Genomic DNA, 96,111 nt, shown 5'->3' with positions numbered 1-96,111 from the left:
GGACTTTTATATAGCCGGAGGAGGCGGACTTACATATAACAGGCTGTATAAAACTCCTGAATATACCGGAAGGATTGCTACACCCGGCAGTGCCTCAGCCTTAAATGATACAAAGGATTTAAATAAATCTCTGCCGTTTGGTATAAATTCGTATTTATCAGGAAAAAACTGATAAGGCAGGAGATGATGAACACAGTACAGGCAGCATAGATAATACCGGAGATTTAGGCAAAAACGGGGAAATACAGGATATACGGGATATAGAAAATGAAGAAAGTGCCCCTGCATATGCTTTAGGCAGTGCAAATGAAAGGGAAAAAAGCCTTCACGGTTACGGATGGAGTACGGACCATGATTATAGATTAATAGATCGTGATCCTCATATAGCGGTATATACACCCGGCGGAGGAAAATCCGTATTTACAAAGAAAGAAAAAGTAGAAAAAGGAAATACAGAGCAGGAAAATACAAAGCAGGAAGCTTCGGGAAATACGCAGGAATATATCTCTGCGGCAGGTTCATCATGGAAGGTTTTAAAAAATGATGACGGATATATACTTGAAGCAGGTTCACAGGGAAGTTTTACATTTAATAAAAAAGGAAACCTGATAAAAGCGGATCCGTGGGGAGAACCGCCGACCATGTATGCCTATGATGAGAGCGACAGACTTGTAAGTATCACAAAAACCGGAAAACGGATCAGTCTTTCATATAACGAGCAGGGTCTTGTAGATAAAGTACAGGACGATGCCAAAAGGGAGGTTTTATATGAATACGATGAAAACGGGCTTTTAGTAAAAGTAACAAATCCGGATGGCGATTCATTTATGTATTCATATGACAATAAAGGGCTTCTTATAAATGTAACCGACTTAAATAAAAATGAGTATATATCAAACACCTATGATAACTACAACCGTGTAATCCACCAGAAGGTTGAGGGCATGGGAGAGTTTGAGTACAGCTATAACAGGGCTGAAAGAACAAGTAAATATACAAGAAGCAGCGGTCTTGAAGTTGTTGTAAAATACGATAAAAATAACCGTATAATCTCGCAGACGGATAATTCGGGAACCGAGACTTATGAATATGATGAAAACAACAGGAGGATACGACAGAGCGATAAAAACGGAGCGGCTACATCATTTGAATATGACAGTGCAGGAAATATAATAAAAGTAACATATCCCGACAATTCATGGTCGTCATATGAGTATGGAAGCATACCTGCAAAGCCCGTTTCGGTAAGCACTGCGGACGGTGCAATAACAAGGACGGTTTATGATGAAAACGGAAATATCATTTCATTTACGGATCCGCTTGGAAATAAATATGATTTTAAATATGATGATGATGAAAATATAATTTCAGAAAATACTCCTGAAAATATATCAAAGCAGTATACATATGATAAAAAAGGCAATGCAATAAGCTACACCGCTCCGGAAGGAAGTACAACAACATATAGCTATGATCCGGCAGGCAGGCTTACTTCACAAAGTATGTATGGGTATACACAGACATATACATATACTGCGGCAGGAAAACTTGAGAGCGTAACCGACCCGACAGGGGCAAAGATACTTTATGAATATAACGGAAACGGTAAGCTTACAGGTATAACGGATGCAAACGGTCATAAAAGCAGCTTTGAATACGGTATACTAGGAAATCCGCTTCATATGTCGGACGGCTCAGGTGCAGGAGTTTCATACAGCTATAATGAAGCCGGACAGCTTACAGGCATAATAAATGACGGAGCACAAAAGGGAATATCATATGAGTATGACAGTCTTGGAAGACGTATAAAAGAAACCGATGCAAGAGGATATTCGACATCATATGAGTACGATCCTGCAGGCAATCTTATAAAAACAACCGATGCTTTTGGAAGAGCTGAAATAATAAAAAGAGATCCTATGGGAAGGATACTTTCAGATACGGATGTAGCCGGAAATACAACTTCTTACGGTTATGACAGTTCAGGAAGATTGATTTTTAAAATTGATGCTTCAGGTGCAAAAACCTCCATGTCATATGACCTTGCAGGAAGACTGACTTCAAAGACAGATGCAAAGGGCGGTGTAACCTCATATAGCTATGACGGACTTGGCAGACTGACAGGTCAGACGGATGCCGCCGGAAACACAACAAAATTCAATTATGACCGAAACGATAATTTAACAGAGATATATGATGCCGCAGGCAACCTTACAAGATACGGCTATGACGGCAGAAATGTTGTTATGATTGAGTTTGATGCAAAAGGAATTTCTGCAAAACGTGAATATGACGGGGCGGGAAGGATTGTATCAAAAGCCAACCGTACTATGGGATATGACAGATATGCATATGACCCGGCAGGAAATCTTACTGAAGAGACAAATGCCGCAGGAGGCATAGTTAAATACGGCTATGACGGTGCGAACAGGCTTTCTGCCCGGACTGACGAAGCCGGGAATACCACAAAGTATTCATATACAACGGAAGGAGTTATTGATAAGATAACCTATCCCGATGAAAGCACAAAAAGCTTTGAGTATGACGAAAACCTTAACCTTATAAAGGTTATCGACGGTATGGGAAATGTAACCTCATATACATATGATGCTCTAAACCGTATAAGTGCCCGTATAAATCCTGACGGTACAAGCAGGATATATTCATATGACAGAGCGGGAAATCTTGAGGCACTGACAGATGAAGCCGGAAACAGATGGGAATACGGATATGATGCTTTAGGAAATAAGACTTTTGAAAAGGATCCCCTCGGAAACACGGCATCCTATGAATATGATAAAAATTCAAATCTTACAAAGATAATACTTAAGGGAAACAGTGAAAGTACCACCTTTGCAGGTATACCGGTTATGTCAGGCATTAAAGGTGCAGCGGAAGCGGCGGATATGAATAGCATAGCAGGTACGGCAGGCTTTGCCGAGAGTTTTAAAAATATACAAAACTCCAAAGCTAAGCCTCAAAAAACTCAGATCACATCATATGAGTATGATGTACTTGACCGTCCTGTAAAAAGAACGGATGCTATGGGAAATACGGTATCCTATGAATATGACTCTGTCGGCAATCTAATCAAAAAGACTGATGAAGAGGGCGGTATCACATCATATGAGTATGATCCGAATGCAAACCTTACAAAGACGGTTTATCCTGACGGCAGTATAAATACATTTACCTATGACGGAGACAACAGGCTTACAGGATATACGGATCCGACCGGAAATACAAACTTTACACGTGATGCACTTGGAAGGATGACACAGGCAGGCTCATATTCAGGAAGCGTACGCTATGAATATGACCCTGTCGGCAATGTAACCATGGTTGACGGTTTTATGCTGAAAACACACTATACCTATGACAGTATGGGAAGGATGACAGGCATAGAAAATAAAGGCATGCAAAACGATACATCCAAATTTTCCTATGAGTATAATGTAGCCGGAGAAATAACAAGGATTACAAAGCCTGATAAAAGTGTTGAGCAAAGAAGCTATGATGTTATGGGAAGGCTTGTAAAAGTTGATATAGACGGCATACAGTCGGGTATATATCAGTATGACAGCACAGGCAATCTTAAAAATAAGATCGAGAATTTAAGCGGTGTAAAAATCGAGTCCGAATATAAGTATGATAAAAACAACAGGCTTATAGAGGAGCATATACTTGGAGCCGACTCTAAAAGAAGCAGGTATTCTTATGACGGATTCGGAAATATAGTAAATGAATATGAGGAGGGATCCGGAAAAAGTGCACCTGTAAATACACGCTACGAATATAACAGCTTAAATCAGCTGACTAAAAAGGTGCAAAGTACTTCAAAAGAAAATAAGCAAAGTGCAGGCTCAACTGCCGGTATAAACCCGGATTCAGGTATAGATTTCGGCATAGGCTCTGCTGCAGGCACACTTTCAGGAAGAAATACATCAGATTCAGTATTTAATTATGAATATGACAAAAAAGGAAACCTTATAAGCTTAAAAGAAGGTGGCGAAACAGTCGCCTACTATAAATACGGTGCAGCCGGACGTATGATAAAGGCGTCCACAAAAGCCGGAGATATTGATTACAGATATGATGCTCTTGGACATCTGGTAAGATCGGGATATTCGGATTTTACTCCAAACTATATATCCGATATAGACATACCTTTCATTGAACACATATTTGGAGGCGGCTTCGGTGAAAAGATCACTCATGTATACGGTCCGGAGGGAGAAGCCGGAACATATGCAGACTATCGTATGTACTGCCTTACAAAGGACAGACTCGGCAGTACAGTTATGGCAAAGGATACTGAAGGTGAGGTTGTATCCGGAACATACTATAATTCATGGGGAGAAGCTGTAAATACATATACAAAAGTCGGATTTGAAAAAAGTGTACTGGCAGTACCAAGTTATACGGGGCACAGATATGACAATATATCGGGGCTGTACTATGCAAAGGCAAGGATGTACTCAGCTGATGATAAGAGGTTTACATCAATAGATCCTATCAAAGACGGGCTTAACTGGTATGAGTATTGTAAGGGGAATCCAAATAGGTATACCGATCCGAGAGGATTAATGCATAGTCTATGTTCACCGGGGTATTTTGAAGAAAGGGAACAGATACTTGCAGAAAGACAACAACGTGCATTATATTCTAAAAAGAAAAATGATGATATGCCTATTCCAAGTAATTATGCATATAGGCACAGTCCAGAAGAATATAATAAATATTTTTTAGATACTACTAATTGTTATGCATATGCTTTTGACCTTGTGATAAACCCAATTACTAAAACACCATTTTATACGAGAAGACAGTCGGAGGAATCTAATTATGAAAAAGCTTTTGCTCTGCAGCCGGGATTACTTAGTGGTCAGTATTCAAAATACAGTTTAGCAGATGCATTAAACAGTAGCAATAAGGGTGATGAGTTATTATTGAAAATGGTTAGAGGTGATGCAGAGGCAATAGGATTAAAATTTGAAAAGTATAATCCGAACCTATCGAGTGGATATGCAGTTTTACTGGTAGTTAACCCTAATAATGACTATCATTGGTATCGGCAGGATAGTGATGGAACATGGTCGCATAAACCAGGGTCGACAAAGGTTATTAAAGGAGTTGAAAATCCTAAAAAAGATGCAAAGAAAAGAGGATATACACATGACTTGGGATTTTATTATATCAGCAAAAAATAAATATATGAAAGTAAAGAGTATAAAAATGTTATCATTAAGTTTATTTCTTGTGTTATTATTTATGTTAATATTTTTATATAGAAGGTATGATATGTATAAAATTGATGCTGCAACAAAGCATAAATTTGAATCATTGATGTTGAAGCCACTGGATGAAGTATTATTAATATTAGGCACCCCGGATGAATCGGAAGGGTATGGAACGTTACATCCTGTGTATGTTTTGGATAACGGTATAAAGGTAGAACTTATTTTCGGCTATAACAGTGAAACACAAAATATTGTACTATGGAGAATAAGATATAAAAAAAATGAAAATATTATCCGTGATATGAAGGTAAAACTTCCCTAAAAAATTAAATACTTAAAAAGTCTTAAACAAGATTTTTGTGAATTGGTTTTCATGCTTTGTTTTTAAAACTATAAAGGGAAACATTCGGCTCTTTATAGTTTTGGGTAAATGATATAAAAACATATATAGGGGCTGTCGGGAAATAAGAAATTTTAATCCCTACGGCACAGAATTAAAATATCCCGTCAAGTATAAGGCTTTTGGGCTTTGTAACTTGTCCGGGATATTTTTCTATAATGCTGTTTTGTTTTTGGACGCAAAACCCACTTGTAGGTAATTACAGCATACATCATGATAGGGATTGTACCCTGTTCTTCTCTTATCTGAACTGAATAATTGGCTAATAAGCCGGAAAAGTTTAAATCCTCAATTACTTTTTTAGAGTTTAGACCGGATCGCCATCGGGTAAACTAAATTTATAAAAGCTAAAGCTGAGTTTTATTGACAAAAGATATACTACAGCTTTAAGGAATAAAAAGTTTTCACAATAAAATATAAAGATTATAAGCAATAAGACCTTTTGTGAGTTAAAATATAAAAAAGAAATTTTTCACACATGAGGTCTTTTTGTATGACAAAAAAGGAAAAGAGAGAAAAAAGAAAAAAAGAACGAGGGATTGTTAATTTTATGATGATAACGCATCATTTTTTTCATTCACTAAGAGAATGGCTTTTAGAAATTGAGGATTCAAGACATCAAAGTTATATAACATACACACGGGCTGATTTGGTATATACGGTCCTTATTTCCCGACAGCCCTATAATAGATTATTCACAATATTAATGTGATATGATATAATGAAATACGTAACAAAGTAAAATAAAAAGCCAGATTGTGAGGTGTAAAGTGATTAAAAAAGAGATGGTTGCCATGCTTTTAGCAGGCGGTCAGGGTAGCCGACTTGGCGTTCTGACACAGAAAGTCGCAAAGCCTGCAGTATCCTTTGGTGGAAAGTACCGTATTATAGATTTTCCTTTAAGCAACTGTGTAAACTCGGGGATAAGTACAGTTGGCGTTCTTACTCAATATCAGCCTCTCAGGCTGAATTCCCATATAGGTATAGGAATACCGTGGGATCTTGATAAAAACGTTGGAGGTGTTACCATACTTCCGCCTTATGAGAATTCAAAAGGAAGCGATTGGTATACAGGTACTGCCAATGCCGTTTTTCAAAATCTTGAATATATGGAGTCATATAATCCCGATTATGTTCTTATACTTTCAGGAGATCATATATATAAGATGGATTATGAGACTATGCTTGGCTATCATAAGGCAAATAATGCAGATGTTACAATAGCTGTAATGCCGGTTTCGCTTGAGGAGGCAGGCAGGTTCGGAGTTGTAGTTACAGATGAAAAAAATCAGGTGATTGAATTTGAAGAAAAACCGCCTCAGCCAAAAAGCAACCTTGTATCAATGGGTATATATATATTCAGTTGGAATGTATTAAAAGAAACACTGGTAAAATTACAGGATGAACCCGGCTGTGATTTCGGAAAACATATAATACCATATATACATGAAAACGGAAATCGGGTATTTGCCTATGAATATAACGGATACTGGAAAGATGTGGGTACACTGCAGTCATATTGGGAAGCCAATATGGAGCTTATAGATATAGTACCTGAATTTAACTTGTATGAGGAATACTGGAAAATATTTACAAAGACGGATATAATCCCTCCGCATTATATTGCTTCAAATGCACATATTGAAAGAAGCATAATAAGTGAGGGCAGTGAAATCTATGGAGAGGTTATAGGATCAATTATAGGTGCAGGTGTACTTATAGAGGAGGGGGCTGTCATAAGGGACTCGATAGTTATGAGAGATTCACATATAGGGAAAAATACCAGGCTTTATAATACAATAGTAGCCGAGAGCAGCGTTATAGGTTCAGGCTGTGAGATAGGTATCGGAGACTATGCCGAAAGTGAATATGATAAAAAGGTTTATAATTCAGAGCTTGTAACCATAGGTGAGGTAAGTGTGATACCTGATAATATAAGGATAGGTAAAAACACTGCAATTATGGGGGAGACTGTATATGAGGATTATAAGGACAATTTCCTTCCAAGTGGAGGTTATATAGTAAAGACAGGTGGGATAGTATGAGAGCAATAGGAATTATACTTGCAGGAGGAAATTCAAAGCGGATGAGAGAGCTTTCAAACAAGAGAGCGATATCTGCGATGCCGATAGCGGGGGCTTACAGAAGTATTGATTTTGCATTAAGCAATATGAGTAATTCAAATATAAAAAAAGTGGTGGTTTTCACACAGTACAACTCACGTTCGTTAAATGAACACTTAAGCTCATCAAAGTGGTGGGATTTTGGCAGAAAACAGGGGGGGCTGTATACCTTCACTCCTACAATAACCTCTGATAATACAGACTGGTTCAGAGGTACTGCCGATGCACTTTATCAGAATATAAATTTTTTAACTGAATGTCATGAGCCGTATGTAGTTATGGCAGCAGGCAATTGCGTATATAAGCTTGATTACAACAAGGTGCTTGAATACCATATAGAAAAGAGGGCTGACATAACGGTAGTATGCAAACGTCTTAATGAGGGAGAAGATGCTACACGTTTCGGTATAGTCAGCATAAATGAAGAGGGACGTATAACCGATTTTGATGAGAAGCCTATGGTTGCACAGTCCAATGATATATCATGTGGAATATATATAATAAGGAGAAGGCTTTTAATTGATCTTGTTGAAAAATGCGTATCTGAGGATAGATATGATTTTGTAAAGGATATTCTTATAAGATATAAAAATCTTAAGAGAATCTTTGCATATAAAATTAATACATATTGGAGCAATATAGCATCTGTTGATTCCTATTTTAAGACAAATATGGATTTTTTAAAAAAAGAGGTAAGGGATTATTTCTTCTGGGAATATCCTGAGGTTCATTCAAAGATGGACGATATACCGCCGGCAAAATATAATCCCGGAGCCGTTGTAAGAAATTCTCTTATATCAAGCGGATGTATAATTAACGGTACTGTTGAAAACTCAATTTTATTTAAGAGAGTCTATATAGGCAATGATACAGTTATAAAAAATTCTCTCGTTTTAAATGATACTTTTATAGGAAACGGGGTATTTATTGAAAACAGTATTGTTGAAAGCAGGGGCACTGTAAAACATGGAAAAAGATTTGAATCCAAAGAAGAAGATACATATAAGATTAGGATCGTTATTGAGAAATACAATCGTTATTTAATGTAATAAATAGTATTTTATTATAAAATTCATAGTAAATCTGATATGCCGACATATTGATTTTAACCGTATTAAAATAAAACTGTCCGATACGGCAATGTGTCGGCATAATATACTGTTTTATAAAGGGGACTTCAGATGAAATGGTTTCAAAAACCTGATAATTTTTTAAGATATTATCTTAAATGGCCTATAGCAGTGATAGGAATGTTTGTATTTATGGCAGCCTGCATAAATCTGGTAAATAAAAAAGCGGGTATGATAATGATCTTTATGGTAACGGCAGCAGTAATACTGCTGCTTACATTTTACTATTACACAAAAGATAATTTTGAAAGAGCGGTTGCCGGCTATGCCATGGAGACAGAGGATATAGGGAAAAAAATGCTTAATCAGCTTGATATGGCTTATGCAGTAATTGACAAGGCAGGCGGGTTTGCGTGGAGAAACCGTGAATTCAACAGGATAATTGAAGGAGATAAAAAAGCCGGAAGAAATATAAGAATTATGTTTCCTGAATTAAAGTGGGAAGAAATTGAGGAAAAAGACAGCTTCAGTGCATGTTATAATGGCAGAAAGTATAAGATTATTATAAATGAGATAATACTTAAGGATGTCAGTGCCTACTCAGTATGTCTTTATGACGAGAGTGAGTATACCGCACTTAAAGAAGCTGCTGATAAAAAAGAGATGGTCGTCGGGCTTATAAATCTTGACAATTATGATGAGGCTATGGAAAATGTAGAGTCTGTAAGGAGTTCACTGCTTATAGCACTTATAGACAGGAAAATAAATCAGTATATATCACGATATGACGGTATATTAAAAAGGCTTGAAAAGGATAAGTATATATTTATAATAAGGCATGAATATTTTGAAGAAATGCAGGAAAATCGTTTTGATATACTTGATGATGTAAAAACTGTCAATATAGGTAATGAGATGAGTGTTACACTGAGTATTGGCATAGGTTCAGGTGGCGACAGCTTTTCTTTAAGAAATGACTTTGCAAGAAATGCTATGGATATGGCGCTTGGAAGAGGCGGGGATCAGGCAGTAGTTAAAGACAGTGAAAGTATAAGATATTTCGGCGGCAAGTCAAAAAGTGTTGAAAAATCAACTCGTGTAAAGGCGAGAGTTAAGGCACATGCTTTAAGAGGAATCATGGAAACCATGGATAATGTCATAATAATGGGGCATAAAAATATGGACATAGACTGCTTCGGTTCTGCAATAGGTATATGGAGAATAGCTGCCACTCTGGAGAAAAATGCCTATATAGTCATGGGTGCGGTAAATTCAACTTTAAAACCGATAGTTGCCAAGTTTACAAATTCAGATGATTATCCCGAGGATATGTTTATAGATGAAGCCAGAGCAAGGGAGCTTGCAGGCGACCGGACAATGCTTGTGGTAGTTGATGTAAACAGACCGAGTATAACTGAAGAACCTGAACTTTTAAATATAATAAATAATATAGTTGTGCTTGATCATCACAGGCAAAGCAGTGAAATTATAAGCAATGCGGTATTGTCATATGTAGAGCCTTATGCATCAAGTGCATGTGAGATGGTCGCAGAGATAGTGCAGTATATAGATGAGATTACAAGAATAAAGTCGGGTGAAGCCGATGCAATGTATGCAGGAATAGTAGTTGACACCCAAAATTTTAATATACAGACAGGTGTAAGAACATTTGAGGCGGCTGCTTATCTTAGAAGAAGCGGTGCAGATATTACCAGAGTAAGAAAGATGTTTAGAGAAAAACCTGCGGACTATATGGCAAAGGCTGAAGCGGTACATAATGCAGAGATCTATAACAAGCATTTTGCTATAAGCGTATGCAGTGCCGAAGGTATAGAGAGTCCTACAGTTATAGGTGCACAGGCTGCAAATGAGCTTTTAAACATAATCGGCATAAAAGCAAGTGTAGTTCTTACCAGGTATAATGATATAATTTATGTGAGTGCAAGGTCTATAGATGAGATAAATGTTCAGGTTATGATGGAAAAGATCGGAGGAGGCGGACATCGTTCTATGGCAGGTGCACAGATTAAGGGTATGAGTATTGAAAATGCCATAAAACGTATTAAGGAAATTATTTCAGAAATGATAAAAGAAGGAGATTTGCTGTAATGAAAATAGTTCTTATTGAGGATGTAAAGTCGCTTGGGCGAAAGGGCGAAGTTGTAGAAGTAAGTGAGGGATATGCAAGAAATTTTTTAATCCCCAAGAAAAAAGGTGTTGAGGCAAATGCTCAGAATTTAAACACGTTAAAGCTTCAAAAGGCAAACGCTCAAAAAATTGCTCAAAATCAGCTCGATCTTGCAAAAGAAACGGCAGGAAAGATTGAAGGCGGCAAAATTGAGATAATGATAAAAGGAGGAAGAGACGGAAAAACCTACGGTTCAGTAACTACAAAGGAAATCTCACAGGCAATAAAGGATCAGTTTAAGGTTGATATTGATAAAAAGAAGATCGTTCTGGCAGAACCTATAAAAACTTTCGGCAGTCATGAAGTTACAATCAGGCTCCATAAGGATGTCAATGCAAAATTTACAGTAAAAGTACTTGAAGCATAGAAAGAGAATCTTTTATGGATGAGGCTTTATTAAAGAGAATTCTGCCGCATAGTATAGAGGCGGAAAAATCGGTTATAGGTGCCATGCTTATGGATAAAGGGGCAGTTACAGCCGCAATGGACATACTTGACAAGGAAGATTTTTATACATCACAGTACGCAATAATGTTTGAGAGTATGGTCGAGCTGTTTAATGAGGGCAAGCCTGTTGATCTTGTGGTGCTGCAGGACAGATTAAAGGAAAAAAATATACCGCCTGAGGTTGCAGGGATTGATTTTGTAAGAGATATACTTGTTTCAGTGCCAACCTCGGCGAATATAAAGGCGTATGCTTCGATAGTCCATGAAAAGGCGGTTTTAAGGAGGCTTATAAGGGTCAGCGAGAATATTGCAGCTGATTGCTATGCAGGTAAGGAAAGTATGGAATATATACTTGCAGAGGCTGAAAAAAATATGTTTAAGGTGCTTCAGAGCAGAGGCAGTACTGATATTAAGCCTATAGAAAAGGTTGCTGAAAATGTACTCAACAGGATAGAGCAGGCAAGCCGTACGAAGGAAAGCGTTACCGGAATTCCCACGGGTTTTATAGATCTTGATTATAAGACAAGCGGTTTCCAGCCCTCGGACCTTGTCCTTATAGCAGCCAGACCGTCTATGGGAAAGACAGCATTTGTACTTAATGTGGTTGAGCATGTGGCAATGAAAAAAAATATGCCCTGTATGATTTTTTCGCTTGAGATGAGTGCGGAACAGCTTGTACAGCGTATGCTTGCCATGGAAACAGGAATTGATTCACAAAAATTGAGGATAGGAAACTTAAATGACAATGACTGGGATCAGCTTATAAGAGGGGTGGTGCAGGTCGGAAGTTCAAAGATAATGATTGACGACACACCAGGTATAAGTATAACTGAGTTAAGGAGCAAATGCAGGAAGATAAAGCTTGAAAAGGGGCTTGATATAGTTATAATAGACTATCTTCAGCTTATGTCCGGAAGCGGTAAATCTTCTGAAAACAGGCAGCAGGAGATATCTGAGATTTCAAGGAATTTAAAAGCTCTAGCAAGGGAACTTAAGGCACCGGTAGTAGCACTTTCTCAGCTTTCAAGGGCATGTGAGACCAGAACGGACCACAGACCTATGCTTTCCGATCTCAGAGAGTCGGGAGCCATAGAACAGGATGCCGATATAGTTATGTTTTTATACAGAGAGGATTACTATAAAAAGGATACTGAAAATATAAATGAGGCTGAGGTTATAATAGCAAAGCAGAGAAACGGTCCGATAGGGACCGTAAAACTTGTATGGAAACCGGAAACTACTAAATTTGTAAATATAGCAAGAGAATAAAACATTTCATAAAAACATATTAAAAGACGGGAATAGGTAAGTATATAAAACCCTGACTATCATAAGGCTCTGAAAGGAGCCTTTTATGTGCTTAAAGATAACAAAAATATATAAAAATGTTTCCTGAATATCAAAGTTATTTAAAGATTAAAGCTACCTGGTTTAACTGTAGTTATTGACAACTAACTTTATTGAAAGTATAATAATAACAAAGTTATCAAAAAGGAGAGAAATGGCAACTGAAAAATATGAAATTACACATAAAAAGATACTGGAAAGCGGTAAAAGGCTGTTTTTAAAATATGGTTATGAACGGACAAATCTTCGGGCTCTATGCAAGGCTGCAGGTGTAACTACCGGTGCTTTTTATAGACATTTTGAGGACAAATCTGCCATTTTCAGTGAGCTTGTAGATGATGCGGCAAATGGACTTCTTGCCAGATTTGATATAGCAGAGGGAGAATGCTTTGATTACATAGATGCAGGAAATACAGATGAAGTATGGAAGATTTCAATAGAAACCATTACGGAATTTATTCATTATATTTATCTGCATTTTGATGCATTTAAGCTTATTCTATGTTCTTCTGACGGAACAAAATACAGTGATTATATTGATTGGCTTGTTGAGAAGGAACTGAGCAGTACATATCGTATGTTTGATGTGCTTAACACAAAAGGTATTGCATATCATCATGCAACTCATAATGAACTGCATATGATCCTGCATGCCTATTATGCCTGTCTTTTTGAACCTATATTGCATGATTTTAGCGAGGAAGCAGCCTTGGCTTCTGCTCAAAGTCTGGCAGAATTTTTTTCCGCAGGCTGGAGAAAGCTGCTTAAGATTTGATATTGCCGCAGCAATGCGGCATATTTTTAAAACACAAAGATAACTAAGTAAGCGACCTAAGTTATCTTTAAATTAATTTAAAATAAAGAGGTTATACTATGAGTACAAAAAAAGCGTTATTGCGTCTATGGGAGCTAGGTCAGACAGAGCATGCCCGTCTTAAGACTGCAATTTTTCTGGCTGTTTTAGGAGTTTTAGCCGGAATGCTTCCATATGTAATGGCGGCAAGGATTGTCAGTGCATTAATTGGAAAAGAAAATCGCCCGGCAGCATATTTTTTAATTCTATGTTTGTTTAGTTTTATTGGATATCTTCTCAGGAGTGTGCTTTATGCCAAAGCTCTTGCTTTTTCACATCGGGCTGCATTTTCCATATTAAATACAATACGGGAAAAACTTATGGAGAAGCTCCCGAAACTACCTTTAGGTACTATATTAGATGCTTCAAGTGGGGATATGAAGCAAATAATAGTTGATCAGGTTGAAAGTATGGAGCGCCCTCTTGCACATCTGTTTCCGGAGATGACTGCAAACCTGGTCGGTCCTTTATGTGTTCTTATTTATTTGTTTATTTTAGATTGGCGTATGGCACTGCTTTCACTGGTCTCTATACCTGTAGGCATGTTGTTTATGGGGCTGGTGATGCGGGACTATGGAGAAAAGTATAAGGCATCCGTTGAAGTAAATGGCGAGATGAATGCGGCTATTGTGGAATATATGAGCGGTATTGAAGTTATCAAGGCATTTAATCAAGGAGATAATTCATATAAAAAATACTCCGAAAAAATTCTCGCAAATGCGGATTATTACTATAACTGGATGAAAGGCTGCCAGTATCCGTTTTCATTGTCAAAAGCAATATCCCCTACAACTATGATTACTATTTTGCCTATAGGCTGGTTGCTTTATACAAGTGGAAGTTTAAGTGCCGGGACATTTATAACGACAATTATTTTATCTCTTGGAATTGTCGGACCTCTTCTTGCAGCAACGGGCTTTATAGACAGTCTTGCAAAGGTCGGAACCATAGTTGGTTCTGTAGATAAGATATTGTGTAGCGAAGAACAGATACATGGCACAGAAGCTGTCTCCATCCCCAACAATAACATACGTCTTACAAATGTTTCTTTTTCATACCACGATGATAAGGAAATATTACATGACATAAGTCTTGATATTCCTGAAAATGCCTTGACTGCACTGGTTGGTGAGAGCGGTTCGGGAAAAACAACTATTGCGAGGCTGATTGCGGGATATTGGGATATAATACAAGGTGAAATAAGTATTGGTAATGTAAATACGAAGAAAATCCCTCTTTCACAGCTGTATGATCTGGTAGCCTTTGTTTCACAGGATAATTATCTCTTTAATGAAACGGTACGGGAAAATATTCGTCTTGGGAAACCCTCTGCAAAAGATACAGAGGTTGAAACGGCTGCACGTCTTTCAGGGTGCCATGAATTTATTTGTGGCTTAGAAAACGGCTACGACACAATTGTAGGCAGAAGCGGCAACCATCTTTCGGGCGGAGAAAAACAGAGAATCTCTATCGCCAGAGCAATTTTAAAGAATGCACCAATTATAATTCTTGATGAGGCAACTGCATATATAGATCCGGAAAATGAAGCCGTTTTACAAAGAGCGATTTCCAAGCTTGTTAAAGGGAAAACAGTGATAGTAATTGCACATCGCCTTTCTACAATCAAGGATGCAAAGCAAATTGTTGTGGTTGATAATGGACGTGTAAATGGTATTGGTACACATGAGGAGCTTTTAAAGGAAAATGCCCGGTACAGGTCAATGTGGACGGCACATATAGGCGCTATGGAGGGAGAGGTATTATGATTGATGCATTAAAGAAAATATGGGATTTTTCCGGAAAAGAAAAAGGCAATCTCAATAAATCTGTGCTGTTGGGATTTGTTTATGCAATGTTTAATATGTTACAAATCAGTGCAATATATTTTATTTTGAAAGCGATAATTAATGGTGAGAGAGATACAAAACCAATGATAATCGCACTATCTTTTCTTTTGATTAGTATTTTGGGAAGAACTGTAACAGATAAATTTGCACAGTTACAAAGAACACATGCCGGTTATTTTATGGTGGCAGAAAAACGTATATCAATCGGAAACAAGTTAAAGACCGTTCCTATGGGATATTTTAATGAGAATAATCTTGGAGAAATCACAGGTATTACCACAACAATACTTGATGAAGTAGAGAATACAGCACCTATGGTTCTCGTTAATATGATGAGCGGTTTTATTGATTCAATAGTATTTTTACTAATGATTTTGGTATACCGGTGGCAGATTGGAATATTTATAACTGTAGGAATTATACTATATCTGTGGGTTACTTCTGTTATGGAAAGAAAATCAAGAAATTTAGCTCCGCTTAGACAGGAGGCACAGGAAAAACTGGTAGATGCCTTACTGGAACAGTTACAGGGAATGTTGATAATAAAGGCGTTTAACCTGACCGGAAAGGGTGATAAAAAACTAAAAACTGCGATGCAAAACAGCCGGAATGCCAATCTGAATCTGGAGAAACTATTTACTCCATACACTATAATGCAGGAAATGGTACTTAGAATGTGCAGTGTAGGGATTATGCTGTTTGCACTTTACTCTTATTTTAAGGGAGAAATGAATCTGCTTACCACACTGATGAGCATTATAATTTCATTTTCCGTTTTTTCAGGACTTGAATCCGCAGGAAGTGCAATGTCAATCTTACGTATAGTAAGCAGCTCTATTGAGGATGCGAACCGGACAGATGATCTTGTGCAAATGGATTCAAATGGGAAAGAATTATCGCCGTCTAACCATGATATTATATTTAATAATGTCAGCTTTTCTTATGAAAAGAAAAAGATATTGGACGGTATTTCAGTAACACTTCCGGATAAAAGCTTTACTGCAATAATCGGTCCAAGCGGTTCCGGAAAAACAACTATGTGTAATCTGATAGCCAGATTCTGGGATGTTGACAATGGCAGCATTTTGATTGGCGGACATGATGTGAAAGAGTATACACTGGAGTCGTTGATGAGTCAGATAAGCATTGTTTTTCAAAAGGTATATCTGTTTCAGGATACGATTGAAAACAATATCCGATTTGGAAAACCTGAAGCATCGAGAGAAGATGTTATCGCAGCAGCTAAAAGTGCCTGTTGCCATGAATTTATCATGAGTCTGCCGCTTGGATATGAAACTGTTGCCGGAGAAGGGGGTATGAATCTTTCGGGTGGCGAAAAACAGAGAATATCCATAGCAAGAGCTATCTTAAAGGATGCGCCGATTATAATACTTGATGAAGCGACTGCCAATGTAGATCCGGAAAATGAGGACAGGCTGCAAAATGCGATTGAAGCACTTACAAAAGATAAAACCGTAATTATGATAGCACATAGGCTAAAAACTGTAAGACATGCGGATCGGATTCTGGTTATCAATAAAATGAAGATAGAGCAGCAGGGCACTCACGATGAACTTATTCATAAAGAAGGAATCTATCGCCGTTTTATAGCGGAACGAGAAGATGCAACTGCGTGGAAAATGTAAGAGATAAAATGAAGATATGAAAGCTGTTTGTTAGGTTTTATATCTCAATACGGGATCAAATTAATTTTGTTATATTTATAAATTTTATTATTTTTAGGAGGTATTTGTGATGAAAAACAGTAAGTTAAATGCAAAGGATCTAATTAATGTCGGAATTTATACCGCTATATACCTTGTTGTTTTCTTTGCAATTGGAATGTTAGGGGCTATACCGATTCTTTATCCGCTAGAATATATTTTAGTTCCTATTGTAACCGGAATACCGTTTATGCTGTTTTTAACTAAAGTGGAAAAATTTGGTATGGTTTCAATTATGGGAGTTATTCTGGCTGTTTTCTGGTATCTGATGGGTTACACCTATATTCCTACAATTACATACATTCTGGCAGGGCTGCTGTCAGATCTGGTACTAAGTCTTGGAAAATATAAAAGCTTTAAGTTCGACGTAATTGGTTATTGGATTTTCTCTTGCGGTATGATAGGCTGTGCTGCACCTATGTGGCTTTTAACAGCTACCTATATGGAGCAGGTAAGAGATTCAATGGGAGATGAATATGTTGCAGGTATTAGCAGGTATATGCCTTCATGGATGGGATTTGCAGGAATTGGCATCATTCTGGTTTCCTCTATCATTGGTGCATTTTTTGGCAGAAAGATGCTTAAAAAGCACTTTGAAAGGGCAGGAATCGCATAGATGAAGGAGAATGTAATATATAGACCTCCAAAACACAGGGGAGTATACCTTGACCCTCGTACAAAAGTCCTTTTTATGTTTGTGCTTGCAACCCTTATATTTTTTGTTAATAAGAATCTTCTCATGAACAGTGTGCTTGTGCTTATTCCCATAGTTTTATTGCTGTCGAATCATAGGTATCGCCCGGCTTTTATTTATGGTGGCTTATTTATAATTGCGATACTTGCAAAGTTACTTCACGGAAAATTGGAATTTCCTTATTTACTTGCTATGTTTTTAGGGCTTATTACAGAACTGATTTTCCGTTTTTTCCCGGTGTTTATGTTCGGATATTATATTATTAAATCAACGAAACCGAATGAATTTATATCGGCGATGAATCTATGCCATGTTCCGGAAGCTTTCATTATACCGGTTTCGGTAGTTTTTCGCTTTATTCCTACCCTGGGTGAGGAAAGCAGATCTATTGGCAATGCAATGCGGATGAGAGAAGTAAGATTTGGAACTCCTAAGTTTTGGAAGAATCCGATATTGATTTTGGAGTACAGGGTAATCCCTCTGATGATGTCGATAGCAAAAATAGGTGAAGAGCTTTCAGCCGCTGCGTTATCAAGAGGGCTTGGAGGTCTTAAAAAGCGAAGCTGCCTGGTAGAGCTCAGTTTTGGTATTTACGACATAGGAATGGCGGTTATTACAGTTCTTTTAATAATATGGATAATAGTCGGGAGAATGTAAGAGTTATGATTGTACTAAAGAATGTATCCTTTTTTTATCATACAGAGGAACATAAATCCGGCGTATATGATATAAACCTAACCGTCCCCTCAGGGCAGATTGTTATGCTCTGTGGGGCTTCCGGATGTGGAAAAACTACAATTACCCGTCTTATCAACGGGCTTGCTCCGACATACTATCAGGGAGAGCTAAAAGGGCAGATATTGATTAATAATGTAGATTCATCCGGTATAACCTTGTATGAGTTATCACAAAAAGTCGGCTCTGTGTTCCAAAATCCACGCTCACAGTTTTTCAGTATAGATTCTACCAGTGAAATCGCTTTTGGCTGTGAAAATACAGGAATACCAAGGGAGGAAATGTATCATAGGATTGGACAGGTGGCAAAAGACTTAAACATGGAATATTTGCTTGACCGCAATCTGTTTGCATTATCAGGTGGAGAAAAGCAAAAAATCGCCTGTGCTTCCGTTGCAGCAATGCAGCCCGATATTTTTATCCTTGATGAGCCTTCATCCAATCTGGATCTTCGCACGATTTCAGACCTAAAAGAAGTAGTCAGGAAATGGAAAGCTCAGGGTAAGACTGTTATTGTTGCCGAGCATCGCCTGTATTATCTGATGGAGCTTGTAGACAGGATTATTTACATGGAAGACGGAAAAATCATCAGGGATATGTCTACTGAAGAATTTAAAAAAATTGACGAAAAAGATATTCATCAAATGGGGCTTCGCTCCCGTACAGCTATTCATTTTGAAGAAAAAGAGCATACTAATAAAGATGAAACTTTTAGCTTTACCAACATTTCATTTTCATATAAGAAATATAAGTTTCTTGATATTCCAGAAATAAAGATACCTTTCGGTGCAATAGTTGGAATATTAGGGTATAATGGTGCGGGAAAATCAACATTGGCAAAATCAATCTGTGGACTTGAGAAAAAAACGAAAGGTTTTCTTAATTACAAGGGCAGTATATTTTCGGCAAAAGACTGGAAAAATAAAAGCTATATGGTAATGCAGGATGTAAACCATCAACTATTTACAGAAAGTGTGTTGGATGAAATCCTCCTAAGTATGGAAAATGATAATGAAGAGGCTAAGCAAAAGGCGGATAAGATACTTAAAGATTTGAACTTAGAAAAGTTTTATGATGTGCATCCTCTTTCTCTGTCCGGTGGACAGAAGCAGAGAGTTGCAATTGGGAGTGCTATCGCAAGTGGTAAAGAATTGCTGATTTTTGATGAACCGACAAGCGGTCTGGATTATAAACATATGTTAGGAGTTTCTAAACTTATGAAGAACCTTAGCAGTGAGGGAAAAACTTTGTTTATTATAACTCATGATCCTGAACTTTTGAAGGAATGTTGTGATTATCTGCTCTTTTTAGATAATGGCAAACTTGATTGGTTTGGGGGTTGGACACAGGAAAATGCTGATAGAGTAAATTCATTTTTTATATGACATTAAATATACATATAATACTGCCTGTAAAATTTTTATGCTTTCATACCATGATTTTCTAAAACGGTTTAATTTAGGGCAGATAAACATAGTGTAAGAGTATCGGGTTATTAGTGATATATACATGAGCCGATATTCAGCAGAACAAGACAGTTCTGCAACAAAGCTCAGTTACTAGTGATATATACACCTGAGCCTATACCGCAGATAGCCTGTACTCCTGATGTCAAAGAAGTAATGCTGTATTTTATAATTTCATAAAACATATTAAAAGACGGGAAGGCTGAGCATCCTCCCCGTCTTTTAATATGTTTTGAATTTCCCATCTATATAAAAAAGTAATTTTATTTAACAGGATATTATATCTGCATCATTGCATTAGGCTTCTATACATCCCGTAGGACATACCGCAGCACATGCACCACAGTCAACACATGTATCAGGATCAATCACATATTTAGGATCTCCTTCTGATATAGCACTTACAGGGCATTCACCTGCACAGGTACCACACATGATGCATCCGTCTTTTATAACATGAGCCATGAAAAACTTCCTCCTTTTGATATATTATTCAACGCAAACACATTGTATACGAAAAGCTGTAAAATTTCAAGATGTGAGGCAATTGTTTGTGCATAAATTCATTAATTAAGCTCAATAGAGCTGCTTATATAGTATAAATAGCCATTGATATCGCAGTAGTGTTTTATTTCATCCCTAAGCTTGTCATCATTTGTATATTCCAGTAAAAATATATCTATATTTTGCTTTCGGGCTTTCTTAAGGTAATCTGTAAAATATTCCTGTGTTTCTATATCTGCGGGTTTGAAACTGCCTTTTTCAAAATCAATTGCAGTAAAGACGGTCTCCTGGTTTATACCGCTCAGTATATCAGCCGGCTGTTTTTTTTCATCTATATATCTGCTTATAAAGGTATCACCGCCATTTATTATAATATTTGGACTCTTTGATTTAAGGCGTTTAAGTATATCGGTAACTGAATTATAAATTTTTTCCGACCGGTATTGATAGTAGATATCAACATTGTCTATAAACAGACCGTCAACACCTTTTTCAAGCAGTGAAGGTGCAAGCCTGTCAGTTATGAAATCTTTCCATACGGGATCGGAAACATTTATCCAGTATTCTTCGTCCCAGTTTTCATAATTTGAAAGTATAAGAGACTTATATTCGTTAAAGTAATTCCTGAAATTCTCTATTGAACCGATGTTCAGGTATGAATATACAATATGGTCCTTATCTTTTAGACCTTTTATCTCCTCCTTTGAAAAATATTGTGCATCAATTACTACAGTATGGTAATTTGCAAGCTTCGCTTCATAACCGGCAGTTTCAGGGCTTAAATTTAAAAAAACGCCATATTCATATAAAAAGCCTGTTGAAGCCTCAGGAGCAGGTGTACATGAGATACATATACATGCAGGAATCACATATAAAATTACTGCAAAAAGTTTTTTTAAAAAAGCCGTGTTTTTTTGTATTAAATTAATTATCAACATATTCATAGATTTAATATAACACATTTATTTAAATTTGTCCAAAACAATACTCTTTTGGAATTTTTTGCCGGGCAATCTAAAATTATAAGGACAAACAATGGATTTGCCGCAGAGATAAGCAGTAATATTTAAGAAGTTGTATAAATAATAATGTATAAATAATATTTACGATGTTTCTTGCAATTATAATACTATTAATGTATATTAGTATTGCAATTAAATTTAATAAAGGAGGACAAGTTTATGACTATTACTAAAGATATGTCTATCGGAGAGCTTTTAATGCTTAATGAGCATATAGCACCTATTTTAATGAGGGCAGGTATGCACTGTTTAGGCTGTCCGGCATCAACGGGTGAATCACTTGAAGAGGCATGTATGGTTCACGGTATAGATTGCGATGTACTTTTATCACAGATTAATGAGATTGTTGCCCAGGACTAATAAGTGATTTGGCTTCTTTAATCAAGGATTAAGTAAAGCACAGCCATGATTCGGGCTGTGTCGGAATATAAAAGTATGTAAAAGACCGGCACATATAATAACTGTGCCGGTCTTTTTAGTTCTTTTCAGACAATTTGCCGCATGGATATTTTAAAGGCTAAAACTTTATAAGCGCCTGTATTGCGGAATCCTTTATAATAATATCATAATGCTCATCCATATATGAAACACTGCTGTAGTTTGAAGAAATTTTTCTGCCGTATTCAGTAAGCTTATTGCAGGATGCGGCAAAGCCTATATGATCATTTCCTTCATCTGTAAGCAGAAGTGTATAAATGCCTGAAACAGGGTCTTTATAAAGGCGGCTGACACCGTTAAAAGTGCTTGCTACCGCTTTTGCCGCTTCCTGAACATCATCCAGAGAGTCAAAACCGAATATACGGTTGCATAAATCACCAGGATCATTATCAGAAAAGCTATGTTTTGCAAACATCAGGTTGTCAGTATAGCCTTCTGCTTCAAAATCATCAATATTCATTGAAACATTAACCTCATTTTCTAATGGTGAGAACTTTGTAAATCTTACGTCAACCTCCTCAGGGTCATCAACATTGGTTATAATTACAACCATATTATCACCCGGGAACGGTACGGCTTCTATACGAAAAGGACCTCTGACGGTAAAATTAAGCTCTTGTACAGCCTTTTGAATCAGCTCATTAAAAAGTATATTAATCTTTTCAGTGCCATATGCGAGTTCATTTAGATTGATATTGCGGGCAAGCAGATCCGTATTGGATAAAGTGCATTTTATCTGATTTTCATTAATCCGTTCTAATTTCATGAAACCCCCTTTCATCAACAACGGGAGATAACGGTGTAAAAAACCGGCAGTATTGAAACCGGTAATATATGCAGTAAGTGTAAAAACTCCCGCTTGTATATAATATACATCAGATTGTACAAATAATCAATGAAATACACTAAATATTCTATTTTACAAATAAACCGACCGAACTGATTTTTGTAATTGACTAAACTATGCAGTAAGGATATAATAGCCGTTGAAAGCTGTAAAGGCTGTTTGCCTGGGTTTAAGTGGGGGAAAGGAGGCCGGACGACAGATTATTAATATAAATTTAACTTTAAGCAGGCGGATTTTAAACAGTTTAGATTAAAATATTTGATTTATATCCGTTTCAAATAACTGCTTAAAAAATAAAAATATCTAAAATATCGAAAATCTTATTTTCAACTTGCTGTACACAGTACGGAAGCTGATATCAAACCATGATATATTTTTATATATTATAAATCTTAGATTATCCCAAGTAATTAAGATTATATAATCGAATGAGTTTAACACAAAATAATTTTAAATGTAAAGAGCATGATATAGGATAATAGGAAAGAGTTTATAAGAGGTTGTTTGAGGGATTAAGCATACAGTTTAATATCTGCCTTTGCTGTAAAAGTCTATCAAACACAGAAGCTTTCATGCATGGTTATGCAGATCTTTTTATTAAAATCCACTTAAAGTCTTATAATATTTTTTCCGCAAGGGCTTACATCATTATTATGTGCGGCTTTTTCATATCTTTGGAAAATCATTTTATAATTATTAGATACTGATTTATGATGATATCTTTATGACAGATAATGATATCTTTATGAATAGGTTTAAGTCATAAAAACCGAAGATATTTAAGGCAGGTGTGAAAAGAAAACTGAAGTCGGCAGAGTACATTATGATATATCGAAAGCTGTATATTAGAGTGAAAATATAATGCTGATTGTTGTTTCACATGTGTATCCGGAACCGGTAAATCTATAATGTACTTTTGCTGTCTGCATTTCTTTAAAACCTTAAGTTATGTGCCTCAGACATTCCTTATGGTATAAATTTCAGAAGGCTGTGCATATATGTGGCAAAAATCATATAGGAACGGTGCAGAATACCTGTGATTTTCTCATGAGAAAGTCTTATCTGCGGTTCTCTAAAATAGAAATATATGTTTTTGGTACAATAAAGGGTGTAAGCTTATTAATCATATATTTTGACACATTAAAATCTTAACTCCTAAAATGACGGAATTTTAAAGGCGGAGATTTTAGGAGTCAAAGATCTTAGGAGCCGGAGAAAAGGGTCAGGTGGTTGATATATGGGATAAATTCTTATAATGAAAAGCCGGATAATACTGTCAGGCAGGGTATAAACCTGTATATTTCACAGGAGGCTTATGTAAAAAAACTTTTAAGGTATAAAAACAGTGGAATTCCTATATATATAGACGGCAAAAAGAGCAGTACGCATGATTTGATGCATATGCTTAAAGTATCTGAATATAGCCGTGAATATATGGGAGATTATATAGCTGATAAAAATCTTGAAAATTTAGAAGAGATAAGATTCGAAAAAATAAAAATTAAGATATAAATCTTCATTGCAAATATGCAGTACAACCATTTTAATGCCGGTTGGCGGCAAAGCTTTATATTGCATTTGGTAAAGCTGTATAAAAAACGTACTGTATAAATGTATGTTCGAATACAATAAAAAGTATACCGTATAAGTATATAACTGCAAAAATTTAATATTTTATGTTATAATTAGGAAATCTCAAATTTAAGGAGGTTTCCTAATTTTGGTATCAAGGAAAAGAAAGAAAAAAAGCAGAGTATGGATAATACCGCTGCTCATTATAATATGCATAGGTGCATATTTCGCTATGATATATATTGAGGAAAACAGCTCATCAAAAAGAATGGCTGATATAAATGCATATTTTGGAGTAAGCGGTGATAAAGCGGCTATAATATATAATTATAATATTGAGGATTTTAAGGCAATAAACAGAGAAGGAGCTTTTTACCTTCCGCTTGAATGGGTAGAAAATTCATTAAATGACAAGTTTTACTGGAGTGATAAGGAAAACCTGCTTATTTATACAACGCCTGATGAGATACTGTATGCAGATACGCAGTCGATGTCTTCGGACGGGAAACCTCAGATTATAATTGATGATGGAAAGGCATATGTGTATATAGAGCTTGTAAAGACCTATACCGATATTTCAACACTTATTTATACGGACAATGGGGTAAACAGGATATATGTAAATGATCAGTGGGACCCTGAAAAGCTTTCGGTAATAAGCAGAGATACAAAAATGAGGGTATCATCTTCAAGAAAAGGCGATATAGTGAAGGATATGGTTAAGGATGAAGATATAATAATGGTTTCGGATACCCGTACGGACGGAAATGATGCATGGATTAAGGTTTTTACAAGGGACGGATATATAGGATATGTTGAAAAGAGACGAGTATCATCGGATTATAAGGAGGAGGCAAAGCACAGCAGCTTTGAAAAAGCGAAATATACAAATATAAGTCTTGAAAAACCTGTAATTTTAGGCTGGCATCAGGTTACAAGTGCAGAAGCGAACTCAGGGCTTTCAAACCTTCTTGAAAGGGCGGGAAGTCTTACCGTAGTTTCACCGACATGGTTTTCTTTAAGTGATAATGAAGGCAATTACACATCACTTGCAGATGCACAATATGTAAATGAGGCACATGCAAGAGGGGTACAGGTATGGGCTCTTATAGATAATTTGAGTGATAAAGTAAAATCCGAAGTGTTGTTTGCAGATAGTGAAAACCGCAGAAAACTTATAGACAGCCTTATAAAAGATGTAAACACTTATGATATTGACGGGATAAATATTGATTTTGAAAGCTTTAAGGAAGTTGCGGCAAAACATTACCTGCAATTTATAAGAGAACTTTCAGTTGCGTGCAGGAAAGAAAAGATAGTCCTTTCAGTTGATGTACCGAATTATGCTTCCTTTAATACATTTTTTAAGAGAGACAGGCTTGCCGAGGTGGTTGATTATGTTATAAACATGGGCTATGATGAACACTATGCGGGTGATAAAACCATGGGAAGTGTAGCCTCTTACAGTTTTGTAAAAAACGGTATAGCAGACACCCTTACACAGGTACCTAAGGAAAAGCTGATAAATGCAGTGCCTTTTTATGTAAGAATCTGGAAACAGGGTGAAAATGGACTTACTTCAAAAGCACTGGGTATTAAGGCGGCAAAAGATTGGGTTGATGAAAATGCGGTTAATCTGGTATGGGATGACAGCCTGGGGCAGTATAAGGGTGAGATTCTGCAAAGTGATGGAACGGCTTATATATGGATGGAAGAGGAAAAGTCGATGTCTCTTAAGATAAAGCTTATAAAAGATGCGGACCTTGCAGGTGTGGCATGCTGGAAACTGGGACTTGAACCGGATGATATATGGGATGTTGTAAATGAGATAGGAAATTAAACACAAATTATTAAAGCCCGGTCTAATAATAATGTTTTATCGGTTTAATAATACTTTATTTAAAGCGATAAGTTTAAAAATATAAATATTTTAATGAAAGAGGAATTAATATGGCACTTATATTGCCCAAAAACTATGATCCTGTACTTACAATCAGGCAGACACAGGAGGCTATAAAATATATTCGAGATACTTTTCAGAAGGAATTTGGCAAGGAACTCAATCTTGAAAGGGTTTCAGCACCGCTGTTTGTACCGAAATCAAGCGGACTTAATGATAATTTAAGCGGTGTTGAACGACCGGTGGCGTTTGATATAGCGGCTATCAAGGGTGAAGAGGTTGAGGTGGTTCAGTCTCTTGCGAAATGGAAAAGGATGGCGCTTCATGAATATGGCTATAATCCGGGAGAGGGATTATATACAAATATGAATGCTATAAGACGTGATGAAGATCTTGACAATCTGCATTCATGTTATGTAGATCAATGGGACTGGGAAAAGGTTATACACAGGGAGGAAAGGACTGAACAAAAGCTTGAGGAGATTGTAAGGAATATATTTAAAATTATAAAGCATATGCAGCATGAGGTCTGGTACAAGTATCCGGAAGCGGTAAATCACCTGCCTAAGGAAATAGTTTTTATAGATTCGGAAGAACTTTTGCAAAGATATCCCGATAAAACTCCCAAGGAGAGGGAAAATCTTATAACAAAAGAATACGGCTGTGTATTTATAAAGAGGATAGGAGCGGCTCTTTCAAATGGGGAACCGCATGACTCAAGAGCACCTGATTATGATGACTGGGGATTAAACGGTGATATACTGTTCTGGTTTGACTGGCTTGATATGGCACTTGAAATATCAAGTATGGGTATAAGGGTTGATGAAAACTCTCTTGACAGGCAGCTGAATATTTCGGGTTGTAATGATAGAAGGAATCTTCCCTATCATAAAATGCTTCTTAACGGGGAGCTTCCTTATACGATAGGCGGAGGTATAGGTCAGTCAAGACTCTGCATGCTTCTTCTTAACCGGGCACATGTAGGCGAAGTACAATCAAGTATATGGCCTCAGGCAATGAGAAAACAGTGTGCGGAACATAAGATATTTTTATTATAACAGACATATATTTTATATATTATGACGTAGGTGTCAAAAGTATTTGACACCTATTGATACAGGATTGCTACAGCTTCGCTTCTCGCACTTGTATCATATTATAATTACAATTCGACTTAGTTAATGCCGGTATAGGCATTATAGAATTTATTAAAGAATGGAAGATAAGTTAAATATATATGGCAGTCAGGCGGATCTGCTAAGTACACAATTAATAAAAATAGATCGGAAAAACCCTGATTTTTCAGTTTTAAAAATACCTGCGGCAATAATATCAAAAGGAGGTCTGGCAGCATTTCCTACTGAAACCGTATACGGACTTGGAGGTGATGCATTAAATCCGGAATCCGCAAAAAAAATCTATACGGCAAAGTCAAGACCCTGCGATAATCCGCTTATAGTGCATATAGCGGATATTTCTCAGCTTAAACTTTTAGCAGAAGATATACCTGAAAGGGCATATCTTCTTGCAGAGAAATTCTGGCCCGGTCCTATGACACTTATATTAAAAAAAAGCTCCATTGTTCCGTATGAAACATCAGGGGGGCTTGATACCGTGGCAGTGAGACTTCCTGCCGATGATATAGCAAGACAGCTTATAAGACTTTCTAAAACCGCCATAGCCGCACCAAGTGCAAATACTTCAGGAAAACCGAGCCCTACTCTGGCTTCACATGTAGTTGAGGACCTTGGCGGAAGGATTGATGTGATAATAGATGCAGGTCCGGCTGAAATAGGGCTTGAGTCAACTATAATTGATGTAAGTACATCTGAAACCGTAATATTAAGACCGGGTGCTTTAAGTCTTTATGATATAAAGAAAATTATACCCGATGCCTACAGGGCAGTATATGATAAAAAGCTATTTAAAGATAAAAAATTAAAGCCTAAGGCACCGGGTATGAAATACCGGCATTATGCACCATGTGCGGATATACTTATAGTTAAGGGAAACTGCAGGGCTGTTGCAGAAAAGATATCAGGGCTTGTAAAGGATGATATTACAAAAAGAAGACGGGCAGGTATAATTACACTTGAAGAAAATCTGCAGCTGTACGATCAAATCAGGCATAGTGCCTGTATAATTGTGGTTGGAAGTAAAAAAGACAAAAAAAGTACGGCACATAATCTTTTTAAAGTGCTCAGGCAGTTTGATAAAGCCGGGGTTGATATAATATATTCAGAAGCATTTGAAAGGGACGGTATAGGAGAAGCTGTTATGAACAGGCTTTTAAAAGCCGCTTCCTATAAGGTTATAGATGTATAAATTTAATTTACAGTCAGGTGAGAAATATGTCGGGAAAAAGAGATAACTATATAACATGGGATGAGTATTTTATGGGAGTGGCAGCCTTGTCTGCAAAGCGTTCAAAAGATCCGAGTACACAGGTTGGTGCATGTATAGTGAGCAGTGATAATAAAATATTGTCAATGGGCTATAACGGTTTTCCAAGGGGATGCTCTGATGACGAATTTCCGTGGGGAAAGGACAGTCAGGCGGAAGACCCTTATAATGCAAAATATCTGTATTCTACGCATGGTGAATTAAATGCCATATTAAATTATCGTGGAACAAGTCTTGAGGGAAGCAAGCTGTATGTAACATTATTTCCATGCAATGAATGTGCAAAGGCGATTATACAGGCAGGCATACGCACAATAGTGTATGCGGATGACAAATATGCCGATACCGATGTTGTCAGGGCAAGTAAACGCATGTTGAATTCGGCAGGAGTAAGGTATTACCAATATCAGCCGACAGGCAGACAGATAATAATAGACGTGTAAGCTGATTATATGAAAAAAGGTACATTTAAAGAAACTAAAAAAGCGAAACATGAAAGGGTTGCCAGAATACTTGAAAAGCTTGATAATAAGTACGGTACACAAAAAAGATGTTTTTTGAACTACCGATATGACTGGCAGCTGTTATTTGCAGTAATATTAAGTGCACAATGCACTGATGAAAGAGTTAATATAGTAACAAATGATTTGTTTGTAAAATATAAGACTTTAAATGACTTTGCATGTGCGGATATAAAAGAAATGGAAAGAGATATCAATTCAATAGGACTTTATAGAGCAAAGGCAAAAAATCTGATACTTTGTGCCAAAAGATTGCTCGAAGTATATGACGGAAAGGTTCCTTCCGATATAGACGCACTTGTAAGTCTGGCAGGAGTAGGGAGAAAGACTGCCAATGTTATAAGGGGAAATATTTATGATATTCCAAGTATAGTGGTTGATACGCATGTAAAAAGGATAAGTGCCAAGCTGGGGCTTACCGTAAATGAAGATCCGGTTAAGGTTGAAAATGACCTTATGGAAATACTTCCGAAGGATCATTGGATACTATGGAATATTGATATAATAACGCTTGGAAGAACTATATGTATTGCAAGGCGTGAAAAATGCGGTGAGTGTTTTTTAAATAAGGACTGTCCGACAGGTATAATGAAAAACGGCAACTCAATTCAGGCTACATAAATATAAATATAGGAAAAATGAGTTTATAATTTCCCGTTATAATGGTATTTTAATAAAAATTACAGCTTTAAAATTTATATTTATATTATGTATCTTCATGGAAAAGTTATTGAATATTAAGATAAAAAACACTAAAAAACTGCCAGGACACAAAAAGAACACTTGCGTAATTTTTTGAACTATCTTAAAATAACTGTCAGTATCTGGGAGAGATGTCTACATACAATCCGGTTTACATGATATGGAAGATTTGCTGCAGATACAAAACAGGTGTGTAAATTTGTAAATATTTAAAGCTGGCTGATTAAGACGGCAGGTGAGGACAGATGAAAAAGAAGAGAAATCAATTAATATCCACGATTATTGTAATTATAATTGTTATTGCAATGATACTTCCAATGCTTGCAGGATTGTGGACTGCATATTTTTAATATAGTGGTGCCTGAATACATATAAAGGGCAAATTTTTATAAAGAAATAAATGTTGAATATTTTCAAGGAGGAAAACTAAGGTCATGAGATTGAGTCCCTTAATGACTAAGAGTGCTTTAATAGCAGCTTTGGCTGGTATAGGACTTTTTATTAATATAGATAATTCATATGCGGCGACAGTGCCTTCAGGTTTAAACGTGGGAAATGTCCAAATTGAAGGTCTGACTCCTCAGGAGGCTGATGAAAAGATTGCGGCTTATGCCGACAGTATAGAAAACCGGACAATAGAGATTGAGGTGAACGGTCATAAGGCTTCAACTACCGCAAAGGACCTCGGAGTTGAGTGGAAGGAAGTGGATATGGCAAAACAGGCGGTAAATGATTATACTGCCGGCAATATCGTAAATCGTTATATGAAACAGGCGGATTTGCAGCAAAATCCTGTTAATATAGATTGTAAGATTGAAACGGACAGGACAAAATTTGATGAATTTATGGATAAGAATTTTGATATGTTTGCTTCAAAAGTTTCAAACGCCTCAATTACCAGGGAAAATGGGCAGTTTAAAATAAAGGACGAATCAGACGGTGTAAAGATAGATAAGGACTCTACGAAGCTTAAGCTTGATGAAGCACTTAAGTCGGTACAGGACGGTTCACAGGTAAATATCACAGCCGATACTGAGGTTGACAAGGCAAAGATAAAGCGTTCAGATCTTGAAGCGATAAAAGATGTACTTGGTACCTATACAACTGATTTTTCCAGTTCATCGGCGGCAAGGGCAAATAATATAAGAGTAGGTTCAAATAAACTTAACGGGCATCTGCTTATGCCCGGAGAAGTACTTTCAGGCTATGAAAATATGAAGCCCTTTACTGCTGAAAACGGATACCAGATAGCTCATGCCTATGAAAACGGACAGGTTGTTGACAGTGTGGGCGGAGGTGCATGCCAGATAGCAACCACTCTTTATAACGCTTCGCTTCGTGCGGAGATAGGCATTAAGGAGAGAAAAAACCATTCAATGACGGTAAGTTATTGCCCTGCAAGTGCAGATGCGGCGATAGCGGGAACCTACAAAGATATAAAGATTGTAAATAACAAGGATACGCCTATATATGTTGAGAGCTATACCAATGGCGGAAAACTGACATTTACTATATGGGGCAAGGAAACCAGATCGGCAGACCGCAAGGTTGAATATGTTTCAGAGGTGCTTTCAAATACTCCGGCAGGAGTTACCTATAAGGATGATCCGAGTCTTCCTGCCGGCTCACAGGTAAAGGAGTCTGCAGGGCATAACGGAAGGACCTCAAGGCTTTGGAAGGTAGTAACGGTAAATGGTGCACAGGTTGAAAAGACTCTTATATCAACTGATACATATATGGTTTCAAATTCCGTTTACAGAAGAGGTACGGGAGCAGGTAAAGCTGCTGCTTCATCATCAGCACAGGGTTCAGATGTTTCTTCATCAGAAAATACCGATCCGAATCCTTCGAATCCGGGATCTTCAAGTACATCTCCTACAAAGGGCAATGAATCACCTAAGGAAACAACAAAAGGACCGGGAAGCTCAACAACTGAAGCGGTAACCCCTGCTCCGGTAGTTGAACCTATAGGACCGGGAGAGTAATAATGAATGAAAAATCGGAGGATAAGCAGTATCTATATACAGGAGATATAGTAGTTGCAGGCTGTGCAGGTGAAAAAGGGACAGACTTAATATTAAAGATTAAAAAGGAGGAGCTGTTAAAGAAATTTAACAGCTCCTGTCTTAGCTTATACAAAAGTCGGGCGGATATTTATGAAAAACTTTCTGAGGATATTATAATAAAGGCATGTGGAAGCTGTTTGAAAAGTGCTGATATAATAAAGGCGGATGAAGGCGGCATACTCGGTGCACTTTTTAAATATGCCTGTGATAATGACTGCGGTATGAGGATAAGGCTTAAAGCCATACCTATAACCCAACTTACAGTTGAAATCTGCGAATATTATAAATTAAATCCGTACAGACTTCTAAGCAGCTCATATATAATATTTTGCAAGGATTCTTACAGTATAATTGACAGCCTGGAGTCTGCGGGTATCTGCACTGCAAAGATTGGAATACTCTGTACAGACAGGGAAAAGCTTATAGTTGATAAGGAAAATATCGAATATATTAACCGTCCTGCAAAGGATGAGATATATAAACTCGGAGCGGATATTGAAAAAATCAAAGGAGATTTTTAAAATATACAGCGTTTTTATTTTGGAACCGACTATATTATTTTATTATATCAGGAGAAAGTTTTAAATGAACATAGTGCTTCTTGAGCCTGAGATACCGTCAAATACCGGCAATATAGGCAGAACCTGTGCAGCTGTGGGTGCAGTGCTGCATCTTATAGAACCTTTGGGATTCAGGCTGAATGAAAAAGCGATTAAGCGTTCAGGACTTGATTATTGGGATAAGCTTGATGTAAGGCGATATACGGATACAGCTGATTTTTATGAGAAAAATCCGGCTGCATTAAAGTGTATATACATGGCAACTACAAAAGCTCAAAAGATTTATTGTGATGTGAAATTTAATCCGGATGATTATATAATGTTCGGGAAGGAGAGTGCAGGTATTCCTGAAGAGATGCTGGTGCAAAACCGACAGGGATGTATACGCATACCTATGTGGGGCGATATACGCAGCCTAAATCTTTCAAACTCGGTTTCAATAATACTTTACGAGGCTTTAAGACAGAATAATTTTAAAAATATGGCTACAAAGGGCGATCTGCATAGGCTTGATTGGAACAATCAGGTATAGTATATTTTGATACAGCTTTTTTAAATTTGTTTCATAAAATTTATAATAAGAGAAATAAAATATAAAAATTGTATTTTGTAAGTTTAATATTAAAATATTTTAGAATATATTATGATATTTAAAATATTAATAGCAAGAAAAGTTATGGAGCTAATGGGAAGTTGATATAAAAAGGAAAAGATGATATGAGAATTATCGTTACATTATTGTATTTTCTTTTAGCTATGTTATATTCATATCCTAAAAGATTGATGAATCATATAAGATATAAGAATAAGAAAGATGAGCATGATGCAAATTTTTACAGCTTACAGAAGATTATAAGAAAAATGTTAAAAATATTAGGTGTAAAGATAGAAGTTCAGGGATGTACAATGTACGATGAACCGGTTGTTTATATCGGAAATCATAGAAGCAACTTTGACAGTTTGATAATGATAGCGATAATGGAGCGACCATTTATATTTATAGGAAAAAGTGAGATTAAAAAATTTCCGTTTATAGGAAAATGGTTTGTGGATGTCGGATGTTTGTTTTTAGAGCGAGGTGATATTAAAAAATCAATAGAAGTAATTAATAAAGGCATTGAAAGGCTGGAAAACGGATATTCGATTGTAATTTTTCCCGAGGGAGGAAGAACTAAGGAGGAAAAAGTCAGGGATTTTAAACCGGGCAGTTTTAAATTAGTCGCCAAGACAGCGGCTCGTATTGTTCCTGTTACATTTTATAATTCAGAAGCGTGTTATGAGCGTGAACATAAATTACGCTCGGCTAATGTAAGTATAAATTTGGGGGAAATAATTGATTATAGAGAACTTGAATTTAACAATACTGTACAGGCGGCAAAATATTTACAAACAGTTATAGCACATACTTATGAAGCACAAAGATGTTGTGATAAAATATAATTATAGTCCTTGATCCGATTGGAGTATGGTTTATCTTTTATATCTTTTAAGGAAAAAAGAACCGGCATTTTCTCGGATTATACGTAAGTTATCCGAGAAAATGCCGGCATCCGCTGTTTGCCTCAGTTCTTACCGAATATTTGATATTTCAAGCATTGCCCTATAAAATTCTGAGCTTTTACAAAGTTCGCTGTCTGTACCTATTGCCTCTATTTTTCCGGCATTTAATAAAACAATTTTATTTGCATTTCTTATTGTTCTGAGCCTGTGAGCAATAACTATAACTGTTTTTTCTTTTATAAGTTCAGACAAAGCTTCCTGAATAAGGCTTTCATTTTCAACATCAAGAGATGCGGTAGCTTCATCAAGCAGTATAATCGGTGCATCTTTAAGAACAGCCCTTGCTATTGATATTCTTTGCCTTTCTCCGCCGGAAAGTCTTTGTCCGTTTTCTCCTATTATCGTATCGATTCCTTCAGGCATTTTATTTATAAAATCATAACATCTTGCTATTTTAGCCGCCCTTACTATTTCATCATCTGTAGCATCCTTTTTGCCGATTTTAATGTTATCCTTTATGCTTGAATTAAATAGGATAACATCTTGAAATACTATGGAGAAATTTTTAAGTAAAGTTTCCGGCTCAACCTTACTTATATCTTCCGTGCCTATTAAAATCTTCCCTCTGTCTATATCCCAAAATCTTGCGGCAAGTTTGGTAAGCGTTGTTTTTCCGCTTCCGCTTGAACCGATTAAGGCTGTGATCTCACCTTGCTTTGCGATAAAACTCACACCATTTATTACGGAATAATTATCATATCCAAAATAAACATCTTTAAATTCAATATCATAATTTTTAATTTCCATATGTTTTTTGCCTTCCTGAATCGGCATAGTTTTTATTTCTTTTATTCTTCCAACCACAGCATCAAGCATAATTATCATAGACATAAAAGTAATTATTCCCTCTATAGGGAGATAAATACTCGTTGTCAGCATTAAAAACGTTATATAAACCAGTACACTTATCTCACCTGCCATAAGCATGTTTACACCGATAACGGCAACGCTTATAATGCCAAGTTTTAAAACTGCAGTGGCTATTCCTGTAAATATTCCTGCAGCAGCTTCGCCCTTTGTTTTCTGTTTTGTAGACATATTTAATTTTGTGAAGAAATCATTCAGCATTCGTTCTTCTAAATTGTAAGATTTTATTTGTTCTATCTGCTCAATCTTTTCCTGCAAATCATCAAACACCTTGCGATTATCATCTATCCAGCTTTGTACTATTTTTTTCTGACTTTTCTTTGATAAAAATATTATTAGAAGTGAAACCGGAATCACCCACAATGCTGCAAAAGCCAATTTCGGGTTATAAATAATAAGCATTAAAGCAATGACACTTGTGGAAACAGTGGTTGCATATATTTGAGGAACGGCATGTGAAAATATAGTTTCATATAAGGTCATGTCATTCATCATAGTTTCCGCAAGATCTGTTAAATCTCTTTTTCCAAAATAAGAAAGAGGTAATTTCTTTAATCTTTCCGCCAAATCAATTCTTGAATTTGCACTCTCGTTATACACATTGGTGTATAGTCTTACATAATCCCATCTTGCAACTAAAAACATTACTATCATCATTACTATGATTAATATAACATAATGGAGCGGAGTGAAATTATAACTTTCAATACCCTTTAAAATGCCTATATACTGGAACAAAAACATAAAGGCAATCATTGGTGCAAATAATTTCGTTAAATTGACAAAGATATGTGAAAAGATTGCTTTTTTTAAATTAATTGCGCCTTTTTCCGACATAGCATATCGTTTCATAAAATAAGAAATCATATCTTAACCTCCTATCTTCCAATTTACAGATTTTTGGTATTCATCCCAAAGCTTTTTATAATACCCGTTTATGGCTATCAAATCTGAATGTTTACCTTCTTCTACAATTTTACCTTTTTCCATAACAAGTATCCTGTCCGCATCTATTACAGTAGATAGTTTGTGTGCAATCATCAGTGTTGTCTTATTCTTTGACAACTTCTTAAAAGACTCCTGAATTATGTGTTCGTTTTCAGGGTCCGCAAAAGCTGTAGCTTCATCTAAAATTATAATATCCGCATTCTTGAGAAAGGCTCTTGCTATAGAAAGTCTTTGAGTTTCTCCGCCTGAAAAATATGTGCCTCTTGTTCCGTAAACAGTATCAAGTCCATTTTCTAAGCCTTTAATTATTTCTTTACAGCCTGAATTAATCAAAGCACTGTCTATCTCCTCATCCGTTGCATCAGGTTTTCCAATCAGGAGATTATCCCGTAAACTCATTTTAAATAGTTTGGAATTTTGAAAAACAAAAGCAATTTTTTTCATTAAAGCGTCTTTTTCAAAATCTTTTATATTAATTCCGCCAATAAAAATCACACCTGATTTAATATCATAAAATCTGGCGGCAAGCCTTGCCACAGTAGTTTTACCACTGCCGGACATGCCTACTAAAGCAACTCTCTCGCCCTTATTTACCTTAAAAGAAATATTATCCAGGACATTTTCGCCGCCATAAGAAAAGCTTACATTTTTAAATTCGATTCCAACATCAGAGCTTGTTTTATCTCCATAAATAAAATCATCAGAATCAAGTATATTTTCAATTTTATTCAGAGAAAGTTCTGCAAAATAGCTAAATTGTGTAATCGTTGCCGTTCTCATAATAAAAACGGCAAATGTGGGTCCTATCAGAAAATAAATAACAGAATTTGCGACCACATTAGACAAGTTGCCGTTAAATTTTATTAACAATAAAGCCACAGGTACCAGGAAAAATGCCGTAGATGTGGAAACAGTTTCAAACCATGACATTTTATTCATATAACTCATAGTAAGCTTAAGCACATCATCCTTTATTTTTATAATTAATGAATATAACTTATCAAAACTTTCAACACTTTGTGCAAATGTTTTTACCACGGGAATTCCCCTGACATATTCCACAGTCTGAGAAGACAGTTCGGAAAGTTCTGCATAATACTCATCTTTCATCTTTCCCGCTTCAGGTGTCATCATTGCCGACATTAATATCATACCGATAATCATCGGTACCATACTTGCAAGTCCCAATTTCCAGTTAAAAATAAAGAAAAACACAAGCAGAACTATGGGAGATATAATTGTCATCGCCATATCAGGGAGTTGATGTGCTAAAAAAGAATGAGTTTCAGAAGCTCCGGATACAATTATATTTCTGATTTTTCCGCTTTCTTTATTATCAAAATATCCTAATGGTTTATTTATCAGTTTTTTCACCGAAGTCTTAATAATATTATCTTCCACTTCAAATGCGAAAACATGGGATAATATAAGACCTATAATGTATATAAACAAACCCAGTCCCGCAAATGTCGCTGCATAAATGGAATTTTCTCTTACATAGGCAGAATCCACTATTTCATTTAAAATTAAATTTTTTACAATCCTGTGAATAAAAATCATAGGCATCAAAACCATAATACCTGAAACAGCAGACATAATCATGGCGATATAAAGCAAAACACTTTTTTTACCGCCATAAGGCAGTAGTCTTTTCAGTATTGATTTTTTCTTGCTTTTCAATTAATAATTCCTCCTTTTTTTAAAATTCAATAAGCTCAATAAATTCAATAAGTTCAATAATTATCCTATTTAGACTGATTATAGGAGTTTTACTTTAACTCATTATTAATATCAGGCAGCTTTTTGCTTGTTTTTGTCTTTTAATTATTATATAATAAACAAAGAGTTCAATCAATTAGACGCAGCTAACTATGTCTATTCGGAATAATGTCTATCCGGGATAAAAATATAAAACGGAGGTATATATGAGCGATTTTTACAATTTTGTTAAAAGCTTTTTTTCTACAAATGAATGTACTGATAAAACAAAATACTCCTCTGCAGGCCATACATTTTGTTTTAATACGGATGATGCAGAAGGCATATACTGGTTTTATGAGGGTAAAAATTTTACGATTGATATTAATGATGTTTTTATAAAAAAAGAGATTATACATACAAATTTTTCCGGTTTGGATAATTTTTATTCCTTTTACTCATCTTATTTAGTTACGGCAAACGGTGAAAGTTTTAATCCTTATCAAAATCTTTCTTCAAACTCACTCTATGTTTTCAATACAAAAAAATCTAAAAACTATAGGTTTATACTGCATAAAAACTTTCCATATTTAGGCATAGGTATGAATTTTAAACAATCCATGATAGAAGAATGTCTGTCCTCTTACAAAAATAAAGTTTGTAATTATGAAAATTTATTTTTTAATACCAGTACAATTATAAATAAACCCTTAGAAAGAATTGCAAAAGATATACTACATTGTAAGATGCACTCTCCTGCCGCTGAAATCTTTTTTGAATCAAAGGCGAAGGAATGGCTGAGTATAACAATAGACTCATTTTTAAATAAATATAACAATCCGATATCCATTGCAGATGATGAAGCTTTGGAAATTGTTGCCAATTATATAGATGATCATTATGCAACCTCAATTCCACAAAAAACTTTAGAAAAAATATCTACTATGAGCGGTACAAAGCTTAAAAAATTATTTAGACAAAAATATCAATGTACAATTACCGAATATACTCAAAGACGGCGAATGAATATGGCGGAAATTCTTCTGCTTAACTCCTCTCTTAAAATTCAGGATATAGCGGAAGCCGTAGGCTATTCTTCTCATAGCAAATTCAGCACCTGTTTCAAAAAATATAAAGGAATGTATCCTAAGGACATAAAAAAATATAATTCTAAAAAAAATTATGTATGAGGATGAATGTATGCAATTTCAATATTTTTTTTCTAACAACATAATAACATCAATATTATGTTATAATGGCTTTGAGCATATTGCTTTAAAAAAACAGTAAAAAATAAAAGGAGAGGCTGCAGATAATAAAGGCTATAAGTCTGCAATGTTTTTAATATCTTTAAAAAATATCGGCAGCATTTAAATATATGATAGGTATAATAGGTGCCATGGAGGAAGAAATCGCAAGGATAAAGCCGTATCTAAAGGAAGTTCAAAGCGAAACCCTGGCAGGTATGCTTTACCATAAGGGCATGCTTTATGATAAAGAGGCGGTACTTGTACATTGTGGTATAGGCAAGGTAAATGCAGCTTTATGTACACAGATTATTATAAGTGTTTATAAAGCCGATGCGATAATAAATACAGGTATAGCAGGAGGTTTGGCAAACTATATCGATATAGGAGATATAGTGATATCAAACGATGCCGTTCAGCATGATGTAGATGCGACAGGCTTCGGCTACAAACCGGGTCAGATACCGAGAATGGATACACTTGCCTTTGAGGCAAGCACTTATCTTGCAGAACTTGCATATAAGTGCTGTAAGAATGTCAATCCGGATATTTCGGCTTACATAGGCAGGATCGCTACCGGTGATATATTTGTATCCGACTTTGAAATTAAAAAAAATATAAGCGATGAATTTAATGCACTTTGTGCAGAGATGGAGGGAGGTGCAATTGCACAGGTATCCTATCTCAATAAAGTACCTTTTGTTATAATAAGAGCAGTCTCCGACAAGGCGGATGCCTCTGCAAGTATGGATTATTCGGAGTTTGAAGCGGGAGCGATAACACATTGCAGCAGGCTTACAATTGAAGTTGTAAAAAAGCTTGACATTAAGAATCTTTTATAAGTATATATATTGTGATATAATTAAATTTATGCAGAAAATATCACGGAGGTATCTGAGATGGAAAAAAGCCTTACATTTGATTATTCAAGGGCAAATAGGTTTATATCAAAAGATGAGATTGAGTATTTTAAGCCGGCTGTGCAGACGGCACTGAAAACGCTTTTAGATAAATCCGGTGCGGGAAAAGATTATCTTGGTTGGATAGATCTTCCTGTAAATTACGACAAAGAGGAATTTAACAGGATTAAGCAGGCGGCACATAAGATAAGCCTTGATTCACAAGTGTTTCTTGTAATAGGTATAGGGGGTTCCTATCTAGGGGCAAGAGCAGCGATAGAGTTTCTTACAAACAGTTTTTACAACCTGCTTGATGCAAAAAAGAGAGGGTATCCGCAGATTATATTTTGCGGCAATTCAATATCTTCAAAATATCTTGCAGATCTTAAGGGTTATCTTGAAGGTAAGGATTTTTCAATAAATGTAATATCAAAGTCGGGAACCACCACAGAGCCTGCGATAGCATTCAGGATATTTAAAGAAATGCTTGAGCAAAGGTACGGAAAGGATGAGGCTGTAAAAAGGATTTATGCCACAACCGACAAAAGCTGTGGAGCACTTAAAAAGCTTGCGGATGATGAGGGCTATGAAACTTTTACAGTGCCTGACGATATAGGAGGAAGGTTTTCAGTGCTTACGGCAGTAGGCCTGCTTCCCATAGCAGCCGCAGGTATTGATATAAAAGCTTTGATTGACGGTGCCGCAGTGATGAGAGAAAGTTTAATCAAGGAGCCTTATGAAAGCAATCCGGCTGCATTATATGCCTCGGTAAGAAATATACTGCTTAGGAAAGGCAAGACGGTTGAAATCATAGCAAATTATGAACCCGGACTGCATAGTCTGTCAGAATGGTGGAAACAGCTTTTTGGTGAGAGTGAAGGAAAGGAACAAAAGGGAATATTTCCGGCAGCGGTTGACTTGACTACAGATTTGCACTCTATGGGGCAGTATATACAGGACGGTTCAAGAATTGTATTTGAAACTGTTGTTTCTATTGATGAGAGCCCTGAACAGATTTTTATAAACAAGGAAGAAAAAGATACGGACGGCATGAATTATCTGGCAGGAAAAAGTATTGATTTTGTAAATAAGTCCGCTATGTCAGGAACTATACTTGCACATACTGACGGAGGTGTTCCGGTACTTTCGATAAATATAGCTAAACAGGATGCATACTGTCTTGGGCAGTTGTTTTATTTTTTTGAGGCTGCATGTGGTATAAGCGGATATATACTTGGAGTAAATCCGTTTAATCAGCCGGGAGTTGAAAGTTATAAGAAAAATATGTTTGCACTTTTGGGTAAGCCCGGTTATGAAAATGAAAGAGAGCAGCTTTTAAAAAGGCTTTCCGTTTAAGATCATACTAAAAGTTTAAATCTGATATGAAAGTGAAAGGAGATTCTTAGATGCCACAGCCTATAAGTGATTATAAGCTTTTTTTTGCAGATGCAAGACGGGCAGTTGAAGAACTTGATGTCCTTACTTCTGAGGAAAAACGTCTGGTTAAGGAAGAGGCAGGTCTTAGCGCAGATATAAAGCATGAGCAAAAGGTGTGCAGCGATACGATCGCTTCAAATATAAAAGAAGGCAGAAATGATATATGCAAAAAGTATGATGACATTATAAAAAAACATAGAGTAGATTTAAAAAGAGTCAGAGCGGCTCGTGAGAAAGCTAAAAATCAGGGGATAAAGGAAAGGATAAATGAAGAAACCATAGATTTAAGAACTGAAAACAGGAACTTAAAAATTATGATAAGGGATATGTTTGCAAGCAATAAAGTTCCGGCTTTCTGTAATACTGACCTTTATTATACTATGTATTTTCCGAATAAGCCTGCCGACTATTTAAGCATACTTACCGCAGCGATTATATGCCTTGTGGCAATTCCTGCATTTATATACTATATGCTTGAGGATAAAAAAATTGAGAATCTTATTATAATAATACTTGCAGATATAATAATATTTGGCGGAAGTTATCTTATAATTGCAAATATGACCATGATTAAAAACTTAAGCATACTTAAGGACGGAGAGATACTTAGAAAGAGTATTGACGACAATATAAAAAAAATCAGAGTTATATCAAAAAGTATTGTAAATGATAAAGATGAAAAAAACTATGATCTTGCATCATTTGACGATGAAATAGCTCATCTGGAGCAGGCGATTGAGGAAGCCGAAAATGTAAGGCAGGAGGCACTGAATGCTTTTGATACCGTGAGACAGGATATAATCACGGATGAGATAAATGCACAGTTTCAGCCTGAAATAGATCGCCTCAGCAAGTTGTTTAAAGCTACATCGGATGAGCTTAGACATGTACGAACAAGACTTGATGAAAAAAATGCGTATGTTGAAGATAATTTCGGTATTTATCTTGGCGAAGAATTTTTAGATGTTGAAAAAATAGATATATTAAGTGATATAATGGATAGGGCTATTGTTACAAACCTTGATGAAGCCATAGAAGAATATAGAAACCAGATGGATGAGTAGCCTATGTCAGACTTTGAAAACAGGGAATTCAGGAAAAAGCAGTTAAAGCAGAATATGATTGACACAGGGGAAGATAAAGGATATGAGGAAAGACATGTCAAAAAATCCTCAAGCGGAGGTGCTGCTGTAGAGTATAATAAAAAAAGGCTTCTGCTTCTCCTTTTGATACCTATTTTTATAGCCGGGCTTTATTGGGCATGGAAATTATATTCAAGGTATTCAAAATATACAAATTATACCGTGATTTCTGAAAATGATATAACTAAAGGAAGTACCGTGGGTTATACGGAGTTCGGAAATGGTATACTGAAATATTCAAAAGATGGAATTGTGTTTTTGGATAAATCGGGGAAAGAGGTATGGATTGAAAGTTATGAGATGAAAAATCCTGCCGTAGTTATAAATGGCGATTATGCGGTTGTTGCTGATAAAATGGGCAGTGTGCTGTGTATATTTGATAAAAACAAAAAAATCGGAGAGGCAAAGACTATACTTCCTATAACAAGGGTTGCATTATCATCAAAAGGAGTAACCGCAGTTATTATGGAGGGTTCAGGTACTGCAAGGATAGGATACTTTAAAAAAACTGGAGAGAGTATTGATATATCGGTTGAAACTATATTAAAGGGTGATGGATATCCTGTGGATCTTTCACTTTCACCTGACGGAACACAGCTTATAGCGGCATTTCAGTATATTGAAGGTGCCGATATGAAGGGCAGAGTTGTATTTTATGATTTTTCTGAAAAAGGCAAGAGTATGAAAAACAGAGTTGTCGGCGGAATTGATGAGCCCTTTGCATCAAGTCTTATAGCAAGAGTACAGTTTACTGACAGTACACATTCTTATGCGGTTGCCGATACGGGCATATATTTCTTTTCTTCAAAAAACCTGCTTTCTCCGGAGCTTGTAAAGCAGGAAATATTTGATTCCGAGGCAAAAAGTATATGCAGAAACAAGGATAAAGTGGCAGTTATACTTAAAAATCATTCAGGCGAGTCTGCAAATAAACTTTTGGTTTATGATGCTTCAGGGACAAAACTCCTTGAAAAGGATTTTGATTATGACTATAAATATTTTGATATGGATTCCGGATACATATTTTTATATAATGATAATTCCGCTCTTATCTATAATATGTACGGAGTTGAAAAATATAAAGGGGAGCTTGATTTTCAGGTGCTTAAGTGCTTGAAGGGAAATGCCCCGAATGAATTTGTGCTTATAGGGGCTGCAAAGATTAAGACTATAAGGCTTAAGTAAGCTGTGCTGAAGTATCAAAGGGGCTGTAAAACTACTGTTTATTATAAAAAACAACTCCTGAAAACCGGTAATGCCCGGTATAGGAATTGTTTGAATACGGCAGTCTTTAGAGCCCCATTAAAAATTCTTATTTAAGCTCCAGTCCGCTGTGATATGAATAGTTGCCAAGCTCTTTAAGAAGCTTATGAAAGTCATGATTTTTAATTTCATCTATATTTTTAATATCTTCATTTAAAATATAGAATATATCATGACATTTTTTTAATGATAAATTAAAAAGTTCAGGGAAGCTCTGCGTTGAGGCTAAACTTTTATCCCAGGGGTTTATCCATACTTCATGGTCAAGATTTAGGCTCTGTCTGTAATCTTCTACATAATCAACCACTATCTTATGTGCCGCAATAGGACTTTTTAAAAATATATTTTCAAGTTTTGCAATACCGTACTTTTTCTTTCCGGTAGGGTCTGCAAGAGTTTTGCATCCAAAGCGCATTGCAGATATTGAGCGGTGTATAATCCCGGGTGTAACCTGAAAATTATTTTTGTATGATAAAGGGTAAAATGTAATATTTATAATTTTTGACAAAAAATCCGATATAAACTGTGTTTCAAAACCGTTCAGGCATATGGTCGCCGCCTGATTAAATTCTGAAGGCTTTTTTTTCTTGTATTTTTTAAGAAATATAGCATCAATATCATTTTCAAGTTTTGCATGAAGCCCGTGCGTATAATTGCTGGGAGCGGCGGGATTATGGCGTATGCGTCCATAAACAAAAGGGTGGCATATATAATCGCCTATATAATGAGTCATAAAACCGGCTATATAGCTTAAAGCCTGTTCGGTTTTCTGACGGGATCCTATCCTGCCTATCTCATCAAGTGCATTTGCAAAAAAATCATTTGAATGTGCTTCATGCATATATGAGCCGATATTTCTGTAATCTTTATGGCGTACGGTAGGCACATTGTAAAAAAACATATCAGGTCCCTGTACACCGAGCTGGTAAAGCCAGCGATATTTTGCTATTATAAATTTAAGTCTGCCTGGAGCAAGGTCATTGTAGGCTTTAACTCCGAGTATATAGTGTGTTGTAAATCCGGGCATAATACCTCCTTTAATAAAATGCAAACTTATGACTTTAAAATATATAATATAGTTTAGTTCAACTTAAAATATTTGCTAATAGAGATTATAATATCACTAAAATGTGTACTTGTTAAGAACTTTCTAACTTCAATCGTTTAATAAATATCATAAGTAAATATAAAAAAATATAAAAGTTTGCCGCTATCTATCGCCAAAATACAAACTTTGTGATATAGTGCTGTGTGGAATTTGGGATTTATAAGATGGCTGTCTTTAAAACTCCAGATTTTGAAATATGTTTCGGTAAATACTGACCTGTATGCTGCCTTTTTGTCATACTGTATAAAGCTGTCAGTAAACCGTATGGAGGATCTTGTATTATGTTGAAAAAATTGATAAATAACATGCTTTTTAAAGATATTGCGGCAATAGTTGCAGGTTGTACAATCACGGCATTTTCCATAAACAATATACTTGTACCTAACGCTCTTTCAACAAGCGGAATTACCGGACTTGCACTTATAGCACAGAAATATACAGGTATAAATTATACATATGTATATTATATATTCAGTATTGCAATACTTATAAGTTCGTTGTTTTTTTTAAGCAAAAAGGATTTTGTTAAGATATTATTTGTATCAATATTCTACCCTACACTGCTTCTATGTATGAACAGTATAAGTGCAATACGTGATTTTGTATTTGTCAGGGGTGAGATGTTTTTAGTCTGCATATATTTTTCCATATTTTATGGAGTAGGTGCAGGGCTTGTGCTAAGGCGAGGATACAGCTTCGGAGGAACCGACTCAATCGCAAAAATATTAAACAAGAGAGTACTTAAGAATGTAAGTGTGAGCAGAATACTGCTTGTAGTGGACGGCATAATAATAATACTGCAGGGATTTGTATTTGGTAAGGATATAGCTCTTTATGCACTTGTAAATCATGTAATATATATATATGTTATGGATTACATTCTGTTCGGCTTCAGATCAAAGCTTTACAAGGTATCTATAATCAGCCATAATCATAAGGAAATCGCAGAGTTTATAATACATGAACTTAACAGAGGAGTTACTATACATGATATAATCGGTGCCTATACAAATGAAAAGAAAAAGATGGTTACCTGTATATGTACACCTAACCAGTCGGCAGTGATAAGGAGATTTCTTGCCGAACATTATCCTGATGTGTTTATGGAGGTTTCTCCCATAGTAAGTGTATATGCCATAGGAAACAGGTTTAAGAAACTTGATGAACTTGATCAATAGCACTTGCACTTAATTATTTACTGTGGTATACTTGTTTAGCTTTTTTCAATTATGTAAATGATTATATTTAAGAATAAAAAATAGAGGAGAATAAAGATGAAAAAAGATATACATCCAAATTATTATCAGGCTACAGTAACCTGTAACTGTGGAAATACATTTGTAACAGGTTCTACTAAAGAGGATATACATGTGGAGATTTGCTCAAAATGCCATTCATTTTATACAGGGCAGCAGAAAACGGCTATTGCCCGTGGACGTATTGATAAGTTCAATCGTAAGTATGGAGTTAAAGCAGAATAGGTTTTACAGGCTATAAGGGTTGGGCATATCAGTATAAATATGACCCGGCTCTTTTTACATATATAGAAACTTGTTAACCTATAAATCGGGCAGTCATTATTGACTGCATAATTATTATAACAGGAGTAATTGAATTGAAATATTCAGGCATAGGCGGTCAGGCTGTTATTGAGGGCATAATGATGAGAAACGGAAATGATTATGCGACTGCCGTAAGAAAACCTGACGGCAATATAGAGGTAAAGAAAGATATTTATGTAAGTATGTCAAAAAAACATCCTTTTTTAGGATTAATGTTTGTAAGAGGAATATTTGCATTTGCAGATTCTATGATCATAGGCATGAGATCACTGTCATATTCTGCAAGTTTTTTTGAAGATGATGAAAACAGCAAGCCGTCAAAATTGGAGCTTTTTTTTGATAAAGTATTCGGAAAAAAAGCTGAATCCGTGATTATGGGAATTACAACGGTATTTTCAATACTTGCAGCAATAGGGATATTTCTGCTGATTCCGGCGTTTCTTGGAGGCTTATTGAGGCGTGTATATAATAATTACTATATTGCGGCACTGTTTGAAGGTGCAGTGAGGATTTTGATATTTGTTCTTTATATTATGCTTATATCAAGATTTGAAGAGATAAGGCGTACATTTATGTATCACGGTGCTGAACATAAATGTATAAATTGCGTTGAGAACGGTCTTGAGCTTAATGTAGAGAATGTTATGAAGTCGTCAAAGGAACATAAAAGATGCGGTACAAGCTTTATAATAATAGTTATGCTTATAAGCATAGTATTTTTTATGGCAATAAGGGTTGATACCATAGCTTTAAGGCTCATTACAAGGCTCCTTCTGATACCTGTTATAGCAGGTGTAAGTTTTGAATTTTTAAGCCTTGCAGGCAGGAGCGATTCAAGACTTGTAAATATACTCAGCAGACCGGGTATGTGGATGCAGGGACTTACAGTAAAGGAACCTACAAGCGATATGGTTGAGGTTGCAATATGTGCGGTTGAATCGGTATTTGACTGGAAAAAATACCTTGAAGAAAATTTTAAAAAAGAAGACTAGGTATACTTAAAACAGCCGCCTTTAATGTGATACAGGCAGTTATATAAGGATATTTTATAAGATGAATAAACTATTATGAAAAATATTACCTACGCAGGACTATATAATGAGGGAAAGACGGAACTTTTATTGGCAGGTATAGAGGATGCTGAAATTGATGCAAAGCTTCTGCTTCTGTATGTTTTTAATATAAGCTTAAATGATTTTTGCCTTAAGCTTAATAATAAGATTGATGATGCCGTTTTGCTGCAAAGATACAGAAAGCTTATAAAAAAGAGGGCTTCACATACACCGCTTCAATATATAACAGGTGTGCAGAATTTCTGCGGAATGGATTTTTTTGTAAACCCGTCTGTGCTTATACCCAGATTTGATACTGAGATTTTAGTTGAAACCGTACTGAATAATGAAAAACGTATTATGAAGATGAATATGTCGAGGGAAGAGGCTGAAAATACAGTATATAAAAAAGAAAACTATAAATCTGAAAAAAGCGGTACAAAAAGGCTTTTAGATCTTTGCACCGGTTCAGGCATAATTGCTGTAACCTTAAAAAAGGCTGGCGGTTTTGATGAGGTTTATGCTTCGGATATTTCAAGGCAGGCACTTGATACGGCTGTAAAAAATGCAAGATATAATATGGCGGATATTACTTTTATAGAAAGTGATATGTTTAATAATCCGGATATGCCTCATATGCTTGATATAATAGTCAGTAATCCGCCATATATAAAAAGTGCCGATATACAAAAACTTATGCCTGAAGTTGCGCAACATGAGCCTGTGTCTGCACTTGACGGGCATGAGGACGGGCTGTATTTTTACAGGATAATTGCACAAAAGGCAGGCGATTATATGGCTCATGGCGGAAGAATTTATCTTGAGATAGGCTCACGGCAGGCAGAGCAGGTTAAAGATTTATTTGATAAACACGGGTTTAGTGATATAAAGGTTGTAAAGGACTTGGCATATAATGACAGAGTAGTATATATGACAAGGCAGTAGTTGATTAATAATATTTATAGAAAGAGGTATTGGAATGTTTGACAATTTAGAAGATATACTTGTACATTATGAAGAAGTTATGGCAGAACTTGCAAATCCTGAAGTTGCAGGAAATCAAGACAGATTTAAAAAGCTTATGAAAGAACAGTCTGATCTTCTTCCGCTTGTAAATGCGTATAATGATTATAAAAATGCATTAAAAAACCAGCAGGATGCACTGGCTATACTTGATTCCGAGAGTGATGATGAGATGAGGGAGCTGGCAAAAGAGGAGCTGGCTGAAGGAAAGAGGAGGGAAACTGAGCTTGAGCATGAACTTAAGCTCCTGCTTCTTCCGAAAGATCCTAATGATGATAAAAATATAATGCTTGAAATAAGGGCAGGTGCCGGCGGAGATGAAGCGGCTCTTTTTGCTGCCGAGCTTTACAGAATGTATGCACATTATGCTGAAAATCTTAACTGGAAGGTTGAAATAATAAGTTTAAATGAAAACGGCATAGGCGGCTTTAAGGAAATTGTTGCTATGATAAGCGGCAGAGGAGCATATTCAAAGCTTAAATATGAGTCGGGAGTACATAGGGTGCAGAGAGTGCCTGAAACCGAGTCGGGCGGAAGGATACATACATCAACCGCCTCAGTTGCGGTGATGCCTGAGGCAGAAGAGGTTGATGTACATATAGACATGAATGATATACGAATAGATGTTATGCGTGCTTCTGGAAATGGAGGGCAGTGTGTCAATACTACAGACTCCGCAGTTCGTCTTACTCACTATCCCAGCGGTATAGTGATATATTCACAGACTGAAAAATCACAGCTGCAAAATAAGGAAAAGGCTTTTGCCTTATTAAGAAGCAAGCTTTATGAGCTTGAGCTTGAAAAAAAACAGTCGGAGGAAGCACAGGAAAGAAGAAGCCAGATAGGTACAGGCGACAGGTCTGAAAAAATAAGGACGTACAATTTTCCGCAGGGCAGGGTTACGGATCACAGGATAAACCTGACGATGTATAAGCTTGATAAAATAATGGACGGAGATATACAGGAGCTTATAGATGCATGTATAGCGGCGGATCAGAGTGCAAAACTAAGCAAATTGGCACAGGTGTAGACAGCTACATCCTGTGCCGATTTCTTTAAAAATATAACGTTTATAGTTGTTCATACCTTTTTTACTACTGTTTATACCTTAAAACACACAAAAAAATAATATAGTATATAATACATACAGTTAGAAAAGCACAGCTTATAGTGATAACGGATTTGCGTATGCTCGTCGTTTTTGAATGAATGGAGCAAGTTATAGAGTTAGAGTTTTGTATTGTTTAGTGATAGCGGTATGAGTCGGTGATAGGTTGCTTATGTATGGTTGGAGAGATAACAGTTAGAATGATTAAGTTAGAGCGATTAAGTTATAGTGATGAAAGTTAGAATGATTGAGTTAGAGCGGTTAAGTTATAGTGATGAAAGTTAGAATGATTAAGTTAGAGCGATTAAACCGGGCAATGTTAAGCTAAGCTGTTATAGGTTTTAGGTTAGAGAAGGTTGACTAAGAGCATATTTTATGGTCGGAGTCTGTAAACAGGAGAAGTTTTAGTGATAGAATGATATGAGTATATAGGATATATGGTGATATAGCGGCAGCAGGTACCTCAAGTTATTAACAGCAGAGTTGGTGATTTGAGGTATGGGTGTTTATAGGTGCGAGTATATTTATAATTTCTATTTTAAAGAATGAATATTAAGGTTGGGGCGATTTTATATAGCCTTTTTATATAGCCGGGAGTGTCTTGAGCGATCTAGGGGTTTTATCGTATAGAGGCGTTGCCAGAAAAAGTTCAGGATAAACATAGAATAGTTCTTGTCATTTACCGGAATTATTTTATGGGTATCTCTGGGCTTTTTTTTATATGTTTTCGGTACAGCTTTCCTTTATCATTGGACTACGTACAGTTTTTTATATATTTATGATAGGAGGCTATGCTTTTATGTATAAAAAGGCAAAAATGATTGAGTCCGACAATATAGTATTATTTATAATATAATCAGAATAATTATCATGTATTTAATCTAACAACAGACAGTATACGCAAATTGCGAAATGGAGGTTTGCAATGAAAAAGAAGAGAAATATTTTACTTGGATTAACGTTTGTATTTTTAACATCAACGGTTATTGTATGGGCTGATCCCTACAATAATGAAAACACGCTGCAAAGAGGCTCAGAGTTTATACAGGAGAATACAGGGGATGGAACGTTAGTTAAAGTTTTAGAAAATAAGACTTCAGATAATGAGGATATTAAAGATTATAATTACAAAATTAAGGCTTCCGAATCTGAAACAGTTTTGACTGCAACCGGAAGTAATGCCAAGACAAAAGCTTCTGATACTGAAGTGAAGGAAGCTGATACTAAGGCAAAAGCTTCCGGTACTGAAGTGAAGGATTCTGATGCTAATGCAAAAGGTGTTGATACTGAAGTGAAAGATTCTGATTCTAAGACAAAAGCTTCTGATGACGAAGTGAAAGATTCTGAGAAGGAAACATCTGATATATCAAACAAAGATTTTGATATAGAGGGAACAGTACTTATAAAATATAACGGAACCGATGAAAAGGTTATTGTACCGGATGTGGTTGAAGTAATAGGAAAAGAGGCATTTAAAGGAAATCCTTATGTAAAGGAGCTTATACTTCCAAATTCGGTAAAATGTGCCGAATCTGAAGCGTTTGCATATATGGAGAATCTTGAGGTGATAGAAAAAGGGTTATTTTTCTATACACATTACGTGGATATTTATGACGGCTGCAACAAGATTACAGAGTTCAAGGTCAGAAGAGAGTATTATTAAGTGATATAAAATAGTACAAGCCTTAATAAAATAATATAAAATATGAGATGGGTTATATAGATGAAAACAGATAGAAACTATAAAAAAGTATTTGCAGTTATATGTACATTGGCAATGTTATTTTCAAATATAATATATACAACGTCTTATAATACAGTTATTGCGGCTAACAGTCAGCCTAATCAAAGTGTATATAATACTGAAAATATTGTCGGATGGCACTCAACAGGATTAAATTCATGGTACTATTACAGTGAACAGGGTATTATGAAAACGGGCTGGCTGAATGAAAAAGGAAGCTGGTATTATCTGAATGTCAAGACAGATGCAGCTGAAGGTCTTATGAGGTACGGCTGGTATCAGGATGGCGGCGGCAAATGGTATTTTCTTAATACACTGCATGACGGAAGTTTCGGAAAAATGCTTACGAATTGGCACTGGATAGACGGTTACAGCTACTGTTTCGGAAATGACGGCAGTTTATATCAGGATACTGTAACACCTGACGGATATATGGTAAATAAAGACGGCAGATGGATAAAGGACTTTAAAGTACAATATGTTAAAGGCAAAGGACTGCCCTCACTGCCGCCGTCAAATACGGAAAAAAGTATAAATTCTTCAGGTTCACATACAGGAAAATCATATAAAAATTTAAACGGCAAGGGACAATCCGGCAGCGATACGAAAGCAAAGCCCGGCAGCGACGGAAAAAATAATTTAAATAATTCAAATCAGGAAAATCCTTCGGATCCTGCTGAAAATCCTCAAAATCCTCAAACAGGTAATAAAGAATCAGGCAAAGAAGATAAAAAATATACTGTTACCTTTGATTTTAATTATCCAAATCAAACTAAAACCCAATCGGTTTCGGTAAAGGCGGGAGATTATGTGCAGGAGCCGGAGCCTGTGTATAGAGACGGGTATTATTTTTTAGCATGGTATAGGAATAAGGATGAGAAAGATTTAATGAATGCTTTTTCATTTAATGATACACCTGTCAATGAGGATATTACATTATATGCTATATGGCTTGATATGAAGCATGACAGCGATGCAGACGGGCTTGTAGATGCGATAGAGACTTTGATAAATACCGACATTCACAAGGCTGATACTGATGATGACGGACTGACGGATTATCATGAGTATGAACTTACGCTGACAGATCCTCTTAATCCGCATACGTATTCAAAGGATATTAAGGATGCGGATTTTGACATAGATAATGACGGACTTACAAATCTGCAGGAGGTGGAGTTTGGTTCAAGTCCAATACATAATGATAAAGATAAGGATTATCTTAATGACGGAAAAGAAAAGGAGTACGGGACTGATCCGAACAAGCCGGATACGGATAATGACGGACTTATAGACGGACTTGAAATACAATACGGTTTCAGTCCGACAAATCCCGATACTGACGGAAACGGAATCCTTGACGGAAAAGAGATTATCAGTGTTACAAAGGTATATGAAAGAGAGCAGGGAAGCTCCAAGCCGTCGGCAGTAATAAAACTTAAGGCAGGAAATGCGGATAATATCAGTATAGAAAGAGATACGCCAAGTGAAAGCATTTGGATGCCCGAAGAAGTTCCGGGACTGCTTGATGCCGCTTATGATTTTAAGGCGGACGGTGAAATACAGGAGGCGGTTTTAACATTTAAATTTGATGATAAGTATGTTCAGTCTGAGGATTTTGAGCCGGCAATATACTATGTTGATACTGAAAATCAGGAACTTGTGCTTTTAGAGGAGCAAAGCATTGACTGGAACAATCATACGGTAACGGCAAAAACAACTCATTTTTCAAAATATGGTCTGCTGAATAAAAACGATCAGAAAAAAGCATGGGAACAAAATATACTGTCTTCATCAAAATTTGATCCTGGCGCAATAATAGAGGTTGTATTTGTAATAGATGAATCCGAAAGTATGCTAAAAAATGACAGCGGTAAAGTCAGGGTTGATGTTACAAAAAAGTTTATAGATACGCTTAGGAAAGGAGACAGGGCTGCGGTTATAGGCTTTTGGACCTCAGCAACTACCTATCAGTCATTAACCGACGATCTTGAGGCTGCAAAGGAAAGCCTGAATAGTATTGAAAACAACAGGGGCTGGACAAATTTAAGTGTAGCTTTGGAACAGGCTATGAAAGAGTACCCGGTTGCAGGCAGCGATTCAAATACAAAAGAAAAAGCTATGAAAATCATTGTCTTTTTAACTGACGGACAGGGCTCTTATGATCCGAAATATGAACAGATGGCAATAGAGCGAGGAGTTAAAATATATACGGTAGGGCTTGGAAACGAGTACGATAGGGCGCTGCTTAATAAGATAGCCTTGGTTACGGGAGGTAAGCACTATCATGCAGACAGTGCGGATGAGCTGATTGAAGAATTCAAAAAGCTGATAAGCGATACGGTAGATGTAGTTAGTGATAGCGACGGGGACGGATTAAGTGATTATCATGAGGAGAGAATCAGACTTTTCAACGGAATAATTATGATGCTTAACAAAAAAAATGCCGACACTGACGGAGACGGTTTAAAGGACGGTGAAGAAATAGTCCAGAGAACGGATAAAAACGGCAGAGTGTTCTTTAAACTTAAATCCTATCCGACTAGAAAAGATAGTGATAATGACAGCGTCGAAGACAAAGAAGATGAATATCCTTTAACAGCTAAAATATATCAGATAGATTATCTTGGAAGTCCGAAACACCTGGCAAGTGTTGAAGATAGAGTGGATAAAAGGCTGAAAGATAACAATATATTTCCGGATTATCGTGAAGCCAGGTTTGAAAGTGCAAAATTTGGAGTAGAGATTCTTATGGAGGATTATTATACATTTTTGACGGAAAGAAACGTTGACACGACAAATAAAATTAGGGAGGATTACTGGCAAAGCAGCTGGGATAAATACTGGGATAGTTATTGCACTCAATTCAATAACTATATGAAGGATTGCAAAGTAAGTGAAGAAATTCACTACTTTAGAAATAATTTAAACAGAATTCCGAAGGATATCAATGAATTAAAGGCGAACGGCAGCAATTGGGTGTTATTGACTATGGAACACTCTACCTATCATATGTGTCCCTCCAGTTTTTCAGGAAACGGACTGTATAACCTTAAGTTTATGTCTAAAGACGGAAGAAATGAGGGTGTATATATAAATATTTATGGAGATAATAATAACAATTCAAACAAAGGTTTAGCCTGTACCGAAAGGACAGATCCTAAGAATATGGGAACATATAATTTCAGCGGCAGGTATTATAAAGATGGAGTAGTATCTGTATCAGGACTAAATCATTTGCTTCTGGATCTTGCTCCTTATGAAAAATATGGAAATAAATCAATAGATGATTTGCCGAAAGAGGGAGAGAAAAGTGGTCAGAATGCGACTAGATATGACAATGATTCTGATGCAAAACAGGCAAGAAAAACCTTTGAGGAAGGTTGGCAAGGTATAAAGGAATGAAAAAGAAAAAGCTTTTATTTTTTATTGATATATTGACTACTATACTCTTAATAATACAGGTACAATCTATGCTTGTCTTTAGTATAAAGTATTTTTCACATTTAAAAGATTTTCTAGTACAGACTTATTTTGCAGGATATGTTTTTTATGGGATATCAGGAGTTATAGAAAGGTCGACATATCGGGATATATATCCATGGATTCAATTTATAGTATTTTGTTTTAATATCTATGCAGCGATGGTAAAGCTGAAAGATATTCACAATAAGGAGCTTGTCAAAGGTATATACGGGTACTTTCTTATATTTAATGTGGTATTTGTAGTGCTTAAGATTTTCGAATTTTACTTCTATTTAGATATCTTAACTCATGCATAACAAATATTTGCTGAGAAGTTTGATGCTTTAGTGGAATTAAGGGGGGGGTATTTAAATCGGAAGCTTCTAACATATCTATAGGGGCTGGAGGTTAATAAGATTTTTTAATCATTTCAGCCCCTGTATAAGTAGATAATACAGGAAAATTGCGAAATGGAGGTTTGCAATGAAAAAGAAGAAAAATATTTTGTTTGGATTAGCATAGGAATCGATGAAGAAATGGGTTACTTTAGAAATAAGTTAAACAGAATTCCAAAGGACATTAATGCATTAAAGAAGAAAAGCGGCAATTGGGTGCTGTTAAGAGTAGACAGTTCTACCTACCATATGTGTCCTACCGGTTTTTCAGGAAACGGGCTATATAACCTTAAGTTTATGTCTAAAGACGGAAGAAATGAGGGGAGTATATATTAACATTTATGGAGATAAAAACGGTAGTGTAAACAAAGGTTTAGCCTGTACCGAAAAGACAGATCCTAAGAACATGGGGACATATAATTTCAGCGGTATGTATTACAAAGATGGACTAATATCTAAATCGGGATTCAAACACTGGAAGTTAGATATTGATCCTTATAATAAGTATGGAAATGCCTCAAAAGATGATTTGCCGATAAGTGGAGAGAAGCATGGTCAGAATGAGAATAGATATAATAAAGACTTTGATGCACAACAGGCAAGAGAGATATTTGAAGAAGGCTGGCAGGGAATAAAGGAATGAAAAAGAAAAAGCTTTTATTATTTTTTTGTTGATATACTGACTGCTATACTTTTAATTATACACATGCAATCTACTATTGTTCTTATTATAGAGGATTTTTCAAATTTTAAAGATTACACATTGTATGATTATTTGAATTTTTATGACTTATTTGGGATAGCATACAGTATACGAATATCACCCTATGATAAGTTATATGTATGGTTTGTATTTATAGTGTTTTGTCTTAATATCTATGCAGCGATGGTAAAGCTGAAAGATATTAATAATAAGGAGCTTGTAAAGGGCATATATAGTTACTTTCTCGTATTTAATGTAGCGTTTGTGGTTGTTAAAGCCTTAGAGTTTTTCGTCTACGTGGTAATCGTAACGCACGCATAACAAATGTAAAGTTTAGGTACTTTATATAAAAAAATTAAAAGGTGCAGTTGAGTCGGAAGTTTTTAAAATGATAGGGGCTAGATGGTTAGTAATGGAGTTTTAAAAATTTCGGCACCTATATAGTAAATAATACAGGTGAATTGCGAAATGGAGGTTTACAATGAAAAAAAGAAAAATATTTTGTTTGGATTAACATCGGAATCGGTGAAGAAATGGGTTACTTTGGAAATAAGTTAAACAGAATTCCAAAGAACATTAATGAATTAAAGAAGAAAAGCGGCAATTGGGTGTTATTGACTATGGAACATTCGCCTTATAATATTTATGGAAATGCCTCAAAAGATGATTTGCCTATAACTGTAGAGATATATGATCTGAATGAGAATAGATATGATAATGACTTTGATGCACAACATACAAGGCAAACTTTTGAAGAAGGATGAAAGGGATAAAGGAATGAAAAAGAAAAAGCTTTTATTTTTTATTGATATATTGACTGCTGTACTCTTAGTAATACAGATACAATCTACTGTTTGTATGATTATAAAGAAATTTTCATATTTGCAAGGTTATCAATTACGGGATTTTTTGGACTTATATATTTTTTATGGAATAGCGGGTGCTATAGATAATTCTCCATTTAGGGATATATATCCAAGGATTCAATTTATAGTATTTTGTCTTAATATCTATGCAATAGTTGTAAAATTGAAAAATATTCGCAATAAGGAGCTTATCAAAGGAATATACAGGTATTTTCTTATATTTAATGCAGTATTTGTAGTATTTAAGATTTTTGAATTTTACGCTTATTTGGAAGGCTTGATGTCGGTATAACAAACATAAACTTAGAAGTTTGATACCTCAGTGGAATAAAACTGTGAAGTTTAGCTGAAAGTATCTAACATATTTAGAGGGGCTGGAGATTAATAAGATTTTTTAATCATTTCAGCCCCTATATAGTAGATAATATTAGACATTAATCCCTACAAAATTTATGTAAATGTATCAGAAATTGATTTTCCAGAGAAAAACGAAGAAAAACCGGGGAGAAATCTGTATAGATAGGACTCTAATTTAAATGCACAAGAGGCAAGAAAGAGCTTTTAGGAGATGTGGAAAGGACTAAAACAATGAAAAGAAAGATACTGATATTGATCGATATACTGACTACCATACTTTTAATTATACAAATACAATCTACTGTAAGTTTTATTTTAACAAGATTTTCGATATTGCAAAATTATTCATGGGAGAAGTACCTGATATATTATACTATGTATGGTGTATCAGATATTATTGATAAATCTCCATTTAGTCATATATACATTAGATTTGTATCTATAGTATTTTTTCTTAATATCTATGCAATAGTGGTAAAAATGAAGGGTATTTGCAATAAGGAGTTCATTAAAGGTATATACAGATATTTTATTATATTTAATGCAGTATTTGTAGTGCTTAAAAATTTTGAATTATATTTCTATTTATATACCTTAACTCATGCATAAAAACATGAGTGTAGAAGTTTGATGTTTAAGTAGAATTAAAAGGTGCAGTGAGCCGGAAGTTTTTAATATATCTACAGGGGCTGGAGGTTAATAATATTTTTATAAAACTTTTTCTTTACAAAAACACTTTAGTATGATATCATACTAAAGTAAAATAATAAAAAATAACTATGTGGAGGAAATTATGAAAAATTTTGTAAAAAACATTATGAAAGTTGCTTTAAACTACGGTTGTAAGGATGCTGTCAAATGCAATTCGGCACAGAAATCAAAAAATTTACCTTTAGGCAGATGGGGTATGTTATGTGCTTCATTTATGCTGTTGTGTATGCTTTCTGCATGTGCAGGCAATACTGCAAATTCAAGCACGGGTGAAACTTCAGCAGGAGGTGCGGATAAGACTTCGGTATCAGAAAAAGAAACAGAAAAGAAAAAGGAAGATGGGACTGTAAAACAGGATGAAAAGACTGAAAATTCAGAGGAAAAATTTGTAGTAGGATTTGATAAGGACTTTCCGCCTATGGGATTTGTAGGAGACAGCGGAGAATACGAAGGCTTTGATCTTGATCTTGCAAAAGAAACGGCACAGAAGCTTGGAATGGAGATTGTATATCAGCCTATAGCATGGGATGCTAAGGAGCTTGAGCTTGAAAACGGCAATATAGACTGTATATGGAACGGATTTACCATGACAGGAAGAGAGGATGGATATACATGGTCTATGCCATATATGGAAAATTCTCAGGTATTTGTTGTAAAAAAAGATTCAGGCATAAAGGATTTGGCAGGGCTTAAAGGGAAAAATGTTGAAGTACAGGTTGACTCTTCAGCGGATGCCGCTTTAAAGGATAAAGCTGAAATTGCAGGGACTTTTGGGCAGCTTATCACAGTAGCTGATTATAATACTGCATTTATGGATCTTGAGATGGGTGCTGCCGATGCGGTTGCTATGGATATAGTAGTTGCCGGATATCAGATAGAAAAAAGGAATAGCGATGATTTTGTCATACTTGATGAGAAGCTTTCAAGCGAACAGTATGCAATAGGCTTTAAAAAAGGAAATACACAGCTTAGAGATAAGGTTGATAAAACACTTAAAGAGATGGCACAAGAAGGTACACTTAAAAAAGTGTCTGAGAAATGGTTTGGAAGGGATGTTACTATTGTAAAATAGAAAGACGGTCAGGTGAATGAATCTATCAGATGTATTAATACAGCTTTTAAGAGGGATGGGTATAAGTATATATATATTTGCGGTAACGCTTATATTTTCACTTCCTCTGGGACTTTTGACTGCATTTGGCAGGATGAGTAAAAATATAATTATTTCATCAATATTTAAACTGTATATATCTATTATGAGGGGAACACCGCTTACTCTACAGCTTATGGTAGTATATTTTGGACCCTATTATATTGCCGGGATTAAAACTCCCGGCAATTATAGACTATATGCTGTTATGATAGGATTTGTGTTAAATTATGCAGCCTATTTTGCCGAAATTTATAGAAGCGGTCTGTTATCAATACCAAAAGGACAGTATGAAGCGGCACATGTACTTGGATATTCAAAAATACAGACTTTTTTTGTTATAATACTTCCGCAGGTTATAAAACGTATACTTCCGCCTGTAACCAATGAAGTTATAACACTTATAAAGGATACATCTCTTGCCTTTACCATATCCGTAGCTGAGATGTTTTCCACTGCGAAGGCTCTTGCAAGTGCAAGTACAAGTATGCTGCCGTTTGTAGCGGCAGGAATTTTATATTACATATTTAATTTGGCAGTAGCTCATATAATGGAACTTACTGAAAAACGTATGGGATATTACAGGGAATAGGCAGGGATTTATATGTATGTTTTAGAAATAAATGATATAAAAAAGGGCTTTAAAGACGGTGAGGTTCTAAAGGGAGTCTCACTGAATGTCGGTGAGGGTGAAGTGCTTTCGGTCATAGGTCCTTCGGGTTCCGGCAAATCAACACTTTTAAGATGTGCCACCATGCTTGAAGATATAGATGAGGGAGAGATAAAATATGCAGGTGAAACATTTGCATCGGTACAACACGGGCAAAAAAATTATATAAATTCAAAACAGCTTAAAAAGGCAAACTCCATATTTGGACTTGTATTTCAAAACTATAACTTGTTCCCGCATATGAATGTACTTGAAAATATAATGGACGCACCTGTCAGGGTTCAAAAGAAAAAAAAGAATGAGGCAAGAGAGGAAGCCCTGAGCCTGCTGGAAAAGATGGGACTTTCAGGTCGAGAAAACTCATATCCCTATATGCTTTCAGGCGGTCAGTGTCAGCGTGTTGCCATAGCAAGGGCACTTGCACTTAAACCTAAGCTTTTATTTTTTGATGAGCCGACCTCAGCTCTTGATCCTGAACTTACCATGGAGGTGCTTAAGGTTATCAAATCTCTTGCAAAGCTTGATATAGCCATGGTTATAGTAACTCATGAGATGGAATTTGCAAGAAATGTAAGCAACAGGATTATCTTCATGGATGAAGGTGTGATAGTGGAAGAGGGAAGTCCTGAACAGGTTTTTAATTCCCGCAATACAAGGATGAAAAATTTTCTTGGAAGATATATATTATAACCTTCTATTTATATCTGGTTCATTTGTAAAATATCTGATATAATCAGGTATATAAAAGAAAAATGAAAGGCGGAGGGGTCTGATGAAGGTTGAATTTATACATCATAGTTCATTTTATATAGAACTAAGCGACTGCAGTCTGTTATTTGATTATTATAAAGGTGTGCTTCCTGATTTTAATAAGGATAAGCCTGTTATAATTTTTATAAGCCACAGGCACGGAGATCATTTTTCCCAGAGGGTTTTTGATATAAGGGAAAAGTACAAAAATGTCTATTATATAATCTCAAATGATATAAACCAGCTTGCAGTCAGAGATAAAAAGAATGTTGATTTCATAGGACCCGGTGAAAACAGGTTCTATGACTTCGGAGGTTGCAGGTTGAATGTCCGAACCTTGAAATCGACTGATGAGGGCGTAGCTTTCCTTATAGATATACAGGGAGACAGAATTTACTTCGGAGGTGATTTGAATTACTGGTACTGGCAGGGAGAAAGCCGAGTTTGGAATGATTCTCAAAAAGATGCATACCTTGAACAGCTTAAAAAGCTCAGGGCTATGCTTGATAAGGATAATAAAGATATAAAACTGGCATTTGTACCGCTTGATACAAGGCAGCAGGAATATGCATATCTCGGTATAACGTATTTTATGGAAATGATAGATGCCGAGCATGTATTTCCAATGCATATAAATGGAAGTTTTAATATAATAGATCGGTTTAAAGAAAAGCCCTATGTAAAAAGATTTGCCGATAAGATAATCAGAATAAAAAAAGACAATGAGGTATTTGAAATATGCTGATGCTAAGGAATGTCAGGCTTATAGATCCGGCTTCAAAAACAGACGGCATAAGAGATATAATAATAACAGACAGAAAGTTTCTGAAGATAGGCATTGGGCTTGTACTTGATGCTTCAATGCTTGCAAGGGCAAAAGGGGAAAGGCTGGAAATCATAGATTGCCGTGGGCTTGTAGCTGCACCCGGACTTATAGATGTACATGTACATATGAGAGATCCGGGATTTACACATAAGGAAAGTATACTTACGGCAGCGGCGGCAGCGGCGGCAGGCGGTTTTACCACTATAATAGGCATGGCAAATACAAATCCGCCTATAGATGACGAGGCAGGTATACTTCATGTGCTTACCGAAGGAAGAAAAACCGGAATAAGAGTAAAAACCTGTGCTACTATTACAAGGGGTATGGCAGGAAAAGAGCTTGTTGATATGAAACACCTTAAAGAATGTGGTGCGGCAGGATTTACAGATGACGGAAAACCTCTTGTTGATATTGAACTGGTAAAAGAGGCTATGAAGACGGCGGCAAAACTTAAGATGCCGCTTTCATTTCATGAAGAGGATCCTGAGTGTGTAAAGGAATGTGGTGTAAATCACGGCAGCGTTTCAGAGCAGCTAGGTCTTTACGGTGCTGAAGCTATGGCTGAGATTAAGATGATAGAAAGAGACTGTAGGCTTGCAGGAGAATATGGTGCGATTATCAATATTCAGCATTTAAGTACAAAGGAGGGTGTCGATATAGTACGCAAAGCCAAAAAGCTGGGCATAAAGGTGCATGCCGAGGCGACACCTCATCATTTCTCACTTACACAGGAGGCTGTACTTAAATACGGAACAAATGCCAAGATGAATCCTCCGCTAAGGACGCAGGAGGACAGACTTGCCATTATAGCGGGTATAGATGACGGTACTATTGATATTATAGCAACCGACCATGCTCCGCATACGAGGGAAGAAAAGAGAGTGGATTTTGTTGATGCACCAAGCGGAATAACAGGGCTTGAAACCTCTCTTTCATTAGGTATAATGAATCTCGTTGACAGCGGTTATATAAGTTTAACAAAATTGATAAGCCGTATGAGCCTTGCACCGGCAAAGCTGTATAACCTTGAGGGAGGTATGGTAAAGGAGGATGCACCTGCCGATATAGTAGTTTTTGATCCTGAACAGGTATGGTTTTATGACAAAACTTTCAGCAAATCTTCAAATTCTCCATGGTTTAAAAGTAAACTCAAAGGTAAAGTCGTGCTTACAATATGCAATGGTTTTATAGTGTATGACGGCAGAGAATGAGACAGATAGGCAATAAAAAAATAATTTCAATGACAGTTACAAACGCCCACAACCACGATAAACAGCAAATAGGTGAAATAGTAAAGAAATAAATAGATATTGACTGATGACGATTGGATAAAAGTGCTAATCGTCATTTTTTATTCCAATGAGGAGAGAGTATGCAAGAAAAAAAGATGATTTTATTTAAAAGTCCCCGGCAGGTTGTTGCAGGCTCTGCATCTTAGAACTTTTTGGAATTTTAAAAAGTTCTGAATTTTAGAAAGTTTTGAATTTTAGAAAGTTTTGAACTTAGAAAGCTCTGAATTTAAAAAAGCTTTTAAACGAGAAAAGACACCCTTGCGGATGCCTTTTCCCTGTTAGAGTGATATAGGAGTGCATAATGCACGTTTGTAGCATGCAACCCGTAGATGGGTTTTCATGGCTACGTCCATTATAATAGCATAAGAATAAAGAAAATGCAAGAGGTATTTTTAAAAAAATATAAAGAGTTATACAGAAGTTATTTGTAAAATTAAATTCCTAAAATAAGCAATAGCTAATAGTAACATTTTATTTACTTTTAACTTAATTCCTGTATAATATATCTCAAAAAGGAAGAAGGGAAACTTATGTTAAAAGAATTTAAAGAATTTGCCTTAAAGGGTAATGTGGTCGATCTGGCAGTCGGTGTAATTATAGGTGCCGCTTTTGGGAAAATAGTTACATCTCTTGTTGAAGATATACTCATGCCTATACTTGGAATACTTATAGGAGGAGTGAACTTTTCGGATCTTAAGATAGTTATAACCCCTGCAAGTGGGGATACGGCTGAGGCGGCACTGAGGTATGGTGCCTTTATACAGTCAATATTTGATTTTGTTATTATAGCTTTTTCAATATTTATGTTTATAAAGCTTTTAAATTCATTTAAAAAGAAAGAAGAAAAAGAGGCACAAGAAAAACAACCCGAGGAAAATATAGTTCTGCTTACTGAAATTAGAGATCTTTTAAAGGAGAAAAAATAGCTCCGTTGAAGCATAAGTTTTACAATACTTTGTTGCCGTATTTACTATAAATTATAGTAAATACAGCTGCGTCTAAGTGTAAAAAGAGGTAAAGGTATGGAAGATAGAGAGTTTCTTGAGAAAATAAAAAACGGAAGCATGTCTTTAGATGATGGAGTCGGTTATTTAAAAGATTACGGTTATAAGGAGCTTGGGTTTGCCAAACTTGATTTTCACAGAAAAAAAAGGAGACATTTCGGAGAGGTTATATTCTGCCAGGGTAAAGAGGACTTTGCACTCGCAGAAATATTCAGGGCTTTTTATGATCGTGGTGAAAATATTTTAGGAACAAGAGCTGACAGGCATCAGTTTAATATTGTAAAAGATATAATAAAAGAGGCAAAGTTTAATGAAATATCAGGAACGATCACTGTAAAGCGGAAACAAAAAGCTCTTTTGGGTAATATAGCTGTATGTACCGGCGGAACGGCAGATTTAAAAATTGCTGAGGAAGCAAAGGATACGGCGGAATTTTTTGGTGCATATGTTAATACCTTTTATGACATAGGCGTATCAGGTCTGCATAGGCTGGTTTCAAAGATAGACGAGATAAACAGCTCGAATGTTATTATAGTTATTGCAGGCATGGAGGGTGCTTTGCCTACCGTTATAGCGGGGCAGGTTGATAAGCCTGTAATTGCAGTACCGACTTCGGTTGGTTACGGTGCCGGGCTTGGAGGGATATCGGCACTTTTAACTATGGTGAATTCATGTGCGGAAGGCATCAGTGTAGTAAATATAGATAACGGTTTCGGTGCGGCATATCAGGCTGCACAGATAAACAGACTTATAGAAAAAGATTTATAAATATAGTGCTTGTGCATGTAACATTTAAAATATAAAGTATTGCTTTTAAGACTGTGAAAAACTTCTTTTTCTTCAATACAAAACAACTCCTAAACCGGCGATTTTCGGGATAAGAACTGTTTAGATTTAGAGGTTTTTACAGCCTTATACAAAAAGCCTAAGAGATTTGTGCTGTTTCTATGGGATTTTCAGCAAATCTGTGTACGGCTTTTACGAAAATAATGCTTTAATTATTGTATTCTTAGAGATGGTTATCTTAAATATAAACAAAAAGAAATATTGTTATAATTGATACATAAATTATAACAATATTTCTTTGAGGAGAGAAAATGGATTTATATTTTGAAATGTATTCCGGCATATCAGGTAATATGACTATAGCGGCACTGCTTGACCTGGGTGCTGATCGTAAAAAATTTGAACAGGCACTGCAGTCGATGAATTTTGGAAAGTATACGCTTGAATTTACAAGGAAAAAGGTAAATGGTATAGATGCGGGATTTTTTGAAGTTCATACAGAAGACGGTCAGCATTTACCTACACATAGTCCTAAGTATAGCGATGCTGTGCATGAGCATGGCATGCAGGGACATAACCATGCTCATAGTCATATACATGGTCATGAACATGACATACAGGAGCATAATTACGAACATGAACACAGTCATGAACATGACATGAAAGTGCATAATCATGAACATGAACACAGTCATGAACATAATCATGAGCACAGACATCTTGCTGAGATTGAAAAAATAATAGATAGCGGAAGCTTTTCTGATAAAGTTAAAAATGATGCTAAAAGGGTGTTTAATATATTGGCGGATGCTGAAGCACAGGCACATGGTGTGGACAGGCAGGAAGTACATTTTCATGAGGTTGGTGCAGTTGATGCAATAATTGATATAGTCGGAACATGTGTACTGCTTGAAGATCTTGCACCTGAGCATATATACATATCGGATTTATATGAAGGCAGGGGGTTTGTAAGATGTGCTCACGGCAATATGCCTGTACCGGTACCTGCGGTTTTAAATATTGTAAAAGCTCATTCTATTGTATTAAATATAATTGATGATGAGGGAGAGCATGTAACACCGACAGGGGCTGCAATAGCGGCTGCGTTCGGGGAGAGGTTTTCCGGCGGTAATTTTATAATAGATAGTATAGGTATCGGGGCGGGCAGCAGGGAGTTTAAAAACACAACCAATATACTCAGGGTAATGAAGATAAGTGCAGCTGATAGAAAAATTAATAAAACTCAGTCCGGTTTTTATAATATCACAAAAGAAAATGATGCAGTATATGGTATAAAAGACTCTGACGTAATTGTTATGGAAACAAATATTGATGATACCTCGGGCGAGGTATTGGGATTTGTTATGGAAGAACTTTTAAAGTGCAGCCTTGATGTGTTTTATGTACCTGTGTATATGAAGAAAAATCGTCCTGCATATATGCTTTCAGTTATATGTAAACAGGAAAATGAAAAAAAAGTATCGGATATAATTTTCAGGCATACAACAAGTATAGGTATAAGGCTTTATGAGGCGGACAGGATAGTTCTTCCCAGAAAGCAGGTAAAGTTTAGAAGCAGTTTGGGAGACGTAAATATAAAGCTTGCAGTGCATAATGAAAGAGAATATATTTATCCGGAGTATGACAGTATAAAGGAGATAACTCTAAATAATGGTATTCCGGTAAAGGAAGCTTACAGGATAGTTATAAATGAGTATGAAGATAAGTTTGGCAGCGCAGTAAAATAGGAATATAATATATATATATTATAAAAAAATATTGATAAAATATAATTTACATGGTATCATCACTTAAAAAGGAGGTGTATTTTTTAATGAAAGTAAAATTTCCATTTGGAAGAGAGAAGATAGAGGTGGAATTGCCTGATTCTACACAGGTTCTTGAATCAAAAGCGGCGGAGTATGTACCGTCAAAGTCTCAGGAAGAACTGGTGCAGGCTGCACTTGAGCACCCGATAGGCTCAAAGAGGGTTTCAGAACTGGCAAAGGGTAAAAAAAAGATTGTTATAATAACTTCTGACCATACAAGACCGGTTCCAAGTAAGATTACATTACCGTTATACCTCAAGGAAATCAGAAAAAATAATCCTGACTGTGAAATTACGATTCTGATTGCTACCGGTTTTCATAGACCGACAACTAAAGAGGAGATGCTTGATAAGTTCGGTGAGGAACTTGTAAAAAACGAGAAGTTTGTTATACATATGTCTCAAAATGATGAAGATATGGCATATCTTGGTGTATTGCCGTCAGGCGGAGAGCTTCTTATAAATAAACTTGCAGTAGAAGCGGATCTTCTGGTATCGGAGGGCTTTATTGAACCGCATTTCTTCGCAGGCTTTTCAGGCGGCAGAAAATCTGTATTGCCCGGTATAGCTTCTCAGAAAACTGTATTTGGCAATCACTGCTCAAAATTTATAGCCTCGGACAAGTCAAGGACAGGTAATCTTGATGGTAATCCCATACATAAAGATATGGAATTTGCGGCAAAAGAGGCGAAGCTGGCTTTTATACTTAATGTTGCGATAGATGCGGACAAAAAGGTAATTGCCGCATTTGCAGGTGATGCGTTTGAGGCACATGAGAAAGGGTGTGAATTCGTAAAAAATCTTTCAAAGGTTGAAGGTACGGATGCCGATATTGTAATTACAACAAATGGAGGATATCCGCTTGATCAGAACATATATCAGTCGGTTAAAAGTATGACTGCCGCTGAAGCCTGTGCAAAACCTGACGGTATTATAATAGAGGCTTCAAAATGTAATGACGGTCATGGAGGAGAATCATTTTATCAGACATTTAAAAATGCAAAAAATCCTAAAGAGGTTGAGGATATGATTCTCAAGGTAAAAATGGAAGATACAATTGCAGATCAGTGGGAAAGCCAGATTCTTGCAAGGATTCTTGTAAGGCATCAGGTGCTCTATGTTGCTGATAAATCTGCCAAGGATATACTTGAAGACATGCATATGACGTATGTCCCCACGATTGAAGAAGCATTAAAAAAAGCTATTGAAATCAAGGGAAAGGATGCAAAGATTGCAGTAATACCGGAAGGTATTTCCGTCATAGTAACACCTAAATCAAATAAATAATGTAACAAGTTGTGATATAAAATATACGGGAATTGGATTGTTAATAATATTATGATGTAGATATCAAAAGATAGTAAATTCTCTTGCAAGCAGGCTTGCATCGAATTTTATACTTTTGACACTTGTATCATAATATATTTAACATTTATATTTGTCGATAATATAAACCATAAAATGTACTTTATGATCATAACGTATATTTTTATGGTTTTTTATTTTGATTCAGTAAAAAATGACGATTTTTATTATCGGTATTTATAGTGTAAATACAAGAAGGTCTAAAATTAATGATTAATTTTGCTTTGCAGCAATAGAAATTAAGAAAATATTTTAAGGAGGATATATAAATTGGATAAAAAGGGGAGAATGGTTATTGTAGGCATAATATTGGCATATGCCGTCTATCAGATGAGTAAGGCGTTTTATCTTGACGGAGATATAATGTGGCATTATAAGACCGGCGGGTATATATTATCACATTTGTCAGTACCTAAGCACGATATTTTCAGCTGGCAGCCGAATCTTACATGGATGCCTCATGAATGGCTGCATGATGTTTATTTATATCTGTTTTATTCCACTTTCGGGATATGGGCAGCAAGGATATTGCTGGTAGCTTCAATTGCCGCACCAATATTTATTGCATACAATTATAATAAGGAAAATATAATAGATATATACGGCTTCTTAATATATATAGCAGTACTTAAATTAATTGAGGCAAGTTCATTCTGTGTAAGACCGTCAGAGGTCAGTACTTTGATTCTGGTAATGGCTACTGTGCTTATTATAGATGAAAAAAAACACAGGAATATTATATATTTTATATTGACGGTGCTGTTTGTCAATATACATGGAGGAGCGATAGCTTCCATGCTTATAATTCCTGTTCTGTGTATGTTTGCTGATCTGGTGATTTTTTTAGCAACAAAAGAAAAGATGGATGTCAAAGCAAATCTGAAGATACTTCTTATAGCATTTTTGGGAAGCTTAATAAATCCCCAGGGTATATTTATATATAAATATACAACAAATGTATTTTTTAATTCGTATATTAAAGATAATATTTTGGAATATAAGCCTTTAAACTTAAATCTTGCCGCTGCAGTTGCAATTTTAGGAATAATGCTTTGTTTTGGAGCAAGTAAAAAGTTCAGAGAATTAAAAAAAGAGGATATACGGAAATATGCTGTTATGCTTGCGTTCCTTTCGGGCGGTATAGCAGTTAGAAGAATGATCTATCCGGCGTATTGCCTTTTAGCAATTTTTGGTTTTCAGTATTTTCAGGAGTATCTTATCAGTCTGAAAATACTTGATAAGGATCATACAATACTTCAAAGACATTATAAAATAATCTTAACAGCATGTGCAGTTGTTGCTGTAGCGATACTTACATCAATGCAGATCAAGAAACCTGTCTTGGGGTATGTTGATTATGTTAAGGATGAAGAAAGCAATTTGAACGAGGCTGCCAATTTTATAAAGGAAAATAATATCAATGATCATCTGTATAATCACTATAATATAGGTGCAAATCTTATTCTACTTGATGTAAAGACGTATGTTGATACAAGATGCGATCCTTTTATCAAAGAGTTTTCAGGTTCCACATCATTGGCAGATTTTTTTGATATTACAACGGGCACAAATAAGGAGAATAAACCGGTAGCCGTACTTTGGGACGAACTTAAGGAAAAGTACGGTTTTAAATACGGGTTGTTTTATAAAGGAATTTGGCTTGACCGTGAGCTTGCATATTCTCTTAAGCTGAGAGGATATAAAACTTTATTTGAAAACGAGGACTATACCATAATATCGGTTGAGGATCAGGAGTAGGTTTTTTAATAAGATTAGTAAAAAAAATAGCAAAACAAAAAAAAACCTAAAAAAACAAAAAAAAATCTAAAAAAGGTATTGACATGAAGAAGAATATATGTATAATAAATGACATAAAGAGTGAAACAAAGAAAGGTACACGCATATGATTATAAATGTTTTAATTGTTTTAATGTGTGCTGCGGCAGGGGCATTTATCCCCGGATATGCATACAAATATGCGTGTTGGAAGAATAAGAAACGCGGCAAGGAACAAGTGAGCACAGAGATGTGGAAAGGCTGGAGGATTGCATTTCCTATTGTTATTCTGGCAATGGGGTATATGTCTTTCGAAAACTTTCCAAGGTGGAAAGCAATTTTTATTTTAGCTTTCGTGCTTTTCGGTGTCTTCGGTATTGTAGTCGATTCACTTATCAGAATTATAGGGAATGAGATGTTGCTTTTAATGCTGGTAGTGGGGATGATTTACAGGGGAGTTGACGGCGGAGTAAAGTCATATATCGGTTCCGCTTTAGGATTGGGAATTGTGATTTTTATTTTGATTATTTCTGCTGTCGCCACATATTTCTTTGTAGGAGTAAGAGGTGTAGGCATGGGAGATATAAAGCTGTGTATAGTTGCGGCTATAACAGTTGGTTTTCCGGGCACATTATATTTTATGTTCGGTATGGCTGCTGCGATGTTGGCTTATGTTCTAATTAAGATAGCAACCACTCCAGCTTATATTCATTCTATTTTTCATGTCAGCAATACTTTCCCTATGTGTGGAGTTATAATGGCAGGATTTATTACGGGTATGATTTATCCGGTATTTATGTACAGTTTTATGACGGGATTTTAGGTGTTAAGTACTTAATTCGGTTAGCTAAAGTACCGCAAGATGGAGGGAATTTTGAAAAAATATTTGTTTGAGTTCTGCAAAGAAGAAAGCGGACAAGGTCTTACGGAATATGGGCTATTGCTGGTGTTCGTTTCGATTGTCTCTGTAGTCATTGTAACCCAGATAGGTAACAAAGTGGCAGCGGCATATTATGGAAATGCAGCAAACCGATTGTTTCCGTAGTTTTAGTTAAATAAAAATGGTTGTTGATACATTTGCTGTAAAGTTCTTCTTTAGAGTAGATGTATATAATAAAAAACAAAAAATAAAGTAAAGGAGATATAGAAGAGATGAAAAAATTAATGAATGCATTCCTTAATGAGGAAAGCGGACAGGGACTTGTAGAGTATGGTCTTATACTTGCACTTATTTCAATAGTAGTTATAGCTATACTTAGGATTGTTGGAAATAAACTTAACAGCACATTCAACAGTATTCAGAGCGCACTTCCGTAAATTACTTACGGGACTGTATATCTTCATACGGTTTTATCCATCTTTAAGGAGAAGCGGGTGTGAAGGATTACAAATGATTTAAGTAAAAGTTAAAAAACAAGATAAATAAATGTGATAATGATAAAGGAGAAAAACAAAATGAAAAATTTAGTAAATGCATTCCTCAATGAGGAAAGTGGACAGGGACTTGTAGAGTATGGTCTTATACTCGCACTTATTTCAATAGTAGTTATAGCTATACTTAGGATTGTTGGAAATAAACTTAACAACACATTCAACAGCATTCAGAGTGCACTTCCGTAAGCTCTTTGCGGAGTCTATATGCTCATACAGCTGCACTTGCCTATTACAGGGGGTGCAGCTGTATGAGGGAAGATATATATACGAAAATTAAAAGCAAATAAAATTATAATTTAAGGAGAAAAACAAGATGAAGAATTTAGTAAATGCATTCCTCAATGAGGAAAGTGGACAGGGACTTGTAGAGTATGGTCTTATACTTGCGCTCATCGCAATCGTAGTTATAGCTATACTTAGAATCGTTGGAAACAAGCTTAACAGCACATTCAACAGCATTCAGAGTGCACTTCCGTAAACTGTTTGCGGGTTTTATATCTTCATACAGCTGCATGTGCCTTAATAGCACTTGCAGCTGTATGGAGAATGGGATTTAAAAACAAAAATTTAAATATATAATATAATTATAAGGAGAAAAACAGGATGAAGAACTTAGTAAATGCATTCCTCAATGAGGAAAGTGGACAGGGACTTGTAGAGTATGGTCTTATCCTTGCGCTTATCGCAATCGTAGTTATAGCTATACTTAGAATCGTTGGAAATAAGCTTAACAGCACATTCAACAGCATTCAGAGTGCACTTCCGTAAATTCTTTACGGGTTTTATATCTTCATACGGTTGCATATACCTTTACAGAAGTTGCAGCTGTGCGAAGAATGAAATTTATAAACAAAAATTAAAAAAGTAGATAAAATAATAATTAAGGAGAAAAACAGGATGAAGAACTTAGTAAATGCATTCCTCAATGAGGAAAGTGGACAGGGACTTGTAGAGTATGGTCTTATCCTTGCGCTTATCGCAATCGTAGTTATAGCTATACTTAGAATCGTTGGAAACAAGCTTAACAGCACATTCAACAGCATTCAGAGCGCACTTCCGTAAATTGTTTGCGGGCTTTATATCTTCATACAGTTGCATATGCCTTTACAGGAGTTGCGGCTGTGCGAAGAAAGAGGTTTGTAAATAAAGATTAATGAAGTAGATGAAATTATAATTAAGGAGAAAAACAGGATGAAGAACTTAGTAAATGCATTCCTTAATGAGGAAAGTGGACAGGGACTTGTAGAGTATGGTCTTATCCTTGCACTTATCGCATTAGTAGTTATAGCTTTACTTAGAATCGTTGGAAACAAGCTTAACAGCACATTCAACAGCATTCAGAGTGCGCTTCCGTAAATTGGCTTTACGAGTGCTTGTATCTTACTGTACAGTTGCATACGCTTTTACAAAGAGCTGCGGCTGTATGATAAAGAAAGAAGCATGATAAGGGTGAAGATAAGGTGGTTATAATTTTTAATTAAACATCAAATCCCATAAATACAGGTAGATCCCTTGTGAGTGGTTATAACACTTAGAGGTATCTGCCTGTATTTTTGTATAATAATGTTGAATATATAACAAAAAATAGTTTATTATATATATTTAAAAATATATATAGACAAGAAAGGATAAATGGGTTACAATCTAATTAAAAACGTTGATAGGGGAGAATTTTAAGGTGAAAAGAATCCAAATTATAGCAATAGTAGTAGCAGCGGTTGTTTTTATGCTTTCGTACATTATGTTTAATTCAAACAACAAGCAGGAAAAAACTGAGAGAACAAGGCTAGGGGCTGAAATGGAAGTAGTAGTTGCAAAGGTTGATATAGGTGCTTATGTGCTTATAACGGAGGATATGCTTGAAGTTAAAAGGGTGCTGGTTGATGATTCTTTAAAGGAGAACTATTTTAACAATATAGTCGAGGCTGCCAACAGAATATCAGTGTCAGAGATATATGCAGGAGAACCCTTGACACACAAAAGAGCGTTGTCTCCTGACAGTCCTTATATAGAACTTGCTCCCAAGATAACAAAGGGTAAAAGGGCGATAGCAATTACCACCGATGCTTCAAATGGTGTGGGCTTCCATATAAAACCCGGAGACTATGTAGATATTCTGACCAGCGGTAATATTGTAAGATTTGGCGAAACAATGGACAGAGATGCCAAAGCACTTGCAGGAACCACTTTCAGCCAGAATTTCGGTGCAAACGGACCGGCTAATTCCGTAGTTTTTTCTGAAACTATAGGCGATGACTATACTATGATGCCCCTGCAGGATATAAAGGTGCTTGCGGTAGGTCCTTCTTTAAGGTATTTGCCTGATATGGTGACAGCCGGATATGGGACTGTAACACTTGAGGTAACTCCGCAGCAGGCACTGGATATTACTTTCCTTACTATGGGAGGAGCTTCTGCTAAGCTTGCATTAAGAAGTCTCGATGATCATGAGATTATAAATGAACCCAGAAGAAGTGTTATACAGATTTACGAGGAAACCGGAGCTAATGAACTTGTTCCTGTAACTCCATAATATTTTTACAGATATAAATATATTCAATAAATTATATACCAGGGGGATGATAGAAATTGAAAGTCAAAGTTATGCTATTGGGTACTCAGGAGAGGTGTGCCCAGTTACAGATGCATTTAAGAGATGATGAGATTGGTATTACAGGTGTAGTCAGCAATGAAAACGAAGTTCTTGATGAGATCAACAGGCAGGCACCTGATCTGATATTAGTTACAGACACTACACCTATGGCACTTAGATCATGCCACCAGATTTATCTTTTGCGTCCGAGATCCGTTCCGGTAGTAATTACAAATACAGAGGATCCTGAAAATATTCAAAGAATAGTGCAGTCGGGAGTACATTACATACTCTCTACCGATATAGACTCATTTGAGCTGATTACTGAACTTAAGAGTATATATGGCAATGAGATAAACAGGATTATGACACTTGAGAACTCGGTAAGTGCCTCAAGTAAATCAAGGGTTCTTATGGTGTTTGGACCTAAAGACGGAGTGGGAAAGACTACAATTGCGGTTAATCTTGCAGTAAAGCTTATACAGAAGAAAAATAAAGTATGTATACTGGATTATAATCTGCAGTTTGGAAATGTTGCCGCCTTTCTTGGTATAAAGACAAAGGAAACTATTGTTGAGTTGTTGCAGGAGCAGTCTAATCCGACACTTGATGCTATAAGGCAGTTTTTGTCTCTGCATACAAGCGGTATATATTGCCTGCCTGCCCCTAACAATCCTGAAGATGCGAAAACAATTTCAACAGTGCAGATTGAAAGGATAATTGCCACGCTTAGAGTCTATTATGACTATATAATTATAGATGCTGCAGCCGGATTTGATGATATTAATGTAAGCTGTATAGATGTAGCTTCTCAGATATTGCTTGTAACTGGAACCGATGTACCTTCACTGATGGATACAAAGAAGAGTCTGTCAATATTAAAGGCTCTTACAGATGAAGAAAAAATCAAATTAGTAGTGGGTAAGGATCATACAGGACAGTTAAAGGATGCTGAAATTTCCAGAGTTATGGGTATGCCTATATGGAACAGGATTCCGTGTGATGACAGATCGGCATGTTCAGCAGCAAATTTAGGAAGTCCTCTAATGCTTGAATATCCCAGAAGTAAAATCTGCAGGGCTATCTCAATAATGGCGGACGGTATAGATGGCAGAGGAACAACCATAGAAAACGGACCTCAAAGGAAGTTTTCATGGGGAAGGAAAGGGAATTAATAAATGAGTTGGGTATCTAGGATAGAAAGAACTAAAGGAATGATGGCAGATACACCTGCTGCAAGTGATGAATCTTATAAAAATGCAGGTGTAGTTCGTCTTGATAAAAAGTACGAGGCAATTCGTGAAAATGTACATAAAGAGATTATAACGGAGTATAATAATAAATTTGCAAGCGGAAGCACTACAAATGATGCTGCAAGTGATGTTATGGAACTTATACACCAGTCTCTTGCAAATCAGGAACAGCACCTTACAAGGCTTGAGGAAAGCAGACTTGCACAGGAGATTCTTGATGATGTTATAGGGCTTGGACCTATTGAGCCATTGTTAAGAGATAAATCTATATCCGAGGTTATGGTAAATCATGCTAAGCAGGTTTATATAGAGCGTTTTGGTAAGCTGGAGCTTACCAATGTAATGTTTAGAGATGATGCACATGTATTACAGGTAATAAACAGGATTGTATCACCTATCGGAAGAAGATGCGATGAATCAACACCTATGGTTGATGCCAGACTTCCTGACGGTTCTCGTGTGAATGCCATAATTCCTCCGGTTGCACTTAAGGGTCCGTCTATAACCATAAGAAAGTTTTCGTCAAAGCCGCTTAAAGTAAGCGATTTGATCGGTTACGGTTCTATGTCTTCTCAGATGGCAAGTTTCCTTGAAGGTGCAGTTAGAGGACGATGCAATGTTATAGTATCAGGTGGTACAGGTTCCGGTAAAACTACGCTTTTGAATGTTTTGTCATCATATATTCCTGAAGGAGAAAGAATTGTAACAATAGAGGATGCGGCAGAGCTTAGGCTTGAGCAGAACCATGTAGTTACACTTGAGGCACGTCCGGCAAATATAGAAGGCAAAGGACAGATTGCCATAAGAGATTTGGTTAAAAATGCCCTGCGTATGCGTCCTGACAGGGTTATTGTAGGAGAGGTGCGTTCAGGTGAAACACTTGACATGCTTCAGGCGATGAATACAGGTCATGACGGATCGCTTACAACAGTCCATGCCAATACACCACGAGATGTTATATCACGTCTTGAAACCATGGTAATGATGGCAGGTATGGAACTCCCGGCAAAGGCTATAAGAGAGCAGATTTCCTCTGCTATTGATATCATTGTTCATCAGAGCAGGTTTAGGGACGGAAGCAGAAAGGTTGTAAATATATCCGAGGTACTCGGAATGGAAGGCGATACTGTTACAATACAGGATCTTTTTGTATTTAAGTAGGAAGGTGTTGATGGTCTTGGGCGTATCTCAGGGCAATTTGTTACTACCGGCATACATCCTAAGGTAAGTGATAAAATAAAGGATAATGGCGGAATGATAAAAGATGAATGGTTTTATCAGAAAGGACGGTAGTAAATGATTTGGCTAATGGCAATATCTCTGGCAGTTATAGGATATTTAGTTTCACTTAATTTTATATCCGTACTTTCCAGGAACAGGATGAGGATAGAAAAATCTCTTGATGAGATAGAGGCTGTCGGTACTTCACCTTCAAGACTTGTTAAAAAGAAAAAGAAGGGGATAAAAACTGCAGATTTAAGCTTTATAAAAATTTCTGAAAATTTCGCAAATAACGTAGCTCTGTCTGGAATAAAGGCTAAACCTGAAGAATTTATAGTTTTATGGTTCTTTGCATCATTTATTCCGGCTTTGTTGTTGTATACTTTTACAGAGGATGTGGTAAGGAGTTCTGTACTTGTATTAATTGGTATTGCTGCTCCTCCTATATATCTTATGTTCAGTATTTCAAGAAGAAGGGCAATCTTTGAAGCCCAGCTTGGGGATGCACTTATGATACTTTCAAATGCTTTGAAGGCTGGTTTTTCTTTTCAGCAGGCACTTGGAAGCGTTTCAAGGAACTTACCTGACCCTATCGGGGGTGAGTTTGCCGTTGCAGTTAGGGAACAGCAGCTTGGTGCAGATCTTGAAACTACGCTTATGAGTATAGCTGATAAAATGAAAAGCATGGATTTGAAACTGCTTACTACAGCTGTTGTGGTACAGCAGAAAGTCGGTGGTAATCTGTCTGAAATTATGGATACTATTGCACAGACAGTACGAGATAGGCAGGCTGTTGCAAGAATGGTAAAAACTATTACCGCACAGGGAAGAATATCAGGTATAGTAGTAGGTGCACTTCCTATATTTCTTTTAATTGCTATTACAATGCTTAATGCCGCATACATGAACCCGCTTTTTAAAACGGATCTTGGCAGAATAATACTTGTAATTTGTGCTGTTATGGAGATATCGGGCTTTTTAATTATAATGAAAATAGTTGATGTAAAATTGTAACAGCTGGATAGGAGAGCGGATATGTTTCTAATGATAATAATGGCTTTAAGCCTGTCAGTAGTGGTTTATATATTTATAGAAGGCTTTCTTACAGTTGCTTTTTCAAAAACTCTTAAGCTGGCAAAAAGGGTTGAAGATGCTGAAAATTTAGAGAAAATTGATGATGACGGAAACTATTCACAAACAGCATTGACCAAGAGACTTTTTGGCAATATGATGAATAACTTGTTTGATATAGTTTCTATGATTATACCAAAAAGTCTTGTTGCCACTGAAAATGCCACTGAACAGCTAAGACAGGCAGGCATGAATGTAACCCCGCAGGTTTATGCGGCAAGGGTTTTGGTAACAACTATATGTTTCGGTATAACCGGACTTCTTGTTGCGTTTTTGCTTAATCAGTCGATATCAGGTGTGTTGGTGGCAGGTATCTTCGGCTTGGCAGCAGGTATAATACTAAGCAGATTTTCTCTTAAAAGAAAGATAAAAAAAAGAAAAGAGGCAATTTATCATCAGCTTCCTGAGGTTATGGACCTGTTAAGTGTCAGTGTGGCATCAGGTCTGGGTTTTGATCAGGCTCTTGCTTATGTGGTTGAAAAATCTGAGGGAGTTTTAATACAGGAATTTGATATAACAAGAAGAGAGATGGCACTTGGTCGTCCAAGGAGGGAAGCTTTAACAGCTTTAGGTGAGCGTTGTGATAATTTGGAAATAAAAACCTTTACAACTGCCGTACTCCAGGCTGATGAGATGGGTGCTTCGCTGCAGAACATACTTCATGTACAGGCAGATACTATAAGGATGGCACATAAGCAAAATGTTGAAGAGCAGGCACAGAAACTCGCTGTTAAGATACTTTTGCCTCTTGTATTTTTAATCCTGCCGGTGGTGCTTATAGTTATTTTAGGACCTGCCGTAATTCAGTTGATAACAGGATTTTAGTAATATATATTTTATAGAAAAGAGAAGGTGTATTATGGGAGGAAATTATGTAGAATGCCGGGATAAGAACTTCACAGCTGATATTGAGTTGGCAGATTCATTCCTGAAAAGATTAAAAGGTTTGATGTTTAGGAAGGAAATGCCCAAAGGTAAAGTGTTGCTTCTTGAACATTGCAATTCAGTACATTGCTGTTTTATGAAGTTTACCATTGATGTGCTGTATTTAGACAAAAATTATGTTATACTGTATAAAGAGACTCTTAAACCTTGGAGTATAGGCAAAATCACAGCCGGTACAAAATCTGTATTGGAGCTTAGCGAAGGTCAGGCTGAGTTTTTGGAAAAAGGGGACAAATTAGATATATTTATACAAAAATAAAGTACTATTTAAGAGAGGTGTAACCATGGCATTGTTTGAAAGGAGAAATAAAAACGAAAACCTGGATTCAGGTGATTGGGATACAGGTGAAAGAGGAGGCTATGGTATGGATTCATACTATGATGACAGCCCTGAAAGGTATGTCTCGGACAGACTCAGAAGCACTATGAGAGGTGGTTATACCAAGCAGAGTGCCGAGGATGTTATAGCGGCTTTGCAGGAGAATGCAAGGGTTGTTAAATTACAGCTTGAACAGCAGATAAAGGATATATCTGCTGAAAAGGTTGTGCTGATCAGAGAATGTGAAGTTCTCAGACAGCAGCTCCAGGAATCCGAAACAAAACTCTCAGAAACAAGACAGCAGCTTGCGAGTCTTCAGGAAAAGGATGAGGAAGAACCCCAGGGTTCATCCTTTGATGGTGAGATTCATAATGAGATCAGAAGACTTCAGACTATGGTCAAAGATTATGAAAAGATGCGCAGAAGCGGAGAAAATTACGAGCTTCTTATTGAAGAAAAAGAACAGTATATAAGTGAGTTGTCTGATGAGATGGAATCCTATAAGGATGAAATTGAAGCACTGACAAACAGAATTGAGGAATTGGAGGCGGATTTAAGGTCTGCACAGGAAAAGGGAGGTTCTTCCTTTAACAAGGAAAAACTCAATTCTGAGATTGCAGCTAAACAAGCTGAATTTGATAAGATTCTTCAAGAACTTGAAGAAAAAAACAAACAACAGGAAGAAGAAATTGCACGCCTTAATAAAGAACTTTCCGACAGAGAAAAGGCTCTCTCTTCACTTGAAGATATATTAAAACAGAAAGATGATGAGATTTCAGAATATAAGGTAAAATTAGACGAGAAGACAAAAGAATTACTTGCTGTTGAGAATAAAATTGGAAATATAGAAGGCTCTTTAGAGGATAGGGAAGACTCATTTTTAAAAGATAAGGAGTATATAAAGGAAATGGAAGATTCCTTGAAAATGAAGGAAGAGTTTATTGCAAATCTCGAGAAGCTTTTATCGGATAAAAAGGATGAGGTGGCTGAACTTGAAAATATACTGCATACGAAGGAACAGCAGATAGAAGATTTTGAAAATGAGCTGAGTAAAAAGAAAGATGATATGGTATCCTTTGAAAATGATATAAAAAAGAAAGAGGAACAGATATTATCACTTAAGGATGAGCTTACTAAAAAACAACAGGAAGTGTTGGAAATTTCTGAGGCAAGTGCAAAAAAGAATATATTTACACCCGAGTATGAGGATGAATTAAAGAAAAGAGCTGAAGATGTTTATACTCTTGAGAATGAGCTGAAAAGCAAGTCCGACGGCATTTATGCTTTAGAGGCGGAACTGAAGAAAAAAGAAGCTGCGATGTCTATGCTTGAGAGTAAACTTGACAAAAGAGAAATGAATATAAATGAGCTGGAAAACAGGCTTAAAAAAGAACATTCAGATGTCAGGGATTTTTATGAAGAACTTCAAAAAGAGATAAGCAAAAATCAGATGCTTACTGAACAGCTTCATGTGCAGCAGGATCATATGCTTCAGGAAAAAGCGGATCTGAAATTCATGATGGAAGAAAGGGAAAATAGACTTGCACAGTCACTTCAGAGAGTTGAAAAGGAAAAAAGCAATGTTCAGAAGCTGTACGAACAGCTTCAGGAAGAAATAAAGAATAATAATAAACTTAATGAAGAACTTCGTGCTAAACATGATGAGTTGGTACAGGAAAAAGAAAAATTCCGTATAGCTGCCGAAGAAAAAGAACAGCAGCTTATTGAATCAAATAAAAGATTTGAGGTTCAGATAAAAGGAAGAGAAGAAATAGAGTCAAAGATAGAATCTCTTTATCAGAATTATAATAAAAGCTTAACTCAGATAGAATCTCTTGAGGCTTCACTTAAAGAAAAGGAGCTTTTGCTGCAGCATTATCAGGAGCAGGAAAAGGAAAATCTTATTTTAAGACAGGACTGCGAGCAGGCAAAGCATATAATAACTTCTCTTAAGGATACTGTACAGAAAATCATGGCACATATGAAAACGCAGTCAGAGGGGGTCCAGGCTTATGTTGAAAGATCCATGCAGGATAGAGAAACTATAAATAAGACTGTTGCGGAGCTTACATCATTAAGGCTGCATAATGTCGAATTAGCAGACTCATTGAATCTGCTTACTGCACAATATGAGCATGTTGTAAAGGAGAACCAGAGACTTGAAAGAGAGATAGAACGTCTCAGGAGAATGCCGGTTTCTGCCGATACATCCTCAAAGGTAGCTTCTTTATCTGCAAATACCGGAGATTTTAAGGATATAAAAGAAACAAAGAAAGGTCCTGAAAAAAATATTGATATTTCAGATGAGATAAGCATGTATAATGAAGCTTATTTAAAGGCTAAAGAACTTATAGATAAACTTGATATGGAGAAAATATCGGGAGAAAATAGAGAAAATGTGTAAAGGAGGATGTAATGAAGAAGTTTTTAAAATGTGAGCTCGGGCAGTCAGTTGTTGAATTTGCACTTGTATTTCCTATACTTTTGCTTATGTTTTTGCCGGCTATGGAGTATTACAGATATATACGAACAAAGATGCTTTTAAATACGGCAGCATCTGAAAGTCTGGCAACATTGACCTCCGGACAGGGGGAAAGTGATATCAGGGCAACTATGAATAGAACATTTAGTGATAAGCTGGATGTAAATAATATAAGAATAGATTTTTTAAATAGCGGAGATATAGACGAACCATATACATATTATGTATATTCAAGTGATAGAAGTGCTTCAGGAGTAGCATTTTCGGATCAGTTTGAAGCACGCCCGAGTCGATATGTTAAGAACAAGGTGTCAGTCCAGCTTTCATATACTATGCGGCCGATTACTTTATTTGGTGAAAAATTTTTAGGCAATACATTTACAGTTCGTTCAAAAGTATTTGAAAGAGATGTATATGTAAAGGGGAATTAGCCGCATTTAAGATAAACTTGTAACCGGCTGAAGAGATTAGGAGAATATAGTTATGGATATAAAAAAACTAATTAAAAAAGAGAAGGGTCAGGGAATTGTAGAATTTGCTTTAGTTTTCCCCATATTTTTAGCAATTATGCTGGCAATTATTGATTTTTCGTGGGTTGCATATCAAAGCAGTGTGTTTAATCAAGGATATGCACATGCAAGTTGGGAAATCGGTGAAAAAGATCTTGTTAATTCCAGTCAGCTTGTTGATAATATGGTGTACATGCAGCAGGGTGTTGATAGAAAAGTTTACAGCGGTTTAGTTGTAGAGAATGCAATAAAAAACTCTATAAAGCAAAGTAGCCTGTGGGGTTTTAAACCAAGTAATCTTATAGTTACAAATGCTGTGGTTGAGGCTGAAAACAAAGAAACAAGCTTTGATGTGCCGAGCTATAAGGCACAGGAATATACTACGGCAAGAAAAGATACAAGATATATGAAGATTAGGGCAGATATTGAGTATCGTGTGGTTCCTTTGACATTTTTTGGAAAGACATTTTTTGGCGATACACTCACTATAAGAAAGAGTCTTAATAGTGAGAGAACTGTTGCCGAATTGCAGCGCACGGAATAAGTGAGGAGATAGGCATGAGGCATTTTTTGAAGAAAATTTTTAACAAGGAAGATGGAAATATAATTATAATATTTGCCTTTTCAATAGTTGTTTTGACCGGTTTTATCGGTCTGGCGGTTGATTTAGGCATGATATATATGAAGCGAAATGAATTGGAAAATTTATGTCAGATGGTAAAAGCCGATAAGCTTGATAATGCGGATATGATAAGATATGCAGATAATCCGGGTGCTACCAGCTATAATGTTTTATCGGAAAATCTGTCCAGAAATAACTTCAATGGAACGCTTACTCTATATTTTCAGGAATATGAAAGTGCAGATAATTCAAGAAAAATAAGGACTAAAGCAGTACTTGAGACAAGGCAGGATTGTTATTTCCTTAGACTGTTTGGCATAAGAGATGTCGGGTTGCATGCCGATACGTCAGGTGAAGAAGTATACGGAGATTCTCAAAATGAAGGGATTAGCCGAATATGGAGACCTGCAGCAAATGCAACAACATATAATGGCTCATATAAAGGAAGTGCACCCGGAAGTTATACCTTTGTACCCGGGGACAAACCTTCTAAATGGTAAGGAGAACATATAGTGATAAAAAAAGGACTAATTGCACTGTGTTTTATGATAGCTGCCTTATCATTTATCACATCTTGTGCGAATAAAGGTACTACTTCATCTGCACTGCTTGTATATTGTAAGGCTGATGAAAAGGATATGTATGATGCTCTTGCAGATATGTACAAATCAAATAAACCTAATGTGTCGGTCGAAATTAGAACCTATAATGAGGGCGAAGGTGTTAATCAGGCAGATAAAGCTGATATAATTTCAGGTCTTAGCTTTAATGAGGCACAGACACTTGGGCTTTCAAAAAAATTATCAGATATAGGCGGGCTTCCTGAAGAAAGAACCATTGATTATCTGCTTCTTTCAGATAAAGACGGTATACAATACTCACTGCCTTTAAGCGGAAATGTCTCTCTTATATATTACAATCAGGCGAAATTTTCTCTTTCAGGAGTTCCAAAGCCTGAAACGCTCAGTTCATTTGAAAGTCTCTTTACAATATTTAAAGAGGAGGGGATCAAGCCGATGGCATTTTCCGTTAATTCTTCCGGGCAGTATGATACATTGTATTTTGCAGACGGTTTTACACTTAATGCACCCGGCGGTTTTAAAGGAGCAGTTGATGCCGACGGACAGCTTAATTCGGGCATATATGATATTGAAAGCATGGCACGTATGATGATTGAAGACATTCCTGCAAGGGAAGACAGTCCAAAGGATCATGCGGCTTTAGTTGAATTTTTTAAGAGCGGGAGCATTGCTATGATACCCGGAAGTTCTGCCGATGCGGAAAAATTGGATCGGACATTATTCGGTTATTTTATAGCACCCGGCAATGATAATTCAAGGAATGTGGGATGGCACAGTACAGCTGCTGTGGCATTGTCCGCCTCTTCAAAGAAAACTAAAGAGGCAAAGGACTTTATAACATTTTTGCTGTCAAATGATGCTCAAAAATATATAAGTGATAAGACAAATTCACTTCCTGCAATAAGGGGAATTAATGTTAAGGACAGTCTGGAATCTGTATATGAGGAACTTCAATATACTGACGGTGCAGCTGTAACGTTTTTTGACAGAATATCACAAAGCGATGCGCAACAGTGCAAAGTATTTTTTGACAGCCTGTTTTCTTCTAATGAAGAAGTGAAATATGAGGATTTTATAAATGGTCTTAAAGACAGCAAAAACAAATAAACCACAGAGCTGGTAAAAGGAGGTAATTTTATGAATAAATTGAAAAGCTGTATATTGCTTATGCTTTTGACACTTTTTTCTGCAGTGTTTTATAGTAATGCATATGCAGATAATGCTATAAATCTCACTATAAAGACTGAAATAATAAATGCGTCTGAAGCCGGTGTCGGTAACCGTACATTTTCATATGAGGTATTAAAGGTCGGTGAAATGTATGATACCTATGCGACATGGCCGGGAAGGCAGCCTTACATACCTAAGAATCCTCAAAGCAGGACTATTCAGGTTCGTAATGGTGCAACAACCACAATTTCATTTCCATGGATGAGTGGAAATGAAAGGTTGTTTATATTTAGGAGTTTATCAAGTACTGATGAACATCTAAGTTTTGCGGGAATGCAGTTTGACAACAACCTGACAAGTTATACATATAATGATAAAGGTAAGGCTACTGTAGCTACTACACCGCCTAACTGGGCAAGAATAATAAATGATAACGGTTCAGCAACAGTTACTTTAAAGTTCAGATATAATCCTGACATTGATGCTTTACCGGAAGCTCCGGATCCGAATCCTTCATATAAAAAACAGATAGACTATCTGGGAGACGGCGGCAACAATCCTGATACAGCACTCAGGGGGGAGAATGATTATAGGATTTATCTTGATGTAAATACTGAATCTCAGGCGGCTGAGACTAATAAAGATATAATATTTGTACTTGACGTTAGTAATTCAATGAATGCGGCGTTTTCAGGTGCTTCAAGGCTTGAGCAAATGAAGAAGACGGTTATGTCTTCGCTTGGACCGCTTACGCAAAACCCACATAACAGGATATCAATTATATCCTTTCATACAGATGTAGATGTGCTTATTACAAATTCAGGTAATAAAGCTAGTCTTGAAAACATTGTAAGAAATTTGAAATTACCGGCAATGCATGGTGTGCAGGGTGGAGGAACAAATTACTATGATGCTCTTGCAAAAGCAGGCACTGAAATCAGAAAGATTACCGACCCCAGCAGAGAAAGTGTTATATTCTTTTTAAGTGATGGTGAGCCTACAGGTGCTAAACCTGCTGTAACTGCCTTCGGATATGATAAGGCGGCAGATATAGCACTGGCGTATGCACTTCATTCCGCAAAAAGCTTCCCTCAGGTTGACAGGTTCTTTTCAGTGTTTATAGGTGGTAATAAAGGAGCGGCTTCAACACTTCAGACTGTTACACAGTATATTAATACCAGAAAAGAAAAGTTTATGGTGCAGTCGGTGGATGCCGATCAGCTTAATAAGACATTCAGCAGATTTTTATCAAAGGTTGGCAATTCTTTATCCAATCTGGAAATAAAAGATACTTTATCAGAATACGCAACATATGCAGGAGAAGCTAAACTTGTAAGAATAACAAATGGTCAGACCTACACGATGACACAGGGAAGTGAGTATACTCTTTCATATGATGCCGGCTCAAAGACGATAAAGGCAAAACTTAAAGTAAATACAATGCCAAGTTCTCGCTATGTATTTTCATTTAATGTAAATCCGAGTGCAAAGGCAGTTGCAGATTATGCGGCAACTAAAAGCTATCCGCATACAGGTGATGTTGAAACCGACTATGTAGGAAATACAACAAGTGCCGGTAAGCCGGGATTCTATTCAAATAATAATGCGGTTTTAAGCTATGATTTTGCAGGCGGAAAGCATGCTGAAAAAACATATAATAAACCTGTATTACAGGTTAACCTGGGAAATACAACACCTGAGGACATACCTGCAAATCAGCAGATAGAGGTTAATAAGGTACTTCAGGGCTCAAAAACTCTTGAGGCTGATATGTTCAGCTTTGATCTTTTCTCAGTAACCAAGGATGCGGGCGGACAAGAGGTTGAAACTCTGATTGAAACTGCAAAGAACGATGCTTCCGGTAAAGTTAAGTTTAGGATGTTAGGATATAACAGCCCGGGTGAGTTTATTTACAGAGTAAAAGAGGTTATACCGCAGCCTAAGATGCCGGGTATGACATATGATGAGCATGTTTTGACTGTGAAAGTAACTACTGATTGGGATGGCAGAAGGCTTGTTGTAAAAGACTTTTCATACAGTACAGAAGACGGAGGCAATACCTTTACAAATGAGTATAAGGCAAAACCGGTTGAAGTGAGGTTAGATGCTAAAAAGATACTGGTTGGCAGTCCTGTGCCATTGCAGGCTAATGACTTCCAGTTCAGAATGTCATCCGGAGAAGCCGGTCAGTATAGCGGACCGCTTCCAAATCCTTCCACTGTGGGCAATGATGCTTCAGGAGATATTAAATTTAATCCTATAACCATAGAGGCTGAAGGGCATTATGTATATAAGATTAACGAGGTATTGCCCAACCCGAGCAATCCGAATATAATGTATGCTACAAATACGGCAATAATAACTGTAGATGTAACTGATGTTAATGGAGAGCTTAGCGCAGCTGTAAATTATGCAAATTCAAATGAATTTACAAATACTTTCCGGTATAGCCCCGAGTCTGCAAGCATAAAGCTTAAAAAGATCACCAAGGGTATGAATTTAAGTAGTGGAATGTTTACTTTTGTGCTTTTAGATGACAACGGTAATGAGATCGACAGAACAACAAATGGAGGTTCGGCAGATGTCGGTTCGGCAGGTGATATATTGTTTAACAAGAGCTTCGGCGAGGTGGGAGATTTTGAATACAAGGTAAAAGAGCTTTCTAATAGGGATTCTGTTAATGTACTGGATAGTGAATATCCTTACATAACATTTGATACTACGGTATATACGATTAAGGTACATGTAGATAAAGATCCGGCTGACTTATTAAGACTTAAGGTTGATGTTGAATACCTTGATGATAGCGGCAATCCGATCAGTGATCCTACATTTATAAATACATATAAGATCAAGGGAGTCAGAGATTAACAGCGGCTTCTTTAGATAAATTTTTCTAAACTGTTATATATTTTGAGTTCAAAGTATTCTAAGATGTATTATTTTGAAGCCAAAGTATTGTTAAGCAATAGAATTTAAATACAAAAAAGGAGTATACGGTCTTAAATATATTTGTACTGTATACTTCTTTTTTAATATATCAATACTGGACAAAATGCAAATATGCGGATATAATTAGTGAACCGGCATATTAAATTTTATATTTGTTATATTATAAAATAGATATTGCCGATAAAAGAGCTATATATATTATATAAGTTTTTGAAGTAAAATGGTGATATTTTGTATAAAAAAGAGATATTAAGAAGTCTTGCATTGGTATCACAATTAGGTTTTACGGTAATTACGCCTGTACTTTTATGTACTTTTTTAGGAACATGGATTGACAGAAAGTTTAATACCGTACTAACTTTACCATTGGTCATAATAGGTATTGCCGCCGGCATAAATTCGGCATATAGACTTGTAAAAAATTATCTGTTGTTGCTGAAAAAAGAGGAGCAAAATCTGGAGTATACCGCACAGAAAAATGCTTCGGATAAACAAGAGGAAGTACATGTTCCTAAAATAAAGAGCCGTATTTTTAAAGACTGACAAAGGATATAATCATAGTATGGGCAGATTATTAAAAAAGACGATTTTGGAAATCAGTATAGGGATTATACTGTATGAACTTATTTTATCAGTTGTTTTTATAATATTTTCCGATATGATCGGATATACCAGATCATCACTTTTAGCAGGAACTGCCGTAGGAACTGTAATGTGCTTTGCAGTTTTAATAGATATGGGACTTACAGCTGAAGATGCGGTTGCAAGTACAAATGAAAATTATGCAAGAAATAAAACAATAATACATATGTTTGCAAGAAGGATTATTATAATTGCGGCAGCCGTTATATTTTGGAAAAGCAGTTATGTTAATATTGCGGCTATGATATCTGCACTTTTAGGATTAAAGCCGGGTGTTTATATGCAGCCGTTTTTTTCAAATATGTTAAATAAAAAATATAATAAAAAGTAATTTATAAAGTAATCTATTATGAAATGATTTATAAAGGCTTTTATTATTTATTTAGAAGAATAATACGAGGAGGAAAAAGTATGGTTTTTGAACATTTGGCTCCGCTAATGCTGACTGAAAGCGGTGCAGATTTTATGATACATGGTGTATATAAGTTCAGCTTGATGGGAAAAGAAATCTGGATTACAACAACCACAGTATCAACATGGGTAGTGTGCATCATACTGATAGTTTTTGCCATATTTGCCAGAAAGACGATACTTAATGCATCCGATGTTCCGGGACCGTTTCAGAATATACTTGAGATTATGGTAGAAGGACTTGAGGGCATGACACAGGGTGTACTTGGAGATAATGCATACAGGTTCATAAACTATATAGGTACAATTTTTCTGTTTATACTCTTAAGTAATCTGAGCGGACTTTTAGGTATGAGGAACCCTACTGCGGACTATGGCGTTACTTTTCTTTTAGGTATATTTACATTTATAATAGTACAGTATCAAGGGCTTAAAAATAGAAAACTTAAGCATTTTACTTCACTTTTTGAACCTTTGCCGCTGCTTTTCCCTATAAATATTATAGGAGAGTTTGCAAATCCGCTGTCTATATCATTGCGTTTGTTTGCGAATTTACTTTCGGGCGTTATTATGCTTGGTCTTTGGTATGGTATGATGCCAATACTCCTTAAAATAGGATTGCCTGCATTTTTGCATATATATTGCGATGTATTTTCGGGATGCATACAGACCTATGTATTTTGTATGCTTACAATGGTTTATATAGGTGATAAGCTCGAATAAATAGATAGTTACAATAATCAGGTGTGCAAATCTGGTTTTTATAATAAGATGTATTTGCTGTTGCAGCTGATATGTCATTGTTACAGATATTGGTATTATGCAGCGGTTTATTGACTTTTTTAATTGTCCGCTGATTAATATAAAAGCGTTTATGAACGCAATATTTAATACTAGGAGGATTATATTTATGAATTTAACAGGACGTGATTTTATATATGGCTGTTCTGCAATAGGTGCAGGGCTTGCTATGATAGCAGGTATAGGACCTGGAGTAGGACAGGGTATTGCAGCGGGTCATGGTGCAGCTGCAGTCGGACGAAACCCGGGTGCAAAGGCTGATATTACACAGACTATGCTTTTAGGACAGGCAGTTGCTGAAACAACCGGTCTTTACGGTCTTCTTGTAGCTATGATCCTTATGTTTGTAAAACCCTTTAAATAAAATAATTTATTAAAGTTTGATACAGGATTGCTGCGGCTTTTGCTTCTCGCAATCCTTGCAAAAATATTCGTAATTCGCTCATTTTTTTATAAAAAATGGCTACTTACTCATATTTTTTGCCAAAAGATAATAGATTCTCTTGCAAGCAATTGCATCGAATTTTTATACTTTTGACACTTGTATCATAAATTTACATTATATAAATTTTAGTGCCGGCAATCCCGGCATTAAAGCAATATAGGACATAAGGAAGGAAGACGGGACTTTGAATTATTTAAATCAATTAGTAGAACATGGTCTTTTTTCTCTGCCTGCCGCAATTGTACAGTCAGATGGAGGTGGGATAAGCAGACTTATTGAATTTGATCTCCAGTTTTTGGCAGATGCGGCTTTTACAGCTATAAGTGTTCTTGTTCTTTACTTTCTGCTTTCCTACCTGCTTTTTAATCCGGTAAGAGATTTTCTTAAAAAACGTAGGGAACGCATTGCCGGTGAACTTGATGAGGCGGCATCTAAATTAAAATCTGCCGGTGAATTAAAAGCGGAATATGAGGCAAAAATCAAGGATATACGCATTGAAGCTGATCGTATACTTGAAGATGCAAGGAAAAAGGCAAAGGCTAAAGAAGAAGAGATAATAAATAATGCACGGGCAGAAGCTGCAAGGATCACCCAGAGAGCATCAAAAGAGATAGAGCTTGAGAAAAGAAAAGCTCTTGATGATGCAAAGCAGGAGATAGTAAGTATATCTGCACTTATGGCACAGAAAGCCATTGCGTTGTCAATTGATAAAAAAATGCATGCGGAGCTTATAGCAAATACTTTAAAGGAAATGGGTGAAGGAACATGGCAAGGCTGATATCAAAGGTATACGGCGATGCACTTTTTGCCACTGCATATGAAAAAAGCAGCATAGATACTGTTTATGAAGAAATATTGTTTTTAAAACAGGTATTTGAACAAAACAGTGTTTTAAAAAGGTTTTTTGACTCTCCTAAGATAAGCATAGAGGAAAAGATTGACACTGTAAAGGCTGTTTTTAAAGAGCAGCTGTCAGAGGATATCATTGCCTTTTTAGTAACCGTAATTGAAAAAAGCAGACAGTCTGAGTTTACGGTTATATTTGATTATTTTATAAAAACGGTAAAAGAGTATAAAAAAATAGGTGTAGCATATGTGAGTTCAGCCTGTGAGCTTGAGTTTGAACAAAAAAAAGCCATTGAAGAAAAACTTCTTGCAACTACTGACTATACAAGTTTTGAGATGCATTACAGTATTGATGAAAGTCTTATGGGCGGAATGGTGATACGAATAAATGACAGAATTGTCGATTCAAGCATAAAAACAAGGCTGAATGATATAAAAAGGAAGCTTACAGGCATACACATGACATAGAATCTAAAAGGAAAGCAGGTTGGGAAGCTAAATGAATTTAAGACCGGAAGAAATCAGTTCAGTTATAAAAGGTCAGATTGAAAAATATTCAAGCAGGCTTGAAGTATCTGATGTGGGAACTGTTATACAGGTGGCAGACGGCATAGCGAGAATACATGGTCTTGATAATGCCATGCAGGGTGAACTGCTTGAATTTCCGAGGGAGATTTACGGTATGGTTTTAAACCTTGAGGAGGATAATGTAGGTGCTGTACTTTTAGGAGACAGCAGCGGCATAAGTGAGGGAGATACTGTAAAGACTACGGGAAGGGTAGTTGAAGTACCGGTGGGAGATGCACTTACCGGACGTGTTGTAAATGCACTTGGGTTGCCGGTAGACGGTAAAGGACCTGTGCAGACCGACAGATACAGAAGAATTGAGAGAGTTGCACATGGAGTTATTGATAGAAAATCAGTTGATACTCCGTTACAGACAGGTATAAAGGCGATAGATGCGATGATCCCCATAGGAAGGGGGCAGAGAGAGCTGATAATAGGAGACAGGCAGACAGGAAAGACTTCGATAGCGGTTGATACCATAATCAACCAGAAAGGTCAGAATGTACACTGTATTTATGTGGCAATAGGTCAAAAAGCTTCAACTGTCGCATCGATAGTTAAGACTTTTGAGGATTATGGTGCTATGGATTATACGACAGTGGTTGTATCAACTGCATCTGAACCTGCACCGCTCCAATATATAGCACCCTACTCAGGATGTGCTATGGGAGAAGAATGGATGGAAGCCGGAGAGGATGTACTTGTAATCTATGATGATTTGACAAAGCATGCTGCTGCGTACAGGACACTCAGCCTTTTGCTTAAAAGGGCTCCGGGACGTGAGGCATACCCAGGTGATGTTTTTTATCTTCATTCACGTCTCCTTGAGAGGGCATCAAAGCTTTCAGATGAGCTGGGAGGAGGTTCACTTACAGCATTGCCTATAATTGAGACTCAGGCAGGTGATGTTTCTGCATATATACCTACCAATGTCATATCAATAACTGACGGGCAGATATATCTTGAAACGGAGATGTTTAATGCGGGTTTCAGGCCTGCTATAAATGCGGGACTTTCAGTATCAAGAGTAGGCGGTGCCGCACAGATTAAGGCTATGAAAAAAATTGCGGGACCCGTGAGAGTTGAGCTTGCACAGTACAGAGAGCTGGCATCATTTGCACAGTTCGGCTCAGAGCTTGATGAGGCTACCGCCAATCAGCTTGCACAGGGTGAAAGGATAAGGGAAGTTTTAAAACAGCCTAATTTTAAGCCTATGCAGGTTGAATATCAGATAATTATAATATATGCGGTTACAAGAAAGCTCTTGCTTGATATAGAGGTAGGAGATATAGCGGAATTTGAGGAGAAGCTGTTCAGATTTATAGATTCACGCTACCCTGAAATCCTGACTGAGATAAGGGAAAAGAAGTCCGTAAGTGAGGAACTTGAAAAGAAGCTTACACAGGCTGTTGAAGAATGCAAGAAAGCATAAGGGAGGTGGACCTGTATGGCTTCAATGAAGGAAATAAAGCGCAGAAGAGGCAGTATACAAAGCACGAAGCAGATTACAAAAGCAATGAAGCTTGTATCTACCGTAAAGCTGCAAAAAGCAAGACAGAAGGCTGAAAAATCAAAACCTTACTTTAATCTTATATATGAGACTATAGCTTCAATACTTTCTAAAAGTGCAAATCTTGACCACAAATATTTAAAGAAGAATGACGGCAAAATGGATGCTGTGGTGGCAATTACTTCAAACAGAGGGCTTGCGGGAGGATATAACAATAATATAATAAGACTTGTTGAACGTTCCTTTAAAAAAGAACAGGCATTTATATACAGTATAGGAAAAAAAGGAAAAGATGCTCTTGAAAGGCATGGTTATAATATAGCCGGTGATTATGCGGAGGTCATTAACGAACCTTTGTATAAGGATGCCGAAGATATAACTGAGCTGCTTTTAAAAAGATATGAGGCAGGAGAGATTTCTGCGATATATATAGCATATACTAATTTTAAAAATACTGTTGTGCATATACCTACACTTATAAAGCTTCTTCCTCTTGATGCAGATGAGATTCAATCACAGCAGAAAGAGGGCGATATAAGTACAGACGGTGCCATTATGAATTATTCTCCAAATGAAGAAGTGGTTCTTGATGAAATAGTGCCTCAATACATTGCATCAATTATATTTGGTGCATTACAGGAGGCGGCAGCGGCTGAAAACGGTGCAAGGATGAATGCTATGGAAAATGCAACAAATAATGCAGATGAGCTTATAGACAAGCTAAGTCTCCAATATAACAGAGCAAGACAGGGAGCTATTACACAGGAGCTTACTGAGATAGTTGCCGGAGCAAATGCAATAGAGTAGGCGGCTTTTTGTTTTTAACTTATTATAAAAATAAAAAAAGTGAATTTATAAAGGAAATATAAAGTAAAAAAGTAAAGGAGAAATGTAGATGGCGCATCAAAATACAGGCAGAATCACACAGATTATAGGTGCGGTTCTTGATATAAAATTCAGCCAGGGGCATCTCCCGCAGATAAATGAGGCAGTAAAGATAGATAATATGGGAGTGATGCTTACGGTTGAGGTTGCACAGCATTTAGGTGATGATACTGTAAGATGTGTTGCCATGGGTTCAACTGACGGCCTCAGAAGGGGAATGGAAGCGGTTGCAAGCGGAGCGCCTATATTGGTGCCGGTAGGTGAGCAGACACTCGGTCGTATGTTTAATGTGCTTGGAGAAGTAATTGACAGTAAGCAGCCGCCGGAGGTTCAGGAATACCTTCCTATACACAGGAAGGCACCTTCATTTGAAGAACAGTCAACTCAAGCAGAAATATTTGAAACAGGTATAAAGGTTGTTGACCTTCTTTGTCCATATCAAAAAGGAGGTAAAATAGGACTTTTTGGCGGTGCCGGTGTAGGAAAGACAGTGCTTATACAGGAGCTTATAAGAAATATAGCGACAGAGCATGGAGGATATTCGGTATTTACCGGTGTAGGTGAGAGAACCAGAGAAGGTAACGATCTTTATTATGAAATGACGGATTCAGGAGTTATAAATAAAACTACGCTTGTATTCGGTCAGATGAATGAACCTCCCGGTGCACGAATGAGAGTGGGGCTTACAGGTCTTACTATGGCAGAATATTTTCGTGATAAAGGCGGCAAGGATGTACTTTTATTTATTGACAATATATTCAGATTTACACAGGCAGGTTCCGAGGTTTCGGCGCTTTTAGGACGTATGCCTTCAGCAGTAGGTTATCAGCCTACTCTTCAGACTGAGATGGGTACGCTTCAGGAGAGGATAACATCAACAAAAAACGGTTCAATAACTTCAGTACAGGCAGTTTATGTGCCTGCGGATGACCTTACGGACCCTGCACCTGCCAATACTTTTGCACATCTTGATGCAACAACGGTACTTGATCGTGCCATAGTTGAACAGGGTATATATCCTGCGGTTGATCCGCTTGCATCAACATCAAGGATACTTTCACCGCATGTGGTGGGAGATGAGCATTATACAACTGCCAGAAATGTACAGAAGGTACTTCAAAAATACAAAGAGCTTCAGGACATTATAGCGATGCTCGGTATGGATGAGCTTTCAGAGGATGACAAGCTTACGGTTTCAAGGGCAAGGAAGATACAGAGATTTTTATCTCAGCCGTTCTTTGTCGCTACTCAGTTTACAGGACTTGAAGGTAAGTATGTTCCGCTTTCTGAAACTATAAGGGGATTTAAGGAGATTCTTGAAGGTAAACATGACGATATAGCCGAACAGTTTTTCCTTAATTCAGGAACAATAGATGAAGTTTTGGAGAAGGCTGCACAAAAATAGGGGGTTCTTATGGAAAATACTTTTAAACTAAGGATAATAACTCCTGATGAAGTCTTTTATGAGGGCGATGTCTATATGGTTGAGTTTAATACCATACAAGGTAGAATAGGTGTTTATGCAAAGCATATACCTATGACCACTGTGATATATCCGGGAATTTTAAAAATACATGAAGGGGGCAAAGTAACATCTGCGGCACTTATTTCAGGCTTTGTACAAATACTTAAAGAGAGCGTTACAATAGTTGCCAAGGCGTGTGAACGTCCCGATCAGATAGATGAAGAGCGTGCAAGGCAGGCAAAGGTAAGGGCACAAAGAAGGCTCTCGGAAAAAGGCAACATTGATATGGCAAGGGCTGAACTCGCACTGGTAAGGGCACTTGTCAGACTTGAAGCAAAAAATAAGCATTAAAATTTATAATGTTGTATTTTTATGTAAAAGCCTTATAAAAAAAATAATAAAAGTTTAAGAATTTAGTATTTATAAAATACAGTAAAAAAGATATACTTATGAAGTAAGATTCGATGTATATCTTTTTGTGCTTTTATATAACAATTATAATTTGGAGGGTTTTGTAATGAAGCTTGTTATACAAAGAGTAAACAGCGCAGAGGTCGCAGTCGATGATAAAACAGTAGGTGCCATTAAACAAGGTCTAATGGTACTTGTAGGAGTATCAAAGGATGATGATGAAAATACGGTTGATAAATTCCTGGCAAAACTTATTAAACTCAGGATTTTTGAGGATGAAAATCATAAGACTAATTTATCTATATCAGATGTAGGCGGTGAACTTCTTTTGGTATCTCAATTTACACTGCTTGCTTCATGCAGGGATGGTAACAGACCCAGTTTTATATATGCAGGAGATCCAAAACGTGCCGAACAGCTGTATGAATATATGATTATAAAAGCAAAAGAAAGCGGTATTAAGGTTGAGCAGGGCAGGTTTGGAGCTGATATGAAGGTAAGTCTGGTAAATGACGGTCCGTTTACAATAGTCCTAGATGAAAGAGATATAAAATAAATACGAGGAGGGAATATATGGATTTATATAAGATTATGATTGTAGATGATGAATCTGAAATAAGGAATGCAATTAAAAATACAGTTGATTGGGAAAAAGCGGGATTTGTAGTGGTTGATGATGCTGAAAACGGTCAGGATGCACTTGAAAAACTTGAATCAAAAGAGCCTGATGTGATAATGACGGATATACGTATGCCGTATATGGACGGTTTGGAGCTTGCCAAGGAGGCAAGAAAGCTCTATCCATCACTTAAGATAATAATATGCTCAGGGTATAATGATTTTGAATATGCCAAGGAAGCAATAAAGCTTGGAGTATCCGAGTATGTACTTAAGCCGATAAGCAGTGAAGATATTTTAGAAATATTGCTTAAAGTTAAGACAAGGCTTGATGATGAGAGATCAAAAAGTCGTGATATTGATATCTTAAGAAATAATTATAAGGCAAGTATACCTATATTAAGGGGACAGTTTTTAAACAATTTGATAGCCGGAAAGGCATTAAGGGATGAGATTGATGAAAAGGTTAAAAAGTATTCCATAGACCTTACGCCTGCGGCTGCATGGGTAGTTTCTGTAATTGATATAGAAGATACTGAAAAAAGTTATATGGATAAGGAGCTTATACCCGTATCGGTACAAAAGTTTATAGAGGACAGACTTTGTGAAGATTACAAATATTGTATTTTTACTTCATCACAGGATGCCAGACTTGTAATGATTGCCGGGCTGAATGAGAAGCATATGGAGGATGAGTTTGTTGATACACTCAGGAATATATGTAAAGGCAGCAACAAAGTACTTGGAGTATCAATTACAATAGCAGTAGGAAGTACCTGCAGCGAACTCTATGATGTTACATATTCATATGCAGATGCATTAAATGCACTTGGTTACAAAAATGTAGTAGGCGGAGGAGATATACTGTATTTCCGTGATGTTGAGCCTGTAAACCTTGGTATTCTCAAATTTACCGACAGAGATGAAAGTGATTTAACCTATTCTATAAAATTCGGTACGAAGGAAAGTGTATATTATGTAACTGATGCGATACTTGGCAAAATGGAATCTGCAAAGGTTCATACAA

At 36.4% G+C, this 96,111-nt stretch carries 89 protein-coding genes (1 of these 89 only partly in view); 83 read left to right on the top strand and 6 right to left on the bottom strand.

Annotated elements, in window-relative coordinates; all coding sequences use genetic code 11:
• Positions 1-641 precede the first annotated feature (641 nt).
• The 13 genes from HMPREF9333_RS07195 (at position 642) to HMPREF9333_RS07130 (ending at position 20,053) form a co-directional block, all read left to right on the top strand.
• Positions 642-5,210 (top strand): RHS repeat-associated core domain-containing protein, encoded by a 4,569-nt coding sequence (locus HMPREF9333_RS07195; protein WP_005540995.1) that lies wholly within the window; start codon positions 642-644, stop codon positions 5,208-5,210.
• A 91-nt stretch (positions 5,211-5,301) separates the two neighbouring features.
• Positions 5,302-5,562: a hypothetical protein gene (locus HMPREF9333_RS07190; protein ID WP_242822325.1), complete on the top strand. Its 261-nt coding sequence runs from the start codon at positions 5,302-5,304 to the stop codon at positions 5,560-5,562.
• Positions 5,563-6,410: 848 nt separating this feature from the next.
• Positions 6,411-7,685, top strand: coding sequence for a glucose-1-phosphate adenylyltransferase (locus HMPREF9333_RS07180; RefSeq protein WP_005540993.1), 1,275 nt, complete (start codon positions 6,411-6,413; stop codon positions 7,683-7,685).
• Positions 7,682-8,812 carry a glucose-1-phosphate adenylyltransferase subunit GlgD gene (glgD, locus tag HMPREF9333_RS07175; protein ID WP_005540992.1) on the top strand — a complete coding sequence of 377 codons (1,131 nt, stop codon included), beginning with the start codon at positions 7,682-7,684 and terminating at the stop codon, positions 8,810-8,812. Before HMPREF9333_RS07180 ends, glgD begins: the two co-directional genes overlap by 4 nt.
• A gap of 132 nt (positions 8,813-8,944) precedes the next feature.
• The gene (locus tag HMPREF9333_RS07170) at positions 8,945-10,942 is read left to right on the top strand and encodes a DHH family phosphoesterase (protein ID WP_005540990.1); all 1,998 of its coding nucleotides are present in this window, start codon (positions 8,945-8,947) and stop codon (positions 10,940-10,942) included.
• Complete coding sequence (gene rplI, locus HMPREF9333_RS07165; protein WP_005540988.1) at positions 10,942-11,388, top strand: 50S ribosomal protein L9; 447 nt, start codon at positions 10,942-10,944, stop codon at positions 11,386-11,388. The genes HMPREF9333_RS07170 and rplI overlap by 1 nt, the downstream gene beginning before the upstream one ends.
• A gap of 14 nt (positions 11,389-11,402) precedes the next feature.
• On the top strand, positions 11,403-12,737 hold the full coding sequence (dnaB, locus tag HMPREF9333_RS07160) for a replicative DNA helicase (RefSeq protein WP_005540987.1): 1,335 nt from the start codon (positions 11,403-11,405) through the stop codon (positions 12,735-12,737).
• Between the two features lie 232 nt (positions 12,738-12,969).
• On the top strand, positions 12,970-13,590 hold the full coding sequence (locus HMPREF9333_RS07155) for a TetR/AcrR family transcriptional regulator (RefSeq protein ID WP_005540986.1): 621 nt from the start codon (positions 12,970-12,972) through the stop codon (positions 13,588-13,590).
• Between the two features lie 98 nt (positions 13,591-13,688).
• Complete coding sequence (locus HMPREF9333_RS07150; protein WP_005540985.1) at positions 13,689-15,434, top strand: ABC transporter ATP-binding protein; 1,746 nt, start codon at positions 13,689-13,691, stop codon at positions 15,432-15,434.
• On the top strand, positions 15,431-17,161 hold the full coding sequence (locus tag HMPREF9333_RS07145; RefSeq protein WP_005540984.1) for an ABC transporter ATP-binding protein: 1,731 nt from the start codon (positions 15,431-15,433) through the stop codon (positions 17,159-17,161). The genes HMPREF9333_RS07150 and HMPREF9333_RS07145 overlap by 4 nt, the downstream gene beginning before the upstream one ends.
• Positions 17,162-17,270: 109 nt before the next feature.
• Positions 17,271-17,855: an MptD family putative ECF transporter S component gene (locus HMPREF9333_RS07140; protein WP_040882478.1), complete on the top strand. Its 585-nt coding sequence runs from the start codon at positions 17,271-17,273 to the stop codon at positions 17,853-17,855.
• Positions 17,856-18,590, top strand: coding sequence for an energy-coupling factor transporter transmembrane component T (locus tag HMPREF9333_RS07135; protein WP_005540982.1), 735 nt, complete (start codon positions 17,856-17,858; stop codon positions 18,588-18,590).
• Positions 18,591-18,595: 5 nt separating this feature from the next.
• Positions 18,596-20,053 (top strand): ABC transporter ATP-binding protein, encoded by a 1,458-nt coding sequence (locus tag HMPREF9333_RS07130; protein ID WP_005540981.1) that lies wholly within the window; start codon positions 18,596-18,598, stop codon positions 20,051-20,053.
• A 378-nt stretch (positions 20,054-20,431) separates the two neighbouring features.
• Here HMPREF9333_RS07130 and HMPREF9333_RS07125 read toward each other — a convergent pair whose 3' ends face one another.
• Together HMPREF9333_RS07125 and HMPREF9333_RS07120 are read right to left on the bottom strand one after the other, a co-directional pair.
• Complete coding sequence (locus HMPREF9333_RS07125; RefSeq protein ID WP_005540980.1) at positions 20,432-20,599, bottom strand: DUF362 domain-containing protein; 168 nt, start codon at positions 20,597-20,599, stop codon at positions 20,432-20,434.
• 101 nt (positions 20,600-20,700) lie between these two features.
• The gene (locus HMPREF9333_RS07120) at positions 20,701-21,582 is read right to left on the bottom strand and encodes an endo alpha-1,4 polygalactosaminidase (RefSeq protein WP_169311760.1); all 882 of its coding nucleotides are present in this window, start codon (positions 21,580-21,582) and stop codon (positions 20,701-20,703) included.
• A gap of 237 nt (positions 21,583-21,819) precedes the next feature.
• On the opposite strand from HMPREF9333_RS07120, the gene HMPREF9333_RS07115 reads away from it, so the two are divergent.
• Positions 21,820-22,020 carry a DUF1858 domain-containing protein gene (locus HMPREF9333_RS07115; protein WP_005540978.1) on the top strand — a complete coding sequence of 67 codons (201 nt, stop codon included), beginning with the start codon at positions 21,820-21,822 and terminating at the stop codon, positions 22,018-22,020.
• Positions 22,021-22,177: 157 nt separating this feature from the next.
• Here the strand turns inward: HMPREF9333_RS07115 and HMPREF9333_RS07110 are convergent, their stop codons facing one another.
• Entirely contained in the window at positions 22,178-22,864 is a 687-nt protein-coding gene (locus HMPREF9333_RS07110) for an adaptor protein MecA (protein WP_005540977.1), read from the bottom strand.
• A 1,311-nt stretch (positions 22,865-24,175) separates the two neighbouring features.
• Between HMPREF9333_RS07110 and HMPREF9333_RS07105 the strand changes: the two genes are divergently transcribed.
• The 10 genes from HMPREF9333_RS07105 to HMPREF9333_RS07060 all read left to right on the top strand — a co-directional run bounded on the left by HMPREF9333_RS07105 (position 24,176) and on the right by HMPREF9333_RS07060 (position 34,109).
• The gene (locus tag HMPREF9333_RS07105; protein ID WP_005540976.1) at positions 24,176-24,457 is read left to right on the top strand and encodes a hypothetical protein; all 282 of its coding nucleotides are present in this window, start codon (positions 24,176-24,178) and stop codon (positions 24,455-24,457) included.
• Positions 24,458-24,665: 208 nt separating this feature from the next.
• The gene (locus tag HMPREF9333_RS07100) at positions 24,666-26,357 is read left to right on the top strand and encodes a glycosyl hydrolase family 18 protein (RefSeq protein WP_005540975.1); all 1,692 of its coding nucleotides are present in this window, start codon (positions 24,666-24,668) and stop codon (positions 26,355-26,357) included.
• Positions 26,358-26,467: 110 nt separating this feature from the next.
• On the top strand, positions 26,468-27,475 hold the full coding sequence (gene asnA / locus HMPREF9333_RS07095) for an aspartate--ammonia ligase (protein ID WP_005540974.1): 1,008 nt from the start codon (positions 26,468-26,470) through the stop codon (positions 27,473-27,475).
• A 157-nt stretch (positions 27,476-27,632) separates the two neighbouring features.
• The gene (locus tag HMPREF9333_RS07090; protein WP_005540972.1) at positions 27,633-28,742 is read left to right on the top strand and encodes an L-threonylcarbamoyladenylate synthase; all 1,110 of its coding nucleotides are present in this window, start codon (positions 27,633-27,635) and stop codon (positions 28,740-28,742) included.
• A 26-nt stretch (positions 28,743-28,768) separates the two neighbouring features.
• Positions 28,769-29,263, top strand: coding sequence for a deoxycytidylate deaminase (locus tag HMPREF9333_RS07085; protein WP_005540970.1), 495 nt, complete (start codon positions 28,769-28,771; stop codon positions 29,261-29,263).
• A 9-nt stretch (positions 29,264-29,272) separates the two neighbouring features.
• Positions 29,273-29,962, top strand: a complete 690-nt coding sequence (nth, locus tag HMPREF9333_RS07080; RefSeq protein ID WP_005540968.1) for an endonuclease III — start codon at positions 29,273-29,275, stop codon at positions 29,960-29,962.
• Between the two features lie 515 nt (positions 29,963-30,477).
• Positions 30,478-32,028, top strand: coding sequence for a VanW family protein (locus tag HMPREF9333_RS07075; RefSeq protein WP_005540966.1), 1,551 nt, complete (start codon positions 30,478-30,480; stop codon positions 32,026-32,028).
• Positions 32,029-32,030: 2 nt separating this feature from the next.
• Positions 32,031-32,630 (top strand): hypothetical protein, encoded by a 600-nt coding sequence (locus tag HMPREF9333_RS07070; protein WP_005540964.1) that lies wholly within the window; start codon positions 32,031-32,033, stop codon positions 32,628-32,630.
• 64 nt (positions 32,631-32,694) lie between these two features.
• A complete protein-coding gene (locus HMPREF9333_RS07065; RefSeq protein WP_005540962.1) occupies positions 32,695-33,201 on the top strand; it encodes a tRNA (cytidine(34)-2'-O)-methyltransferase in 507 nt (168 codons plus the stop codon).
• A 185-nt stretch (positions 33,202-33,386) separates the two neighbouring features.
• A complete protein-coding gene (locus tag HMPREF9333_RS07060; RefSeq protein WP_005540959.1) occupies positions 33,387-34,109 on the top strand; it encodes a lysophospholipid acyltransferase family protein in 723 nt (240 codons plus the stop codon).
• Positions 34,110-34,238: 129 nt separating this feature from the next.
• Here HMPREF9333_RS07060 and HMPREF9333_RS07055 read toward each other — a convergent pair whose 3' ends face one another.
• Both HMPREF9333_RS07055 and HMPREF9333_RS07050 read right to left on the bottom strand, forming a co-directional pair.
• Positions 34,239-35,963: an ABC transporter ATP-binding protein gene (locus HMPREF9333_RS07055; protein ID WP_005540957.1), complete on the bottom strand. Its 1,725-nt coding sequence runs from the start codon at positions 35,961-35,963 to the stop codon at positions 34,239-34,241.
• Between the two features lie 3 nt (positions 35,964-35,966).
• Positions 35,967-37,724: an ABC transporter ATP-binding protein gene (locus tag HMPREF9333_RS07050; protein WP_005540955.1), complete on the bottom strand. Its 1,758-nt coding sequence runs from the start codon at positions 37,722-37,724 to the stop codon at positions 35,967-35,969.
• Between the two features lie 245 nt (positions 37,725-37,969).
• On the opposite strand from HMPREF9333_RS07050, the gene HMPREF9333_RS07045 reads away from it, so the two are divergent.
• From HMPREF9333_RS07045 to HMPREF9333_RS07025, 5 genes are all read left to right on the top strand, one after another.
• On the top strand, positions 37,970-38,932 hold the full coding sequence (locus HMPREF9333_RS07045) for a helix-turn-helix domain-containing protein (protein WP_005540952.1): 963 nt from the start codon (positions 37,970-37,972) through the stop codon (positions 38,930-38,932).
• Positions 38,933-39,120: 188 nt separating this feature from the next.
• Positions 39,121-39,831 (top strand): 5'-methylthioadenosine/adenosylhomocysteine nucleosidase, encoded by a 711-nt coding sequence (locus tag HMPREF9333_RS07040; RefSeq protein WP_005540951.1) that lies wholly within the window; start codon positions 39,121-39,123, stop codon positions 39,829-39,831.
• 57 nt (positions 39,832-39,888) lie between these two features.
• Positions 39,889-41,244 (top strand): glucose-6-phosphate isomerase, encoded by a 1,356-nt coding sequence (locus tag HMPREF9333_RS07035; RefSeq protein WP_005540949.1) that lies wholly within the window; start codon positions 39,889-39,891, stop codon positions 41,242-41,244.
• A 50-nt stretch (positions 41,245-41,294) separates the two neighbouring features.
• Positions 41,295-42,389, top strand: coding sequence for a hypothetical protein (locus HMPREF9333_RS07030; RefSeq protein WP_005540948.1), 1,095 nt, complete (start codon positions 41,295-41,297; stop codon positions 42,387-42,389).
• A gap of 3 nt (positions 42,390-42,392) precedes the next feature.
• Positions 42,393-43,652, top strand: a complete 1,260-nt coding sequence (locus tag HMPREF9333_RS07025; protein WP_005540944.1) for a DUF5711 family protein — start codon at positions 42,393-42,395, stop codon at positions 43,650-43,652.
• A gap of 127 nt (positions 43,653-43,779) precedes the next feature.
• Here HMPREF9333_RS07025 and HMPREF9333_RS07020 read toward each other — a convergent pair whose 3' ends face one another.
• On the bottom strand, positions 43,780-44,757 hold the full coding sequence (locus tag HMPREF9333_RS07020) for a zinc dependent phospholipase C family protein (protein WP_005540942.1): 978 nt from the start codon (positions 44,755-44,757) through the stop codon (positions 43,780-43,782).
• 362 nt (positions 44,758-45,119) lie between these two features.
• On the opposite strand from HMPREF9333_RS07020, the gene HMPREF9333_RS07015 reads away from it, so the two are divergent.
• From HMPREF9333_RS07015 to HMPREF9333_RS06740, 54 genes are all read left to right on the top strand, one after another.
• The gene (locus tag HMPREF9333_RS07015) at positions 45,120-46,016 is read left to right on the top strand and encodes a YitT family protein (RefSeq protein WP_005540940.1); all 897 of its coding nucleotides are present in this window, start codon (positions 45,120-45,122) and stop codon (positions 46,014-46,016) included.
• A 96-nt stretch (positions 46,017-46,112) separates the two neighbouring features.
• Positions 46,113-46,319 (top strand): 50S ribosomal protein L31, encoded by a 207-nt coding sequence (gene rpmE / locus HMPREF9333_RS07010; RefSeq protein WP_005540938.1) that lies wholly within the window; start codon positions 46,113-46,115, stop codon positions 46,317-46,319.
• A gap of 134 nt (positions 46,320-46,453) precedes the next feature.
• Positions 46,454-47,392, top strand: a complete 939-nt coding sequence (locus tag HMPREF9333_RS07005) for a DUF1385 domain-containing protein (protein ID WP_005540936.1) — start codon at positions 46,454-46,456, stop codon at positions 47,390-47,392.
• 75 nt (positions 47,393-47,467) lie between these two features.
• The gene (gene prmC / locus HMPREF9333_RS07000; RefSeq protein ID WP_005540934.1) at positions 47,468-48,397 is read left to right on the top strand and encodes a peptide chain release factor N(5)-glutamine methyltransferase; all 930 of its coding nucleotides are present in this window, start codon (positions 47,468-47,470) and stop codon (positions 48,395-48,397) included.
• A 34-nt stretch (positions 48,398-48,431) separates the two neighbouring features.
• A complete protein-coding gene (gene prfA / locus HMPREF9333_RS06995) occupies positions 48,432-49,505 on the top strand; it encodes a peptide chain release factor 1 (RefSeq protein ID WP_005540932.1) in 1,074 nt (357 codons plus the stop codon).
• A gap of 1,003 nt (positions 49,506-50,508) precedes the next feature.
• Positions 50,509-51,246, top strand: coding sequence for a leucine-rich repeat protein (locus HMPREF9333_RS12920; protein ID WP_005540928.1), 738 nt, complete (start codon positions 50,509-50,511; stop codon positions 51,244-51,246).
• 60 nt (positions 51,247-51,306) lie between these two features.
• Entirely contained in the window at positions 51,307-54,732 is a 3,426-nt protein-coding gene (locus tag HMPREF9333_RS12265) for a VWA domain-containing protein (protein ID WP_005540927.1), read from the top strand.
• Positions 54,729-55,109 (top strand): hypothetical protein, encoded by a 381-nt coding sequence (locus HMPREF9333_RS06975; protein WP_040882477.1) that lies wholly within the window; start codon positions 54,729-54,731, stop codon positions 55,107-55,109. Before HMPREF9333_RS12265 ends, HMPREF9333_RS06975 begins: the two co-directional genes overlap by 4 nt.
• A 153-nt stretch (positions 55,110-55,262) precedes the next feature.
• A complete protein-coding gene (locus tag HMPREF9333_RS06970) occupies positions 55,263-55,523 on the top strand; it encodes a hypothetical protein (RefSeq protein WP_005540925.1) in 261 nt (86 codons plus the stop codon).
• On the top strand, positions 55,504-55,830 hold the full coding sequence (locus tag HMPREF9333_RS06965; protein ID WP_005540923.1) for a hypothetical protein: 327 nt from the start codon (positions 55,504-55,506) through the stop codon (positions 55,828-55,830). The genes HMPREF9333_RS06970 and HMPREF9333_RS06965 overlap by 20 nt, the downstream gene beginning before the upstream one ends.
• Positions 55,831-56,423: 593 nt before the next feature.
• Positions 56,424-56,654 (top strand): hypothetical protein, encoded by a 231-nt coding sequence (locus HMPREF9333_RS12915; RefSeq protein WP_005540919.1) that lies wholly within the window; start codon positions 56,424-56,426, stop codon positions 56,652-56,654.
• A 13-nt stretch (positions 56,655-56,667) separates the two neighbouring features.
• Positions 56,668-57,048: a hypothetical protein gene (locus HMPREF9333_RS06955; RefSeq protein WP_242822324.1), complete on the top strand. Its 381-nt coding sequence runs from the start codon at positions 56,668-56,670 to the stop codon at positions 57,046-57,048.
• Between the two features lie 1,002 nt (positions 57,049-58,050).
• A complete protein-coding gene (locus tag HMPREF9333_RS06945; protein ID WP_005540912.1) occupies positions 58,051-58,896 on the top strand; it encodes an amino acid ABC transporter substrate-binding protein in 846 nt (281 codons plus the stop codon).
• Positions 58,897-58,912: 16 nt separating this feature from the next.
• Positions 58,913-59,566, top strand: a complete 654-nt coding sequence (locus HMPREF9333_RS06940; protein ID WP_005540911.1) for an amino acid ABC transporter permease — start codon at positions 58,913-58,915, stop codon at positions 59,564-59,566.
• Positions 59,567-59,578: 12 nt separating this feature from the next.
• The gene (locus HMPREF9333_RS06935; RefSeq protein WP_005540910.1) at positions 59,579-60,334 is read left to right on the top strand and encodes an amino acid ABC transporter ATP-binding protein; all 756 of its coding nucleotides are present in this window, start codon (positions 59,579-59,581) and stop codon (positions 60,332-60,334) included.
• Between the two features lie 82 nt (positions 60,335-60,416).
• Positions 60,417-61,139, top strand: coding sequence for an MBL fold metallo-hydrolase (locus tag HMPREF9333_RS06930; protein ID WP_005540909.1), 723 nt, complete (start codon positions 60,417-60,419; stop codon positions 61,137-61,139).
• Positions 61,133-62,431, top strand: a complete 1,299-nt coding sequence (locus tag HMPREF9333_RS06925; RefSeq protein WP_040882471.1) for a dihydroorotase — start codon at positions 61,133-61,135, stop codon at positions 62,429-62,431. Before HMPREF9333_RS06930 ends, HMPREF9333_RS06925 begins: the two co-directional genes overlap by 7 nt.
• A 611-nt stretch (positions 62,432-63,042) precedes the next feature.
• On the top strand, positions 63,043-63,438 hold the full coding sequence (gene mscL / locus HMPREF9333_RS06920; RefSeq protein ID WP_005540907.1) for a large-conductance mechanosensitive channel protein MscL: 396 nt from the start codon (positions 63,043-63,045) through the stop codon (positions 63,436-63,438).
• Positions 63,439-63,534: 96 nt separating this feature from the next.
• A complete protein-coding gene (larB, locus tag HMPREF9333_RS06915; RefSeq protein ID WP_005540906.1) occupies positions 63,535-64,284 on the top strand; it encodes a nickel pincer cofactor biosynthesis protein LarB in 750 nt (249 codons plus the stop codon).
• Between the two features lie 329 nt (positions 64,285-64,613).
• Positions 64,614-66,050, top strand: a complete 1,437-nt coding sequence (gene larC, locus HMPREF9333_RS06910) for a nickel pincer cofactor biosynthesis protein LarC (protein WP_005540905.1) — start codon at positions 64,614-64,616, stop codon at positions 66,048-66,050.
• 86 nt (positions 66,051-66,136) lie between these two features.
• Positions 66,137-67,417: a nickel-dependent lactate racemase gene (larA, locus tag HMPREF9333_RS06905; protein ID WP_005540904.1), complete on the top strand. Its 1,281-nt coding sequence runs from the start codon at positions 66,137-66,139 to the stop codon at positions 67,415-67,417.
• A 348-nt stretch (positions 67,418-67,765) separates the two neighbouring features.
• Positions 67,766-69,253: a hypothetical protein gene (locus HMPREF9333_RS06900; RefSeq protein WP_005540903.1), complete on the top strand. Its 1,488-nt coding sequence runs from the start codon at positions 67,766-67,768 to the stop codon at positions 69,251-69,253.
• A gap of 145 nt (positions 69,254-69,398) precedes the next feature.
• A complete protein-coding gene (locus HMPREF9333_RS12260; protein WP_005540902.1) occupies positions 69,399-70,094 on the top strand; it encodes a prepilin peptidase in 696 nt (231 codons plus the stop codon).
• Positions 70,095-70,145: 51 nt separating this feature from the next.
• Positions 70,146-70,316, top strand: a complete 171-nt coding sequence (locus tag HMPREF9333_RS06890; protein WP_005540901.1) for a Flp family type IVb pilin — start codon at positions 70,146-70,148, stop codon at positions 70,314-70,316.
• Positions 70,317-70,423: 107 nt separating this feature from the next.
• The gene (locus HMPREF9333_RS06885) at positions 70,424-70,588 is read left to right on the top strand and encodes a Flp family type IVb pilin (RefSeq protein ID WP_005540900.1); all 165 of its coding nucleotides are present in this window, start codon (positions 70,424-70,426) and stop codon (positions 70,586-70,588) included.
• A gap of 138 nt (positions 70,589-70,726) precedes the next feature.
• Positions 70,727-70,891 (top strand): Flp family type IVb pilin, encoded by a 165-nt coding sequence (locus HMPREF9333_RS06880; RefSeq protein ID WP_005540899.1) that lies wholly within the window; start codon positions 70,727-70,729, stop codon positions 70,889-70,891.
• Positions 70,892-71,018: 127 nt separating this feature from the next.
• On the top strand, positions 71,019-71,183 hold the full coding sequence (locus HMPREF9333_RS06875; protein ID WP_005540898.1) for a Flp family type IVb pilin: 165 nt from the start codon (positions 71,019-71,021) through the stop codon (positions 71,181-71,183).
• Positions 71,184-71,308: 125 nt separating this feature from the next.
• Positions 71,309-71,473: a Flp family type IVb pilin gene (locus HMPREF9333_RS06870; protein WP_005540898.1), complete on the top strand. Its 165-nt coding sequence runs from the start codon at positions 71,309-71,311 to the stop codon at positions 71,471-71,473.
• A 129-nt stretch (positions 71,474-71,602) separates the two neighbouring features.
• Positions 71,603-71,767, top strand: coding sequence for a Flp family type IVb pilin (locus tag HMPREF9333_RS06865; protein WP_005540898.1), 165 nt, complete (start codon positions 71,603-71,605; stop codon positions 71,765-71,767).
• Positions 71,768-71,896: 129 nt separating this feature from the next.
• Positions 71,897-72,061, top strand: coding sequence for a Flp family type IVb pilin (locus tag HMPREF9333_RS06860; protein WP_005540897.1), 165 nt, complete (start codon positions 71,897-71,899; stop codon positions 72,059-72,061).
• 322 nt (positions 72,062-72,383) lie between these two features.
• Complete coding sequence (gene cpaB / locus HMPREF9333_RS06855) at positions 72,384-73,238, top strand: Flp pilus assembly protein CpaB (RefSeq protein ID WP_005540896.1); 855 nt, start codon at positions 72,384-72,386, stop codon at positions 73,236-73,238.
• A gap of 56 nt (positions 73,239-73,294) precedes the next feature.
• Positions 73,295-74,473 (top strand): AAA family ATPase, encoded by a 1,179-nt coding sequence (locus HMPREF9333_RS06850; protein ID WP_156797298.1) that lies wholly within the window; start codon positions 73,295-73,297, stop codon positions 74,471-74,473.
• A gap of 3 nt (positions 74,474-74,476) precedes the next feature.
• Positions 74,477-75,712, top strand: a complete 1,236-nt coding sequence (locus HMPREF9333_RS06845; protein ID WP_005540893.1) for a CpaF family protein — start codon at positions 74,477-74,479, stop codon at positions 75,710-75,712.
• A gap of 135 nt (positions 75,713-75,847) precedes the next feature.
• Complete coding sequence (locus HMPREF9333_RS06840) at positions 75,848-76,786, top strand: type II secretion system F family protein (protein WP_207635716.1); 939 nt, start codon at positions 75,848-75,850, stop codon at positions 76,784-76,786.
• Positions 76,787-76,807: 21 nt separating this feature from the next.
• Positions 76,808-77,728, top strand: coding sequence for a type II secretion system F family protein (locus tag HMPREF9333_RS06835; RefSeq protein WP_005540890.1), 921 nt, complete (start codon positions 76,808-76,810; stop codon positions 77,726-77,728).
• A 34-nt stretch (positions 77,729-77,762) separates the two neighbouring features.
• A complete protein-coding gene (locus tag HMPREF9333_RS06830) occupies positions 77,763-78,107 on the top strand; it encodes a DUF192 domain-containing protein (RefSeq protein ID WP_005540888.1) in 345 nt (114 codons plus the stop codon).
• A 25-nt stretch (positions 78,108-78,132) separates the two neighbouring features.
• Positions 78,133-80,571: a hypothetical protein gene (locus HMPREF9333_RS06825; RefSeq protein ID WP_005540886.1), complete on the top strand. Its 2,439-nt coding sequence runs from the start codon at positions 78,133-78,135 to the stop codon at positions 80,569-80,571.
• An 11-nt stretch (positions 80,572-80,582) separates the two neighbouring features.
• Entirely contained in the window at positions 80,583-81,080 is a 498-nt protein-coding gene (locus HMPREF9333_RS06820) for a TadE/TadG family type IV pilus assembly protein (RefSeq protein ID WP_005540885.1), read from the top strand.
• A 52-nt stretch (positions 81,081-81,132) separates the two neighbouring features.
• The gene (locus HMPREF9333_RS06815) at positions 81,133-81,702 is read left to right on the top strand and encodes a TadE family protein (RefSeq protein WP_005540883.1); all 570 of its coding nucleotides are present in this window, start codon (positions 81,133-81,135) and stop codon (positions 81,700-81,702) included.
• Positions 81,703-81,728: 26 nt separating this feature from the next.
• Entirely contained in the window at positions 81,729-82,280 is a 552-nt protein-coding gene (locus HMPREF9333_RS06810; RefSeq protein WP_169311759.1) for a pilus assembly protein TadG-related protein, read from the top strand.
• Positions 82,281-82,292: 12 nt separating this feature from the next.
• Positions 82,293-83,468 carry an ABC transporter substrate-binding protein gene (locus HMPREF9333_RS06805; RefSeq protein WP_005540879.1) on the top strand — a complete coding sequence of 392 codons (1,176 nt, stop codon included), beginning with the start codon at positions 82,293-82,295 and terminating at the stop codon, positions 83,466-83,468.
• A gap of 30 nt (positions 83,469-83,498) precedes the next feature.
• A complete protein-coding gene (locus HMPREF9333_RS06800) occupies positions 83,499-86,402 on the top strand; it encodes a Spy0128 family protein (RefSeq protein ID WP_040882469.1) in 2,904 nt (967 codons plus the stop codon).
• Positions 86,403-86,714: 312 nt separating this feature from the next.
• Entirely contained in the window at positions 86,715-87,026 is a 312-nt protein-coding gene (locus HMPREF9333_RS12575) for an AtpZ/AtpI family protein (RefSeq protein WP_005540876.1), read from the top strand.
• Positions 87,027-87,045: 19 nt separating this feature from the next.
• Positions 87,046-87,456 (top strand): hypothetical protein, encoded by a 411-nt coding sequence (locus tag HMPREF9333_RS06790; RefSeq protein WP_005540875.1) that lies wholly within the window; start codon positions 87,046-87,048, stop codon positions 87,454-87,456.
• A gap of 80 nt (positions 87,457-87,536) precedes the next feature.
• Complete coding sequence (atpB, locus tag HMPREF9333_RS06785; RefSeq protein WP_050798118.1) at positions 87,537-88,259, top strand: F0F1 ATP synthase subunit A; 723 nt, start codon at positions 87,537-87,539, stop codon at positions 88,257-88,259.
• Positions 88,260-88,446: 187 nt separating this feature from the next.
• The gene (atpE, locus tag HMPREF9333_RS06780; RefSeq protein WP_005540871.1) at positions 88,447-88,701 is read left to right on the top strand and encodes an ATP synthase F0 subunit C; all 255 of its coding nucleotides are present in this window, start codon (positions 88,447-88,449) and stop codon (positions 88,699-88,701) included.
• A gap of 265 nt (positions 88,702-88,966) precedes the next feature.
• The gene (gene atpF, locus HMPREF9333_RS06775; protein ID WP_005540869.1) at positions 88,967-89,560 is read left to right on the top strand and encodes a F0F1 ATP synthase subunit B; all 594 of its coding nucleotides are present in this window, start codon (positions 88,967-88,969) and stop codon (positions 89,558-89,560) included.
• Positions 89,548-90,096, top strand: coding sequence for an ATP synthase F1 subunit delta (gene atpH / locus HMPREF9333_RS06770; RefSeq protein ID WP_005540867.1), 549 nt, complete (start codon positions 89,548-89,550; stop codon positions 90,094-90,096). The genes atpF and atpH overlap by 13 nt, the downstream gene beginning before the upstream one ends.
• Positions 90,097-90,127: 31 nt before the next feature.
• Complete coding sequence (gene atpA, locus HMPREF9333_RS06765; RefSeq protein ID WP_005540865.1) at positions 90,128-91,627, top strand: F0F1 ATP synthase subunit alpha; 1,500 nt, start codon at positions 90,128-90,130, stop codon at positions 91,625-91,627.
• A gap of 15 nt (positions 91,628-91,642) precedes the next feature.
• Positions 91,643-92,512 (top strand): ATP synthase F1 subunit gamma, encoded by an 870-nt coding sequence (gene atpG / locus HMPREF9333_RS06760; RefSeq protein WP_005540863.1) that lies wholly within the window; start codon positions 91,643-91,645, stop codon positions 92,510-92,512.
• Between the two features lie 88 nt (positions 92,513-92,600).
• Positions 92,601-93,995, top strand: coding sequence for a F0F1 ATP synthase subunit beta (atpD, locus tag HMPREF9333_RS06755; RefSeq protein WP_005540861.1), 1,395 nt, complete (start codon positions 92,601-92,603; stop codon positions 93,993-93,995).
• Positions 93,996-94,004: 9 nt separating this feature from the next.
• Positions 94,005-94,406 carry an ATP synthase F1 subunit epsilon gene (gene atpC, locus HMPREF9333_RS06750; protein WP_005540859.1) on the top strand — a complete coding sequence of 134 codons (402 nt, stop codon included), beginning with the start codon at positions 94,005-94,007 and terminating at the stop codon, positions 94,404-94,406.
• 166 nt (positions 94,407-94,572) lie between these two features.
• Positions 94,573-95,022: a D-aminoacyl-tRNA deacylase gene (dtd, locus tag HMPREF9333_RS06745; RefSeq protein ID WP_005540857.1), complete on the top strand. Its 450-nt coding sequence runs from the start codon at positions 94,573-94,575 to the stop codon at positions 95,020-95,022.
• A 17-nt stretch (positions 95,023-95,039) separates the two neighbouring features.
• On the top strand, positions 95,040-96,111 hold the 5' portion of the coding sequence (locus HMPREF9333_RS06740; RefSeq protein ID WP_005540855.1) for a response regulator. Its footprint extends 542 nt past the window's final position; the window shows 1,072 of its 1,614 coding nt (coding positions 1-1,072); it begins with the start codon at positions 95,040-95,042; the stop codon falls past the right edge of the window.

Origin of the sequence: Johnsonella ignava ATCC 51276, from assembly GCF_000235445.1 — a bacterium.
In the GTDB taxonomy this organism is placed as follows: Bacteria; Bacillota; Clostridia; order Lachnospirales; family Lachnospiraceae; genus Johnsonella; species Johnsonella ignava.
Note: the sequence above shows the minus strand (reverse complement) of the source record. Positions and strands in the feature narration are given on the sequence as shown.

What these genes read in the sequence shown, in the direction of transcription:
- HMPREF9333_RS06955 (WP_242822324.1), top strand. Translation starts at nt 56,668, where the DNA reads ATGAAAAAGAAAAAGCTTTTATTTTTTATTGATATATTGACTGCTGTA.
- HMPREF9333_RS06875 (WP_005540898.1), top strand. Translation starts at nt 71,019, where the DNA reads ATGAAGAATTTAGTAAATGCATTCCTCAATGAGGAAAGTGGACAGGGA.
- HMPREF9333_RS07125 (WP_005540980.1), bottom strand. Translation starts at nt 20,599, where the DNA reads ATGGCTCATGTTATAAAAGACGGATGCATCATGTGTGGTACCTGTGCA.
- rplI (WP_005540988.1), top strand. Translation starts at nt 10,942, where the DNA reads ATGAAAATAGTTCTTATTGAGGATGTAAAGTCGCTTGGGCGAAAGGGC.
- HMPREF9333_RS06945 (WP_005540912.1), top strand. Translation starts at nt 58,051, where the DNA reads ATGCTTTCTGCATGTGCAGGCAATACTGCAAATTCAAGCACGGGTGAA.
- HMPREF9333_RS12915 (WP_005540919.1), top strand. Translation starts at nt 56,424, where the DNA reads ATGGGTTACTTTGGAAATAAGTTAAACAGAATTCCAAAGAACATTAAT.
- larC (WP_005540905.1), top strand. Translation starts at nt 64,614, where the DNA reads ATGGATTTATATTTTGAAATGTATTCCGGCATATCAGGTAATATGACT.
- dtd (WP_005540857.1), top strand. Translation starts at nt 94,573, where the DNA reads ATGAAGCTTGTTATACAAAGAGTAAACAGCGCAGAGGTCGCAGTCGAT.
- HMPREF9333_RS06935 (WP_005540910.1), top strand. Translation starts at nt 59,579, where the DNA reads ATGTATGTTTTAGAAATAAATGATATAAAAAAGGGCTTTAAAGACGGT.
- HMPREF9333_RS06965 (WP_005540923.1), top strand. Translation starts at nt 55,504, where the DNA reads ATGAGGGGAGTATATATTAACATTTATGGAGATAAAAACGGTAGTGTA.
- atpE (WP_005540871.1), top strand. Translation starts at nt 88,447, where the DNA reads ATGAATTTAACAGGACGTGATTTTATATATGGCTGTTCTGCAATAGGT.
- atpD (WP_005540861.1), top strand. Translation starts at nt 92,601, where the DNA reads ATGGCGCATCAAAATACAGGCAGAATCACACAGATTATAGGTGCGGTT.
- HMPREF9333_RS07015 (WP_005540940.1), top strand. Translation starts at nt 45,120, where the DNA reads ATGTTGAAAAAATTGATAAATAACATGCTTTTTAAAGATATTGCGGCA.
- HMPREF9333_RS07090 (WP_005540972.1), top strand. Translation starts at nt 27,633, where the DNA reads ATGGAAGATAAGTTAAATATATATGGCAGTCAGGCGGATCTGCTAAGT.
- prfA (WP_005540932.1), top strand. Translation starts at nt 48,432, where the DNA reads ATGTTTGACAATTTAGAAGATATACTTGTACATTATGAAGAAGTTATG.
- HMPREF9333_RS07120 (WP_169311760.1), bottom strand. Translation starts at nt 21,582, where the DNA reads ATGAATATGTTGATAATTAATTTAATACAAAAAAACACGGCTTTTTTA.
- HMPREF9333_RS07070 (WP_005540964.1), top strand. Translation starts at nt 32,031, where the DNA reads ATGAATGAAAAATCGGAGGATAAGCAGTATCTATATACAGGAGATATA.
- HMPREF9333_RS06865 (WP_005540898.1), top strand. Translation starts at nt 71,603, where the DNA reads ATGAAGAACTTAGTAAATGCATTCCTCAATGAGGAAAGTGGACAGGGA.
- HMPREF9333_RS07045 (WP_005540952.1), top strand. Translation starts at nt 37,970, where the DNA reads ATGAGCGATTTTTACAATTTTGTTAAAAGCTTTTTTTCTACAAATGAA.
- HMPREF9333_RS07170 (WP_005540990.1), top strand. Translation starts at nt 8,945, where the DNA reads ATGAAATGGTTTCAAAAACCTGATAATTTTTTAAGATATTATCTTAAA.
- HMPREF9333_RS07075 (WP_005540966.1), top strand. Translation starts at nt 30,478, where the DNA reads ATGAGATTGAGTCCCTTAATGACTAAGAGTGCTTTAATAGCAGCTTTG.
- atpG (WP_005540863.1), top strand. Translation starts at nt 91,643, where the DNA reads ATGGCTTCAATGAAGGAAATAAAGCGCAGAAGAGGCAGTATACAAAGC.
- HMPREF9333_RS07040 (WP_005540951.1), top strand. Translation starts at nt 39,121, where the DNA reads ATGATAGGTATAATAGGTGCCATGGAGGAAGAAATCGCAAGGATAAAG.
- HMPREF9333_RS06870 (WP_005540898.1), top strand. Translation starts at nt 71,309, where the DNA reads ATGAAGAACTTAGTAAATGCATTCCTCAATGAGGAAAGTGGACAGGGA.
- HMPREF9333_RS07055 (WP_005540957.1), bottom strand. Translation starts at nt 35,963, where the DNA reads ATGATTTCTTATTTTATGAAACGATATGCTATGTCGGAAAAAGGCGCA.
- HMPREF9333_RS07195 (WP_005540995.1), top strand. Translation starts at nt 642, where the DNA reads ATGTATGCCTATGATGAGAGCGACAGACTTGTAAGTATCACAAAAACC.
- mscL (WP_005540907.1), top strand. Translation starts at nt 63,043, where the DNA reads ATGTTAAAAGAATTTAAAGAATTTGCCTTAAAGGGTAATGTGGTCGAT.
- prmC (WP_005540934.1), top strand. Translation starts at nt 47,468, where the DNA reads ATGAAAAATATTACCTACGCAGGACTATATAATGAGGGAAAGACGGAA.
- HMPREF9333_RS06845 (WP_005540893.1), top strand. Translation starts at nt 74,477, where the DNA reads ATGAGTTGGGTATCTAGGATAGAAAGAACTAAAGGAATGATGGCAGAT.
- HMPREF9333_RS07035 (WP_005540949.1), top strand. Translation starts at nt 39,889, where the DNA reads ATGGAAAAAAGCCTTACATTTGATTATTCAAGGGCAAATAGGTTTATA.
- HMPREF9333_RS07135 (WP_005540982.1), top strand. Translation starts at nt 17,856, where the DNA reads ATGAAGGAGAATGTAATATATAGACCTCCAAAACACAGGGGAGTATAC.
- atpA (WP_005540865.1), top strand. Translation starts at nt 90,128, where the DNA reads ATGAATTTAAGACCGGAAGAAATCAGTTCAGTTATAAAAGGTCAGATT.
- atpB (WP_050798118.1), top strand. Translation starts at nt 87,537, where the DNA reads ATGGTTTTTGAACATTTGGCTCCGCTAATGCTGACTGAAAGCGGTGCA.
- HMPREF9333_RS06860 (WP_005540897.1), top strand. Translation starts at nt 71,897, where the DNA reads ATGAAGAACTTAGTAAATGCATTCCTTAATGAGGAAAGTGGACAGGGA.
- HMPREF9333_RS12265 (WP_005540927.1), top strand. Translation starts at nt 51,307, where the DNA reads ATGAAAACAGATAGAAACTATAAAAAAGTATTTGCAGTTATATGTACA.
- HMPREF9333_RS07065 (WP_005540962.1), top strand. Translation starts at nt 32,695, where the DNA reads ATGAACATAGTGCTTCTTGAGCCTGAGATACCGTCAAATACCGGCAAT.
- HMPREF9333_RS06970 (WP_005540925.1), top strand. Translation starts at nt 55,263, where the DNA reads ATGGAGGTTTGCAATGAAAAAGAAGAAAAATATTTTGTTTGGATTAGC.
- atpH (WP_005540867.1), top strand. Translation starts at nt 89,548, where the DNA reads ATGGCAAGGCTGATATCAAAGGTATACGGCGATGCACTTTTTGCCACT.
- rpmE (WP_005540938.1), top strand. Translation starts at nt 46,113, where the DNA reads ATGAAAAAAGATATACATCCAAATTATTATCAGGCTACAGTAACCTGT.
- HMPREF9333_RS07190 (WP_242822325.1), top strand. Translation starts at nt 5,302, where the DNA reads ATGTATAAAATTGATGCTGCAACAAAGCATAAATTTGAATCATTGATG.
- HMPREF9333_RS06790 (WP_005540875.1), top strand. Translation starts at nt 87,046, where the DNA reads ATGGGCAGATTATTAAAAAAGACGATTTTGGAAATCAGTATAGGGATT.
- HMPREF9333_RS07155 (WP_005540986.1), top strand. Translation starts at nt 12,970, where the DNA reads ATGGCAACTGAAAAATATGAAATTACACATAAAAAGATACTGGAAAGC.
- HMPREF9333_RS06880 (WP_005540899.1), top strand. Translation starts at nt 70,727, where the DNA reads ATGAAAAATTTAGTAAATGCATTCCTCAATGAGGAAAGTGGACAGGGA.
- HMPREF9333_RS07030 (WP_005540948.1), top strand. Translation starts at nt 41,295, where the DNA reads ATGCCACAGCCTATAAGTGATTATAAGCTTTTTTTTGCAGATGCAAGA.
- HMPREF9333_RS06800 (WP_040882469.1), top strand. Translation starts at nt 83,499, where the DNA reads ATGAATAAATTGAAAAGCTGTATATTGCTTATGCTTTTGACACTTTTT.
- HMPREF9333_RS06820 (WP_005540885.1), top strand. Translation starts at nt 80,583, where the DNA reads ATGAAGAAGTTTTTAAAATGTGAGCTCGGGCAGTCAGTTGTTGAATTT.
- HMPREF9333_RS07020 (WP_005540942.1), bottom strand. Translation starts at nt 44,757, where the DNA reads ATGCCCGGATTTACAACACACTATATACTCGGAGTTAAAGCCTACAAT.
- HMPREF9333_RS07085 (WP_005540970.1), top strand. Translation starts at nt 28,769, where the DNA reads ATGTCGGGAAAAAGAGATAACTATATAACATGGGATGAGTATTTTATG.
- nth (WP_005540968.1), top strand. Translation starts at nt 29,273, where the DNA reads ATGAAAAAAGGTACATTTAAAGAAACTAAAAAAGCGAAACATGAAAGG.
- HMPREF9333_RS06930 (WP_005540909.1), top strand. Translation starts at nt 60,417, where the DNA reads ATGAAGGTTGAATTTATACATCATAGTTCATTTTATATAGAACTAAGC.
- HMPREF9333_RS07110 (WP_005540977.1), bottom strand. Translation starts at nt 22,864, where the DNA reads ATGAAATTAGAACGGATTAATGAAAATCAGATAAAATGCACTTTATCC.
- HMPREF9333_RS06925 (WP_040882471.1), top strand. Translation starts at nt 61,133, where the DNA reads ATGCTGATGCTAAGGAATGTCAGGCTTATAGATCCGGCTTCAAAAACA.
- HMPREF9333_RS12920 (WP_005540928.1), top strand. Translation starts at nt 50,509, where the DNA reads ATGAAAAAGAAGAGAAATATTTTACTTGGATTAACGTTTGTATTTTTA.
- HMPREF9333_RS07130 (WP_005540981.1), top strand. Translation starts at nt 18,596, where the DNA reads ATGATTGTACTAAAGAATGTATCCTTTTTTTATCATACAGAGGAACAT.
- larA (WP_005540904.1), top strand. Translation starts at nt 66,137, where the DNA reads ATGAAAGTAAAATTTCCATTTGGAAGAGAGAAGATAGAGGTGGAATTG.
- dnaB (WP_005540987.1), top strand. Translation starts at nt 11,403, where the DNA reads ATGGATGAGGCTTTATTAAAGAGAATTCTGCCGCATAGTATAGAGGCG.
- HMPREF9333_RS06885 (WP_005540900.1), top strand. Translation starts at nt 70,424, where the DNA reads ATGAAAAAATTAATGAATGCATTCCTTAATGAGGAAAGCGGACAGGGA.
- HMPREF9333_RS06830 (WP_005540888.1), top strand. Translation starts at nt 77,763, where the DNA reads ATGGGAGGAAATTATGTAGAATGCCGGGATAAGAACTTCACAGCTGAT.
- HMPREF9333_RS07115 (WP_005540978.1), top strand. Translation starts at nt 21,820, where the DNA reads ATGACTATTACTAAAGATATGTCTATCGGAGAGCTTTTAATGCTTAAT.
- glgD (WP_005540992.1), top strand. Translation starts at nt 7,682, where the DNA reads ATGAGAGCAATAGGAATTATACTTGCAGGAGGAAATTCAAAGCGGATG.
- HMPREF9333_RS06815 (WP_005540883.1), top strand. Translation starts at nt 81,133, where the DNA reads ATGGATATAAAAAAACTAATTAAAAAAGAGAAGGGTCAGGGAATTGTA.
- HMPREF9333_RS12260 (WP_005540902.1), top strand. Translation starts at nt 69,399, where the DNA reads ATGATTATAAATGTTTTAATTGTTTTAATGTGTGCTGCGGCAGGGGCA.
- atpC (WP_005540859.1), top strand. Translation starts at nt 94,005, where the DNA reads ATGGAAAATACTTTTAAACTAAGGATAATAACTCCTGATGAAGTCTTT.
- HMPREF9333_RS06835 (WP_005540890.1), top strand. Translation starts at nt 76,808, where the DNA reads ATGTTTCTAATGATAATAATGGCTTTAAGCCTGTCAGTAGTGGTTTAT.
- HMPREF9333_RS07025 (WP_005540944.1), top strand. Translation starts at nt 42,393, where the DNA reads ATGTCAGACTTTGAAAACAGGGAATTCAGGAAAAAGCAGTTAAAGCAG.
- HMPREF9333_RS06940 (WP_005540911.1), top strand. Translation starts at nt 58,913, where the DNA reads ATGAATCTATCAGATGTATTAATACAGCTTTTAAGAGGGATGGGTATA.
- HMPREF9333_RS07140 (WP_040882478.1), top strand. Translation starts at nt 17,271, where the DNA reads ATGAAAAACAGTAAGTTAAATGCAAAGGATCTAATTAATGTCGGAATT.
- HMPREF9333_RS07150 (WP_005540985.1), top strand. Translation starts at nt 13,689, where the DNA reads ATGAGTACAAAAAAAGCGTTATTGCGTCTATGGGAGCTAGGTCAGACA.
- HMPREF9333_RS07145 (WP_005540984.1), top strand. Translation starts at nt 15,431, where the DNA reads ATGATTGATGCATTAAAGAAAATATGGGATTTTTCCGGAAAAGAAAAA.
- asnA (WP_005540974.1), top strand. Translation starts at nt 26,468, where the DNA reads ATGGCACTTATATTGCCCAAAAACTATGATCCTGTACTTACAATCAGG.
- HMPREF9333_RS06825 (WP_005540886.1), top strand. Translation starts at nt 78,133, where the DNA reads ATGGCATTGTTTGAAAGGAGAAATAAAAACGAAAACCTGGATTCAGGT.
- larB (WP_005540906.1), top strand. Translation starts at nt 63,535, where the DNA reads ATGGAAGATAGAGAGTTTCTTGAGAAAATAAAAAACGGAAGCATGTCT.
- HMPREF9333_RS06840 (WP_207635716.1), top strand. Translation starts at nt 75,848, where the DNA reads ATGATTTGGCTAATGGCAATATCTCTGGCAGTTATAGGATATTTAGTT.
- HMPREF9333_RS07060 (WP_005540959.1), top strand. Translation starts at nt 33,387, where the DNA reads ATGAGAATTATCGTTACATTATTGTATTTTCTTTTAGCTATGTTATAT.
- HMPREF9333_RS06975 (WP_040882477.1), top strand. Translation starts at nt 54,729, where the DNA reads ATGAAAAAGAAAAAGCTTTTATTTTTTATTGATATATTGACTACTATA.